The organism is Streptomyces sp. NPDC033165, from assembly GCF_055577965.1.
The window spans coordinates 229324-315691 of the sequence record NZ_JBVIPK010000009.1; the positions used below are offsets into that span (position 1 = coordinate 229324).

At 70.0% G+C, this 86368-nt stretch carries 67 protein-coding genes, 2 pseudogenes and 1 riboswitch (1 of these 70 cut by a window edge); of the genes and pseudogenes, 26 read left to right on the forward strand and 43 right to left on the reverse strand.

The window, feature by feature from the left end; translation table 11 throughout:
- Nucleotides 1-1509: the 5' portion of a putative bifunctional diguanylate cyclase/phosphodiesterase gene (locus tag ACZ5WC_RS22510; protein ID WP_468542520.1), read on the reverse strand. It extends 1314 nt beyond the left edge of the window; the window shows 1509 of its 2823 coding nt (coding positions 1-1509); the start codon lies at nt 1507-1509; its stop codon lies off the left edge, out of view.
- Between the two features lie 336 nt (nt 1510-1845).
- On the reverse strand, nt 1846-2793 hold the full coding sequence (locus ACZ5WC_RS22515; protein ID WP_468542450.1) for a 2-hydroxyacid dehydrogenase: 948 nt from the start codon (nt 2791-2793) through the stop codon (nt 1846-1848).
- A gap of 164 nt (nt 2794-2957) precedes the next feature.
- Here ACZ5WC_RS22515 and ACZ5WC_RS22520 point away from each other — a divergent pair, with 164 nt between their 5' ends.
- From ACZ5WC_RS22520 to ACZ5WC_RS22530, 3 genes are all read left to right on the forward strand, one after another.
- The gene (locus ACZ5WC_RS22520) at nt 2958-3914 is read left to right on the forward strand and encodes an aldo/keto reductase (protein ID WP_468542521.1); all 957 of its coding nucleotides are present in this window, start codon (nt 2958-2960) and stop codon (nt 3912-3914) included.
- Between the two features lie 144 nt (nt 3915-4058).
- Entirely contained in the window at nt 4059-5270 is a 1212-nt protein-coding gene (locus ACZ5WC_RS22525) for a PQQ-dependent sugar dehydrogenase (RefSeq protein ID WP_468542451.1), read from the forward strand.
- Nucleotides 5271-5308: 38 nt separating this feature from the next.
- A complete protein-coding gene (locus ACZ5WC_RS22530; protein WP_468542452.1) occupies nt 5309-5614 on the forward strand; it encodes a DUF6191 domain-containing protein in 306 nt (101 codons plus the stop codon).
- A 103-nt stretch (nt 5615-5717) separates the two neighbouring features.
- Here ACZ5WC_RS22530 and ACZ5WC_RS22535 read toward each other — a convergent pair whose 3' ends face one another.
- The 15 genes from ACZ5WC_RS22535 to ACZ5WC_RS22605 form a co-directional block, all read right to left on the reverse strand.
- Complete coding sequence (locus tag ACZ5WC_RS22535; protein ID WP_468542522.1) at nt 5718-8813, reverse strand: helix-turn-helix transcriptional regulator; 3096 nt, start codon at nt 8811-8813, stop codon at nt 5718-5720.
- 92 nt (nt 8814-8905) lie between these two features.
- Nucleotides 8906-9079: a hypothetical protein gene (locus ACZ5WC_RS22540; RefSeq protein ID WP_468542453.1), complete on the reverse strand. Its 174-nt coding sequence runs from the start codon at nt 9077-9079 to the stop codon at nt 8906-8908.
- 260 nt (nt 9080-9339) lie between these two features.
- On the reverse strand, nt 9340-10035 hold the full coding sequence (locus tag ACZ5WC_RS22545; protein WP_468542454.1) for a hypothetical protein: 696 nt from the start codon (nt 10033-10035) through the stop codon (nt 9340-9342).
- An 81-nt stretch (nt 10036-10116) separates the two neighbouring features.
- The gene (locus ACZ5WC_RS22550) at nt 10117-10674 is read right to left on the reverse strand and encodes a GNAT family N-acetyltransferase (protein WP_468542455.1); all 558 of its coding nucleotides are present in this window, start codon (nt 10672-10674) and stop codon (nt 10117-10119) included.
- Complete coding sequence (locus tag ACZ5WC_RS22555; protein ID WP_468542456.1) at nt 10652-12907, reverse strand: MMPL family transporter; 2256 nt, start codon at nt 12905-12907, stop codon at nt 10652-10654. The genes ACZ5WC_RS22550 and ACZ5WC_RS22555 overlap by 23 nt, the downstream gene beginning before the upstream one ends.
- 190 nt (nt 12908-13097) lie before the next feature.
- Nucleotides 13098-15206 (reverse strand): phosphocholine-specific phospholipase C, encoded by a 2109-nt coding sequence (locus ACZ5WC_RS22560; RefSeq protein ID WP_468542457.1) that lies wholly within the window; start codon nt 15204-15206, stop codon nt 13098-13100.
- A gap of 208 nt (nt 15207-15414) precedes the next feature.
- On the reverse strand, nt 15415-16923 hold the full coding sequence (gene gatB, locus ACZ5WC_RS22565; RefSeq protein WP_096626676.1) for an Asp-tRNA(Asn)/Glu-tRNA(Gln) amidotransferase subunit GatB: 1509 nt from the start codon (nt 16921-16923) through the stop codon (nt 15415-15417).
- Between the two features lie 16 nt (nt 16924-16939).
- Nucleotides 16940-17173, reverse strand: coding sequence for a hypothetical protein (locus ACZ5WC_RS22570; RefSeq protein WP_018492329.1), 234 nt, complete (start codon nt 17171-17173; stop codon nt 16940-16942).
- Between the two features lie 5 nt (nt 17174-17178).
- Complete coding sequence (gatA, locus tag ACZ5WC_RS22575; RefSeq protein WP_468542458.1) at nt 17179-18681, reverse strand: Asp-tRNA(Asn)/Glu-tRNA(Gln) amidotransferase subunit GatA; 1503 nt, start codon at nt 18679-18681, stop codon at nt 17179-17181.
- A 5-nt stretch (nt 18682-18686) separates the two neighbouring features.
- Nucleotides 18687-18983, reverse strand: a complete 297-nt coding sequence (gatC, locus tag ACZ5WC_RS22580) for an Asp-tRNA(Asn)/Glu-tRNA(Gln) amidotransferase subunit GatC (protein ID WP_003966094.1) — start codon at nt 18981-18983, stop codon at nt 18687-18689.
- Between the two features lie 125 nt (nt 18984-19108).
- Nucleotides 19109-21271, reverse strand: coding sequence for a putative bifunctional diguanylate cyclase/phosphodiesterase (locus tag ACZ5WC_RS22585; RefSeq protein ID WP_468542459.1), 2163 nt, complete (start codon nt 21269-21271; stop codon nt 19109-19111).
- 349 nt (nt 21272-21620) lie between these two features.
- Nucleotides 21621-23876: an NAD-dependent DNA ligase LigA gene (gene ligA / locus ACZ5WC_RS22590; protein WP_468542460.1), complete on the reverse strand. Its 2256-nt coding sequence runs from the start codon at nt 23874-23876 to the stop codon at nt 21621-21623.
- Nucleotides 23877-23909: 33 nt separating this feature from the next.
- Complete coding sequence (locus tag ACZ5WC_RS22595; protein WP_468542461.1) at nt 23910-24938, reverse strand: methionine synthase; 1029 nt, start codon at nt 24936-24938, stop codon at nt 23910-23912.
- A 45-nt stretch (nt 24939-24983) separates the two neighbouring features.
- The gene (locus ACZ5WC_RS22600; protein ID WP_468542462.1) at nt 24984-25673 is read right to left on the reverse strand and encodes an SDR family oxidoreductase; all 690 of its coding nucleotides are present in this window, start codon (nt 25671-25673) and stop codon (nt 24984-24986) included.
- A 73-nt stretch (nt 25674-25746) separates the two neighbouring features.
- Complete coding sequence (locus tag ACZ5WC_RS22605; protein WP_468542463.1) at nt 25747-26286, reverse strand: LOG family protein; 540 nt, start codon at nt 26284-26286, stop codon at nt 25747-25749.
- 117 nt (nt 26287-26403) lie between these two features.
- Between ACZ5WC_RS22605 and ACZ5WC_RS22610 the strand changes: the two genes are divergently transcribed.
- Entirely contained in the window at nt 26404-26739 is a 336-nt protein-coding gene (locus tag ACZ5WC_RS22610) for a DUF427 domain-containing protein (RefSeq protein ID WP_468542464.1), read from the forward strand.
- A 74-nt stretch (nt 26740-26813) separates the two neighbouring features.
- The gene (locus tag ACZ5WC_RS22615) at nt 26814-27614 is read left to right on the forward strand and encodes an alpha/beta fold hydrolase (protein ID WP_468542465.1); all 801 of its coding nucleotides are present in this window, start codon (nt 26814-26816) and stop codon (nt 27612-27614) included.
- A 16-nt stretch (nt 27615-27630) separates the two neighbouring features.
- On the opposite strand, the gene mnmA is transcribed toward ACZ5WC_RS22615, so the two are convergent.
- A complete protein-coding gene (gene mnmA, locus ACZ5WC_RS22620) occupies nt 27631-28767 on the reverse strand; it encodes a tRNA 2-thiouridine(34) synthase MnmA (protein ID WP_468542466.1) in 1137 nt (378 codons plus the stop codon).
- Between the two features lie 61 nt (nt 28768-28828).
- Between mnmA and ACZ5WC_RS22625 the strand changes: the two genes are divergently transcribed.
- On the forward strand, nt 28829-29566 hold the full coding sequence (locus tag ACZ5WC_RS22625; RefSeq protein ID WP_468542467.1) for an N-acetylmuramoyl-L-alanine amidase: 738 nt from the start codon (nt 28829-28831) through the stop codon (nt 29564-29566).
- 6 nt (nt 29567-29572) lie between these two features.
- On the opposite strand, the gene ACZ5WC_RS22630 is transcribed toward ACZ5WC_RS22625, so the two are convergent.
- From ACZ5WC_RS22630 to ACZ5WC_RS22640, 3 genes are all read right to left on the reverse strand, one after another.
- The gene (locus ACZ5WC_RS22630) at nt 29573-30742 is read right to left on the reverse strand and encodes a cysteine desulfurase family protein (protein ID WP_468542468.1); all 1170 of its coding nucleotides are present in this window, start codon (nt 30740-30742) and stop codon (nt 29573-29575) included.
- Between the two features lie 135 nt (nt 30743-30877).
- Nucleotides 30878-31264 carry a hypothetical protein gene (locus ACZ5WC_RS22635; RefSeq protein WP_468542469.1) on the reverse strand — a complete coding sequence of 129 codons (387 nt, stop codon included), beginning with the start codon at nt 31262-31264 and terminating at the stop codon, nt 30878-30880.
- A gap of 72 nt (nt 31265-31336) precedes the next feature.
- Nucleotides 31337-31492: a hypothetical protein gene (locus ACZ5WC_RS22640; RefSeq protein WP_468542470.1), complete on the reverse strand. Its 156-nt coding sequence runs from the start codon at nt 31490-31492 to the stop codon at nt 31337-31339.
- 129 nt (nt 31493-31621) lie between these two features.
- Here ACZ5WC_RS22640 and ACZ5WC_RS22645 point away from each other — a divergent pair, with 129 nt between their 5' ends.
- Both ACZ5WC_RS22645 and ACZ5WC_RS22650 read left to right on the forward strand, forming a co-directional pair.
- Nucleotides 31622-32281, forward strand: coding sequence for a TetR family transcriptional regulator (locus ACZ5WC_RS22645; protein ID WP_468542471.1), 660 nt, complete (start codon nt 31622-31624; stop codon nt 32279-32281).
- Nucleotides 32241-32720: a TipAS antibiotic-recognition domain-containing protein gene (locus tag ACZ5WC_RS22650; protein ID WP_468542472.1), complete on the forward strand. Its 480-nt coding sequence runs from the start codon at nt 32241-32243 to the stop codon at nt 32718-32720. Before ACZ5WC_RS22645 ends, ACZ5WC_RS22650 begins: the two co-directional genes overlap by 41 nt.
- 22 nt (nt 32721-32742) lie before the next feature.
- Here ACZ5WC_RS22650 and ACZ5WC_RS22655 read toward each other — a convergent pair whose 3' ends face one another.
- The 10 genes from ACZ5WC_RS22655 to ACZ5WC_RS22700 form a co-directional block, all read right to left on the reverse strand.
- A complete protein-coding gene (locus tag ACZ5WC_RS22655) occupies nt 32743-33612 on the reverse strand; it encodes a thioesterase family protein (RefSeq protein WP_468542473.1) in 870 nt (289 codons plus the stop codon).
- Nucleotides 33613-33674: 62 nt separating this feature from the next.
- On the reverse strand, nt 33675-34334 hold the full coding sequence (locus tag ACZ5WC_RS22660) for a trimeric intracellular cation channel family protein (RefSeq protein WP_468542474.1): 660 nt from the start codon (nt 34332-34334) through the stop codon (nt 33675-33677).
- An 18-nt stretch (nt 34335-34352) separates the two neighbouring features.
- Nucleotides 34353-35516, reverse strand: a complete 1164-nt coding sequence (locus ACZ5WC_RS22665; RefSeq protein WP_468542475.1) for an ABC transporter ATP-binding protein — start codon at nt 35514-35516, stop codon at nt 34353-34355.
- Complete coding sequence (locus ACZ5WC_RS22670; protein ID WP_468542476.1) at nt 35513-36505, reverse strand: ABC transporter ATP-binding protein; 993 nt, start codon at nt 36503-36505, stop codon at nt 35513-35515. Before ACZ5WC_RS22670 ends, ACZ5WC_RS22665 begins: the two co-directional genes overlap by 4 nt.
- Nucleotides 36506-36511: 6 nt before the next feature.
- On the reverse strand, nt 36512-37474 hold the full coding sequence (locus ACZ5WC_RS22675) for an ABC transporter permease (RefSeq protein ID WP_468542477.1): 963 nt from the start codon (nt 37472-37474) through the stop codon (nt 36512-36514).
- Nucleotide 37475: 1 nt separating this feature from the next.
- Nucleotides 37476-38480 carry an ABC transporter permease gene (locus ACZ5WC_RS22680; RefSeq protein WP_468542478.1) on the reverse strand — a complete coding sequence of 335 codons (1005 nt, stop codon included), beginning with the start codon at nt 38478-38480 and terminating at the stop codon, nt 37476-37478.
- A gap of 85 nt (nt 38481-38565) precedes the next feature.
- Nucleotides 38566-40236, reverse strand: a complete 1671-nt coding sequence (locus ACZ5WC_RS22685; protein ID WP_468542479.1) for an ABC transporter substrate-binding protein — start codon at nt 40234-40236, stop codon at nt 38566-38568.
- Between the two features lie 220 nt (nt 40237-40456).
- A complete protein-coding gene (locus ACZ5WC_RS22690; protein ID WP_468542480.1) occupies nt 40457-41203 on the reverse strand; it encodes an enhanced serine sensitivity protein SseB C-terminal domain-containing protein in 747 nt (248 codons plus the stop codon).
- A 193-nt stretch (nt 41204-41396) separates the two neighbouring features.
- Entirely contained in the window at nt 41397-42167 is a 771-nt protein-coding gene (locus ACZ5WC_RS22695; RefSeq protein ID WP_468542481.1) for an enhanced serine sensitivity protein SseB, read from the reverse strand.
- Nucleotides 42168-42252: 85 nt separating this feature from the next.
- Nucleotides 42253-42951 carry an AAA family ATPase gene (locus ACZ5WC_RS22700; protein WP_468542482.1) on the reverse strand — a complete coding sequence of 233 codons (699 nt, stop codon included), beginning with the start codon at nt 42949-42951 and terminating at the stop codon, nt 42253-42255.
- A 163-nt stretch (nt 42952-43114) separates the two neighbouring features.
- Nucleotides 43115-43212: riboswitch (glycine riboswitch) on the forward strand.
- A gap of 177 nt (nt 43213-43389) precedes the next feature.
- Between ACZ5WC_RS22700 and gcvT the strand changes: the two genes are divergently transcribed.
- From gcvT to ACZ5WC_RS22720, 4 genes are all read left to right on the forward strand, one after another.
- Entirely contained in the window at nt 43390-44505 is a 1116-nt protein-coding gene (gene gcvT / locus ACZ5WC_RS22705) for a glycine cleavage system aminomethyltransferase GcvT (protein ID WP_468542483.1), read from the forward strand.
- A gap of 122 nt (nt 44506-44627) precedes the next feature.
- Nucleotides 44628-45005: a glycine cleavage system protein GcvH gene (gene gcvH / locus ACZ5WC_RS22710; protein ID WP_468542484.1), complete on the forward strand. Its 378-nt coding sequence runs from the start codon at nt 44628-44630 to the stop codon at nt 45003-45005.
- Between the two features lie 18 nt (nt 45006-45023).
- Nucleotides 45024-46283, forward strand: a complete 1260-nt coding sequence (gene glyA / locus ACZ5WC_RS22715) for a serine hydroxymethyltransferase (RefSeq protein ID WP_468542485.1) — start codon at nt 45024-45026, stop codon at nt 46281-46283.
- A 172-nt stretch (nt 46284-46455) separates the two neighbouring features.
- Nucleotides 46456-47841, forward strand: a complete 1386-nt coding sequence (locus ACZ5WC_RS22720) for an L-serine ammonia-lyase (RefSeq protein ID WP_468542486.1) — start codon at nt 46456-46458, stop codon at nt 47839-47841.
- Nucleotides 47842-48069: 228 nt separating this feature from the next.
- Here ACZ5WC_RS22720 and ACZ5WC_RS22725 read toward each other — a convergent pair whose 3' ends face one another.
- Nucleotides 48070-49512: a NaeI family type II restriction endonuclease gene (locus ACZ5WC_RS22725; RefSeq protein WP_468542487.1), complete on the reverse strand. Its 1443-nt coding sequence runs from the start codon at nt 49510-49512 to the stop codon at nt 48070-48072.
- 271 nt (nt 49513-49783) lie between these two features.
- Between ACZ5WC_RS22725 and ACZ5WC_RS22730 the strand changes: the two genes are divergently transcribed.
- The 7 genes from ACZ5WC_RS22730 to ACZ5WC_RS22760 all read left to right on the forward strand — a co-directional run bounded on the left by ACZ5WC_RS22730 (nt 49784) and on the right by ACZ5WC_RS22760 (nt 63312).
- A complete protein-coding gene (locus ACZ5WC_RS22730; protein WP_468542488.1) occupies nt 49784-50053 on the forward strand; it encodes a hypothetical protein in 270 nt (89 codons plus the stop codon).
- A gap of 391 nt (nt 50054-50444) precedes the next feature.
- Nucleotides 50445-53900 carry a helicase-related protein gene (locus ACZ5WC_RS22735; RefSeq protein WP_468542489.1) on the forward strand — a complete coding sequence of 1152 codons (3456 nt, stop codon included), beginning with the start codon at nt 50445-50447 and terminating at the stop codon, nt 53898-53900.
- Nucleotides 53900-55798, forward strand: coding sequence for a hypothetical protein (locus ACZ5WC_RS22740; RefSeq protein WP_468542490.1), 1899 nt, complete (start codon nt 53900-53902; stop codon nt 55796-55798). The genes ACZ5WC_RS22735 and ACZ5WC_RS22740 overlap by 1 nt, the downstream gene beginning before the upstream one ends.
- A gap of 185 nt (nt 55799-55983) precedes the next feature.
- On the forward strand, nt 55984-57459 hold the full coding sequence (locus ACZ5WC_RS22745; protein ID WP_468542491.1) for an ATP-binding protein: 1476 nt from the start codon (nt 55984-55986) through the stop codon (nt 57457-57459).
- A gap of 63 nt (nt 57460-57522) precedes the next feature.
- Nucleotides 57523-60303 (forward strand): Z1 domain-containing protein, encoded by a 2781-nt coding sequence (locus ACZ5WC_RS22750; RefSeq protein WP_468542492.1) that lies wholly within the window; start codon nt 57523-57525, stop codon nt 60301-60303.
- Entirely contained in the window at nt 60300-61310 is a 1011-nt protein-coding gene (locus ACZ5WC_RS22755) for a PD-(D/E)XK motif protein (RefSeq protein WP_468542493.1), read from the forward strand. Before ACZ5WC_RS22750 ends, ACZ5WC_RS22755 begins: the two co-directional genes overlap by 4 nt.
- Nucleotides 61303-63312: an AIPR family protein gene (locus ACZ5WC_RS22760; protein ID WP_468542494.1), complete on the forward strand. Its 2010-nt coding sequence runs from the start codon at nt 61303-61305 to the stop codon at nt 63310-63312. The genes ACZ5WC_RS22755 and ACZ5WC_RS22760 overlap by 8 nt, the downstream gene beginning before the upstream one ends.
- Before the next feature lie 20 nt (nt 63313-63332).
- Here ACZ5WC_RS22760 and ACZ5WC_RS22765 read toward each other — a convergent pair whose 3' ends face one another.
- Nucleotides 63333-63521: an AbrB/MazE/SpoVT family DNA-binding domain-containing protein gene (locus tag ACZ5WC_RS22765; RefSeq protein ID WP_468542495.1), complete on the reverse strand. Its 189-nt coding sequence runs from the start codon at nt 63519-63521 to the stop codon at nt 63333-63335.
- A 55-nt stretch (nt 63522-63576) separates the two neighbouring features.
- Here ACZ5WC_RS22765 and ACZ5WC_RS22770 point away from each other — a divergent pair, with 55 nt between their 5' ends.
- Complete coding sequence (locus ACZ5WC_RS22770) at nt 63577-64071, forward strand: very short patch repair endonuclease (protein WP_468542496.1); 495 nt, start codon at nt 63577-63579, stop codon at nt 64069-64071.
- Here the strand turns inward: ACZ5WC_RS22770 and ACZ5WC_RS22775 are convergent.
- Nucleotides 63986-65968 (reverse strand): DNA cytosine methyltransferase, encoded by a 1983-nt coding sequence (locus tag ACZ5WC_RS22775; protein ID WP_468542497.1) that lies wholly within the window; start codon nt 65966-65968, stop codon nt 63986-63988. The genes ACZ5WC_RS22770 and ACZ5WC_RS22775 overlap by 86 nt on opposite strands.
- Nucleotides 65969-66416: 448 nt before the next feature.
- On the opposite strand from ACZ5WC_RS22775, the gene ACZ5WC_RS22780 reads away from it, so the two are divergent.
- On the forward strand, nt 66417-67328 hold the full coding sequence (locus tag ACZ5WC_RS22780) for a DUF5655 domain-containing protein (RefSeq protein WP_468542498.1): 912 nt from the start codon (nt 66417-66419) through the stop codon (nt 67326-67328).
- Nucleotides 67329-67423: 95 nt separating this feature from the next.
- Here ACZ5WC_RS22780 and ACZ5WC_RS22785 read toward each other — a convergent pair whose 3' ends face one another.
- Entirely contained in the window at nt 67424-68173 is a 750-nt protein-coding gene (locus ACZ5WC_RS22785) for a DNA-methyltransferase (protein WP_468542499.1), read from the reverse strand.
- 633 nt (nt 68174-68806) lie between these two features.
- Here ACZ5WC_RS22785 and ACZ5WC_RS22790 point away from each other — a divergent pair.
- Nucleotides 68807-70273, forward strand: coding sequence for an NlpC/P60 family protein (locus ACZ5WC_RS22790; RefSeq protein WP_468542500.1), 1467 nt, complete (start codon nt 68807-68809; stop codon nt 70271-70273).
- 32 nt (nt 70274-70305) lie between these two features.
- On the opposite strand, the gene metG is transcribed toward ACZ5WC_RS22790, so the two are convergent.
- Nucleotides 70306-72030, reverse strand: coding sequence for a methionine--tRNA ligase (gene metG, locus ACZ5WC_RS22795; protein WP_468542501.1), 1725 nt, complete (start codon nt 72028-72030; stop codon nt 70306-70308).
- A 351-nt stretch (nt 72031-72381) separates the two neighbouring features.
- Here metG and ACZ5WC_RS22800 point away from each other — a divergent pair, with 351 nt between their 5' ends.
- Nucleotides 72382-73677, forward strand: a complete 1296-nt coding sequence (locus tag ACZ5WC_RS22800) for a nucleotide sugar dehydrogenase (RefSeq protein WP_468542502.1) — start codon at nt 72382-72384, stop codon at nt 73675-73677.
- A gap of 20 nt (nt 73678-73697) precedes the next feature.
- Nucleotides 73698-74628, forward strand: a pseudogene (locus ACZ5WC_RS22805) (NAD-dependent epimerase/dehydratase family protein).
- Nucleotides 74629-74880: 252 nt separating this feature from the next.
- On the opposite strand, the gene ACZ5WC_RS22810 reads toward ACZ5WC_RS22805, so the two are convergent.
- Together ACZ5WC_RS22810 and ACZ5WC_RS22815 are read right to left on the reverse strand one after the other, a co-directional pair.
- On the reverse strand, nt 74881-76899 hold the full coding sequence (locus tag ACZ5WC_RS22810; protein ID WP_468542503.1) for a Z1 domain-containing protein: 2019 nt from the start codon (nt 76897-76899) through the stop codon (nt 74881-74883).
- The gene (locus ACZ5WC_RS22815; RefSeq protein ID WP_468542504.1) at nt 76896-77777 is read right to left on the reverse strand and encodes a sigma-70 RNA polymerase sigma factor region 4 domain-containing protein; all 882 of its coding nucleotides are present in this window, start codon (nt 77775-77777) and stop codon (nt 76896-76898) included. The genes ACZ5WC_RS22810 and ACZ5WC_RS22815 overlap by 4 nt, the downstream gene beginning before the upstream one ends.
- 90 nt (nt 77778-77867) lie before the next feature.
- On the opposite strand from ACZ5WC_RS22815, the gene ACZ5WC_RS22820 reads away from it, so the two are divergent.
- On the forward strand, nt 77868-78134 hold the full coding sequence (locus ACZ5WC_RS22820) for a hypothetical protein (protein WP_468542505.1): 267 nt from the start codon (nt 77868-77870) through the stop codon (nt 78132-78134).
- Between the two features lie 189 nt (nt 78135-78323).
- Here the strand turns inward: ACZ5WC_RS22820 and ACZ5WC_RS22825 are convergent, their stop codons facing one another.
- The 5 genes and pseudogenes from ACZ5WC_RS22825 to ACZ5WC_RS22845 form a co-directional block, all read right to left on the reverse strand.
- On the reverse strand, nt 78324-79547 hold the full coding sequence (locus ACZ5WC_RS22825) for a hypothetical protein (protein WP_468542506.1): 1224 nt from the start codon (nt 79545-79547) through the stop codon (nt 78324-78326).
- A complete protein-coding gene (locus ACZ5WC_RS22830; RefSeq protein ID WP_468542507.1) occupies nt 79544-80089 on the reverse strand; it encodes a hypothetical protein in 546 nt (181 codons plus the stop codon). The genes ACZ5WC_RS22825 and ACZ5WC_RS22830 overlap by 4 nt, the downstream gene beginning before the upstream one ends.
- Nucleotides 80086-83052, reverse strand: a complete 2967-nt coding sequence (locus ACZ5WC_RS22835) for a M48 family metalloprotease (protein WP_468542508.1) — start codon at nt 83050-83052, stop codon at nt 80086-80088. The genes ACZ5WC_RS22830 and ACZ5WC_RS22835 overlap by 4 nt, the downstream gene beginning before the upstream one ends.
- Complete coding sequence (locus ACZ5WC_RS22840) at nt 83052-83663, reverse strand: hypothetical protein (protein ID WP_468542509.1); 612 nt, start codon at nt 83661-83663, stop codon at nt 83052-83054. Before ACZ5WC_RS22840 ends, ACZ5WC_RS22835 begins: the two co-directional genes overlap by 1 nt.
- Before the next feature lie 154 nt (nt 83664-83817).
- Nucleotides 83818-83994, reverse strand: a pseudogene (locus ACZ5WC_RS22845) (transcriptional repressor); the annotation flags it as partial.
- 525 nt (nt 83995-84519) lie between these two features.
- On the opposite strand from ACZ5WC_RS22845, the gene ACZ5WC_RS22850 reads away from it, so the two are divergent.
- On the forward strand, nt 84520-86256 hold the full coding sequence (locus ACZ5WC_RS22850) for an AAA family ATPase (RefSeq protein ID WP_468542510.1): 1737 nt from the start codon (nt 84520-84522) through the stop codon (nt 86254-86256).
- Nucleotides 86257-86368: the final 112 nt, after the last annotated feature.

The following is an 86368-nucleotide window of genomic DNA, read 5'->3' on the forward strand; positions in this document are numbered from 1 at the left end:
CGCTCGGCGGCCGCCGAGCGCCTTGCGGACCCGGGCGGTGAACAGCGCCCGGTTGGGCAGGTCGGTGAGCGGGTCGTGCTCGGCGTTGTGCTGCAACTGGGCCTGGAGCCTGACCCGTTCGGTGACGTCACGGCTGTTGAGGAGGAGGCCGCCCTGATGGCGGTTGACGGTGGACTCGACGTTGAGCCAGTCGCCGGTTCCGGAGCGGAAGCGGCACTCGATGCGCGTGGTGGGTTCTTCGTGCGGTGGGGCGGCGAGGAAGCGCCGCACCTCGTGGACCACCCGGCCGAGGTCCTCGGGATGGATGATCGAGGACAGCTCGGAGCCGACGAGGTCCTCCGCCTCGCGCCCGTAGACCCCGGCGGCGGCGGGGCTGACGTAGCGCAGGGTCCCGTTGGGTGCGGCGATCATGATGACGTCGCTGGAGCCCTGGACCAGGGAGCGGAAGTGGTTCTCCTTCTGGGCCAGCTCCTGGGTGAGGGAGATGTTGTCGAGGAGCATGATGCCCTGGCGGACGACGAGCGCCAGGACGACCGTACAGCCGGTGAGGACGACGACCCGGTCCACCCGGCGGCCCTCGACCACGTTGTACAGGATGCCCAGGGTGCAGACGGCGGCGGCGAGATAGGGGGTCAGGGCGGCCAGCGAACCGGCGATCGGGCGGCTGGCGGCGGCCCGCGGCGGTCCGGGGCGCTCGGCGGCCCCGGCCCCGCGCCGGGCGCCCCAGGGGGCGTAGGCGAGGAGCAGCGAACCAGCGAACCAGCCCGCGTCGAGGAGCTGGCCCGAGTGGTAGGTGGAGCGCAGCAGCGGCGAGGTGAAGACCGCGTCGCTCAGCACGGTGAGCGCCAGGGCGGCGATGGTGGTGTTGACCGCGGAGCGGTTGGCGCCGGACCGGCGGAAGTGCAGGGCGAGCACCATCGAGACGAGCACGATGTCGAGCAGCGGATAGGCCAGCGAGAGGGCGGCGGGCGCCACGCTGGCCTCCTGGAAGCCCGCCATGTGCGCGGCGTGCGCGAGGGCGAGGCTCCAGGCGAGCGTCAGCAGGGAGCCGGCGATCAGCCAGGCGTCCAGGGCCAGGCAGACCCAGCCGGCGCGGGTGACGGGGCGCTTGGCGAGCACGAGCAGCCCGACGATGGCGGGCGGCGCGAAGCAGAGGAAGAACACGTCGGCGAGGGAGGGGGTCGGCACGGGGACCGAGAGGATCACCTCGTACCAGCCCCAGACGGCGTTTCCGCAGGCCGCCATGAGCGAGGAGAGCGAGAACAGCAGCCAGGCAGGGCGCAGCCGTCCCGCGCCGGTGCGCGCGTAGAGGAAGCAGGAGACGGCAGCGATCAGCGCCGCCACGGCGAGGCCGAAGTCCCCCATGACGAGCGCCAGTCGGGGTGACCCCCAGCCGACGGCGGCACCCACCGAATACGCCGCGCAGACGACGCCGAGCAGAATCCGGGACCGCAGGCCCGCACCGCCGGAGGCGGAGCGCGGGGAGAGCAGGGCCCCCAGCGCGCTCACCGGAGGGCTCCCCGCCCCGGGCCCGGCCTGGCCGCCAGTGCGGAACCGGGGCCGGAATCCGGCCACGGGCGGGCGGAGCGCCGCGTCCGCGCCGAGGGCCCCGGCCGCCCGCCCGCCCACGTCGGATCGTCTCTCCATGGCCAGCACATCGCCCGTCGCCCCCTCGCGTTCCGATGCTCCCCCCGCGCCTTCCCTTACACGGCGCAGCCCTCCGGTGCGGACGATACACCAGATCCGTCACTCAGGGCCATAGCTTCTCTACGCTCCGTGACGAAATGCGAGGTGAGCGGCACTGCGTGCATCCGGACCGCCCCGCAGCGTGGCCGCCCGGGCCGGTCAGCCGGTGGTGCGTACCACGTTGTGCACAGGCTCTCCGGCGGCGAAGCGGGTGAGCTGCGCGGCCAGCAGCCGCTTGGCGCGCGGTTCGAACGCCGAGGTGCTGCCGCCCACATGAGGTGTGATCAAGACATTCGGAGCATGCCAGAGGGGATGGCCCGGCGGCAGCGGTTCCGGGTCGGTCACATCGAGCGCGGCCCGCAGTCGCCCGGACTCGACTTCGGGCAGCAGGGCCTTGGTGTCGACGACTCCGCCCCGGGCGACGTTGACGAGAAGGGCCCCGTCCCGCATCGCGGCGAGGAAGTCGGCGTCCACCAGCCCCTGCGTGGACGGGTTCAGCGGGGTGGAGAGAATGACGACGTCGGCCTCGGGCAGCAGCGCGGGGAGATCGTCGAGCGTGTGTACGGGACCGCGTGCGGTGGTCCGTGCGGAGCGCGCGACGCGCGCCACCCGCGCGCACTCGAAGGGGCCGAGCCGGTCCTCGATGGCCGAGCCGATGGAGCCGTACCCCACGATCAGCACGGACTTGTCGGCGAGCGCCGGGTAGAAGCCGGACCGCCACTCCTCCTCGTCCTGGCCGTGCACGAATCCGGGGATGCCGCGCAAGGAGGCCAGGACGAGGGCGAGCGTCAGCTCGGCGGTTGACGCCTCGTGCACCCCCTTGGCGTTGCAGAGGCGCACCCCCGCGCGCAGCAGCCCGAGGCCCGGCTCCACGTGGTCGATGCCCGCGGAGAGCGTCTGGACCACCTGGACGGTGCTCATGGCGGCGAGCGGCCGTACCGCGATCTCGGAACCCTTCATGTAGGGAACGACGTAGTAGGCACAGTCGGCCGGATCACCGGGGAAGTCCGGGCCACCGTCCCAGAAGAGGTGGTTGAGGCCTTCGGGGAGGGCGTCGATCTCGTCGGCCCGGAAGGGCAGCCACACGTCGGCAGTCGTCGCAGTCATGGTCAGGAGGCTATGCGACAGGCGTGCGAGTGCTCCAGGACGGCTGACGCCGGATGCGGTTCGGCCAGAGGTTAGTTTTGGGTGCGGTACGGCCCCGTGACCGCGGGAACGAGGGAGGGTTCGGGGAGTTGGAGTGCAGGACTATCGGGGCGGCGGGGCTTGCCGTGGGCGCGGTCGGGCTGGGCTGTATGCCGATGAGCTGGGGCTACAGCGCATCGCAGCAGCGCGGCGACCGTTCGGTGCGGACGGTGCACGCGGCACTCGATGCGGGCGTCCGGCTGCTCGACACCGCGGACATGTACGGGCCGTTCACCAACGAGCTGCTGGTCGGCCGGGCGCTGAAGGGCCGCCGGTCCGAGGCGTTCGTCTCCACCAAGTGCGGGCTGCTGGTGGGCGATCAGCACATCGTGGCCAACGGCCGGCCCGGGTATGTGCGGCGGGCCTGTGACGCCTCGCTGCGCCGGCTCCAGACCGATGTGATCGACCTGTACCAGCTGCACCGGGCCGACCCGGAGGTGCCGGTGGAGGAGACCTGGGGGGCGATGGCGGAGCTGGTGACGGCGGGCAAGGTCCGTTCGCTGGGGCTCTGCGCGGTGGGGGCGCACGCCCCGCGCAGGTCGGGCGCCGGGCCGTATGCGGGAACGATCCGGCAGTTGGCGCGGATTCAGCAGGTCTTCCCGGTCAGCGCCGTGGAGGCGGAGCTGTCGGTGTGGTCGCCGGAGGCGCTGGAGGAGCTGCTGCCCTGGTGCGCGGCGCGCGGCGTCGGGCTGCTGGCCGCGATGCCGCTGGGCAGCGGCTATCTGACCGGGGCGCTGAAGCCGGGCCAGGGGTTCGAGCCGGAGGATCTGCGGGCCAGGCATCCGCGGTTCACGGCGGAGATGATGGCGGCGAACCAGCCGGTGGTGGCCGGACTGCGGCGGATCGCGGAGCGGCGCGGGGCGACGGTGGCACAGGTGGCACTCGCGTGGGTGCTGCGCCAGGGCCCGCATGTGGTGCCGGTGCCGGGGGCGAAGCGGGAACGGTGGGCGGTGGAGAACGCGGGGGCGGCGGGGGTGGCCCTGGACGAGCGGGACCTGGCGGAGATCGCCGGGCTGCCCCCGGCGCGGGGCTCCTGGGACTGAGACCGGGCGCCAGGCGGAAGGTGGCGGGAGAATGGGCCGCACCGGGAACTCCTGGCATGGCCGCCGTGCAGGAAACAGGTAGCGGGCGGCAAGCAGCAGGTAGTACGGGCAGAGAGTCGGACAGCCGTCGAAAGGATCGGTTCAGTGCGCGGTGCTGTGTTCGGAGCTGTTCAGTCCCCCGCGGTGCGCAGGGGGGTGGTGGCCGCGCTGGCGACGGCCTCGCTGCTCCTGTCCGCCGCGTGCTCCTCGGGCGGGGCGGAGGGATCACCGTCCGGTACGGGCTCCGCCTCACCGACCGCCTCGCGGAGCTCCGGCTCCCCCTCACCGGGCGCGTCGGCCGACCAGCCGCCCGCCAAGGGTTCGGTGAAGGTGGTCTCGACCCTGACCGAGGGCCTGGAGTCGCCCTGGGGGCTGGCCGCGCTGCCGGACGGTGATCTGATGGTCGCCTCGCGGGACGAGGGGACCGTCCACCTCATCGACGGCGAGAGCGGGAAGCAGACGCTGCTGGGCTCGGTGCCCGGGGTGTCCCCGTCGGGCGAGGGCGGGCTGCTCGGGCTCGCCGTCTCCTCGACGTTCGGCGCGGACCAGCTGGTGTACGCCTACCTCACGACCACGTCCGACAACCGGATCGTACGGATGGTTTACGACGAGAGGCGCCCGGTGGGACAGCGGCTGGGGGCGCCGGACACCGTCCTGCGCGGCATCCCGAAGGGCAGCGTCCACAACGGCGGACGGATCGCGTTCGGTCCGGACAAGATGCTGTACGCGGGCACGGGCGAGACCGGGGACACGGGCCTGTCCCAGGACAAGGAGTCGCTGGCGGGCAAGATCCTGCGGATGACCCCCGACGGGGAGCCGGTGCACGGCAACCCCGAGGCGGACTCGGTGGTGTACTCGTACGGGCACCGCAATGTGCAGGGGCTCGCCTGGGACGCGCAGAAGCGGTTGTGGGCGGCCGAGTTCGGCCAGAACACCTGGGACGAGCTGAACCTGATCGAGCCCGGCGGGAACTACGGCTGGCCCGAGGCCGAGGGCCGTGAGGGCGGGGAGGGGTTCATCGACCCGGTGGCCCAGTGGCAGACCTCCGAGGCCTCGCCCAGCGGGATCGCGTACGCCGAGGGCTCGATCTGGATGGCGGGGCTGCGCGGTGAGCGGCTCTGGCGGATTCCGCTGTCGGGCGACGAGGCCGAGGAACCTTTGGCCGACCCCCAGTCGTTCCTGGATGAGGAGCACGGCCGCCTGCGTACGGTGGTGAGTGCGGGGAGCGACCGGATGTGGCTGGTCACCAGCAACACGGACGGCCGGGGGACGCCGAAGCCGGGAGACGACAGGATTCTCCTGGTGGAGGTGGAGTAGCCGCCCGTCCGCGCTGCGCGTCGGAGGGAGCACGGCCGGTGTTCAATTTCTTCGAGGAGCTGTTCGCCCCGGGGCGAAGGCACGCCGCGGACGAGCGGAAGCGGCTGGAGCTGAGCCGGGTGGATTTCGGCGTCGGCGATCCGGGCCGGGGGCCGATAGACCTGTCCTCCGGCAAGGTGACCGTCCGCGCCCCGGACACGGACCCGGGCACGGGCGGTCCGCCCGAGCCCGGCCCCCGGCGTATGCGGCCCGCAGCCCCCGAGCAGGACGCCGTGCTCGACCGGCCCCGCCCGGGAAGGCCGGTGAGCGGTCCGGAGCGCCGCGAGGACGAGGAGCAGCCCTGAGGGCCTGTCGTCTGGACCATGCCGGGCTCGGGAGTCCGGCCGTCCCGCGTGGGCGGGCGCCGGACACACCCCCTGGAAGCCTCCTTACGCGCTGGAAGTCTCCCTACGCGACCGGGTAGAGGCGGAGGCGGTGGGCCAGGGCGGCTGCCTCGCCGCGGCTGGAGACGCCGAGCTTGGCCAGGATGTTGGAGACGTGCACGCTCGCGGTCTTCGGCGAGATGAACAGCTCCTCGGCGATCCTCCGGTTGGTGTGCCCGGCCGCGACCAGCCGGTGTACGTCCTGCTCGCGCGGGGTCAGCCCGAAGGACTCGACGGCGGCGATCGCGGGGCCCGCCTTCTCGGCGGCGACGGGCTCGGCCTCCTCCCCGCTGGCATCGACGGGTGCGGCCAGGATGACCGGGTGGTCCCCCTCGCCGGGGTCCGCCGTGCCCAGGGTGATCCTGGCCCGCGCCGCCAGCTGTCCGACCGCCTCGGCCAGCGGGCGGGCGCCGAGCCGGCGGGCGACCGTGTGGGCCCGGTGCAGCAGGGCCGTGGCGGTGGACCGGTCGCCGGGGGCGATGAGCAGGGACTCGGCCCAGCGGTGGTGGATCCGGGCCAGTTCGTAGGGGCGGCTCAGCGGGCCGAAGGCCTCGGCGGCCCGTGCCCAGTGCTCAGGGGTGTCCGCGCCCTCCGCACGGGCCAGCTCCGCTTCGATGAAGACGCCGTGGGCGGCCCACACGGGCACGAGCAGCGGCAGGCTCTTCGCGCACCGGCGGATCAGGGCGAGGATCTCCGGCCGCCCGGCTTCCGCGGCGGGCAGCCCACGGGCGTCCGCCTCGATCATGGCGGCGGACTGGAGCAGCGGCAGGGCGTAGCGCTGGGTACCGGGCGGGAAGCCGGGCCGGGCCAGCTCCTGGAAGGCGGCCCGCGCCTCGGCGAGCCGTCCCTGCCCCGCCGCCAGCAGCATGCCGTGCTGGACCGGGGTGATCAGATGCTGGGGCTGCGGGTCGCGCTGGCCGAAGTGCCTGCGGACCAGGGCGAGCAGTTCCTCCGCCTCGGCGATGTCCCCGCGGGCGAGGGCCAGTTCGGTGCGGCGCTGGGCGGCGAGGCCCTTCGCCCTGGGGGACAGGGCGAGGCGGGCGGCCGACTCGGCGGCGGCCGCGCTCTGCGTCCAGTGGCCGAGGGAGAACAGGGACTGGGCCTGGTTGGCGTACACCCAGGCCCCGGAGTCGGCCAGGCCGTGGCTGTGGCAGACCTCGATGCCGTGGTCTGCGGCGGCCACCGCCTCCAGCGAACGGCCCATCGCCTCCAGGGAGGAGGCCAGATTGATGCTGGCCCGGCCCAGCAGCTGGACCAGTCGCAGCTTCTCGGCGCGGTCCCGGACTGCGTACATCTCGCCGAGGCCGTCCTCGATGCCGCCCGCGTCCGCGGTGAGCCAGCCCCGGGTGAGGCGGGCGTGCAGCTCGATGTACTCGTCGCCGACGAGCCGGGCGTACTCCACCGCACGGTCGCTGTCGGCCAGCGCCTGCGGGCCGGGCTGGTGCAGGGCCCGCCAACTGGCCACATTGGTCAGGACGTCGGCCTGCACGGCGGACGGCGGCAGGCCGCGCACCAGCTCCTGCGCGGTGGCCAGCTCCTCCCACCCGTCGCCCTTGTCGAGGCTCTGGACGAGCCGGGCGCGCTGCACCCAGAACCAGGCCTCGCGCAGCGGATCGGCCTCGGACCGCAGCACCCGCATGGCCTTCTTGGAGATGGCCAGGGCCCGCCCGCGGTCGCCGCCGAAGCGGGCGGCGACGGTGGCCTCGGCCATCACGTCCAGGTAGCGCAGGGGCGTGTTCTCCGGGTCACAGCCGGAGGCCGGGTAGACCTCCGCGTAGTCGAAGGGGCGCAGGGTGGCGCGTACGGTGTCGGGCACGTCGTCCCACAGCTCCATCGCCCGCTCCAGCAGCCGCAGTTGCTCGGAGTGCGCATAGCGGCGCCGGGCCTCGACGGCGGCCTGGAGCACGGCGGGCAGGGCCTTGGCCGCGTCGTGGGCGGCGTACCAGTAGCTGGCGAGGCGGGTGGCGCGTTCGTCCTCCCTTACGAGGGACGGCTCGGCCTCCAGCGCTTCGGCATAGCGGCGGTTGAGGCGGGTGCGCTCCCCGGGCAGGAGGTCGTCGCTGACGGCCTCGCGGACCAGGGAGTGCCGGAAGCGGTAGCCGCCACTGTCGGGTGCGGGTTGCAGCAGGTTGGCGCCGACGGCGGCCCGCAGCGCCTCGTTGAGGTCGTCCTCGTCGAGCCCGGCGACGGCGGCCAGCAGTTCGTGCTCGACGAAGGAACCGCCCTCCGCGGCGAGCCTGGCGACGCGCTGGGCGTGCTCGGGGAGCGCCTCCACGCGGACGAGCAGCAGGTCGCGGAGCGATTCGGTCAGGCCCGAGCTGTCTCCGCAGCACTCCAGGGAGCGGGCGAGCTCCTCGACGAAGAAGGCGTTGCCGTCGGAGCGGTCGAAGATCTCGTCGACGACCCCGGTGTCGGGGGCCACGGCGAGTATCCCGGTGAGCTGGCGGCCGACCTCCTCGTGGCTGAACCGGTCGAGTTCGATGCGGGTGACGGTGCGCAGCCGGTCCAGCTCCGCGAGGAGCGGGCGCAGAGGGTGGCGGCGGTGGATGTCGTCGGCGCGGTAGGTGCCGACGACCATGAGGCGGCCGCTGCGCAGCGTACGGAAGAGGTAGGCGAGCAGATGCCTGGTGGAGGCGTCCGCCCAGTGGAGGTCCTCCAGGACGAGGACGACCGCGTGGTCGGCGGAGATTCGCTCCAGGAGCCGGGCGGTGAGCTCGAAGAGACGGGCGATGCTGTGTTCGTCGGTGGCGTCCCGGTGGACCTCGCCCAGTTCGGGCAGGAGCCGGGCGAGCTCGCCCTCCTGCCCGGCGCAGGCGGCGGCCATCTCCTCGGGCAGGGCGCGGCGCAGGGCGCGCAGGGCGGTGGGGAAGGGGGCGAACGGCAGGCCGTCGGCCCCGATCTCGACGCAGGCCCCGACGGCCACCACGGCGTCGCGCCGCTGGGCCGCCGTGACGAACTGCTCGACCAGGCGGGTCTTGCCGACGCCCGCCTCCCCGCCGATCAGCAGCGCCTGCGGTTCGCCGGAAGCGGCGCGGGCGAGCCCCTCGGTGAGTGAGGCGAGCTCCTCGGCTCGCCCGACGAACACGGGGCTGACTGACCTGGTCTCCACGCCGCCGAGCATCGCATACGCGTCCGAGGAAGCGGGACCCCTTTCCCGCATGGTGATCTTGCTCTCGGGGCGCGGCTCGGTGGCCGTCCCGGGCCGTGCCACCGTCAGGCGGCGCGGACGAAGCGGGCGTGCTCCTCGACCGCCTTCCCTTCCGGGTCGCCGCGTCCGGTGCGGCGGGCGGCGCGAAGGGCGCGGCGGGCCCGGCCCACCTCACGCTCGGCGTCGGCCCGGCGGATCAGCTCGGCGGAGGCGCTGCGGTAGAGCTCGTACTCGTACATGGTGTTTCTCCCTGACTCCTGGTCGTGACAGCGGACCGGAGGGGCCGGAGGGGCCGGAGGGTTGCCCGGCCGTTCCGCCGGGGCCCTGTGTCCGCTGTGTGTCCACTGTCGTCGGCCAGGAGGGGGCGCCGCATCGGGCGAGTGCCGCATCTTCGCGGCGTCGGGGGCCTTAGGCGGGCGCGCCCGGTGTCCGAGGAGTGAGCAGAAGCCTTAGGCCCGTGCCGTACGGGGCCCGGCTCCATTTCCCCCCCGGGGCCGGGTCAGCCGCCCGCGGGTGCGCCCGCGCTGGGCAGGGAGACGAAGCGGTCGAAGTACATGCCCGCGGAGATCAGTACACCCAGTACGCCGAGGGCGACGCCGGCCAGGGCGACCGCCCGGACCCAGGCGGGCTGCGGCCGGTCGGAGGGGGCGCCGAAGGCGGGGCGGACGAGGACGAAGAGGCCGACGAGGAGGGCCAGGACGGCGAAGACGCCGTTGACCAGGGCGGTGGTGTGCCAGGCGTCCCCGTAGATCGCGGAGATCTGCTCGGCCGCGCTGGAGCCGCCGGCCGTCTGGATCTGGCCCATCAGGGTCTCTCGCTCGGCGGCGACCCGGCCGGACCAGGCGCCGGTCAGGGCGACGACGCCGAGGGCGGCGGAGACGACGGCCGCCGCGCCCGCGCCGACGCCGTGCCGGGCCTCGGTGAAGGGGTCGGGCTCCAGGTCGTCGGCCTCGGCATCGGCATCGGCATCGCTGGAACTCTCGGCCTCGCTGGAACCCTCGGCCTGGGTGAAAGCCTCGGCCTCGCTGGAAGCCTCAACCTTGCTGGAAGCCTCGGCCTCCTTGGAAGCCCCGGGCTCGCCGGAGGCCCCGGTCTCCGGCGCCCCGTCCGTGGGCAGGTCCTCCGTAACGGCGGCGTCGGTGCTCTTCTCGGGGTCGTCGGCGGGCGTGGTCGTCTTGGAGGGGGTGGTCTTCATACGCCGCACGCTAGGGGCCCCGGATGAGAGCGCCCTTAACGCAAGGGCCGGAATCCGCGAGACCCCGGCCTCACCCGAAGCTCAGCGCCCGGCGCGGGCCCGCCATTCCGGGGCGAGCACCGACCAGACCTCCGAGTCGTGGCGTACGCCCCGGTAGAGGTAGTTCTGCCGGATCACCCCGTCGCGGGTCATGCCGAGCCGCTCGGCGACCGCGATCGAGCGGGTGTTGGCGGCGGAGGCGTCCCACTCCACGCGGTGCATGCCGCGCTCGTACACCGCCCAGTCGATCAGGCGCTCGGCGGCGCGGGTGATCAGGCCGCGGCCCTGGGCGGCGGGCTCCAGCCAGACGCCGATCTCGCAGTTGCCGGACGCCGCGTCGAAGATCCGGAACATGACACCGCCGACGAGGGTGTCCGCCAGCCAGATGCCGTACAGCCGCCCGGTGTCCGTCGCCTGCTTCTCCGCGTACTTCAGGAGCAGAGCGCGCGCCGAGTCCAGGTCGGTGGCGAAGGAGGCGAACGGGATCCAGGGGTCGACCAGCTCCCGGGCCCGGTCCATGTGGGCGAGGAACTCCTCGGCCTGCCAGACCTCCAGCGGGCGCAGCTCCGCCTGGTCGTCACCCAGGGATATGGCGAACATCGTGCTCCTCCTCGGCGGGCCGGACCGTCACCGCCCCGACGCCCTCGTCCGTACCGCGTGCTCCGGGGATCTTCGCATGGAGCGGTACGCAGTCGGGCGGCTCGATGCTGATCCGGGGCAGCCGGCGGTCCAGCCAGCCAGGAAGCCACCAGTTCGCGCCGCCGAGCATGTGCATGAGGGCGGGCACGAGCAGAGTGCGCAGGACGAAGGCGTCCAGGGCAACGGCGGTGGCCAGCGCGATGCCGAACATGGCGATCACCCGGTCGCCGCTGAGCACGAAGGCGAGGAAGACGGAGATCATGATCACGGCCGCGGAGTTGATCACCCGGCTGGTCTCGGCGAGGCCGACCCGGACCGCCCGCCGGTTGTCGCCGGTCTCCAGCCATTCCTCGTACATCCGGCCGACCAGGAAGACCTGGTAGTCCATGGAGAGCCCGAAGAGGACCGAGACCATGATCACGGGGAGGAAGGGTTCGATGGGCCCGGCGCTGCCGAGGCCGAGCAGCTCACTCCCCCAGCCCCACTGGAAGACGGCGACGACGACGCCGAAGGAGGAGGCGACGGCGGCCACGTTCATGACCGCGGCCTTGACGGGGATGCCGATGGAGCGGAAGGCGAGGAGCAGCAGCAGACAGCCGAGTCCGATGACGACGCCGACGAAGAGCGGCAGCTTGCCGACGATGATCTCGGCGAAGTCGTCGTAGCTCGCTGTCACCCCGCCGACGTACGCCTCCAGAGACGTCTTGTCCTGGACCGTCGGCAGCACGTCCGCCCGGATGCGGTCGACCAGCTCGCTGGTCTCCTGCGACTGGGGCGCGGAGTCGGGTACGACGGTGAGGAAGGCGGTGTCGCCGCTGCTGTTGTACGTGACCGGGCCGGCCGAGGCGACGCCCTCGGTGGTACGCAGCGTCTCGGGCAGCGAGTCCAGGGCGAGCCGGTCGTCCGCTCCGTCGAGCTGGGCGGCGATGGTGAGGGGGCCGTTGACGCCGGGGCCGAAGCCGTCGGCGAGCAGGTCGTAGGCCTGCCGGGTGGTGGCGGTGGCCGGGTTGTTGCCCTGGTCGGAGGTGCCCAGGTGGAGGCCGAGGGCGGGCAGGGCGAGGACCACCATGACGACGGCCGCGATTCCGCCGAGCAGCTTGGGGTGGCGCTCCACGAAGGCGGACCAGCGGGCGGCGAAGCCGGTGGGCAGGTCGGGGCGCGGTCCGTGTTCGGCGAGCTGTCGGCGTTCGCGGCGGCTGAGGGCCCGCATCCCGATGAGGGAGAGCAGGGCGGGCAGCAGGGTGACGGAGGCCAGGACCGTCAGTACGACGGTGAGGGAGGCGGCGATGGCGACACCGTTGAGGAAGCTGAGGCGCAGGATCAGCATGCCGAGCAGCGCGATGCAGACGGTCGCCCCCGCGAAGACGACCGCGCGCCCGGTGGTCGTGACGGCGTTCCGTACCGCTTCGTCGACCGCCATGCCGCGCCGGAGCCCTCTGCGGTGCCGGGTGACGATGAACAGGGCGTAGTCGATGCCGACGCCGAGCCCGATGAGCATGCCCAGCATCGGGGCGAAGTCCGCGACGGTCATCGCATGGCCGAGCAGCACGATGCCCGCGTAGGCGGTGCCGACGGAGACCAGGGCGGTGGCGATGGGCAGCAGGCTGGCGGCGAGCGAGCCGAAGGCGAGGAAGAGGACGACGGCCGCGACGGCGACACCGACGACTTCGGCGATGTGCGCGGAGGGGGCTTCGGTGAGAGCGACGACGCTTCCGCCCAGCTCGACCTGGAGCCCCTCGGCCTCGGCGCCCTGCGCGGTGTCCACGAGGGCCTGGGCCTGGGAGGCCGTGATCTCGTCGGCGGGGCGGTCGAAGGTGACCGTGGCGTAGGCGGTGTGTCCGTCCTCGCTGATCTGGCCGGTGCCGGAGGCCGCGTAGGGGCTGGTGACGCTTCCGACGCCGGGCAGGTCCTCGATCGCGTGGAGCGTCCGGGTCATCGTCTGTTCGACGTCGGCGGCCCGGACCGTGGAGTCGGACGTGTGCCAGACGACGGTGCCGGCGTCGCCGCCGAGGTCGGTGAAGCCGCGCGAGAGGAGCTCGGTGGCCCGGCCGGATTCCGTGCCGGGCACCTCGTAGTCGTTGGAGTACGCGGAACCCGCGAACCCCGCCGCGGCGGCGGTGCCGCCCAGGGCGGCGAGCCAGATGAGGACGGCGAGAAGGCGGTGCTTGATGCACCAGCGGGCAATGGCGGCCAACAGACGGGCTCCCTGCGGGTTCGTGGACCTTTACCCGCAGATCGAGTGATCTGCCCGTAAACGTCGCATGACCTGAGGCTGCCACTCTCTCAGCAGAAAGTGATCCTTTGTCCCTTTCGTGGCCATGGTCACAGGGCCTGATCCGGTCCTTGTACGGGACACACCGGGCCCTGTGACGCGCGTGGCGGGATCAGCCGGAGACGCTCGCGCGGCCGTTCTCGATGTGCCCCATGAGCCGCCGCCGGAAGCCGTCCTCCCCGTCGGCCGTGACGGCGAGGTCGTACCAGCCGTGGGCGTCGGCCGCGGAGTGCACGACCGTGCGGCGGCGGCCCGGCTTGACGGTGATGCGGCGGGTCCAGTCCCGCAGGTCGTCCTCGTCGACGTACCCGAGCGGCCGGACCAAGAAGGTCAGCGGGCGGCGGCCGGTGTTGCGCAGGACGAGGTGGAGGTCCCGCTCGCGGGTGTCGATACGGGTGGTGACCTCGGCTCCCCCGTCGGCAGGCCCGGCGAACTCGCGCCGGAAGCCGTTCGGGCCGGTGACGGTGAAGCGGTACGCCTCCCCGGTCAGCGGTACGGTCCAGTGCGCGGCGCCCCGGACGTCCCGGTGCTGCGGGGCCGGGAACTCACCGGCGTACGGGTAGAGCGTGAAGTGCGCCGAGGACCGCCCGGTGTTCCCCAGCTCCACCCTCAGGCTTCCGCCCGACCTCCTGACCTGCGCGTCCAGCTGGTACGGCAGCGGGCGCGCCGGGCGTACGCCGGGCTCCTGGACCGGGAGGTGCTGGACGGCTGGCGGCCTCGGCTGCCAGCGGCCCCCGAACGGCGGGATCGCCCCGGGCGCCTCGACGGCGGGCTGCCGCCGGGGCCGGGAGAAGTCGAAGGCGGAAGTGAGATCGCCGGTGACGCGGCGGCGCCAGTCGCCGATGTTGGGCTCCTTCACGCCGGTCCAGCGCTCCAGGAAGCGGATGACGGAGGTGTGGTCGAAGACCTCGGAGCAGACGTATCCGCCGACGGTCCAGGGCGAGACGACGAGCAGCGGCACCCGTATCCCGAGGCCGGTCGGGCGGCCGTCCCACTGCTCCTCGGTCACCTCGGGGGGTGCGACGGGCGGCGGGACGTGGTCGAAGAAGCCGTCGTTCTCGTCGTAGTTGATCAGCACGGCGGTGTGCCGCCACACATCCGGGTGCTTGCCGAGCGCGTCGAGGATCTTGTAGACGACGGTCGCGCTGTGCACGGGCGAGGAGACGCTCGGGTGCTCGGAGTCGACCGCCGAGGGCACCAGGTAGGAGACCTCCGGCAGCGTCCCGGCCGCCACGTCCTCGGCGAACGCGTCGGCGAGGGTCCCGGTCGGCACCCGGCGCAGCCCTCGCTCGAAGAGACTGCGCTCGTGCCGGGTGAGCGTGGCGACGCCCTCCTCCAGCAGTCCGAGCAGCCGCTCGCGCTCGGCCTCGGACGCGCCCCGGACCTCGGCGTAGAACGCCTCCATGTACGTGTGACCGCCGGTCCTGGCGAGCGCCTTGCGGGCGATGGCCTTGAAGGTGGCGTAGAACTCGACCTGGTTGTCGGTGAAGTTCTCCCACTCGGTGTACGTACGCCAGGTGCGGCCCGCCTTCTCCAGCCGCTCGGCGTAGGTGGACCAGTCGTAGCCGGGATGGCTGCCCTCGTTGTACGCGTCGTTGCCGACGGCCCGTTTCCCGTTCGCCTCGAAGCCGGTCTTCCCGCTCCACAGGTGGTTGCGGTTGGGGCTGGTGGAGGTGTGGATGGAGGAGTGGTAGGCGTCGCAGACGGTGAAGGTGTCGGCCAGCTCGTAGTGGAGCGGGATGTCGCGGCGGTCGTAGTACGCCATCGTGGCGGCGGTCTTGGCGCTGATCCAGCCGTTCATCCAGCCGCCGCCCCAGGCCGCCGCGCCACCGTTCCAGGAGTGGTCGAGGGCGCCGATGTACTGGAGGTCCTTCTCCTGCTCCTCGGCCGCCCCGCGCACCGGGAAGGGCAGGACGGTGGAGCCGGAGGGGCCCGGCTGCTCGAAGACGGTCCCGCCGGTGGGCAGCTCGATGGCGTTGCGGTCGCCGAAGCCGCGTACGCCGCGCAGGGTGCCGAAGTAATGGTCGAAGGAACGGTTCTCCTGCGTCAGGATCACCACGTGCTTGATGGACCTCAGCCCTCCGTCGGCGGACCCCGCGTGGGCGGGCTGCGCGGCGATGGCTGCCTGGAGCGACGGCGGCAGAAACGATCCGGCCGCAGCGGCGCCGAGCGCGCCTCCGCCGAGCGCGAAGAGCCGTCGCCGTGACATGTCCGTGGTCAAGAGAGCCTCCCGGTTCAGGTGGTTACAGCCGGGAAGCTAGTCAGGCCGGGTAGCGGCGGGAAGGACTGTGTACGGCCCGGTGGTGAACGTCCAACAGGTCGGACCGGAAGTCCAACCGGCCCCGGCCCCGCAACTCGTACGCCGAAGGGGCGGCGCGCCCGCGCTGTGCGGGTGCACCGCCCCTTCGGGGCCGTGTTCAGCCGGGGGATCAGCCCTCGACGCCGAGCTTCTCCAGGATCAGCTCGCGCACCCGGGCCGCGTCCGCCTGGCCGCGGGTGGCCTTCATGACCGCGCCGACGAGCGCGCCCGCCGCCGCGACCTTGCCGCCGCGGATCTTGTCCGCGATGGCCGCGTTGCCCGCGATGGCCTCGTCCACGGCCGTGGACAGGGCGCCCTCGTCCGAGACGACCTTCAGGCCGCGCTTCTCGACGACCGTGTCGGGGTCGCCCTCGCCCGCGAGGACGCCCTCGATGACCTGGCGGGCCAGCTTGTCGTTGAGGTCGCCCGCGGCGACGAGCGCGGCCACCCGGGCCACCTGGGCCGGGGTGATCGGGAGCTCGTCCAGGCCGCGGCCGGTCTCGTTGGCGTTACGGGCCAGCTCGCCCATCCACCACTTGCGGGCCTGGTCGGAGGGTGCGCCCGCCTCGATCGTGGCGACGATCAGATCGACCGCGCCCGCGTTGAGGATGGACTGCATGTCGTGCTCGGAGACGCCCCACTCCTCCTTGAGCCGCGCCCGGCGCAGCCGGGGCAGCTCGGGGAGGCCCTTGCGCAGCTCCTCGACCCACTCGCGCGCGGGCGCGACGGGGACCAGGTCCGGCTCGGGGAAGTAGCGGTAGTCCTCGGCGTTGTCCTTGATGCGGCCGGCCGTGGTGGAGCCGTCCTCCTCGTGGAAGTGCCGGGTCTCCTGCACGATCGTGCCGCCCGAGGACAGTACGGCCGCGTGGCGCTGGATCTCGAAGCGCGCGGCCCGCTCGACGGAGCGCAGCGAGTTCACGTTCTTCGTCTCGGAGCGCGTACCGAACTTCTCGGTGCCGTTGGGCCGCAGCGACAGGTTGACGTCGCAGCGCATCTGGCCCATCTCCATGCGCGCCTCGGAGACCCCGAGGGCCTTGATCAGCTCGCGGAGCTCGGCGACGTACGCCTTGGCGACCTCGGGGGCACGGGCGCCCGCGCCCTCGATCGGCTTGGTGACGATCTCGATGAGCGGGATACCGGCCCGGTTGTAGTCGAGCAGGGAGTGGGACGCGCCGTGGATACGGCCGGTGGCGCCGCCGACGTGCGTCGACTTGCCGGTGTCCTCCTCCATATGGGCGCGCTCGATCTCCACGCGGAAGATCTCGCCGTCCTCCAGCTGGACGTCCAGATAGCCGTTGAAGGCGATCGGCTCGTCGTACTGGGAGGTCTGGAAGTTCTTCGGCATGTCCGGATAGAAGTAGTTCTTCCGGGCGAAGCGACACCACTCGGCGATCTCGCAGTGCAGCGCCAGACCGATCTTGATGGCGGATTCCACGCCGATCTCGTTGACCACCGGCAGCGCGCCGGGCAGCCCGAGACAGACCGGGCAGGTCTGGGAGTTGGCGTCCTGCTTCAGCTCCGTGGAGCAGCCGCAGAACATCTTCGTCTTGGTGCCGAGCTCGACATGGACTTCGAGCCCCATGACGGGGTCGTAGGACGCGAGCGCGTCCTCGTACGACACCAGGTCAGTGACAGTCACGGTGAAACTTTCCCTCTCAGCCCAGCAGAACGTCGTCGTCGCCGAGACGCTTCAGTTCGCGATAGAGGATCGCGAGTCCGGTGACGATGGCGGCCGCGGAGACCGCCGCGTCGACGAGCCGCAGCACGTCGTTGTCCTGGCGGGCGAGCTTCGCCTGCTTGGCGATGCTGATCGCGCCGAACGCGGTACTGCCGAGCGAGACGTACAGCCCGGTCTTGGACTTCTTGAAGTTACTGGCCTTCTTTGCCATGGCACTCACAGCGACGGAGCCTCCTCAAGCAGCGGGTGCCCCCACTTTTCCACGAAGGCGGACTCGACGGCCGCGCCGACCTTGTAGAGCCGCTCGTCCTTCATGGCGGGGGCGATGATCTGCAGCCCGACCGGCAGACCGTCCTCCGGGGCCAGGCCGCAGGGCAGCGACATGGCGGAGTTTCCGGCCAGGTTGGTCGGGATGGTGCACAGGTCCGCGAGGTACATCGCCATCGGGTCGTCGGCGCGCTCGCCGATCGGGAAGGCGGTGGTCGGGGTCGTCGGGGAGACGATCACGTCGACCTGCTCGAAGGCCTTCTCGAAGTCCTGGGTGATGAGGGTGCGGACCTTCTGGGCCGAGCCGTAGTACGCGTCGTAGTAGCCGGAGCTGAGTGCGTACGTCCCCAGGATGACGCGGCGCTTGACCTCGTCGCCGAAGCCCGCCTCGCGGGTCAGCGCGGTGACCTCCTCGGCCGACTTCGTACCGTCGTCGCCGACCCGCAGGCCGTAGCGCATGGCGTCGAAGCGGGCCAGGTTGGAGGAGCACTCGGAGGGCGCGATCAGGTAGTACGCGGAGAGCGCCAGATCGAAGGAGGGGCAGTCCAGCTCGACGATCGTGGCGCCGAGCGACTTCAGCAGCTCGACCGACTCGTCGAAGCGCTGGAGCACACCGGCCTGGTAGCCCTCGCCGCGGAACTGCTTGACGACACCGACGCGCATGCCCTGTACGGAGCCGTTGCGGGCGGCCTCGACGACCGGCGGGACCGGGGCGTCGATGGAGGTCGAGTCCAGCGGGTCGTGCCCGGCGATCGCCTCGTGGAGCAGCGCCGCGTCCAGGACCGTACGGGCGCAGGGCCCGCCCTGGTCGAGGGAGGAGGAGAAGGCGACCATGCCGTAGCGGGAGACGCCGCCGTAGGTGGGCTTGACGCCGACCGTGCCGGTGACGGCGGCGGGCTGGCGGATCGAGCCGCCGGTGTCCGTGCCGATGGCGAGCGGGGCCTCGTAGGAGGCGAGGGCCGCGGAGGAACCTCCGCCGGAGCCACCGGGGATGCGGGTGAGGTCCCAGGGGTTTCCGGTGGGGCCGTAGGCGCTGTTCTCGGTGGAGGACCCCATGGCGAACTCGTCCATGTTGGTCTTGCCGAGGATGACGACGTCGGCGGCGCGCAGCTTCCGCGTGAGCGTGGCGTCGTACGGCGGGACCCAGCCATCGAGGATCTTGGAACCGACGGTGGTCGGCATGTCCTTGGTGGTGAAGATGTCCTTCAGCGCGAGCGGGACCCCGGCCAGCGGGCCGAGCTTCTCGCCCGCCTCGCGCTTGGCGTCCACGGCACGCGCCTGGGCGAGCGCGCCTTCGCGGTCGATGTGCAGGAAGGCGTGGACCTTCTCGTCGACCGCGTCGATCCGGGCCAGGTGGGCCTCGGTGACCTCGACGGCGGTGAGCTCGCCGGAGGCGATCTTCGCGGCGATCTCGGCCGCGGTGAGCTTGATGATGGTGCTGATGTCCGTCATGGCGGTTAGTCCTCCCCCAGGATCTGCGGCACCTTGAAACGCTGCTGCTCCTGGGCCGGGGCGCCGGAGAGCGCCTGCGCGGGGGTGAGCGACGGACGGACCTCGTCAGCGCGCATGACGTTGGTCAACGGCAGCGGGTGGGAGGTCGGCGGTACGTCTTGGTCGGCGACCTCGGAGACGCGGGCGACCGCGCCGATGATGTCGTCGAGCTGACCGGCGAAGTGATCGAGCTCTTCGCCCTTCAGCTCCAGACGCGCCAGCCGGGCGAGGTGGGCGACCTCCTCGCGCGTGATGCCAGGCATGCAGCGATCCTCAGGGGTTGGTGTGTGGTTTTGGCCCCAATCCTATGGGGTCCCCCGAGGGCGGGTGCCCCACCCCGATCCGCCCATGCTTTTCCGGCGGCGCGGCCTGTCCGGACGTGCGGTCTTCAGGGGGTCTCGGTCTCCGCCGTGCCGTTCACCGCGCCGTTCAGCGACGCGTTCATCGAGCCGGCCGCCGACCCGGCGGCGGCAGCGGCCGCCGCCCGGGCCTTCAGCTCCGCGGGGCGGTGCCAGCCGTGCTCGCCGCGCGCCCGCAGCCAGGCCGTCGTCTCCTGGGGCGGCATCGCGGCGGCCACCAGCCAGCCCTGCACCGCGTCGCACCGCAGGTCCCGCAGGCGCTCCCACGTCTCGTCGTCCTCGACGCCCTCGGCGACGACGACCAGGCCGAGCGAGTGGGCGAGGTCGATGGTGCAGCGGACGATCTCCGCGTCCTCGTGGTCGACGGCCAGCCGGGCCACGAAGGACCGGTCGATCTTCAGCTCGCTGACCGGCAGTCTGCGCAGGTGGACCAGGGAGGAGTAGCCGGTGCCGAAGTCGTCGAGGGACATCTTCACGCCGTGCGCGGTCAGCCCGGCCAGGGTGTCGGCGGCCCGCTGCGGGTCTTCGAGCAGCACATGCTCGGTGATCTCCAGTTGGAGGGCTCCCGCGGGCACGCCGTGGCGGGCGAGGCGGGCGGCGACGCCCCCCGCGAAGCCGGGGGTGTGCACATCGCGCGGGGAGACGTTGACCGCGACGGGGACGAACAGGCCCTGCGCCCGCCACCGGGCGACCTGCGCGAGCGCCGTCTCCAGGACGTATTCGGTGAGGTGCGGCATCAGACCGGAGGACTCGGCGATGGCGATGAACTCGTCCGGGGGGACCCGGCCGCGCTCCGGATGCACCCAGCGCACCAGCGCCTCCAGGCCCGCGACCTGCCCGTCGAAGCGGACCTTGGGCTGGTAGTGCAGCTCGACGTCGCCCGCGTCCAGCGCCCGGCGCAGATCGCCGAGGAGCCCGAGCCGGTCGGGGGTGTTGCTGTCGCGCTTGGACTCGTAGACCTCCACGCCGGTGCGGTCCCGCTTGGCCTGGTACATCGCGACGTCCGCGCGGCGCAGCAGCCCTTCGGCGTCCAGGGCGTGGTCGGGGTAGACGGCGACTCCGGCGCTGGCCTCCAGGACGAGGGTGAGCCCGTCGAGGTCGAGGGGCGAGGACAGCTCGGCGACGAGATGGCGGGCGACCTGCTGGGCGCTGGTGGTGGAGTCGGTGTGCGGCAGCAGTACGGCGAACTCGTCGCCGCCGAGCCGGGCCGCCTCCGCGCCGCGCGGCAGGGCGAGCCGCAGGCGCTCCGCTATCTGCAGCAGCAGCCGGTCACCGGCGAGGTGGCCCAGGGTGTCGTTGACCGCGCGGAAGCGGTCCAGGTCGATCAGGACCAGCGCCGAGCGGGTGCCGATGCTCTCCGCGTCCTCCAGGGCCGACCAGGTGCGCTCCAGCAGCCACTGGCGGTTGGGCAGCCCGGTCAGCGGGTCGCGCAGCTGCTCCTCGGCGCGGGCACGGGCGATCCAGAGCGTGGAGTCCAGGGCGATCAGGGGCACCGCGAAGAGCGGCAGCAGGATGGGCATGGACATCGCGACGGCGCAGATCAGCGGGGCGAGGCCGAGGAGCGCGACGGCGACGAGCCCCTGCCGCAGCAGCGCGGTGCGGGCTATCGTCGGCAGCCCGCCCCCGTGCGGGGCCCGTGCGTACCACAGCAGGACCCGGGTGACGAGAAGATACGTCGACGCCGTCAGGACCAGTTCCGGGACGGCGGCGATGCCCCAGTCGAGTGGCCGCCAGGGCTCCTCGACGGTGGGCACGACCCCGAAGGCGGCGAGCACGAGGGCGGCCGCCCCGATGCCGAGGATGTCCACCGCACCGTGGAGCAGCCCCTGCCACCAGCGGTGCCTGCGGGCGGTCCCGACGAGCACCACGACGGCGAGGCTGACCAGACCGGCGGGCAGCCAGCCGTACAGCAGCAGCACGGCGAGGGTGAGGGCGGCCCCGGAGCCGGTGCCGCCCCACCACCGGTCTCGGCCCAGCGCCACCAGATGGCCGACGATGATCCCGGTGAGCACGGCGAGGGACCAGCCGACGGCCCCGTCCGGGAAGAGCGCGTGCCCTTCGTGCACGGTCTGGTAGAACCCGACCGCCAGGAGTAACGCGGCGGTCCCTACGACGGCGGCGCCCACGGGGGGCGTGAGGCCGACGAAACCTTGCAGCCGCGACACCGGGGCGGCGCTCTCGGTCGGTTTCATTCCGTCCCTCTCACAGCCGGCGGTGCCGATGTCCCTCGGTGGCGCCCGCGTCCGTGGCGCCACGGCCCGGTCGAGCAGCCGTGCACGGCAGGCGCACCTCTCAACAGTAGGCCGCGAAAGGCTTCCAGGGGCAGCGCTCTACCGCTCTTGCCCAAATGCGAGCCGACCACCCGTCACCATCTGCTATGCGCCGAACGGGTGAAACGGTGAGGGCAGTTCGGGGCCCGCCGGACCCTTCTTCACCCCTCTGCCCCGTTTCCTTCCCGCTCCGGGTCGCGCCACGCCCGGGCCGCGTCTCGAAGACGTCTCGATCCGGAGAACGGCGGACGACCCGCGGCCCTGCGGTCGGTTACTCCGCGTCCGCCTCGGGGTCGGACTTCGCGGCCGCTTCGGACGTAGATTCGGGCTCGGCTCCCGGAACGGGCAGGGCCGCTTCCTTGGCTTGTTCGGGCCCCTGTTCGAGGAGGATCGCGAATCCGTCCTCGTCCAGCACGGGCACCTTCAGCTGCATCGCCTTGTCGTACTTGGAGCCGGGGTTGTCACCGACGACCACGAACGCGGTCTTCTTCGACACCGATCCGGCGACCTTCGCACCGAGGGCCTGGAGCGCCGCCTTCGCGCCGTCGCGGGTGTGGCCCGCGAGGGTGCCGGTGACGACGACGGTGAGCCCTTCGAGGGGGCGGGGACCCTCGTCCTCGTCGGACCCCTCGTCCGCCATCCGCACCCCGGCCTCACGCCACTTGCGCAGGATCTCGCGGTGCCAGTCCTCGGCGAACCACTGCTTGACCGAGGCGGCGATGGTCGGCCCGACACCGTCGGCGGCGGCCAGCTCCTCCTCGCTCGCCTCGTCGATCCGGTCGATGGATCGGAACTGACGGGCCAGCTCCTGGGCGGCGACCGGTCCGACATGGCGGATGGAGAGCCCGGTGAGGATGCGGGCGAGCGGGGCCTCCTTGGCGGCGGCGATGCCCTCCAGCATGGCGACCGCGTTCTTCTTGGGCTCGCCCTGCTGGTTGGCGAAGACGGTGGCGATCTTCTCCTCGCCGGTCTTCGGGTCGCGCTTGGGCAGCCCGCTGTCCTGGTCCAGGACATAGGCGCGGATCGGCAGGAGCTGGTCGATCGTGAGGGAGAACAGGTCGCTCTCGTCCTTGAGGACCGGCTCGGCGGGCTCCAGCGGCCGGGTCAGGGCGGCGGCGGCCACATAGCCGAAGTGGTCGATGTCCAGGCACTTGCGCCCGGCGAGATAGAAGAGCCGCTCGCGCAACTGGGCCGGGCAGGTACGGGCGTTGGGGCAGCGGAGATCGATGTCACCCTCCTTCATGGGGCGCAGCTCCATCCCGCACTCGGGGCAGTGGGACGGCATCTCGAACGCCTTCTCGGTACCGTCGCGCAGATCGACGACGGGACCGAGGATCTCCGGGATGACGTCGCCCGCCTTGCGGATGACCACGGTGTCGCCGATGAGGACGCCCTTGGCCTTGACCACGTTCTGGTTGTGCAGGGTGGCGAACTCGACCTCGGAACCGGCCACTTCGACCGGCTCGACCTGGGCGTAGGGGGTGACACGGCCCGTGCGCCCGACGCCGACGCGGATGTTGACCAGCTTGGTGTTGACCTCTTCGGGGGCGTACTTCCAGGCGATGGCCCAGCGCGGGGCGCGCGAGGTGGAGCCCAGGCGGCCCTGGAGCGGGATCTCGTCGAGCTTGACGACGACCCCGTCGATCTCGTGCTCCACGGAGTGCCGGTGCTCGCCGTAGTACGCGATGAACTCCCGTACGCCGGCGAGGGAGTCGACGACCTTGTTGTGCTGAGCCGTGGGCAGGCCCCAGGCCTGGAGGAGGTCATAGGCCTGGGAGAGGCGGTCGATGCTCAGGCCCTCGTGGGCGCCGATGCCGTGCACCACCATGTGCAGCGGGCGGGTGGCGGTGACCTTGGGGTCCTTCTGGCGCAGCGATCCGGCGGCCGCGTTGCGCGGGTTGGCGAAGGGCTTGTCGTCGGCGGCGACCAGCCGGGCGTTCAGCTCCTCGAATCCCTCCATCGGGAAGAAGACCTCGCCGCGGATCTCGACGAGCGCCGGGATGCCGTCGCCCTTGAGGCGGTGCGGGATCTCGGCGATCGTCCGGACGTTGGGGGTGATGTCCTCGCCGGTGCGGCCGTCGCCCCGGGTCGCCGCCCGGGTCAGCCTGCCGTGCTCGTAGGTGAGGTTGACGGCGAGCCCGTCGACCTTCAGCTCGCACAGGAAGTGGTGGTCGGGGGTACCGACGTCCTTGGCCACCCGCTCGGCCCAGGCGGCCAGCTCCTCGTCGTCGAAGGCGTTGTCCAGGGAGAGCATGCGCTCGCGGTGCTCCACGGAGGTGAACTCCGTGACATAGGGCCCGGCGACCTTCTGGGTCGGGGAGTCCGGGGTGCGCAGCGCCGGGTGCTCCTCCTCCAGGGCCTCCAGTGAGCGCAGCAGCCGGTCGAACTCGGCGTCGCTGACGACCGGCTGGTCCTTCACGTAGTAGCGGAAGCGGTGCTCCTCGATCTGCTCGGCCAGCAGCGCGTGCCTCTCCCGCACGTCCGCCGGAACCGAGCTCTCCTGCTCCACCCGCTGTTCGCCGACCATCGTCCCCATCCTCCCGTTACCCCGTCGTGCCCGTCACTCAGGGTTGTCTGCGAGCGATCTCGCCGCCCTGGCGCAGTGGGCGAGCGCGGTGCGGGCGTGCGCGGGCGATGCCCCCGCGAGACCGCACGACGGAGTGATCACGACGGACTCGGTGAGAGTCCCCGGATTCAGCCCCAGCCTGCTCCACAGCTTCCTGACACCCATGACGCTACCGCCCGGGTCTGACAATGGCCCCGAAGCGGCGTCCGTGGACGGCACCACGCCAAGGAACAGCTGGGTGCCGCCCTCGACGGCCTCCCCGATCGCCTCCTCCTCACGCTCGGTGAGCAGCGAGAAATCGAACGAGATGCCGTCGGCCCCGGCGCGGCGCAGCAGCGCGAAGGGCACCTCGGGGGCGCAGGAGTGGACGAGCGTCGTGCCGTCCTCGCCCGCGGCGGCGAGCACGTCGCGCAGGGTCGCCTCGACGATCTGGCGGTCGACGGCACGGTAGGTGCGGTAGCCGCTGGCGGAGCGGACCCGGCCGAGCAGGACAGCGGTCAGGGACGGTTCGTCCAGTTGCAGCACGATCTCGGCGCGGGGCATCCGGCGGCGCACCTCGGCAAGGTGCCCGCGCAGCCCCTCGGCCAGGGACCCGGCCAGGTCGCGGCAGGCACCCGGGTCGGCGAGCATGGCCTCGCCGCCGCGCAGTTCCAGCGCGGCGGCGAGCGTCCACGGGCCGACGGCCTGGACCTTGAGCGGGCCCTCGTACCCCTGGGTGAACTCCTCCAGGGCGTCCAGGTCCTCCCCCAGCCAGGAACGGGCGCGGCGGGTGTCGCGGCCGGGCCGGTCGCTGATCCGCCAGCCGCTCGGCTCGACGTGCCCGTACATCTCGACGAGCAGGCCGACGCTGCGGCCGATCATGTCGGCGCCCGGCCCGCGCGCGGGCAGCTCCGCCAGGTACGGCATGCCCTGGCCGTCGGCGAAGGAGCCGGTGACGGTCTTCGCCGCCTCCCTCGCGTCTCCTCCCGGCATGGACCCGATACCGGTCGCCGGACACCCGCTGAACTTGCTCTTCTCGCTCACGCGGGAAGCCTACGGTCCGGGGCGGGAAACCTGCTCCCCGGGACGTCAGCGGCCGGGGCGGACGGTGAGGTCGTTGACCTCGGCGTCGCGCGGCAGGTCGATCGCCATCAGGATGGTGGTGGCCACCGACTCGGGGTCGATCCAGCGGGCGGCGTCGTACTCCTTGCCCTCCTGCTGGTGGACCTTGGCCTGCATGGGGCTGGCGGTGCGCCCGGGGTAGACCGAGGTGACGCGGACCCCGTTGCCGTGCTCCTCGTGGCGCAGCGAATCGGCGAGGGCCTTGAGGCCGTGCTTGCTCGCGGCGTACGCGCCCCACTCGGCGTGGGCGTTGAGCCCGGCGCCGGAGTTCACGAAGAGGACGTGGCCCTGGGCGACGCGCAGCTGTGGGAGCAGGAGGCGGGTGATCTCGGCGGGGGCGATCAGGTTGGCGTTGAGCTGGAAGTGCCAGGACTTGGGGGTGAGTTCGGCGACGCCGCCCAGCTCGACGACGCCCGCGATGTGCAGCAGGGTGTCGACCCGCTCGGGCATGGTCTGCTGGCCGAACGCCCAGGAGAGCCGGTCGGGGTTGCCGAGGTCGCCGACGATGGTGCGCGCGCCCGGGTAGCGGTCGGCGAGCTCCTTGGCGCGGCCGGCGTCGCGGGCGAGCAGGACGAGGTCGTCGCCGCGCTCCTGGAGACGGCGGGCGACGGCGGCCCCGATGCCGGAACCGGCGCCGGTGATGAGGTGGGTGGGCATGGGGCGATCCTAAGGGCTGTCGGGACGGTCCTTGGGCGGAGCTGTGATCACCGGGTCCGGCGGACGCCCCTGCTCACTGGTGGCCGGCGGCCTCCTCCAGGTAGGCGAGCGCGCCGACGCCGTCCTTGGCGAAGAAGACCAGGTCGGTGAGGGGCACGGGGAGGAAGCCCTCGTCCTCCATGCGCTGGAACTGCTGGCGCAGCCCGTCGTAGAAGCCCGCCGTGTTCAGCAGGACCACCGGCTTGGTGTGCTTGCCGTGCTTCTTCAGCTCCAGGATCTCGGTGGCCTCGTCCAGCGTCCCGGTCCCGCCGACCATGATGACCACGGCGTCGGCCTTCTCCAGGAGGAGGGCCTTGCGCTCGGCGAGGTCGCGGGCGATCACCATCTCGTCGGCGTTGGTCCGGGCCTTCGCGGCGAGGAAGTCGACCGACACCCCGACGAGCCGCCCGCCCACCGCCTGGACGCCGTCCGCGACGACCTTCATCAGGCCGCTCTCCGATCCGCCCCAGACCAGGGTGTGCCCGCCTCTGCCCAGCAGTTCGGCGAACTCCCGGGCGGGCACGGTGTAACGGTCGTCGAGGTCGGCGGCGGAAAGGAAGACACAGATGTTCATGGGGCAACCGTACGACCCGCCTCGGACAGTCATGCGGTCCGGAGAGGGTCCGGGGGTGATTCCGGCCAACACCGGGGAGCGGGGAAGATTCCGGGCCCGTACGTCGCTGAAACCGGCATGACTGCCACCCGAGGACACCGGATCACCGTCGAGCAGGGCACCGCGCACGTCCGGGCGGTGCACGACGGGCAGGTGCTGGCGGAAAGCCGCCGCCCGCTCGTGCTCCGCGAGACGGGCTGTCCGGTCCGTTACTACCTGCCGCCCGAGGACGTCCGCACCGAGCTGCTGAGCCCGTCGGACACCAGCACGCACTGCCCGTTCAAGGGGGACGCCTCCTACTGGTCGCTGCCGGGCGCGGCCGATCTCGTCTGGGCCTACCCGGACCCGAAGCCCGAAGTCGCCACGATCAGGGGCCACTTCTGCTTCTACGCGACGGAGGCCGTGGCCGACTGACCCAGGGCACGGGCTCCTTGAAGTTCTCTCCACCGGAGCGATGAGTTTCGCGGCCCGTCCCGGTCTCCTCTCCCATGGACAGGATTCTCTCCGCCGACGGCACCCCGATCGCCTACCGCCGCCAGGGCGAGGGGCCACCGCTGGTGCTGGTCGGCGGGGCGCTGAGCACCGCGGCGACCGACGCGCCGCTGGCCGCCCTGCTGGCCCCGCGCTTCACCGTGATCACCTACGACCGCCGGGGCCGGGGCGCCAGCGGTGACGCCCGGCCCGGTGCCGCGGGGCGGGAGACCGAGGACCTGGCCGCCGTCGTCGGCGCGGCGGGGCCGGGCGCGGCGGTCTTCGGGATGGCGTCGGGCGGGGCGCTGGCCCTGGAGGCGGCCGCCGCCGGCCTGCCGGTGGAGCTGCTCGCCGTGTACGAGCCGCCCTACACTCCGGGCGCGTCCGGCCTGCTGTTCAAGGCCCGCTGCACGGCCCGGCTGCACCGGCTGCTGGCGGCCGGGGACCGGGGCGGGGCGGTGGAGCTGTTCCTGTCCGCGACGGGCGTCGCCCGGGAGACGGCGGCCCGGATGCGGCACACCCCGCTGTGGGCGGAGCTGGAGGCGATGGCGCACACCCTGGCGTACGACGACGCGCTGCTGGGAAACGGGGCGGTCCCGGCGGAGCGGTTCGCCGCCGTCACCGCCCGGACGCTGGTCATCTGCGGCGGCTTCAGCTCCGCCCCGGCCCGTGCGGCGACCCGGACCCTGGCCGAGGCCCTGCCGCGCGGCAGGCACCGCACACTGACGGGCCAGATGCGGGAGGTGGCCCCGCAGGTGATCGCGCCGGTGCTGGCGGACTTCTTCGCCAAGGACGTGTACGCACGCCAGGCGTCGTAGACCGTACGGACCGGGCTCAGGCCCCCGTGGCCACCTGCTCGCGGCGCACCGTCGTCGCGATGGTGGCGGAGCCGACCACGCGCGTGCCGTCGTAGAGGACGACCGCCTGGCCGGGGGCCACGCCCCGGACCGGCTCGGTGAAGGTGACGTGCAGCTCGGTGCCGTCGATCAGCTCGGCCGTGACCTCGCACTCCCCGCCGTGGGCGCGGAGCTGGGCGGTGTACGTGCCGGGGCCGGACGGGGGTGTGCCGCACCAGCGGGGCTTGATCGCGGTCAGGGAGGTCACGTCGAGGGCCTCGACGGGGCCGACGGTGACGGTGTTGTTCACCGGGGAGATGTCGAGGACGTAGCGCGGCTTGCCGTCGGGGGCGGGGTGGCCGATCTTCAGCCCCTTGCGCTGGCCGATGGTGAAGCCGAACGCTCCCTCGTGGGTGCCCAGCTTCGCACCGGACTCGTCGAGGATGTCGCCCTCGGCGGGGCCGCCGAGGCGGTTCGCCAGGAAGCCCTGGGTGTCGCCGTCGGCGATGAAGCAGATGTCGTGGCTGTCGGGCTTCTTGGCGACGGCCAGGCCCCGGCGCTCGGCCTCGGCGCGGATCTCGTCCTTGGTGGTGAGGGTGTCGCCGAGCGGGAACATGGCGTGCGCCAGCTGCTTCTCGTCCAGCACGCCGAGCACGTAGCTCTGGTCCTTGGCCATGTCGGAGGCGCGGTGCAGCTCGCGGCTGCCGTCCTCGGCGAGCAGGACCGTGGCGTAGTGGCCGGTGCACACGGCGTCGAAGCCCAGGGCGAGGGCCTTGTCGAGCAGTGCGGCGAACTTGATCTTCTCGTTGCAGCGCAGGCACGGGTTGGGGGTGCGCCCGGCCTCGTACTCCGCGACGAAGTCCTCGACGACGTCCTCGCGGAAGCGTTCCGCCAGGTCCCAGACGTAGAACGGGATACCGATGACGTCGGCCGCGCGGCGGGCGTCCCGGGAGTCCTCGATGGTGCAGCAGCCGCGCGCCCCGGTCCGGAAGGACTGGGGGTTCGCGGACAGGGCGAGATGGACACCGGTCACGTCGTGGCCCGCCTCGACGGCGCGGGCCGCGGCGACGGCCGAGTCGACACCGCCCGACATCGCGGCGAGGACACGCAGGGGGCGCTGGGAAGTCTGAGTCATAGCTCCTCCAGGGTACGGGTCGCCGGGAACCGAACGCTCGCGGATATGCGTTGACGTTCACATGGGGAACAACGGGAGCACCCGGGGCCCGCGAAAGCGCTCACGTGCGTCTTCGCGGAAGAAGCCCACGAGCGGCGTCAGCCGGCGCGCACTGCTGATCGGCGGCGGCGCGGTGGCGGCCGCCGGCGCCGCCGCCGTGCTCACGCGCGACCGGCTGAAGCGCCTGTGGTGGCAGGTGCCCGGCATCGAGAAGCCCCGGAAGCCGGGTGAGCTGGACTACGCGGCCGCGACCTGGGTCGCCGCTTCCGAGGGGAACTGGCGGCGGGCGGACCGCCCCGACGACTTCCGGATCGACCGCGTGATCATCCATGTCACGCAGGGCAGCTTCGCCAGCGCGGTGAAGGTGTTCCAGGACCCCGCGCACCGGGCCGCGACGCATTACATCGTGGGCCAGGACGGACGGGTGGTGCAGATGATCCGCGAGCTGGACGTGGCGTATCAAGCGGGCGACCGTGCGTACAACGAACGCTCCGTCGGCATCGAGCACGAGGGGTTCGTGGACCGCCCGAAGGACCTCACCAAGGCGATGTACGAGTCATCGGCCCGGCTCACGGCCTCGGTCTGCGCGCGCTACGACATACCCATCGACCGGGAGCACATCATCGGGCACGTGGAGGTGCCGGGCACCGACCACACCGACCCGGGACCGCACTGGGACTGGGACCGCTACCTGGAGCTGGTGCGCCGCGCCGCGGCAGCGCCGCCCTCCCCGACGCCCTCGGCGGAGGCCGCCGGGTGACGGCCCTCAGCTGAGCCCGGCCGTCCGCGCCCGCTCCACCGCCGGGCCGATCGCCTGGGCCAGCGCCTTGACGTCGTCCTCGGTCGAGGTGTGGCCGAGCGAGAAGCGCAGAGTCCCCCGGGCCAGGTCCGGGTCCGTGCCGGTGGCCAGGAGTACGTGGCTGGGCTGGGCGATCCCGGCGGTGCAGGCCGATCCGGTGGAGCACTCGATGCCCTGGGCGTCCAGCAGCAGCAGGAGCGAGTCGCCCTCGCAGCCGGGGAAGCTGAAGTGTGCGTTGGCGGGGAGCCGCCCGGCCGGGTCCGGGTCGCCGCCGAGGACCGCGTCCGGGACGGCGTGGCGCACGGCGGCGACGAGGTCGTCTCGCAGTCCGCCGACGCGCCGGGCGAAGTGTTCGCGCCGCTCGGCGGCCAGCCGTCCGGCCACGGCGAAGGAGGCGACGGCGGGCACGTCCAGGGTGCCCGAGCGCACATGGCGCTCCTGGCCGCCGCCGTGGAGAACGGGTACGGGGGTGTGGTCGCGGCCCAGCAGCAGCGCGCCGATGCCGAACGGGCCGCCGATCTTGTGGCCGCTGACCGTCATCGCGGCCAGTCCGGAGCGGGCGAAGCCGACCTCCAGCTGACCGAAGGCCTGGACCGCGTCGGCATGCATGGGGATGGAGAACTCCGCTGCCACTGCGGCCAGTTCATGTACCGGCATGATCGTGCCGATCTCGTTGTTGGCCCACATCACGGTGATCATCGCGATGTCGTCGGGGTCGCGGAGGATCGCCTCGCGGAGGCCGTCGGGGTGGACCCGGCCGTAGCGGTCGACGGGGAGGTAGTCGACGGTCGCGCCCTCGTGCTCGGCGAGCCAGTCGACGGCGTCCAGGACGGCGTGGTGTTCGACGGGGCCTGCGAGGACCCGGGTGCGGCGGGGGTCCGCGTCGCGGCGGGACCAGTAAAGGCCCTTGACTGCGAGGTTGTCGGCCTCCGTGCCGCCGGAGGTGAGGACCACCTCGCTGGGGCGTGCGCCGAGGGCGTCGGCGAGGGCTTCTCTGGACTCCTCGACGGTACGGCGGGCCCGGCGTCCGGCGGCGTGCAGCGAGGACGCGTTACCGGTGACGGACAGCTGGGCGGTCATCGCCTCGATCGCTTCGGGAAGCATCGGCGTGGTCGCGGCGTGGTCGAGGTAAGCCATGGTGGGGCTGATTCTACGAGCCCGGGGCGGGGCGCATGGCGGGCGCGTCACGGCCCGGGACCCGCGCGCGCTCACACGGGCCCCGTCTCAGCCGCGCCCCAGCCGATTCGGCCACCCCAGCCGCCCCAGCCGCTTTCAACCGCCAAGGCTCCAGGCGGCCGTTCCGTTGGCGGTGATCAGGACGGCGAGCACCACGAGGTCGGCGACGCCCAGGGCGAGTCCGAGGAAGGCTCGGCCCCGTCGGCGGGTGCGGCGGGCCAGGGCGAGGAGCGCCATCACGATCGCGGTGGGCCCGAGCAGGAGGTTGAAGACCAGCAGGCCGACGAGGCCGAGCACGAACGAGGCGACGGCCAGCCCGTCCGCCTCCCGGCCCGCGGCAGTGGAGGGGCCTGCTTCCGCGTCCGTCGCGGCCGTCGCGTGCTCAGCCGCGTGCGGCACGCGGGCCGGGGTCGAGCCGAGCGGCGCGGCTTCGGTGCCGGTGGCGGTGGCGCGGCGGGTGGAGTCCGTGAGGGTCGAGGTCATGGTGCGAGCTCCTTCGGATCGGACGGGACACGGCAGGCTCGGCGGGTACGGGTGCAGGCGGGGAGCCAGTCCTCAGCCGGTGCGTCGCGCGAGGCGTTCCCGCACGGCGAAGACCAGCAGCCAGCAGCCGATCACCGTGGCGGCGGCCAGCGACAGCGGAAGGGGGAGATGGGCGACCGCCCCGAGGACGATCCCCAGCAGAAGCAGCGCGACGACGAGGACAAGCACGGCGGAACCTCTCTGTGCGACGGCTCTGTACGACGTCAAGGGCCATTCGGAGTACGAGTGTTCACTGACCCATGAGTCTAAACCCCTCGCCTCTTCCTTGACTCGGAGAACAACTGTTTACTGAATGGCATGAGTCACACCGCCGGAATCCGCCAGACCCGGAAACTCAGAACGCGCCAGGCCCTCCTGGACGCGGCGCTCGTGCTGCTGGAGCACCAGAGCCTGAGCAGCCTGGGGCTGAGGGAGGTCACCCGGGCCGCCGGGGTCACCCCGACGGCTTTCTACCGGCACTTCGAGGACACCGCCGCGCTCGGCGTCGCCCTGGTCGAGGAGACCCTGGGCAGCCTGCACGGGATGATCGGCGCGGTCCTCGCGGAGACGGGCGACAGCGAGGAGCGGCTGGACCGCAGCGTGGAGGTGATCGCACGCCACGTCGGCGCGCAGCCCGCCCACTTCCGCTTCATCGCCCGCGAGCAGCACGGCGGCGTGGGCCCGGTCCGCGCGGCCATCGCCGCCCAGCTGCTCCGGTTCGCGGAGGAGGTGGCATGGGCGCTCGGCCAGGAGCCGGAGGCGGCCGGGTGGAGCGAGGAGGACCTGCTGATGCTGGGCGGCCTCTACGTGGACCACATGGTGATCACCGCCTCGGCCCTGCTGGAGGCCGGACCGGCGCGCGAGCGGGAGGTCGTACGGTTGGCCCGGCGGCGGCTGCGGCTGGTCACGATCGGCCGCGCGCACTGGCTCGACGAGGGTGGACGAACGGCGTCGGCCGCGCTGGAGACCCTCCCGTGACAGGAGGCCCTACGGCCTGGTCTTCGGGTCCGACCGGCAGCCCGGCTGGGCCGAGGAGGCCGTGCAGCGCTGGGGCGGCACGGACCAGTGGGCGCAGTACGCGGAGCGGGCGGCCGGGATGCCCTCCGAGGGCTGGCGGGAGGTCGCGGCGGCCACCAAGGCTCTCGACGCCGACCTCGCCACCGCGTGCCGCACCGGCGTCCCGCCCGGCTCGGACGCGGCGAACGTCCTCGCGGAGCGGCATCGCGCGCTGATCTCGACGTACTTCGGCTGCACGCACGCCATGCAGGGCTGCACCGGCCGGACGTACGTCGAGGACCCCGGGTGCGCCGCGTACTACGACGCGATCGCGCCGGGCATGGGTGGCTGGCTGTGCGCGGTGATCGCCGCGAACGGCGGGGCCCGGGGCCCCGACCCGGAGTCCGCGGTCTGGGGGTGAGGGGCCGCCGGGCCGGTCCGGACTATGCCGTGCGCGGGGCCTTGGCGAGCTGACGGGACTGGGCGACGAGCCGGTCCGCGCTGTCCCAGACCTCCGCGTCCTCCTCCAGGAAGCCGCCCGCGAGGTTGCGCGTGGTGATGGAGACGCGCAGCGGGCCCGGGGCCGGGCGGCAGCGGACGTGGGTGGTCAGCTCGACGGTGGGCGTCCAGCCGCTCAGGCCCAGCTCGAACGAGGTCGGCGGCAGGGCGTCCACGGTGAGCAGGAGCGAGAGCGGGTCCGGGTCGCGGCCGTCGGCCAGGCCGAACCAGCCGCGCATCTCGCCCTTGCCGGACGGGGCGCCGACCGCCCAGCCGACGGTGGCCGGGTCGAGTTTGATGTCGAGGCGCTCGGTGATGGCGGAGCTGCCGGGAATCCGGGGCGCGCCGTCGCTCGGGCCGAGGCAGTGGTCCCGGTCGGGCATGGCGGGCGGCAGCGCCGTCGTACGGACGTCGTCGGAAAGCGTGTCGAGGTCGCCGTAGGTGGCCAGGACCCGGATGCGCTCGATCTCGCTGCCGTCCTCGGCGTACTGGAAGAGCGAGGCCTGCCCGGTGGAGAGGGTGCGGCCGGTACGGACGGTCTGGGTCCGGATGACGGCGGGGCCGGGGACGGAGGCGGTGAGGTAGTGCGCGGAGACCGAGAACGGGTCGGGGTGCGGCAGGGCCTGGCCGAGGGCGCGGCCGAGCAGGGCCAGCAGATAGCCGCCGTTGACGGCCTGGATGATGGTCCAGCCCGCGGAGAGCTCGGCGTCGTAGACGCCCTCCTCGCGCAGGGTGACCGCGGTGTCCCGGTCGAACTCGCTGTCGCCGATGGTTGCCCGGGCGGTCTGCGCCGCCTCTGTCGCTGCCTGTGCCATGGCATGCACGGTACAGGGATGTATTACTGAGCGGTAGCTTTTTGGGGTGCCGATCACAGCCCTCAGGCCTCCTCCGCCCGCGCGGAGGAGCGGTTGTACGCACGCGGCGCCCGCCAGTGGAAGCGCAGCGCCAGCAGTCGCAGAACGAACGCGGCGATCACCGCCAGGCCGCTGGTCAGGGCGTTGAGGGTGTCGAAGCGGATGCACAGGACGACCATGGTCGCGCCGACGATCGCGGGCACCGCGTACAGGTCGCGGTCCCAGCGCAGCAGCGAGGGCACCTCGTTGGCCAGCACATCGCGCAGCACACCGCCGCCGACCGCGGTGGCCAGGCCCAGCGCGGCCGACGCGGTGAGCCCGAGGCCGTACTCGTACGCCTTGACCGTGCCGGTCACACAGAACAGGCCGAGCCCGGCCGCGTCGAAGACGTTGACGCCGACCTGGATGCGCTCCACGTGCGGATGGAGGAAGAAGACCAGGCCCGCGGCGAACAGCGGGGTGATGAAATAGCCGAGGTCGGTGAAGGCGGCGGGCGGGATCGCGCCGATCATCACGTCACGGAACAGCCCTCCGCCCAGCGCTGTCACCTCGGCGAGGACCGCGATGCCGAAGACATCGAAGTTCTTGCGTACGGCGAGCAGGGCGCCCGAGATCGCGAAGACGAAGATCCCGGCGATGTCGAGCGCGTGCAGGACGGAGGGCGTGAACAGTTCGGTGAGCACCGGACAATTGTGCCGGTCCTAGGAGGCGGGGCTGCCCTCCGCCCGTTCGGCCCCTCCCGCGTCGGACTGGGCCGGTACGGTCGCGGGCTTATCGGCGGAGCCCGCGGGGACATCCTCCTCCGAGACCCCCGCCGCCACCGCTTCCCCGGCGGTGACCGCGTCGATCCCGGTCACCGGATTCTGCTTCACCGTTCCGGCCTCGATCTCGGCCGTGAAGTGACAGGCCACCTTGTGCCCGTCGCCGGTGTCCAGCAGCGGCGGGCGCTCCGTGGCGCACTTGGTCTCCTGCACCCACGGGCAGCGGGTGTGGAAGCGGCAGCCGGCCGGCGGGTTCGCCGGGGAGGGCAGGTCGCCGTGGAGCAGGATGCGCTCGCGGCGGTCCTCGACCTCGGGGTCGGGCACCGGGACGGCCGACATCAGCGCCTTGGTGTACGGGTGCCGGGGCTTCGCGTACAGCGCGTCGCTCGGGGCCTCCTCGACGAGCCCGCCGAGGTACATCACCCCGATGACGTCCGAGATGTGCCGGACCACGGCGAGGTCGTGGGCGATGACCAGATAGGTCAGGCCCAGGGACTCCTGGAGCTCCTCCAGCAGGTTGATCACCTGCGCCTGCACCGACACGTCCAGCGCGGACACCGGCTCGTCGCAGATGATCACGTCCGGCTCCAGCACCAGGGCGCGGGCGATGCCGATGCGCTGGCGCTGGCCGCCGGAGAACTCGTGCGGGTAGCGGGACATCGCGTTGGCCGGCAGGCCGACCTTGGCGAGGATGTCCTTGATCTTCTCCCGGCGCTCGGCCTGGTCCTTGCCGATGCCGTGGGCGGCCATGCCCTCGGCCAGGATCGACTCGATGTTCTGCCGGGGGTTGAGGCTGCCCAGCGGGTCCTGGAAGACCATCTGGAGGCGGCGGCGGAAGGCCCGCATCTCCTCGGACGGCAGCTTCGCCAGGTCGGTGCCGTCGAAGACGACCCCGCCCTCGGTGATGTCGTTCAGCCGCAGCACCGCCCGGCCGAGCGTCGTCTTGCCGCAGCCGGACTCGCCGACCAGCCCGTAGGTCTGACCGGCCTCCACGCTCAGCGAGACGCCGTCGACCGCGTAGACGTGACCCACCGTACGGTCGAAGAAGAGGCCCTTCTTGACCGGGAAGTGGACTTTGACGCCGTCCAGTTCGAGAAGGCTCATGCCGGGACCTCCGCCTTGGGCAGGACCGGGTTGACGCAGCGCACCTGGTGTCCGGCCGTGCGTGGTTCGGTCAGTTCGGGGGTGCCGGTCAGGCACTCCATCGTGTAGTGGTCGCACCGGGGTGCGAACGCGCAGCCGTCGGCCCAGGCGATCTTGTCGTTGATGGACCCGCGGATCGGGTGCAGCGGCTCGCCGCGCGGCGCGTCCAGGCGCGGGATGGAGCCGAGCAGCCCGTGCGCGTACGGGTGGGTGGGGTGGGCGAACAGCTCGCGGCGGGCCGCCGATTCCACCGCCCGTCCGGCGTAGAGGACGTTGACCTCGTCGCAGAGCCCCGCGACGACACCCAGGTCGTGGGTGATCATCAGGAGGGCGGTGCCCTCCTGGTCGACCAGTTCCTTCAGAAGCTCCAGGATCTGCGCCTGGATGGTGACGTCCAGGGCGGTCGTCGGCTCGTCGGCGATCAGCAGACGGGGCGCGCAGGCCACCGCCATGGCGATCAGCGCGCGCTGGCGCATACCGCCGGACAGCTGGTGCGGGTACTCCTTGAGCCGCCGCGCGGGGTCCGGGATACCGACCCGGTCGAGCAGGGACGCGGCTTCCTTCCGGGCCTTGTCACCCTTCAGCCCGCGGTGGCGCTGGAGGATCTCGGTGACCTGGATGCCGATGGGGACGACCGGGTTCAGCGAGGACAGCGGGTCCTGGAAGATCATCGCGAGCTGGCTGCCGCGCAGGTCGCGCAGGTTCCGCTCGTTCATGGTCAGCAGGTTCCGGCCGTCGAACTCGGCGCGGCCCCCCACCCGTACGCCCTTGCGGGGCAGCAGCCCCATCAGGGCGAGCGAGGTGACGGACTTGCCGCAGCCCGACTCGCCGACCAGGCCCACGACCTGGCCCTGGTCGACCTCGAAGGAGACGCCGTCCACGGCCGTGGCGTCCTTGCGGCCACGGGCGGTGAAGGTAACGCTGAGTTCCTCAACGGAGAGCAGTGACATGGGACTTCAGCCTCGCAACTTCGGGTCGAGGGCTTCGCGCATGGCCTCGCCGAGCAGGGTGAAGCCGAGAGCGGTGATGATGATCCCGATGGCCGGGTAGGCCGCCATCATCGGGTCGTTGTCGAAGAAGCGCTGCGCCTGGGCGAGCATCACGCCCCACTCGGGAACGGCCGGGTCGGGGTTGCCGAGGCCCAGGTAGGACAGGGCCGCGGCCTCGATGATCGCCGTGGCGAGGCTCAGGGTGGCCTGGACGATCACCGGGCTCAGCGAGTTCGGCAGGATCTGGGTGAGCACGATCCGCTTGCGCCGGATGCCGACCGCCTTCGCGGCGAGCACGTAGTCCGCGCCGCCCTGCACCAGCATCGAACCGCGCAGCAGGCGGGCGAAGATGGGGATCTGGACGACACCGACGGCGATCATCACGGTGGTCAGCGACTGGCCGAGGACCGCGGCGATGGAGACGGCCAGGAGCAGGGACGGCAGCGACAGCATGATGTCGGTGAAGCGCATGATCACGGTGTCGACGCGCTGGCCGACCTTGCCGCCGAGGGTGGCGGCGGCCCCGGAGAGCACACCGACCAGGGCGCCGACGATCAGGCCGATGAGCATGGAGACCACACCGACGAGCAGCGTCTGCCGGGCCCCGACGAGCCAGCGGGAGAACATGTCGCGGCCCAGGTGGTCCAGGCCGAACCAGTTCTCGCCGCGCATGCCGATGAACTTGCCCTGGTTCGGGAAGACCTCGCTGCGCCAGTTCTGCGCGGTGGGCCCGTGCGGGGCCAGCAACGGTCCGACGACGGCGACGAGGACGAACACGCCGATGATCGCCGCACCGATGATCGCCATCTTGCTGGAGCGCATCCGGCGGAACGCCTCGCGCCACAGGCTGGTTCCGGTGACCGTCTCCGAGCTCTGGGTCAGCTCCGCGAGTCGGTCGATCTTGTCTGCTTTGCTGGTCAGGATCGTCACGTCAGTGCACCCGCACTCTCGGGTCGATGATGCTGTACGCGAGGTCGACCAGAAGGTTGATGAACACGTACACCATCGCGATGAAGAGAATGAACCCGACAAGGACCGGGTAGTCACGGCCGTCGATCGCGGTACGGATGAAGGAGCCGAGGCCGCCGAAGTCGAAGACGGACTCGGTGAGCACCGCGCCGGAGAGCAGGCTGCCGGTCAGCAGGCCGACCGCGGTGATCACCGGCAGCAGCGCGTTGCGGAGCACATGGCGGCCGCGCACGGTCCCCTTGTCCAGGCCCTTGGACTCGGCGGTGCGGATGTAGTCCTCGCCGAGCACCTCCAGGACGCTGGCGCGGGTCATCCGGACGATGACGGCGAGCGGGATGGAGGCCAGGGCGACGGCGGGCAGGACCAGGTGCATGATCGCGTCCCAGCTCGCGTCGAACTCACCGGTCAACAGACCGTCCAGGACGGCGAATCCGGTCACGTCGGTGGCGTTGATACCGGAGTCGAGCCGGCCCTGGCTCGGGAACCAGCCCAGGTTCACGGAGAAGATCCCGCGCAGCAGCACGGCCAGGAAGAAGACCGGGATGCAGATGCCGAGCAGTGATCCGGAGACGGAGGCCACGTCCAGCCAGCCCCCGCGGTGCTTGGCCGCGAGGTAGCCCATCGGAATGCCCACGACGACGGCGATCAGGATCGCCGCGAGGCTCAGCTCCACGGTGGCGGGGAAGGCGCGGGTGAACTCGTCCCACACCGGCTGCCCGGTCTGGGTGGAGGTTCCGAGGTCGAGCTCGAAGATGCGCTTGAGGAAGCGCCAGTACTGGACGTGCACCGGCTCGTCGAGCCCGAGTGCACGGTTGATCCTCGCCACTTCGGCTTCGGTGGCCCGCTCGCCCAGGATCGCTGTGGCGGGCCCGCCGGGCAGTCGGTTCAGCCAGAGGAACAGCAGAACCGACAGGCCGAGCAGGGTGGGAATGAGCTGGAGAAGTCTTCTTACGACGAGTCGCAGCACCCCGCATGCCCCTTTCTCACGTGCGTCGATGCGGGTCCGCCCGGCCACCTGACTGCTGTGGCCGGGCGGACCCGCTGGTGTGCGATTACTTGAAGGAGACCTCGGCGAAGTTCTCCTGCGTCAGCGGGGAGACCTTCGGCGGGTTGACGTTCTTGGCGAACGCGATGGCCGGCGGCGACGAGGAGATCGGCACGCCCGGGACGTACTCCATGATCACCTCGTTGGCCTTCTTGTAGGCCTCCGTGCGCTCGGTGGAGTCGGTGGCCTTGGAAGCGGCGTTCACGGCGTCGAAGACCTTCTGGTCCTTGAAGCCCCACTGCTTGTCCGGCCCGGCGAACCAGGTGCCGATGAAGTTGTAGCCGTCGTTGAAGTCACCGGTCCAGCCGAGCAGGTGCAGGGCGCAGGAGCCGGCCTCGGTGGCGTCCAGGTAGTCCGGGGCCCACTTCATGGCCTTCGGCTTGACGGTGATGCCGGCCTTCTCCAGGTCGGCCTTCATCAGCTCGAACAGGTCCTGCGGGGCAGGCATGTACGGGCGGGTGACCTCGGTCGGGTAGCAGAAGTCGATGCTGAGCTTCTCCTCACCGGCCTGCTTGAGGAGGTCCTTCGCCCTGGCGGTGTCGAACGGGTAGGTCTTCACCTTGTCCGAGTAGCCGGCGACGGTGTCGGGCATGAACTGCGTGCCGACCTTGCCGCCCTCGGGCAGCTGGGTGTTGACGAGGTTCTCGCGGTCGATGGCGTGCGTGATCGCCTGACGGACCTCGGGCTTCTTCAGCGCCGGGTTCGCACCCTGGCTCATGCCGACGTAGAAGATGTTGAAGACGTCACGGGTCGGGACCTCGTAACCCTGCTTCTCCAGCGTCGTCACATCGGCCGGGGCGACCAGGTCGTAGCCGTCGATGTCACCGGCCTGGAGGGCCTGGCGGCGGGTCTCCTCGGTGGAGATGGTGCGGAAGACCAGGTTCTTCACCTTGGCCTTGTCGCCCCAGTAGTCGTCGAAGCGCTCAAGGGAGACTTCCTTGTTGCCCTTGTTCCACTTGACGATCTTGTACGGGCCGGTACCGGCGACCGTGCCGGCCTCCTGGCTGTACTTGGGGTACGTGATCGCGTCGCCCTTGGCGGTCGCGTCCTGCTTCGCGTACTCCTTGAGCGCCTTCGGCGAGTGGATCGCGAGCGCCTGGAGGGAGAATCCGCCCGGCAGGTTCGCCGAGGGCTCGTTCACCTCGATGACGGCCGTGTTCTCGTCCTTGGCGGTGCAGGACTTGTAGTTCGCCTTGGGCGTCTCGGGGTCCTCGTTCTTAGCGAACCCGCCCATGATGCTCTGCCAGTAGTAGGAGACAGCGCTGGACTGGTACGTGCCCTTCCAGTTGAACCAGTAGTCGTAGTTCGCGCAGACCGCGGCGGCGTTGAACGCCTCGCCGTCGTGGAACTTCACGTTCTCGCGCAGGTTGAACGTCCAGACCTTGCCGGCCGGGTCACTCTCCCAGTTCTCGGCGAGACCGCCGACGAGCTTGCTGCCGCCGGACTCGTGCTCCAGCAGCGCCTCGAAGGCCTGGCGGGTGACTCGGAACGTCTCGCCGTCGCTCGCGAGGGCGGGGTCGAGGGAACCGGGGTCACCGGATCCGGCGAAGACGAAGGTGTCCTTGTCTCCCCCCTTGGATTCGCCCCCGTCCCGCTCGCTGGAACAGCCCGTGGCGATCAGACCGACAGCGACCGCTGTCGTGATCGCCCGGGCAGTCCGGGACTTGAATATGCGCATGGGTCCACCCCTGGTTCGCCATGTGGTGAGGTTTGATGGCCGCACACTACAGACGGGGTACACCGCAAGAGAACAGTCCGGATAGCGGTGAGACCTAGTCGAGACCCGGACAGTTAACAAACCGTCCAGTTACGGGACATCCTCCCGCCCGGAGTTAACAAGCCGGACATCTGGGGAAGTTCGCCCCGGCGGCCTGGACCTCGCACGCCTCCGGCGCAGCTCAGCGGTGCTGGGGCGGATATCCGTAACCGGGGGCGGCGACGGGCGGGGGGCCCGCGGGGGCATGGGCCTCACGGTCGTAGAAGGGGCGCGCGTTGGCGTGCAGCCACATCGCCACGGGGTCGTACTCGTCGGACATGGCGACGGTGGAGACCGGCAGCCCGTCGGGGACCGCGCCGACCGACTCCCGCATCATCGCGCGCACCGCCTCGACGGAGGCGCGGCCGGTGTCGTAGAGGTCGAGGCCGATGGCGAGATACGGGACGCCGACCGCGGGGTGGACCCAGGCGCGGCGCAGGGAGCGGACCGCGGCGGTGCGGTGGGCGTTCTGCGTGAGCAGGGCGTAGAACTGCGGGAGCTCGATGGCGGGCTCGGTCAGGCGGAGCGGCCCGGCGGGCAGCCGGTCGAGGCCGGTGGCGATCCGGCGCAGGTCGAGCCAGGGGATGCCGACGCCGCCGCCGGGAGCGTGCGGGTTGAGCCAGATGCCCCAGCGGTCCGGGAACAGGGCGCGGGCGATCTCGCGTCCGGTGACGAGCTCGTGGGCCCGGTTCCAGCCGCTGGCGGAGAGCTCCTGGGCGGAGGTGACGCAGGGGGCGTAACCCAGGCCGTCGATCTCCATGTTGCCGTACTGGGCGTCGGGGGAACCGGCCGTGCCGTGCCAGAGCAGCATCCAGATCCGGCCGTCGGCGAGGGCGGCGAGCAGCGCCTCGTAGCTGTCGTACCGCCCGGGGGTCACCTGGCGCAGCATGTGCTCGACCTGCCCTGCCGCCGCAGTGCCCGACGCACTCACCCTGGGTCCCGCCCCTCGTCGTTCCATCGGATTCGCGCCGCTCCGGGCCCACGGGAGCGGCTTCGCCATCAAACCAGCTTATGCGCCGCTTCAGACACCGGCTTGACGCCACGGTCCGGCATCGTCGGCACGCGGGCGCCTTCCGTCGCGGTCAGTGACCCTCGCGCCGGTAGAACGGGCGTACCTTCTCGCGCATCCAGTCGCCGACGAGGTCCTGGGCCACGTCCAGCAGGACCAGGTTCACCGGCCAGGGCACCTCCACGCGGCCGAGCGCGCGGCCGAGGGCGTCCATGGGAGCGCTCTGGCCCGCCCCGTCCCAGGTGGCGAACTCGACGCCGACGAAGAGGACGGGGTCGCCGCCCTCGATGCTGGCGAGCGCCCGGCGGGCGGTGCTCACCACACCCGAGGCCTCGAACTCCTCGGAGACGGCGGTGAGGAAGTCGACCGGGTCGTGCTGCCAGTCCGGCTCGTACAGCCGGACCCGGCCGCCGGTGGCGGGTCCGTCCAGGGCGGTGCGTCCGGCCCGGCACAGTTCGGCGACGGCCGGCGGCGGCAGCGGTATGCCGACGGCGCCGCCCGGGTTCACGGCGATGCCGACCTGCGGGGGCAGGCCCCGGGCGAAGTCACGGGCGGGCGCCACGGCGAAGGACATATGGCTGCCGACGCAGCTGAGGAACTGGCTCTCGGAGCTGAAGACGGGAACGAAGGCGGCCCCGTCGATCTCCATCATCGGCAGGTCGAGGTCGGCGCTGGCCGGGGTGCCGCCGTTGGGCAACGGCACCCACACGGAGCTGCGGCCGAGCACCTCGACGAGGCGGCCGCCCGCGTCATCGACGCCGAGCGAGGCGGTCAGCACCTCTTCGAGCTCGTTGGCGGGCCACCCCTGCTGGGGGTGTGCCGGGACGGGTGCCGGAATGTCCACTGCCTCTGTGCCTCTCTCAGCCGTCTCGGCCCGGGTCGCGGCCGTCGCTCCCCGGCCGCTGCCGTGAAGCTCTTCGGCCAGCACCCTAGCCGGATCGGGCGGGCGGGGCCTCGGCCTCCGTGAAGGTGATCCGGCCGAGCGCGCCCGCGGCCTCGCGGTCCAGCAGTACCGCCGAGGTGCAGCCGGCGGGCAGCAGCCCCTGTTCGACGTCGGCGAGCAGCCGGGCCACCGCGTGCCGGTGGCGGGCGAAGGCGTAACCGGAGACTCCGCGGCCGCGTTCGCGCTGCCCCTGCCGGGCCACCTCGGGGGTCACGTCGAGCAGGATGAGATGGAGGGTGCGGCCGCGGCCGGCGGCGTGCCGGCCGAGCCAGCGGCGCACCCAGGCCTGGGTGCCGCAGTCGTGCACGACGACGGACGCGCCGGCGCGCAGGGCCTTGCGCAGTCCGAGGTAGTGGGTGGCGCGGACCAGGGGGCGGTACAGGGCATAGGGGAGTAAGCGCGGAAGGGCGGCGGCCCAGCTGTCCCGGGTGTTCTGGGAGTCGACGGCGTCCCCCTGCACGGTCCGCCGGATGAGGGTCGATTTTCCGCTGCCGGGGAGGCCCGAGACGACCACGATGTCCCCGGCGGTGAAATCGAGGCTGTCGGGGGAGCCTCCGGAGCGACCGCGCAGATCGCGTACCACCGGCGCGCGGTCGTTCAGCAGCTCCTGCGCCGGTGCGCCGGGCTGTGCGGGCATCGCGTCGTGCGCCACTCCCGCGGTCGGTGCCGACCACTGCAACGTCATCGCCCATCCCCCTGCTGTCGGGCCACCCCCGCCTGCACCTGAAGTGTAAAGAATCGGCAAGGCGGCACAACCGTCGCCGCCGTTCGCACATCGTCACGGACCGGCCTCCCCACTCCGCCGCGATGCGTGCGATGATGACCCCGCCAACTGCATACCGGCCGTTCGAATCCGCGCGGGAGAGTTCCGGCCACAGTGTGAGCCGGGCGCCGAAGGAGCAAGATCCTCCCTTGAATCTCTCAGGCCCCGTACCGCGTGGATGAGGCAGATCTGAAAAGCGGGCCGCTTCGGCGGCTCCACCCAAGGTGCAAGCCGAGGCCCCTGACCGGGCGCCCTCTTCCGGGGCATACCCCCTGCGGGGCTATCGGCGAACCTCTCAGGTTCCGATGACAGATGGGGAGGATTTCCGTCCCGATGTCGTCATGCCCTGGAGCCATGCCCATGAGCACTGCCCCCCGTCTCACCGCCCTCGACGCGTTGCACCGCTCGCTCGGCGCCACCATGACCGACTTCGCGGGCTGGGACATGCCGCTGCGGTACGCGAGCGAGCGCGACGAGCACAACGCCGTACGGACCCGGGCCGGGCTCTTCGACCTGTCGCACATGGGCGAGATCACCGTCACCGGCCCGGAGGCCGCGGCCTTCCTGAGCTACGCGCTGGTGGGCAACATCGCCACCGTCGGCAACGGCCGGGCCCGCTACACGATGATCGTCCAGGAGGACGGCGGGATCGTCGACGACCTGATCGTCTACCGGCTGGGCGAGACCGAGTACATGGTGGTCGCCAACGCGGGCAACGCCCAGATCGTGCTGGACGCGCTGACCGCCCGCGCCGAGGGCTTCGACGCCGAGGTGCGCGACGACCGGGACGCGTACGCGCTGCTCGCGGTCCAGGGCCCCGAGTCCCCCGCGATCATGAAGGCGGTCACCGACGCCGACCTGGACGGGCTGAAGTACTACGCGGGCCTGCCGGGCACGGTCGCCGGGGTCCCGGCGCTCATCGCCCGTACCGGCTACACCGGCGAGGACGGCTTTGAACTCTTCGTCGCGCCCGGGCACGCCGAGCAGCTGTGGCGGGCGCTGACGGACGCCGGCGAGGCGCACGGCCTGATCCCGTGCGGGCTCTCCTGCCGTGACACGCTGCGCCTGGAGGCGGGCATGCCGCTGTACGGGCACGAGCTGACGACGGCGCTGACCCCGTTCGACGCGGGCCTGGGCCGGGTCGTGAAGTTCGAGAAGGAGGGCGACTTCGTCGGGCGCGAGGCCCTGGCCGCCGCCGCCGAGCGCGCCGAGACCGCCCCGCCGCGCAAGCTGGTCGGCCTGATCGCCGAGGGCCGCCGGGTCCCCCGCGCGGGCTTCTCGGTCGTCGCCGACGGCAAGGTGATCGGCGAGGTCACCTCCGGCGCCCCCTCCCCCACCCTGGGCAAGCCGATCGCCATGGCGTACGTGGACGCGGCCTTCGCCGCCCCGGGCACCGAGGGCGTGGGCGTGGACATCCGGGGCACGCACGAGCCGTACGAGGTCGTCGCGCTGCCGTTCTACAAGCGCCAGAAGTGATATCCCGGAAGAAACCGGTCTTTCCCACCCGCGCTCGGACGTCACGGAAGTGACGTACCTCCGTCTCACACCGTAAGACCACCGTTCATCAGCACTCCCCCGCGTACAGGAGAATTCAGGTCATGAGCAACCCCCAGCAGCTGCGGTACAGCAAGGAGCACGAGTGGCTGTCGGCCGTCGAGGACGGCGTGGCCACGATCGGCATCACGGAGTACGCGGCCAACGCGCTCGGTGACGTCGTCTACGCCCAGCTCCCGGAGGTCGGTGACACGGTGACCGCGGGCGAGACCTGCGGTGAGCTGGAGTCGACCAAGTCCGTCAGCGACCTGTACTCGCCGGTGACCGGTGAGGTGACGGCGTTCAACCAGGACGTCGTGGACGACCCCTCGCTGGTGAACTCCGCTCCCTTCGAGGGCGGCTGGCTGTTCAAGGTGCGCGTCACGGATGAGCCGGCCGACCTGCTCTCCGCCGACGAGTACACCGCGTTCTCCGGCAACTGAGACCCAAGGGACCCCCTGATGTCGCTTCTGAACTCCTCCCTCCACGAGCTGGACCCGGACGTCGCCGCCGCCGTCGACGCCGAGCTCCACCGTCAGCAGTCCACCCTCGAAATGATCGCCTCGGAGAACTTCGCCCCGGTCGCGGTCATGGAGGCGCAGGGCTCCGTCCTCACCAACAAGTACGCCGAGGGCTACCCGGGCCGCCGCTACTACGGCGGCTGTGAGCACGTCGACGTCGTCGAGCAGATCGCGATCGACCGGATCAAGGCCCTGTTCGGCGCCGAGGCCGCGAACGTGCAGCCGCACTCCGGCGCCCAGGCGAACGCCGCCGCGATGTTCGCGCTGCTCAAGCCGGGCGACACGATCATGGGCCTGAACCTGGCCCACGGCGGTCACCTGACCCACGGCATGAAGATCAACTTCTCCGGCAAGCTCTACAACGTGGTCCCGTACCACGTCGACGAGAGCGGGATCGTGGACATGGAGGAGGTCGAGCGCCTCGCCAAGGAGTCCCAGCCGAAGCTGATCGTCGCCGGCTGGTCCGCCTACCCGCGCCAGCTGGACTTCGCCGCCTTCCGCCGTATCGCGGACGAGGTCGGCGCGTACCTGATGGTCGACATGGCGCACTTCGCGGGCCTGGTCGCGGCCGGGCTGCACCCCAACCCGGTGCCGCACGCCCATGTCGTCACCACCACCACGCACAAGACCCTCGGCGGTCCGCGCGGCGGCGTGATCCTCTCCACCCAGGAGCTCGCCAAGAAGATCAACTCCGCGGTCTTCCCCGGTCAGCAGGGCGGCCCGCTGGAGCACGTGATCGCGGCCAAGGCGGTCTCGTTCAAGATCGCGGCGGGCGAGGAGTTCAAGGAGCGCCAGCAGCGCACCCTGGACGGCGCCCGCATCCTGGCCGAACGCCTGGTGCAGCCGGACGTCACCGAGGTCGGCGTCTCCGTCCTCTCCGGCGGCACCGACGTGCACCTGGTCCTGGTCGACCTGCGCAACTCCGAGCTGGACGGCCAGCAGGCCGAGGACCGGCTCCATGAGCTGGGCATCACGGTCAACCGGAACGCCATCCCCAACGACCCGCGTCCCCCGATGGTCACCTCGGGCCTGCGGATCGGCACCCCGGCGCTGGCCACCCGCGGCTTCGGCGCCGAGGAGTTCACCGAGGTCGCCGAGATCATCGCGTCCGCCCTCAAGCCGTCCTACGACGCGGACGACCTGAAGGCCCGCGTGGTCGCGCTGGCCGAGAAGTTCCCGCTGTACCCCGGCCTGAAGTAGCACCTGGCCTGCGGTACCGCACATGCGGGCGGGGCACCGCGCACACTGGAGAGAGTGAGCGCGGTGCCCCGCCTCTTGTCCCCCCGCATCCTTCTTGCCCCGCTCTCGCCCCGCTTGTCCCCCGCACCACCCGGCAGACGACGGCGTCTACCAACCCCCAAGGAGTCCTCCCGTGGCCATCTCGGTCTTCGACCTGTTCTCGGTCGGTATCGGCCCGTCCAGCTCCCACACGGTGGGCCCGATGCGCGCCGCCCGGATGTTCGCGCGCCGCCTGAAGAACGAGGGCCTGCTCGCGCACACCGCCTCGATACGGGCCGAGCTGTACGGCTCCCTCGGCGCGACCGGCCACGGCCACGGCACGCCCAAGGCGGTCCTGCTCGGCCTGGAGGGCGAGTCGCCCCAGACCGTCGACGTGGAGAACGCCGACACCCGGGTCGAGGAGATCCGCGGCAGCGGCCGGATCAACCTGCTGGGCATGCACGAGATCCCGTTCGACTTCGACGAGGACCTGGTACTGCACCGCCGCAAGGCGCTCCCGTACCACGCCAACGGCATGACGATCTTCGCGTACGACACCGAGGGCGCCCCGGTGCTGGAGAAGACGTACTACTCGGTCGGCGGCGGCTTCGTCGTGGACGAGGACGCGGTGGCGGGCGAGAACCCGATCGTCCCGGACGACACGGTTCTGCGGCACCCCTTCCGCACCGGCGACGAGCTGCTGCGGCTCGCCCGGGAGACCGGCCTCTCCATCTCCTCGATGATGCTGGAGAACGAGCTGGCCTGGCGCACCGAGGCGGAGATCCGCTCCGGCCTGCTGGACATCTGGCGCGTCATGCAGGCCTGCGTCTCGCGCGGCATGTCCCGCGAGGGCATCCTGCCCGGCGGTCTGAAGGTCCGCCGCCGCGCCGCGAACTCGGCCCGCCAGCTGCGCGCCGAGGGCGACCCGCAGGCCCACGCGATGGAGTGGATCACCCTCTACGCGATGGCCGTCAACGAGGAGAACGCGGCGGGCGGCCGCGTCGTCACCGCCCCCACGAACGGCGCCGCGGGCATCATCCCCGCCGTCCTGCACTACTACATGAACTTCGCGTCCCAGGGCTGCACCGAGGCGGAGAAGGAGGACAGCGTCGTCCGCTTCCTCCTCGCCGCCGGGGCGATCGGCCTGCTGTTCAAGGAGAACGCCTCGATCTCCGGCGCCGAGGTCGGCTGCCAGGGCGAGGTCGGCTCGGCCTGCTCGATGGCGGCCGGGGCCCTGGCGGAGGTCCTGGGCGGCTCCCCCGAGCAGGTGGAGAACGCCGCCGAGATCGGCATGGAGCACAACCTCGGCCTGACCTGCGACCCGGTCGGCGGCCTCGTCCAGATCCCGTGCATCGAGCGCAACGGCATGGCGGCGGTGAAGGCGGTGACCGCCGCGAAGATGGCGCTGCGGGGCGACGGCAGCCACAAGGTGTCCCTGGACAAGGTCATCAAGACGATGAAGGAGACCGGGGCCGATATGAGCGTCAAGTACAAGGAGACCGCGCGCGGCGGTCTCGCGGTGAACATCATCGAGTGCTGAGGATGTAGGCCCTGACCAGCGCGTTTGTATCTTTCAGCGCTGTCGGGGCCTTCCCTGCTTGCACGGCGGAAAGTCCCTGGATCGGCCCTGGGACAGACGCGAAAGTCCCTGAAAAGTCCCTGGGATGTCCCTGAGCAGGGCGCGCTTCCTGAGGTGTTCGCCGACCCCGCACACGCCCGGTGCGAGGGTGGGACCAGCCTGCACGCCGTCCATGCAGCGAGCCCATCGTCAGTACGCGGGAAGGTGGCCCGGCTCGTCGTCTGGCGTCGCCAGTCTCCACCGCTCACCGGAGAGGAGAACCCACCGGCTCGAGCCCTCTTCCTCTTCCGTGACGGACGCCAAGCGGGCGCTGACCCACGACCCCTTCTCCGGCACCGGGAGACCCAGGGCCCTGGCGATCTCGGGGTGGTCGGCTTGGTGGCCCAGGATGACGATGCCTTCGGCCGCCAGCATTCCGCGGGCACCTCGCACTCTCCTCGCGGCGTCCTGCTGTCTCGCGACCGTGGCCACGACCGTCCGCGTCACCGGTTGGCGCTGAGCAACGCGGAACAGTTCGTTCACGCGACGCTGCCCGGTCGCCTCGGCGAGGATGGCGCTCACCTCGTCGGCCGGAAGCCGGTCCAGGATGTTCACGGGCAGGGGAACGTCTCGATGGATCCATGCGATCGCCTCGCGCCCCGCAGCGCTCAGGGTCCGCTTGCCATCCCTGTTCCCGACATCGGCCACTACCTGCTCCGTCGCCCTCACCACGCCAAGACTCCACGATCCTCTGCGGTGGTCGAGGCGGACCAGCACACACACGCTCCCCTGCGCTTCCCTCGGGACCATCCAGTTCGTCCCGGTCGTCACCTTGAGATCCACGTCGACGCCGGCGATCCGGAAGTCGAGCCTGGGGCTGCTGTCGAACTGGAAGTCGTGCCTCATCAGGTTCTCGACGAGCTGCCCGGTCATCGTCTTCTCCGACTTGGTGAGGTCCTCCCAGCGGTAGCGCCCTGTGTGCGCCCCGTCGAGCAATCGCTCCGTGGCCTGTTCGAGCACAGCCGCCATACGACGCCCGTGCGGGTCGAGCCTCAGGAGTTCCTCCCGTACCGCCGCTACGTCACGCTCCCCGGAGAGCGATTCCGCCGCCCCCCGCGGCTGCTCCTTCTCCCTCTCCTGCTTCGGCTCCGCCGGCCGGGCACGGGTGGGTGACGGCCTGAGGGCGGCAAGCAGCCGCTCCAGGGATGCGATCCGCTGGGCCGCCTCCCGGGCCGAGTTGCGTGCCTCGTCCCGCTCGCCCGTGACCACCAGCAGCCTGCGGTTCAGTTCGGCGAGTTCCTCGTCGCGGGAGTTCACCCGCTCGTCCAGTCGGGCCTCGGCCTGTTCCTTCGCCTGCCTGGCGCGGCCAAGGGCTGCGGTGGCCTCCAGCAACTGCTCCTGCACCTTTACCAGTTTCGCGAGATGGGCCGTGCAGTCCTCGCCCACCTCACTGCCGGACCTGTCCGGGACAGGCCGGCTCCATGCCTCCCTCAGGAGCGATCGGGCCTTGCTGACGGCCTTGCTCGCCTCGGCCGGGTCCGTCACGCACACGTTGACGACGGCATCCACCAGACCTCGGTGGTTCCTGAGGCCGACACCCCTCAACCGTCGGTGCAGGGTCGACACAGCAGGTTTCGCGGCGTTGCCCACCATGTCGGGCAGCAGGAGGTGCAGTCGCTCCACCGACAGGCCGGCGGCACCACGAAGGCCGCGCAAGAACACGACCAGGTGGTTCTCCGCCTCGGACTCTCCGAGCGGCACGCCAGGAGGACGCCCCCCTTGGTCTCGTGACCGCCCTGCCATCAGCTCCCCCTTCTCTCAGCAGATTCGATGTTCTATCGGATAGAACAGAGAGAAGGGTACCTGAGTGATCGTCAAGACGGCACGGTGGTGTGGTCATCCACGCCACCTGAGGAGAGCCACCATGCCCCAGCGCACCCCGTCCCCCCGCCGCTCCACGTCCGACTTCGCAGCCCTCGTCGCCGTGCTGGCCACAGGTGTGGCGCTCGTGGCACTCGGCGTCGCGCCCGAGTCACTCGCCGCGGTGACGATCGCGTTGGCCGGTCTCTACTCGACATGGCGCATGGGATCGGGTGGCCGGGGGTCCGAGCCGGAGTCCGGGTCGAGGGAGCTCCCCGAGGCGCGGAGCGACGGGGACCAGAGGCCGGGCAGTTCGGACGCCGGGAGCTCGTGATCGAATCGCGACCACCACAGGGGCCGTTGACAGTCAGTGCGATCGATTCAGGTAATTGATCGAATCGATCGAGACAGTTTCGTTCAACTTGGCAACCCAGCTTGTGACTTCATATGCCTTCAGCTCATGCTGCTCAGGTTCGAAGAAGCAGAAGACGTCCGGCCATGGCGTCGTGCCATGGCGGCTTCTGGCTCGCGGACCCTGGAGATCCCGTGGACACCCCTGTCCTGCGGGCCGGTTCGGCATGTTCGCCCTTCCCGCCACGCGCTTCGGAGCCGCATCGGCTCACCCGTCGCCTGTTCGCGAGCGACCGGAACACCTACCGCAGCAGGTCCCCTTACTGCCCTTCTCCCCTGTCGACGGAACGCGCCTGGACCGACGGGGGGACGCTGTGACCACCCCCTCGTCCGAGCCGAGCGTCGCTCAGCAGACGGCACTCGTCGACCACCTCGTCAACGCGGTGGTCAGCGACGCAACCGGAGAGGCCCAAGGCGATGTCTGCCTGGGAGAACCGCCCAGCGCCCGCTACTTCATGGAGAGTCTCGGTCCGCACGCCGTCGAGCCGGGCGGCGCAGCCCCGAGGTACGGGCGCACCACTCCGGACAGCCTCGGCTTCGAGTTCGAGGCCGAGAACGGCAGCTCCATCACGGTCAAGGCACGGGCGTCGTTCTACTACGCGACGCTTCCGACCCGAGCCCAACAGATCGAGTGGGCCGGAAGACGTGAAGAACCCTACCGACTCGCACCGCTGTTCCGGCGTCTTGGTGTGACGGTCGAACCCGTCGAGATCGTCCTCGGCCATGAGGCCGCACTCCGGCAGACCTTGGAGCGTGAGTTCCAGCATGCATTCGAGGAGGCAGTCCGCCTGGCCCTCCAGGACCCGCGAATCGACCGCCGGCTCGGTAACGACCGCAGGGAGCGCCTGGTACCCCCGGCCGCAATGGCAGACGACGCCGCCTTCGAACGGTGGCTGGCCCAGGAGGTAGTCGGGGACGCAGTCGTACCGACCCCCGCCGCGCATGTCGTGGTCACGTCGAGGCTCGTCGCATCCGGACGGCTCCGGGTGACCGTGACTCTGCAGAATCTCGCAGCCGACCCGGTCGTAACTGTGCAGGGTCGCGGCAGCAACGCCGGCCGTACCCGTCGTGACGAGGCGAGGGACAACTCGCTGTTCCGTGCCGGGCTGGAGGTCGAAGGCGACCGCCTCATGCCCATCGTCATGGATCTCGGAGCCGACGCCTACCGCTACTCCGGTGAGCTGGGCGCGTATGCGAACAACTGTGGTGTCGAGCCCCGGTGGCACGACGGGCGGCTCGTGGCCGTGCGCAGCGTGCCCGTTCCCCAGCACGACACCCATCGCGCAGTGGCACGGACCGACGAGCGTTGGGGATACGCAAGGCTCGCCTCCGATCCTCTCCCGGTCCTGGACGATCTCGCGTCCGAGATGGAGGCCTACCTGGAGACCCCCGCCTGGAGCACAGCGGATCTCCAGGACAAACCCGAGCTTGCACACCGCAAGGAGGCCGACCGGAGGGCAGCCTCCTTGGAGGTGGCACGGTTCCGGGACGGCGTCGCATGGCTGCGACGGGACAGGCGTCTGCTCACGGCCTTCCAGCTCGCGAACGAATCCATGATGGAGCTCAACCAACGCAAGAAGCGGCCGAGCGGGGGATGGCGTCTGTTCCAGCTGGTGGCCATCGTCAGCCAGCTCGGGGCCCTGGCCTGGCGGGAACACCCGGAGCACCTCTTCGCGCCTGGGCTCTGGGGCGAAGACGACGACGTGGACCCGACCGAGGCCGCAACCGTCGTCTGGTATCCCACGGGCGGCGGAAAGACCGAGGCATACCTCGGACTGGTCCTTGTGTGCATGTTCTACGACCGGGCGCGAGGGAAGAAGGTCGGGGTCTCCGCTTGGTGCCGCTTCCCTCTCAGACTGCTGACGCTCCAGCAGACCCAGCGACAGCTCGACGTCATCGCCGCGGCGGACATCGTCAGGGACCGGAACGCCCAACGGCTCAGGGAAGTCGGCGGAGACCCAGGGTGGCCCTTCTTCATCGGCTTCTACGCCGGCGGCGGCAACACGCCCAACTCGCTCACCGCCGATGGAATGCTCGACCGGCTCCGGTCCAGTGAGGAGGCGCGGCACGCGTACCGGCTGGTCCACGACTGTCCGTACTGCGGTGAACGGTCCGTCCGCATTCCGGAGCCCGACCCAGTGCGGCTCCGCCTGGAACACGTATGCGGCAACGAACTGTGCGGTAAGACCCTGCCGATCGTCGTCGTGGACACGGAGATCTACCGATACCTGCCCACGGTGGTGGTCGGGACGCTGGACAAGCTCGCCAACATCGGGTTGTCAGATCGGTTCGGTGCGCTCTTCGGCGACGTCGACTGCTGGTGCAATCACCACGGGTTCGGCCGGGGCGGAAAGTGCCACGAGCGTCACGCACCAGGCCATTCGAAAGCCGCTCCCCGCCGTCTGGACACTCCCCTCTACGACCCCTCTCCATCACTGGAGATCATTGACGAGCTCCACATGGTCAACGAGGAGCTCGGTGCGTTCTCGGGTCACTACGAAGGTCTCCTCGCCCAGGTCCAGCGGACCCTGTCCTCCCGGCAGCGCCCGGACGGGAGGGGGGTCAGGATGAAGGTGGTCGCGACCACCGCGACCATCCGCGGCGAGGACCGTCAGAGCGAGCACCTCTTCGGCCTGAGGTCGGTGGTGGTTCCGCTCCCCGGGCCGAACCTGGACGAGAGTTTCTACTGGCGGCTCGACCGGAGCCTCCCCCTGCGCCGCTTCGTCGGGGTCATGCCGACGCGTGGTACGGCGGAGATGACGCTGGTGAGGATCCTGACGTCCGCACACCGGGCGCTGTGGAAGCTCGACCTACGCCGAGACCTTCCCACGCCCTTCGCCGCCTGGCCAGAGGAAGAACTGCGCGCAGTGGTGGACCTCTACCGTACGAGCCTCACCTATGCCACCACGCTCGTCGACTTCGGCCGGATCCGGCGTTCACTGGACACTCAGGTCAACGAGGCTCTACGTAGGGAGGGGTACCCCGATCTTCGTGTGGCCGAGCTCAAGGGTGAGACGCGTCTCGACGAGGTGAGGGGGGTGCTGGACGACCTGGGCACCACCGGCGGCAACACGGGGATGGTCGTCGCGACGAGCATGGTCAGCCACGGCGTCGACGTGGACCGGCTGAACCTCATGCTCTTCAACGGGATGCCCAGGTCCATGGCCGAGTACATCCAGGCCTCGTCGCGCGTCGGCCGCGCCTACCACGGCCTCGTGTTCATGCTCTTCAACCCGGTACGGGAACGGGACCGCTCGCACTACCGGTACCACGGCAAGTTCCACGAGTACCTGGACCGGATGGTGGAGCCGGTGGCCATCAACCGTTGGAGTCGATTCGCGGTACGCCGGACGCTCCCGGGGATACTGATGGGCCACCTGCTTCAGATCGCCAACCACGACTGGTGGCGGAGGGGCAACGCACCCGGCCATCTGCACGACCTGTCGAAGATGCAGGCGGCCCTGCGCGACCCCGCTGGCGGCGGGCTGGAAGCCGTCCAACTCACCCGACTGCTCGAAGCACTCCACACGGTCTTCCAGTCCGAGCGACCGGAGGGTGAAGAGCTCCGCAGCGACCTCGAGGACATGGTGGAGCACGCCCTCGCCAGCATCCGCTCTGCCGGAGCCTCCGCCGGCCTCGCTGGCGGGAACAGTCGCGGGTACCGCGCGACCGGCGACTACCTCGGGCTCGAACACCGGCCCATGACGAGTCTCCGAGACGTCTCCGAGGGCATCCCGTTCCACGTGGTTTCCGACAGCAGGAGGTCGTGATGGCGTTCAACCCCAGGAACGACGACATGGCCCGCGACCGGGGGCAGGTCCTGTACCGGTACCGTCCCGGCCAGACCTTCGACCACAGGGGTGGTTACACGGCCCAAGTGGTCCAGTTCGGACGGGACGAGGAGTTCGACGGGCCCTCTCTCGACCGTGATCACCTGCTTCAAGAGGCCATGAGGTTCGTGCGCAGATGGCGGGCAGCCGGTCGTGCGTTCGCCCCTGGAGCGGACCGCGCACCCGAGTTCCCGGGGGACGAGGACCGACTCGCCGATCGCCACTACGAGGTCGTCGTCCCCGGCAAGGTCTTCTGCCGGGTCTGGCCCCGCGTGGTCAGGTGCTCCAGTGGCGGGTGCGGCCACGTGTGGGCTGCCAGCGATCCCCGGCCCGGAACCGATGACTGGCCTCCGGCATGTCCCGCGTGCGGCAATGGTGTCGGGAACCGGCAGCTCCAGTTCGTCTTCGCTCACCGCTGCGGGGAGGTGTCACCCATGTACCCGCCGCACAAGTGCCCGCGGGGGCACACCCGGTTCAAGCTCGACGACCGCGCCAGTCGGTTCCGCGACTTCCGGTGGGAGTGCATGAGCTGCGGGTTCCACCTTCCCGTGCAGTGGAACTGCAGTAACTCCTCCTGCAGCTATCCGGACAAGTTCATGAATCCCCTCCTGCACACCGCGGGAACAGCACACGTCGGCCAGGGCCTGACGCTCGTGAACGTGACCACGACGGAAGAGGCCACTCGTCAGAGCAACCCCCTCTACACCGCCGCGGTACTCGGATGGTGGCTCGGCGAGATCACCGAGGACGAGTTCCGTCGGCTTACCGACGGGCATACCGTCAACGTCCCCGACGAGGTCGTCGAGAGCATCCGCGTGATGGAGGAGGCGGGCCTGCACGAGCAGGCTCGAGCCCTCCGGTCACGGTTCATGCCGGTCGAGGTGGACCACCTACGGGACCAGGTAGGCAAGGCTCTCGGTCTTGACACCGAAGGCGACGACGCGCGGGGACTCGCAGCCGAGCTGCACACCTACCGCCGCGTTCTCAACCTCGAACGTCTGGGAGTCCCCCGCCTCCAGAGAGAGGCCCGGAACCCCGACCGTCGAACCCTGTACGAGCGCTACCCCGGGGTCCTTGCGGCTGCCGGCCTCGGCCAGGACACCTGCCTGGTGAGTGATCTCCCGATCACCTACCTCGCGATCGGCTACAGCAGGACCGGTTTCAGCCCCGAGGAAGCGGACCTCGTGCCCTACCGGGGGCGCGCCTCACGGGGTACCCCCGAGAAAACCCTGCTCTACGCACACCCCACCCAAGCAGAGGCGCTGCTCTTCCCGGTGGACCGGGAGAGGGTGAGCCGATGGTTGGTCCGCAACGAGCTGGTAAGTCGAAGCGCCCTCGAGGAAGCCGGGGGTGTGGCCAGGTGGCTGGTGCATCAGCTCGGTCCGAGCGACGGCAAGGCCCTCTCCCATGAGACCCGCCCGGCACCGGGACATCCCGATCTCCCGGTTCACGAGCTGTTCGGTCTGCTCCATTCCCTGTCGCATCAGCTCCTGCGAGCGCTGGCGGTCGACAGCGGGTACAGCGAGACCAGCCTGTCCGAGTACCTGTTCCCGTACGACCTGGCCTTCGCCATCTATCCCAACGGTGGCAGCGAGTTCAGCCTCGGTGCCATGCGGACCGTACTCGAGCAGAACCTCGACGCGGTCGTGAGCCGGGCCGTCGACAACGACTCCTGCCTCTACGACCCCAACTGCATGATCACGAACGAGGGCGCCGACCACGGCTGCCTCCAGCTACCCGAGACCGCCTGTCAGTCCTGGAACAGGAACCTCTCCCGCTGGCACCTGTTCGGTTCTCCGGACGGTTCGAGAGTCGGGTACTGGGACCCGACTCTCTGAACGCCCGGTGGGGAGGGCCCGCCCTCGGCCCTCCCCACCCCCCACACGCTCTGTCAGATTCCGCAGGGCCGTTGACCGCCGACCGTGCACGAGTGGAGCGCTGCGTGAAACCCGAACGTGGTCGAACGGCATGGGTGGATAATCGCAACCAGTATCAGAACCCGGAAGCAGGCTGGAAACTCGGCGTGACGTACGACATAGCGGCCCCGGAGCCGGCGGGCATGGTCGCCTCGCTCAGTTCACTCGGGTATTCCCTGCCTGCCGCCATCGCGGATCTCGTGGACAACAGCATCTCCGCCGAGGCATCGACCATCGACGTCGAGTTCACCTGGGCCGGACAGGACTCGTGGATCGCCGTCGCAGACGACGGTGACGGGATGACCGCCGGCGAGCTCGTGACCGCCATGACCGTGGCCGCGCGCGGCCCTGCGACGCCGCGCAGCGCTACGGACCTGGGGCGCTTCGGCGTCGGCCTCAAGTCGGCGTCCTTCTCGCAGGCCCGACAGCTCACGGTCGCCACCGCCACCTCCGGCGAGTGGCACGTGCGCACGTGGGACCTCGACGTCGTCGAGACGTCCGGCGAGTGGCGGCTGCTGCGTGGCGCGGACGAGGCGACCACCGAGCTGTTGGAAAGGATCCGGGGGACGGCGGACCACGGCACGGTCGTGTTGTGGCGGCGCCTCAACGGCTACCACGTCGACGCGGTGACGGTGGAGGACGAGCGGACCCAGAAGCAGTTCTACGCGGAGGCCGCCCGCACGGAGTCCCATCTGGGGATGGTCTTCGCGCGGTTCCTCACCGGAGGCCGGCGCCGCAACCTCCGGGTGTCCGGTACCCCCGTCGAGCCTTGGGACCCCTTCCTGTCCCGCCACCCGTCCGTACAACCGCTTCCCGTCGAGCGCCTGCCGCTGGGATCGGGTTCCGTACGGGTGGAGGCGTTCGTCCTTCCCAGCGCGCAGAGGCTCAGCCCGGACGAGTACGAGAAGGCCGGCGGCCCGCGTGGCTGGCTCGACCAGCAGGGGTTCTACGTGTACCGCCGGGACCGTCTGATCCTGGCGGGCGACTGGCTCGGCCAGCGCGGACTACGCCGCGAGGAGAAGTACAACCTGGCACGGATCGCTGTGGACATCCCCGCCGAGACAGACGTCGAGTGGGGGGTCGACGTCCGGAAGTCCAGCGTCGTCCCGCCGGTCGCCCTGCGTTCCCACCTCCGCCGCATCGCCCTGCAGGCCAGGAGAAGGGCCGCCGACGTGCTGCGGTACCGCGGGCAGATCGCGGCACGCACGCATGGGGATCCGCTCCTCTACGCCTGGAACGTCCGTCGTGTCGACGACCGGGTCACCTGCAGGGCCAACCGGGGGCACCCCCTGGTGAAGGCAGCTCTGCGTCCTGGCGGTGCCAGCTCGGATGACGTGCGTGCCCTGATCCGTCTGCTTGAGGAGACGGTGCCGGTCACCGCCCTCCGCGTCATGCACGAGACGGACACCAGCGACGACCCCGAGCCCTTCGGCGGCCCCGGACCCGCCGACGCCGGGGCCACGGAGGTCGCCCAGCGGATCTACGAGGCGCTGGTCTCGGACGGCCGCTCGCCTGCGGCGGCCCGCGAACGCCTGCGAACGATGCCCCCCTTCGACCAGATGCAGGGCTTCTGGAACGGGTGAACCCGTTGTCAGTGGCCACGCGTAGCCTGCCCCAAGCCGTTCCCGCCCAGCCGGAGGTCTGCTGTGAGTTCCACCCCCGAGGACTCTTCGGAGTCCCTTGCCAAGGCCCGCCGCCTGGTTCTCGCACTGCTGTCGCAGGACCGTCAGCCGACGCCGGACGAAGTACAGAGCGCGGTGACCATCATCTTCGGCATGCTGGCCGGCCAGGGCGAGGTACTCGACCGTGACCAGCTGGCCAAGGAGATCGAGGTCCTGACAGCGGTCTTCCAGGAAGGGTCCTCCGGCCTGGAGAGCGACAGCGGACACGAGCCGTGGCTGCCGGAAGCGAAGAACGACCGGGCGTGGGACTTCTGGGAGCGCTACCGGCGGTACCTTGAGGACGTCCGCAACCTCCCCCCGCTCGTCGTACGTCGGCTGGACCAGAGCACGGACGAGGTCCTGAGCCAGCTCGAGGACCCGCGCCGTGTCGGCTCCTGGCGACGGACAGGCCTCGTGATCGGGCAGGTCCAGTCGGGCAAGACCGGCCAGTACATCGGTCTCGCCGCGAAGGCCGTGGACGCGGGATACCAGTTCGTGGTGATCCTCGCCGGCATCCACAACGACCTCCGGAGCCAGACTCAGCTGCGTGTCGACGAGGGGCTCCTGGGGTTCGACACCCAGCACCAGCAGCGGTCCAACCAGAACGGGAAGTCCCGCCTCATGGGTGCCGGACGGATGCCGGGCGCCAAGAAGCTCGACATCGCATCTCCCACCAACAGCTCGGAGAAGGGCGACTTCGGTCGACAGGCTGCCAACGCCGTCAACTTCCCGCTCGGCCGCTTCCCGGTGGTTCTCGTCGTCAAGAAGCACTGGAAGATCCTCGAGTACCTGCGGACGTGGGTGACCGAGGTCCAGGGCACGGAGGACGAGGCGGGGAACAAGGTCGTACGCGACATCCCGCTGTTCGTCATCGACGATGAGGCGGACAACGCCTCCATCAACACCGAGCGCGACCCCGACGCGGATCCGACCAAAACCAACGGGGCGATCCGCGAGCTCATGAAGAGCTTCGAGAAGTCGGCGTACGTCGGGTACACCGCCACCCCGTTCGCCAACATCTACATCGACCCCGACGTCGACCATGCTGAACTCGGCGCCGACCTCTTTCCCGACAGCTTCATCCGCACCCTGCCGTCTCCGACCAACTACCTCGGCCCGGAGCGTGTGTTCGGCCTCCAAGTCGACAACGACGACGAGGAGGACGTGCCCCCGCTGCCGCTCGTCCGCCCCGTGGACGACGCCGAAAGCTGGATCCCGAGCAAGCACAAGTCCTCCTTCGTCCCCTCCGACGACCTTCCTCGGTCCCTCCGCGAAGCGATCAACTCGTTCGTCCTCGCCAGCGCCGCCCGGAGGGTGCGTGGACAGACGAAGGTGCACAACTCCATGCTGGTGCACGTCACCCGCTTCACGGCGGTCCAGGGAATCGTCTGCGATCAGGTGGACGACTACATGCGCCTCCTCGTGGACTCCCTCCGCGATCGGTACGGGCAGGCACCCCAGCGCATCGCCGAGCTCCGGGCCTTGTGGGAGCGAGACTTCGTCGCCACCATGGACCACTTCCCCGCGGACGAGGCCCAACGCGTCACCTGGGAGGACGTGTCGAGCCAGCTCATGCCCGCGCTGCGGAAGATCGTGGTCAAGACGGTGAACGGCGCTTCCCGCGACGCACTCGACTACTACGAGCACCGCAGGACCGGTCTTTCGGTCATCGCGATCGGGGGCCAGAAGCTCTCCCGGGGACTCACCCTGGAGGGGCTGACCATCAGCTACTACCTGCGCACGTCCAGCACCTACGACACTCTGCTTCAGATGGGACGCTGGTTCGGATACCGGCCGGGCCACGAGGACCTGTGCCGTCTGTACACCACGCCCGATCTCCAGGCGAAGTACATCGAGGTGACCGCCGCGACGGACGAACTGCGTCGTGAGGTGGAGGAGATGGCGGCGGTGGGCCTCACACCTCGGCGCTTCGGTCTGAAGGTGCGCGCCTCCTCGCTCGGCCTCGCGGTCACGGCTGCCAACAAGATGCGCCAAGGCACGAAGGTCATGCTCAGCTATTCCGGAGAGGGGCCGGAGACGGTGATCTTCAGCCTCTCCAACGGGGTCCCCGAGCACAACCTCAAGGTACTTGGGGACTTCGTCCGGAGACTTGACGGTCTGACCACCGCCGAGCAGAAGGCGCCGGGCGCCAATGTGTCATGGGAACAGGTGCCCTCCGACGCCGTCGTGGACTTCCTCTCCCGATACGAGACCGACCGCATGGCGGCGAGGGTTCGCCCCCGCTTCATCGCCAAGTACATCGAACAGTGCCTGGCTGTGGGTGAGCTTCCGCACTGGACGGTGATCCTGGTTGGCAAGAGGGCCGCCACGGACCCGCAGGACATCGCTGGACACAGCCTGGGCCCCGTGGAACGTACAGCCCTCAACGATGCCGCCACTGACGGCCGGTACACGATTCGCCGCCTGCTGAGCCCTCCCGACGAGTTCCTCGACCTCGATCGCACTCAAGTGGATGCCGCCCTGGAAGCGACGCAGAAGGCCGCAGCGATCAAGAAGCGTGAGAAGGTGCCCCAGTCCCCTTCGGGTGAGCACCTCCGCTGGCAGCGCCGAGCCGACCAGGCACTGCTGCTCATCTATCTGATCGAGCGGCCAGCCAGTGAGGGCGGTCCGACCCAGCCCCCGCTGGTGGGCTTCAAGGTGAGCTTCCCGCGCTCCGAGCACCAGTCCGATACCGAATACGTCGTCAACAGCATCTGGCAGAAGGAGGGCCTTGACGCCCTCGACGACGAGGAGGACGGGGAGTGACCGTCACCGAGGCCGAGTGGCGTGACCTGGAAGCTCCTCAGGGTGCCCCAGGGCGGTCCCGGATCCGCCTGTACCCAGATGCCCCGTTGGACGTCTTTCTCTCCGTCTCCCACCCGGCACACCAGCGCATGCTCGTTCTCAGGACCGACGCCCGCTCCGCGGACCACATCGTGCGGTCCGTGACCCGGCTGCCCAGCGCGGCCGGCCTGGAGATGAACCTGAGCGCCGTGTCGCGTCTCGAGTACGAGCTCCAGGTGGTCCTCACCGCGGACGAGCTCCGCGAGGTGTTCAACCCCCTCGTCACCGACGTCGCCGACACGGTCAGGGAGGCCTCCGGAGCCGCAGCCGCTCTGACCGCGGCCGTGGAGAGGTTCGAGCGGTGGCAGGACCTCCTGCGCGCCGTGGGCAGGGACGGTCTCGGCCCCGAGGCTCGTCGCGGGCTCGTCGGCGAGCTCCTGCTGCTGCGCGACCGCATCCTGCCCGTCGTCGGGCCGGCCGAGGCCGTCGACTCCTGGACCGGGCCAAGCGGAGCCAACCAGGACTTCCAGCTGCCCGGAGTCGCGGTCGAGACGAAGGCCAGCACCGCCAAGCGTCCCCGCAACATCCGGATCGCCAGCGAACGCCAGCTGGACGACACGGGAACGCCCTCACTCCTGTTGTCCCTGGCCATGCTCGACGAGCGTCGAGGTGGTTCGGGCGAGAGCCTGAACCGCCTAGTGGACCGGATACGCGAGCAGCTCACCAGCCCCGTCGTGCGCGCCGCCTTCGACGGCCGGCTCGTACAGGCCGGCTACCTCCCGGGGCAGCGAGACCTGTACGAAGAGCCTCGGTACACCCTCCGTGACCTGCGCTTCTGGCACGTGCGAGAGGATTTCCCGAGAATCGTCGAGGCAGATCTCCCCGAAGGTGTGGGTGACTGCACGTACAACGTGAGCACCTCGGGACTGGACCAGCACCGCGCCACGACCGACGAGGTGACCGCACTGATCGGGGGAACCCATGCCTGAGCTCGACCTGTCCCAGTACGCCCGCGACCTCGTCGCTGACGTCCAGGCGACAGCCGACGCCGAGGGAACCACCACTCCGGAGACGTTCACGCGGCGTGTGTTCGAGGACCTGGAGCAGGCCGGCATCGCGTCCAACACGTTCACCGCGTTTCACGGTGCACACGGTCACCTGGTTCACGGCTACGGCATCGGGGACTCCGGGGAGTGCCTCGACCTCTTCGTCACGGACTTCGATCTCGAGCCGCTGGCGTCCAAGCTCACGAAGGGGCAGACCGAGACCGCCTTCAAGCGGCTCCTCGCGTTCGTCCGCCGGTGCCGTGACGGTCTGCGCCAGCACATCGACGAGTCCTTCGACGTCTACGACATGTGCGCGGCGGTGGAGAAGGCGCTCACCGAGGTACGCCGGATACGGCTCTTCCTCCTCAGCAACCGCGTCGGCACCAGCACCGCGGTCCCGCCCACCGACTTCGACGGCCTCCCCGTGACCCACGAGGTGTGGGACCTGGCACGGCTGCACCGCCACGCGACCTCCGGCAGCATCAGCGAACCCATCGTCGTCTCGTTCGACCCTCCGCTGCCCTGCATCGCGGCGCCCAGCAGCGAGCCCGACCACTCGGTGACCATGGCCGTGATCCCCGGGCAGAGGCTCGCCGAGCTCTACGGGGAGTACGGGACGAGGCTCCTCGAGCTGAACGTCCGTTCCTTCCTGCAGGCCCGCGGGTCGGTCAACCGTGGCATCCGGGAGACCCTGCTGAACTCCCCCGGCAGGTTCCTGGCGTACAACAACGGCATCACGGCGACCGCTTCGCAGGTCGACTTCGCCTACGACCCGGAAGGCAGGCCCACAGGCATCTCCCGCGTGCAGGGGCTCCAGGTCGTGAACGGCGGTCAGACGACAGCCTCTCTGCACTACGCCTCCAGCCGCGACAAGGCGGACCTGTCGCATGTGGCCGTGCAGATGAAACTGACGGAGGTCTCCCCGGAGCGGCTCTCGGAGATCGTCCCGATGATCTCCGAGTACTCCAATACCCAGAACCGCGTGACGTTGGTCGACTTCAGCTCGAACCACGAGTACCACGTGGCCGTACAGCGGATCACCCGCTCCCTGTGGGCGCCGGCGACGGACGGCAGTGGTCAGGAGACCCACTGGTTCTACGAGCGGGCGCGCGGCCAGTACGCCGACGAGGTGGCCAAGGCCCGGACGCCCGCGAAACAGCGCACGTTCAAGAAGCTCAACCCGACGAAGCAGAAGTTCACCAAGGCGGACCTCGCGAAGTACGCCAACTCCTGGAATCACCTTCCGTTCCAGGTCAGCCGTGGCGCACAAAAGAACTTCGCCGTGTTCATGGACCGCATCGGCGAGGCACCCCCGCGCGTCGACGTCCAGTACTGCCAACGCGTGATCGCCATGGCCATCCTCTTCAAGGCGGTCGACCGCATCGCGGCGAACCACGAGGCCGGCAGCTACAAGAGCATGATCACGACATACACCATGGCCCGCCTGTCGCTCGCGACGAAGCAGCGCATCGACCTCGACCGGATCTGGCGAGAGCAGCGGGTCTCCCCTGCCGTCGAGGCGGCGATCGACGACCTCTGCCCCAGGGTGATGCGGGCGGTGACCAGGCCTCGCGAGGGCAACCACGTGGGTGAGTGGGCTAAGAAGGCCGTCTGCTGGGACGCCGTCTCCCGCGTGCCGTGGTCCGTGCCTGGTGACCTGGAGGCGGAACTCCGCGATCACCCGCTGGACGAGGAGGCTCTCGCCGGGGGCGCGGAAGGCGGCCAAGGGGCGCGTGACGAGGTGGCGTCGATCCCGGCGGACGAGTGGTACGCCGTCGAGCGATGGGCGAAGGAGACGCACAACCTGGATCCCTCGCAGCGCCAGCTGGCGCAGTACGTCGGCAGGCGACTCGAACTCGACCAGGAGATCCCCGAGCCACAGGCGGTACAGGCACTGCACGCGCGCAACGAGGCGCTGTCGCTCGGGTTCGTCCCCGGTCCGTAGGCGCGACTCGTCGTCGGCCCTCAGAGCTCCCCGCGCTCGAGCAGGTCCCTCATGGCGTCCTCGGCGCGGCGGAGCACGATCCGCCCGTCTCCGTCACTGAAGGCCAGGAGGGCCGAACCGGGTGCGATGCCCGCCTCCACGAGCAGCCCCATGGGGAGCTCGACCCGGCCATGGTCGTCGACACGGAGTTCTGCAGGTTCACGAAGCATGTGCCGAGTGTGGCACCCTCACACTCGTAGGCTGACGACGGGCTGGGGCGGAGGTATGGCAGCACGTGAGGACACCACGAGCGCGGACTGGGTCAGCACCGAGCTGAGCGGCCATCTGCGCGGTCGGCGCGCCCGTGACACGAAACCGCAGGTGGCCCTCCGGCGCGCCGTTCACCGGCTCGGCCTCCGGTTCCGTCTACAGCGCAAGGTGGCTGCCCGTTGCACGGCGGACTTCGTCCTGCCCAGGTACGACGTGGCGGTGTTCGTCGACGGGTGCTTCTGGCACGGCTGTCCTTTGCACGGCCCGAAGACGTTCCGCGGCCCGAACGCCTCCCTGTGGGAAACGAAGATCGAGACCAACAGGGAGCGCGACCGCCGGAACACGGCAGCAGCCGAGGCCGCCGGCTGGACCGTCGTCCGTGTCTGGGAGTGCGAGATCCGGGCGGACGTCGAGCGCGCTGCGCTCAGCGTCGCCCAGCGGTGCGACCAGGCTCGCGAGCCTGGGTCGGCACCGTCTCCCGTCCGTGGGTCCCAGTCAACGCGTCCGTGAACAGGTCGCCCGAGACGCTCTCCCTGGCGACGCAGTACTTGCTCAGGGGGCACGCGTCGCAGACGGGCTCCTTGGCCCTGCAGAAGCTGGTCCCGATAAGGCGAAGCGCTGCCATGCGCAGAGGCGCGTCCTCGCCAGCTCCGACGAGCTTCACCAGGTCCACCCGACCGTCGCTGAGTCTGTTCGTGCGGTCCGAATCGCTGCCGTGGAGACGGGCGGCGACGCGCAGCGCGCCCTGGCCCACCCACAAGAGGTCCTCGCCGATCAGCAACCGGTAGAGCGTCGCCTCAGCCGGCTTCAGCTTCAGGTGCTCACGGACCTTCTCCTCGTCGCCCCATAGGCTCGACTTACCGACCACCTCGGCAAGCCGGGCGACCCTCGCCTTCGCCGCCTCGGAGGGGGCCGCCGCAGTGAGTGCCTCGAACGCGGCCTTGCTCAGGGACGTGCGCCCGCGCACGACCTCGACCATCTTCGCCAGCTGCGTGGGCTGCATCCTGGTCCCGGACAGTATGGCCATCACAGCGGCCTGCAACCCGGTCATCTGTTCGCCCGGAAGCTGGCACCAGTCCTCCGACTCGCGCCGTCCTTCGGCCCAGGCGGTCAGGTCCCTTCGCACCGTACGCCAGTGCGGCTGGAGTCCGGCTTCGGCCGACTGCTGGTCGCCGACGGGCAGCAAGGCCTCGGCCGCAGCCTCACCAAGGAGGGGCGGTACCGCGTTACCGATCTGACGGAAGGCGTCACTGCGCGTGCCTGCGAAGCGGAACTTGTCCGGGAAGGTCTGCACCCGCGCGGCCTCGCGCACGGTGAGGGTGCGCGGCTGCTCCTGGTCCGGGTGGATGTACCAGTAGCCGTCCTTGGCGATGTGGGCGGTGATCGACCTGCTGAGATCCGACCAGTCGAGCTTCTTGTACTTGTCCGTGAAGTGGTCGGCCTTGTAGCGCTGCAGTTCCGGGGAGATCTGCGAGTACAGGGTCTTGGAGTCCATGCTGGAGAAGATCTCCGCATCGTCCTCCCGGACCCGTCGGGTCATGTGGTCCCAGACCCGGCCCTTGGGCGCCCACCTGCGCATGTCGGAGGCGAACTTGGACAGCTCGGACGACTCGTCGTATGGCAGTTCACGCTGCCCGACGCGCTCCCTGGGCACTACGGGCAGTACCGGCAGGTCACCGATGGCGTCCCGTAGGGTGGTCCGCTGCTCGTGCTCCAGCTCCTGACGCCACTCGAACCGCTCGACGTCGTTCCTCGCCAGCAGGATCAGTCGCTTCCGGTGCTGCGGAACGCCGTAGCGCCATGCATCGACCAGACGCACCTGCGTCGCGTAGCCGAGGTCCTCCAGCTGCTCCTCGATGGTACGCACCACGAAGAAGTCGTCACCGAGGCCCATGTCGGGCACGTTCTCCATGAGGACCGCACGCGGACGGAGGCGCTTCACGACGTCGAGGTAGGCACTCCACAGCTCCTTACGGCGGTCGTGGGGGTCACGCCCGTGATGCTCCACGAGGCTGCGGATCTTGCTCCGGCCGGCCCTGCTGAACGGCTGGCAGGGGGGGCCGCCGGCCACCAGATCGATCTTGGCCGGTGCCAGCATGTCCACGAGCCTGTCCCGCTCGTCGGGGTTGCCCAGGTCCATGTGGAGGCTCATGCCCGGGAAGTTCGCGGCGTGCGTCTGGAGAGCCCGCTCGTCGTAGTCGACTGCGGCCGCGACCGTCCACCCGGCCCGCTCCAGCCCGAGGCTCAGTCCACCCGCTCCGGAGAAGAGGTCGACGGCCAGACGCTTGCCGGCACCGAAGCCATCGAGCCACTTGCCGAAGTTCTCGGGCTTGCAGCTCTTCCTGTGCCGCTTGAGCTCCAGAGGGTCGCTCCGCTCCAGAGGCACCTCGTAGTGCTGCCTGCGCACAGCGCGAACCTCCATCGGACGAGAAGAACGAGCACCAGGAGATCACACATCTTCTGGCGAGATCAAGAATCCGGCGTCTACCTCGGAGAACAAGATCGATCGGGACGCCCCAGGCGCCCCGAGAATATTACGCGGCACCCACCCCTGTGACCGAAAGCAGCCCCTAGTAAGTCCAGAGAGGGGCAATCATACGGATAAACACTGACAAGATCACCAAGGGCTGTGAGCCCCCGACAGCCGACGGACGGGCATCGCTCGCGGGAGCGCAACACTGAGGCTCACAGCAACGCCGCGTTGATGGGATCGGCTACCGCCCCACCACCCGCGGAGCCGCTACTTGTTGGAGCCGCACGGCAACGCGGTACCCGGCCGACTGCCGGTGCCTGCCGGAATAAATGCCCCCCTGCCCTCGATTGCCGTTCGCAGTGATCAATGGGGCGGGAGGCTCATGAGCAACCTGAAGGTCTTCAGGGTGAGAAGCGGGCAGGCGACGGAGGTGCCGGGGGCGGCCGTGGGGGTGGAGGTCGAGCTGCAGCGGTTGATCGAGGCCAACATGGAGGCGATGCTCGGCATTCGGTTCCTGGCTACCGAGTACCGCACCGGCCGTCACGGAGGCCGTATCGACTCCCTCGGACTGGACGAGAACGGCACGCCCGTCATCGTCGAGTACAAGCGCAACCGGGACCAGAACGTCATCAACCAAGGGCTCTCGTACCTGTGGTGGCTCCACGACCACCATCACGAGTTCGAGAGCCTGGTCCGAGAGAAGCTCGGAGACCAGGCCGGCGAGATCGACTGGAGCGCTCCTCGGATCGTCTGCGTCGCCGGGGCCTTCACGCGCCACGACACGGTGGCGGTGGAGATGATCGGCCACCGGATCGACCTGGTGACGTACCGGGTCTTCGAGGACGTGCTCACGCTGCAGCTCATCGCCTCGGTTGGCGGCACCCGCGCCTCTCCGCGGGGCGGAGCGTCGGGATCGGCTCGCACCACTTCTGCTGCGCCGAAGTCGGTCCAGCAGTACCTCGATGAGTCGCCCGAGGAGCTGAAGGAGCTGTACGCCGACCTCGACGAGCTGTTGTTGTCGCACCGAGACGTGCTCAAGGAGCCCCAGCTCCACTACATCGCCTACCGGCGGATCAACAACGTCGCCACGGTGCGCCTGCAGCCGCGCAAGCGGCTGCTCGTGGTCAACCTGAAGCTGGATCCGGACACCGTGGAGCTGCACGACGGGTTCTCCCGGGACATGCGCGGCGTGGGGGTCCTGGGGATCCGTGGCGGCGTCGAGGTCCGGATCGGCTCGCGGGAGGACCTCGCACGGGCCACCGAGCTCATCCAGCGGAGCATCGACGCTGGGTGACTCCTCCGGCACACGGGAAGGGCGGTTGTTCCACCTGAGTGGTGGAACAACCGCCCTTCTGTGCGTTCTGCGCCCGCTGTCTCGGCTTCTCACTCTCACTCCTCGGGCCCTGCGAGTTCGAAGTCGTCCTGGGTCAGCGCGCCTCGCAGCCGCTGCTCGGCGATGTCCGCGTAGTGCTCGGAGAGCTCGACGCCGATGAACTTGCAGCCCTCGCGCAGGGCGGCGACGCCGGTCGTTCCGGAGCCGGTGAAGGGGTCGAGGACCGTTCCGCCCGGCGGGCAGATCCTCACCAGCTCCTGCATCACCTCCACGGGCTTCTGCGTGATGTGCACGCGGTCCTTCCGGGGCTGGCTCGCGGTGTAGAGGCCGGGCAGGTACACGGGGTTCCGGTCGGGGTCGACCGGGCCCTTGGTGCCCCAGACGATGTACTCGCAGGACTGCTTGAGCCGGCCCTTCTGCGGTCGGGAGACCGGCTTGTGCCACGCGGCGATGCCGCGCCAGGTCCAGCCGGCGGCCTGGAGCGCGTCGGTGGTGGTGGGCAGTTGCCTCCAGTCGGTGAAGACGAGCGCGGCGCCCGACTCGGCGGTGGCCCGGTAGGACTCGGTGAGCAGGAGGGTGAGCCAGAAGTCGTACGAGCGCTGGTCGCGGTTCTCGCCGGGGAAGTTGGCGAGGTCGTGCCCGGCGTCGCCCGAGGTGTACTTCGCGCGGGCACTGCGGCCGGTTCGTTCGCCGCTGGTTCGGCCACCGCTGTTGTACGGCGGGTCGGTGATGACGGCATCGACGCTGTTGTCGGGGATGCCGGCGAGGGCGGTCAGCGCGTCGCCTCGGTGCAGGGTGTACGACATGGTGCGGTTCTCTCTTTCCGCGGGGACGGTCGTGCGGGATTCCGCGTTCCCGGAATACCGCGCACGTCGGCTTGATTCGCTCCCGGAAGCCACAGAAGCAGCCGCCTGCGGAGAGCGATGGGCTGGAGAGTAACCACCATTCTCGGCCGCACCTAATGACGCTCTGCCGCCACATCACGGGCCCCGACTGCCAGACGAGACATCGTTTGGTGCGGCCGCAATTCGTCTCTACAGTCTCGCCGTGTTCGACGGACGGGGCTCAGCTCCCGCCCTGTTGAGCTGTGCTGATGCGTGTCGCCTCGTCCAGGTGGCGGCACGGCAGCACTCACGAACGGCCTGATATTTCGGCGAGGGGATTCTCCGTGTGGCGTGTGAGATTAAGAGCGCGGCTGGCTGCCGCTCTCCAGTAACGGGGTTCCCAGGGGTCGGGAGTTAGCCGCTCCCGACCCGTGGAGTCTCTATTCCCTGATCTCAGGTGTGAATTCCCGACCGGTGCGGTGCCGGTGACCTTTTCGACGAGAACGCTGGTGCCGCGCTGCCTACGAGTAAGGAGCTGCTGATGCAGCATGCCCAGGCACGCCCTTCCCCGACGTCCGACTCCTGCGGCCTCCGCTCGGCGGACGGCCTGCGGCCGTGAAGGCGGGCGCGGCAATAGTCGGGTCCGTGGCTCTTGGCCCACTACTGCTGATCGCCCCGCTCGCGATGGCTCTGGCCGGCGCGAGCAGTGCCCAGGCCGCCTGTGTGAGCGGCGATGCACAGGCTGTGGATACCGCGGCGGTCGCCAAGCAGGTGGAGTCGATCCTCAACGGCGGCGGCAAGGCCACGGTGTCGGTCCCGGGGCTGGACGATCCCGCAGAGCAGATCCCGAACGCCAAGACGATCCAGGCCACTGGCGTCGCCATGAAGGTGCCGGCCCGGGGGCAGGTCGTGTCCCTGGCCGCGGCCCTGCAGGAGTCGGGGCTGCGGAATCTGGACTACGGCGACCGGGATTCGCTCGGCCTGTTCCAGCAGCGCCCAAGCCAGGGCTGGGGAACGGCCCAGCAGGTCCGCGATCCGGTGCACGCCTCGACGAGGTTCTACGAGGCTCTACTCAAGGTCCCAGGCTGGCAGTCCATGACCGTCACGCAGGCGGCACAGGCGGTCCAGAAGAGCGGCTTTCCTGACGCCTACGCCAAGTGGGAGCCGCTGGGCACGGCTCTGCAGAAGGCCATCGCCACGTCGCTGTCGGAGGAGTCGAGTTCCGATGGAGGCGACGAGGGCGAGCAGACGGATGCGGCTCCCGGCGGGTGCGGCACCGGTGAGGACGGGGCCAAATTCGGTCCGATCCCCGCAGGCTCCGTCCCCAAGGACTACAAGATCCCGGCTGATGCGCCCAAGTCGGTCCGCACCGCCATCCGCTGGGGTCTCGGTCAGCTCGGCACTCCGTATCAGTGGGGTGGCGCGTGTACCGATCCGCGCGGCCAGGACCCGATGGGCCGCTGCGACTGCTCGTCCCTGATGCAGATGTCGTACAAGGCCGGGGGCGTCTCGATCTCCCGGACCACGTACACGCAGGTCAAGGAGGGCAAGGCGGTCAGCGTCGATGCCCTCAAGCCGGGCGATCTCCTCTTCACTCGCGGCACAGCACAAGTCCCGGAACACGTAGGGATGTTCATCGGTGACGGCCTGATTCTGCATGCTCCGCGTACCGGTGACGTGGTCAAGATCTCGACCCTCGCCGAGTGGCGGCCGGACGTGCTCGCCGCCCGCCGGGCCAGGGAACTCGCCGCCGCCGAGGCCGCTCACCACGGTGTGCCGATCCACCGGCTCCGCACGCCGGGCGGCGAGTCGTCGGAGGACGTCCAGGCCCGCTACGTGGGTCTCTGGGACGAGGTCTGCTCCGAGGGACGGCGAACGACCGTCCTCATCGGTCACGGTGGGGGCATCGCCTGCCTGCTGCTGTGGCTCACCGGGAACGGCTTCGACCGGTACCTCCAGCACGTGCCCGGGTCCGCCGGTGTCACGTGTGTGGAGATCGGCGGTCCGACTCCGCGCGTGCCGCTCATGAACGTCTCGCCCGTGGACCTGCCCGTCCTCCTCAACGCCCGTACCGCCCGATGAGGGTCGGGACGGTACGGGTGCGGGGAGGTGCGTCAGGCCTCCGGGGCACCGCCGAAGCGCTCACGGTAGGACTCCAGGTCCTCCTCCGTGATCTTCGCGAAGAGCACCGGCGGCACCATGAACGCGGTGCCGGCGGGGACGGTGTCCAGGGACCTGGCCTGGTCGGCGGTCACCCAGGTCGCGGTGTCGTTCTCCAGGGCGAAGGCCCCGCGCATGGCGGCGGCCGACGTCGGGATGAACGGCTCGGAGACGACCGCGTACAGGTGGATCAGGTTCATCGCGGTACGGAGCGTCAGCGCGGCGCCGTCGGCGTCGGTCTTGATCTCCAGCCACGGGGCCTTCTCCTCCAGGTAGGAGTTGCCCGCGGACCACAGCGCACGCAGGGCAGCAGCTGCCTTGCGGAACTGGAGGGCCTCCATCTGCTCCTCGTACTCGCCGAGCAGCCGTGCGATCTCCTCGCCCAGCTTCGCCTCCGCCTCGCCGGCGGCGTGCCCGGCCGGGACCTCGTCACCGAAACGCTTACGGGAGAACGACAGCACTCGGTTGACGAAGTTGCCGAGGGTGTCCGCCAAGTCCTTGTTCACCGTGGCGGTGAAGTGCTCCCACGTGAAGGAGGAGTCGTCCGACTCGGGGGCGTTGGCGATCAGGAAGTAGCGCCAGTAGTCGCCGGGCAGGATCTCCAGGGCCGCGTCGGTGAAGACGCCGCGCTTCTGGGAGGTGGAGAACTTACCGCCGTAGTACGTCAGCCAGTTGAAGCCCTTGACGACGTCGACCTTCTTCCACGGCTCGCGCACGCCGAGCTCGGTGGCCGGGAACATCACCGTGTGGAAGGGGACGTTGTCCTTGGCCATGAACTGCGTGTAGCGGACGGTGTCGTCGGCCTCGTACCACCACGACTTCCAGTCGCGGCTCTCGCCGTCGGAGGCGGCATCCGCCCACTCCTTCGTCGCGCCGATGTACTCGATCGGGGCGTCGAACCAGACGTAGAAGACCTTGCCCTCGGCGGCGAGCTCCGGCCAGGTGTCGGCCGGGACAGGCACGCCCCAGTCCAGGTCGCGGGTGATGGCGCGATCGTTCAGGCCCTCAGTCAGCCACTTGCGGGCGATGGACGTAGACAGGTGCGGCCACTCGGCGCTGACGGTGGCGATCCACTCCTCGACCTCGTGCTGGAGCTTGGACTGCAGAAGGAAGAGGTGCTTGGTCTCGCGGACCTCCAGGTCGGTGGAACCGCTGATCGCCGAGCGCGGGTCGATCAGGTCGGTCGGGTCCAGGACGCGGGTGCAGTTCTCGCACTGGTCGCCGCGGGCCTTGTCGTAGCCGCAGTGCGGGCAGGTTCCCTCGACGTACCGGTCCGGCAGGAAGCGGCCGTCGACCGGCGAGTACACCTGGCGGATCGCCCGCTCCTCGATGAAGCCGTTCTCGTTCAGTTTGCGCGCGAAGTGCTGGGTGATCTCGACGTTCTGCTGCGAGGAGCTGCGGCCGAAGTAGTCGAAGGCCAGCTCGAACCCGTCGTACACGGCCTTCTGCGCATCGTGCGCCTGGGCGCAGAACTCGGCGACCGGGAGCCCCTGTTCCTTGGCGGCCAGCTCGGCCGGCGTGCCGTGCTCGTCGGTGGCGCAGATGTAGAGGACGTCGTGACCGCGCTGGCGGAGGTACCGGGAGTACACGTCCGCCGGAAGCATCGACCCGACCATGTTGCCCAGGTGCTTGATCCCGTTGATGTAGGGAAGCGCGCTGGTTACCAGGTGTCGAGCCATCCTTGGATGCTCCATTTCGTACGTACGGCGCCGGTGGCGCTGCCACGGCGGGCCCAAGTCGGGAGGCCGCAGCCGACGCGATCACTCCGATCGCACACCGACGTCACTCATGGTGACGAAACGGGACTGCAAGCCACCCTCATCGTATCGAACCGGGGGTTCCGCCAGCCCGCGGGTTTTCCCGGCTACCCATGCCGCGCCCGAGAAGCGCTCGGCCGTCCGAGACAGGCGGCCAAGCGAGTCTCGTACGGCCGAGGCGCTCCCCATCTTACGGCCACCACGCACCGCGGATCCCGCGCAGCGCATACATCGCCACTACCCCAGGCCCCCGATTCCAGCGAGGTGGACCGTATGACCAGGAATCACGAGACCCGTCGGCTCCGCGTCGTTGTCGTGGGGCAGGGATACGTCGGGCTCCCCTTGGCGGTGCGAGCCGCCGAGGTCGGGCACCACGTCGTCGGCCTCGACGTGGACGCCGGGCGGATCAAGCGGCTCGTGCTCGGCGAGTCGTACGTCGAGGACATCTCGGACAGGCGGCTGGCACCGCTCCTCGCCGCCGGCGTCTACCGGCCGACCATCGACCCGTCCGACTGCACCGGGTTCGACGTGGCGGTCGTCACCGTCCCGACGCCACTGCGCGACGGCGCTCCGGACCTGTCTCACGTCGAGGAAGCGGCGCGGACGCTCGGCCGCCACCTCACCCGCGGAGCGACCGTCGTCCTGGAGTCGACCACGTACCCCGGGACGACCGAGGAGGTGTTCCGCCCGCTCCTCGAACGCGGTTCCGGGCTGACCGCCGGCCGGGACTTCCACCTCGGGTACAGCCCGGAGCGCATCGACCCCGGGAATCCCATCTGGAGGCTGGAGAACACCCCCAAGGTCGTCTCCGGCATCGACCCGTCCTCCAGGGAGGCGGTCCGCGCCTTCTACGCATCGCTCGTCGACACGGTCGTGCCCGTGGCCAGTTGCAAGGAGGCGGAGCTGACCAAGCTCCTTGAGAACACCTTCCGGCACGTGAACATCGCCCTCGCCAACGAGCTGGCGATCTTCGCCCACGACCTGGGCATCGACGTCTGGGCGGCGATCGACGCGGCGTCCACCAAGCCGTTCGGCTTCATGCGCTTCACCCCCGGCCCCGGGGTCGGAGGTCACTGCCTGCCCGTCGACCCCTCGTACCTGTCGTGGCGGGTCGAGCGAACCCTGGGGCAGAACTTCCGCTTCGTCGAGCTGGCGAACGACGTCAACAACCACATGCCCGACTACGTGGTGCGGCGTCTCGTGGCGGGCCTCAACGAACGCGGGAAGCCGCTCAAGGGCTCCCAGGTCCTGCTGCTCGGCCTAGCGTACAAGGCCAACACTGGGGACGCCCGCGAGACGCCGACGGCCCGAATCGCCGAACTCCTCACAGGCATGGGTGCCGAGGTCCAGGCCGCCGACCCCCATGTCCTGGATGACGCCCACCCCCGCGCCGCCGGCCTGGAGGGCCTCCAGCGGGTCGACGTGACCCCCGGCCGGCTCGCGGCGGCCGACGCCGTCGTCCTCCTCGCGGACCACGACGCCTTCGACTACCCCCTGATCAGCGCGCACGCCCCGTACGTCCTCGACTGCCGCCGCCGGCTCACCGGCGCCCACGTCGACTCTCTCTGAAGGGAACCACCGTGAAGATCGTGATCACCGGCGGCGCCGGATTCATAGGCAGCAACCTCGTCCGCGCCCTGACCGAGCAGCCCGAGGTCACCCGACTCCGGGTCGTAGACAACCTCTCCACCGGGGACAAGGCGAACCTCGCTGGCCTCGACGTGGACTTCTTCGAGGGAGATCCAGGACGCCGCCCTCCTCGACCGGGCGTTCCGCGGCGCCGACGCTGTCGTCCACCTAGCCGCGCTCCCCTCCGTACCGCGCTCCCTGCGAGATCCCCTGGCCAGCCACCACGCCAACGCGACCGGCACACTCCAGGTCCTCGAAGCCGCCCGCCGCGCCGGCGGCCCGCACGTGATCGCCGCCTCCTCGTCCTCCGTCTACGGCGCCAACCCCCAGCTGCCGAAGCACGAGGACCTCGTCTCCGCGCCGATGAGCCCGTACGCGGTCACCAAGCTCACGAGCGAGGCGTACCTGAGCGCCTACCATCACAGCTTCGACCTGCCGGTCCTCCCCTTCCGCTTCTTCAACGTCTACGGCCCCGGCCAGCGCGCCGACCACGCCTACGCCGCCGTCATCCCGAAGTGGATCAGCGCCGCCCTCGTCGGCCGACCGGTGACCATCCACGGCGACGGGACCCAGACGCGCGACTTCACGTACGTGGGTACGGTCTGCGACGTCCTCGCCGACGCCCTCCTCCGCCGGGTCGTGGACCCCCACCCGGTGAACCTGGCCTTCGGAAGCCGTACCTCGCTTCTGGACCTGGTCCAGGAGATCGAGACGGCGACAGGGCTCCCCGCGCGCCGGGAACACGTGCCGGTCCGTGCCGGTGACGTCCCCCACTCGCAGGCCGACAGCAAGCGACTGCGAGCCCTGTTCCCGGAGCTCGCCACTGCGGCACTCGAAGAAGGGATCCACGCCACAGTCGACTGGTTCCGTCAGCGGCCAACCGCGTCGTAGGAAGGGCACACGGTCGCACCGCCTCCCGCCCCGGGCCCACTGAACCCGGGTGACATCACCAAGAACTCGGCCCGCATCCGCTTCATGTTCATGGCGCGGAGGGCTTCGCCACCATCGACGTCCGGTATCGGGCGCCGACCCACAGTCCGGATCGGCGTCTTTCTGACCCTCATGCCGCAAACTTCGTCGACGCGAGCACCAGTTCCACCAGGGGTGGGCAGCCAAGGCTGCCCACCCCCTACTAGTCTGCGGCTACCCTGCCGGACCTGCAGCGCGTTGCTCGGGAAGCAGAGCCCCGGAATCCCCTTGGGAGCTGGCCAGAGGATCTCTGGTCCGACAGGAACGCCACCGCGAGACGGTGCCACCCGGCCCTGCGCTGCCCTGCCCGTGCCGCCGGGACAGGTGATACGCGGCCAGGGCCGGCAGTTCTGCTGCCCGGAGTTGGTCCGCCGCAGGTGCGATCGCCATGGCGTGCATCTGGGATCTGAAAGCGGCCTCGGCACGGCACAACGACTCGAAGCGCGAACTCGCTCGCATCCAGTCCTCATCCTGGCCAGCTTCGAGCTGCACGTACATACGGACGAGGTCCCGGTACCCGTGATGGAGGCCAACCCACTCTCCGAACCAGCGGACACCTGCGCCGTCTCCCGACGGCTGGCGAAGGTGGGTGATGGTCAGGCCTTCCATCTCGAAGTCCCCCGGCGGCACTGATCCACCGACCAGGACCTTCCACAGTTCATGACGAGTGGCTCGCATCCCGACTACCGGACTCGATGATCCGCCGATTCGCTCCGCGGTATCACGGATGTATGGCAGTAGGTCCTCGAACGTCACCGGAAGGCAGGACCCCTCCTCATAGGAATCAGCATTTCTGAACAGCTCGGTGTCGAAGAGCCGGTTCAGTCGTCGCACGCTCCCTTCACCACTGTATTCCGCCTCATCCCACAGCAGTCGCAGCCTTTCGATGAGCTTCCGCTGTTCAGAAACCCTTCTCCCGCCCTGAACCAGCATGGTGTGACTGCGGTAGTAATAGGCCTGGCTTGTTGCTTGCCTGAACAGTTTGACGGCCCCAGTGAGCACAAACATGTCCAAGGCTTGCCGAAGGCTGCCGTTTGCGTCCCAAGAATTCCCACGATCGCGCCACGGTCGCACCACATGCGCGTTGCCGTCACTCACTTCGACCGCTCCGAGATAACCATCCGGCCTGGGGAGGGTGACGACATAATCCATTGGCAAGAGGACTCCGTCTCCGGCGGGATCGAGCAGAGAACGCGAGAACGGAGTCCAGGCGTACTTGACGTACTGGGATCGCGGCAGCAATTCCAGAAGCCGTGCCAGAAGCTCGTTGACGACGGGACGTGGGCGTCCTGGCCGAATCGTGTTCACGGCCGACCAAGGATCCGACTCGTCGTCGATGACAAGCGCTGGAACATCCGACAGGCCAGCCCTGTGGTCAGCCAGGTCACGCACCAGTCTTCCCAGTACGGTTGCGTTGCGCTTCACAGCCAACAGCCGGGGCGCAGTATGCCGAAGATTGTAGACAGAGTTGAGTGGGAGTTCCGGATCCGCCCGTTCGAATTCCCAGAGCCTCCTGTCTAGATCTGTCCCCAGGTAGTCGTGTTCGGTAGTCGTGAGACGAAGAATCGGATTGTTTCCGCCTTCCACGAGATGGGCGTCCAGTGCCTGCTGGATCTGGAGTCGCTGGATATTCCGAGATCCGCTGAGGACGATCACCAGTCGGTACCCCATGTCCATGGCTTTGGCAGTCAGAGCCGTGAAGGACATTGTTTTCCCCGAACCTGCGGTGGCCATGACGAGTCCGCGGGATCGCACGGCCTCCGGCTGGCTGGGCGGGGCGAGACGGGCAAGAACCTCGCTACTGCTGTGGTCAAGGTACGCGGAAGCGTGCTCGGTTGACCGTCCGAATGACGCGACGACTGCGGCCTGGTGACGCGACCAGTACCCATCGGCCAGGGAGACCGGGGCCCGGGTTTCTTCTCCCAGATCGACTTCGGCCCAGTCGTACGCGCCGTCGCATTCGTCGTCCACGGGATCAGCAATGGAGGATGCTTCCAGCAGTTCGAGGAACTCGGCGATCTCAGCGTGCTCTGCTGTCGCCGGCGCGCCACCCTCCGCGAAGTGTTCCAGCGCCTCTTCCCACGCGACGTAACGCTGGTCCACGCGCGTGCTGTCAGCTGTGTTCCGTACGAGGATGTCCCATGCGCGACGAGCGGTTCGCTGCAGGGCGGGTGCGGTGTCGGGCGTCTTCATGCGGGCCTCCCATCGAATCCCTGGTCGCGTACTTTGGTCGTGAATCGCCGCCAGATTCCCTCGGCGGAGCGGTATGGAAGCCCGAGCTCGGCGGCGACGTCCTTCGGAGCCAGTCCCATGCCGCGCAGCCGGATCATGGCGCGGACCTTCTCGTCTTCCTCGCTGAACCGGGCGTCGAGGTCAACCCAGTTCTCGGTGGCCGTGAACTGATCCGCCGATGACTGAGCCGGCGGATCCGGCATCTCTTCACCGGCGTCCTCATGTTCGCGGTACTTCTGGGAGGCGGCCCAGGTCTTCGCGACCGTGGAGAACTGCAGGGTCACCATGTTGACGAAGGTGGTCTTGAGGGAGGACCGCTGAGGATCCCATCTGCCATCTCGGAGCACCTTCTGCAGTGCTCGGGCCCCGGCCAGCAAGGCGTCCTGGGCGAGGTCGTGCCGGGCGGTCTCGTCATAGCGGAGAAGTTCCCTCAGAGCCGGCGGGAGGGCCGTCACGGCCCGCCCCATCTTCTTCGCCCTGTCGAACATCCTCCCGTCCTTGATCCACGCCTCCACCGGCCCCTGGCATCCCTGCTGCATCATGCCGATGAACACATCCCACGCCGGGCCCTGGAAGTCCTGCCTGCGCAAGCGCTCCACCGTCCGGACATCCGCCAGTCGGGCCTCGTCGAGCTGTTCCTGCTCGTCCCCGCCTGACCGGAAGCCGGAAGAACGCCCGCCTTCCGGGGCAGCGGGCGACTCCGCGTCGCCGCCTGCCGGTTCTGCCCAGCCCACGAACGATCCTCCATGACGATCAGACTCCGGTTCGAACCACTCCTTCCGCCTTTTAGGTACGCCCATCCGCAGCTTCCCTCGCCCCTCGACCATGATCCACGTCACACCCCGGACCGCGGGGGCAGATGCGTGCTGGGGCACCTACACGGTGGGTAGCGGCCGACGTCAGTCGGCCACGTCATCCAGGAGGAGCCCGTGCCCACACCGCCCAACGCCCCAGGCACCGCCCCCGTCCCCCCGGCACAACAAGGAGCCGCACCGCTGCACACCCCGGGCCCCGAGGCCTCGCGCCCCCTGCTCACCGCGCACGCGGCCATCGTCCTGCTCATTGCCACGGTCGTAGGGGCTATCGCCGGAGTGCTCACCTACCGCAGCACGGGCAACATGGCCGGAGCCGTGCTCGCCGGCCTCGGCGCGGCCGGACTCAGCGTTCCCGTCCTGCACAACCTGATCGGCGGATGACCTCGGGTTGTCACCAACCGTTGAGGGCGTGCCCCGGGTCGGCTGGCCCGGGGTCTCTCCGTCTCCGGGAGACAGGCGATTCGAGCGCCAGCCAGGTCGATGTTCTCTGCGGTCCACTCGTGGTCAGCAAGGGACTGCCACAGGCAGCGCCAAGGCGGTCGGCCCGTACCTGCGACGCCTGTTCGCCCCTCAGCGGGGCGTCGGCGGATCGGGGAGCGCGGCGATCTTCTCGCTGTTGTCCGCGGCCAGGTGTACCAGGCGCTGGTGCTCCTCCTCGGTGAGGGCGCGGTCGGAGACGTGGATCTCTCCGTGGTACTGCCCCTGGGTCGCTTCTCCGACGGACGGCCCGGTCGCGGTGCACGACAGGTCCTTCGACTTGCCCGGCTTGATCGTGAGGGTGCCTGAGCACTCCGGGTCCAGCTCCACCGGCGTCCCGTCCCGGTCGACAGCCCACGAGTAGGTCACCGGGACAGCCTTGGAGGCGTCCGGTTCCGAGGTGGACCCCAGGTAGGTGACGGTCACTCGGGCGGTGAAGACGCAGGCAGTGGGGGCACACCTACCCTTGTAGTCGCGCAGGATCTGGGTGGTCACGTCGATCCGGTGATCCACCGCGTCGCGGATCTCGGGCAGTTCCGCGCGGAAGTCGGCGGAGAACCGCTCCACCTCGGACCTGGACGGCACCTCGACGTCGAGCACGGCTGTGTCGCCGAAACTGATCCGGTCGACGAACCGGGCGCCGTCCGCCTGCTGGTCGCTCAGGCAGACGGTGGTGTCATCGACGTGGAACGGGGTGCAGGTGTGATCACCCATGGTGACGGGCGTGCCGATGGTGATCTTCTCGTCCGGGACGTCCTCCGCCCGCACGGTCTTCGCCAGCGCCGGGGGCGCCAGAGTGGTGGCGAGGTCCTGGGAGAAGAACATTCCTGGCTGCACCATCGAGGGGTGCTCGGCGAGCACCTTCGACTTCTCGGCCATGCCGAACCCCCGCCAGGCCTCGGTCTCCCCGCGCAGGAACGACTTGCCGTCGATGCCCACGTAGTCCAGTGCCGGACCGCTGGGCATCGCCAACGTGCCGAGCGCGTCGGCAGGATTGCTGACGATCAGGTCCACCTGTGCGTCCTCGCCGCCCGCGGGTTCCTGGGCTCCTGTAATGCTCATGGTGCCCGTGTAGTGCAGCGCCGGGAGGTCCCGCAGGAGGCCGGCGGCGCGCGTCAGCTCGGCGCGTGGTGACGAGCCGCGGGCGTCGGCCGCCCCGTCGTCGCCGTCCGGCCCGATGAAGATCCACAGGATCAGGCCGGTGACGGCGAGGAGGAGGAGAAGCAGCGCGAGCAGCAAGGTCCGCCGCCGCGAGCGGCGGCGCGCGTCCGGATCCGGCGCCGGGCCGGGTGCGGGGGAGGAGACGGATTCTGTCACTGCCCGTCACCGCCCTTGTCCTTGCCCTTGAGCGGAGTGAGACAGGTGACCGGGATGATGGTGGGCCAGGTGTACGACTGCTCCGCGACGACCTTGCCGTCGACGGTGATGCGGCAGGTGGTCGTACCGGTTCCCTCGAAGTCCTTACGGTCCGGGATGGCCCCGGTCTCGCAGGAGTCGCCGCCGGTCGCGCGACCGATACATCCGGTTCCGTTGGCCATCAGGCTGACCCACGGGTTCTTGCCCTCCACCGAGAGCGTGGTCTTCCACGGCGACTGGGCCGACAGTTCCCCGTCCTTCTGCCCAAGCACCTTCATGCCGTCGGGGCCGGTGACGTGCCCGAAGTAGTTGATCGCGACCGGCCGCCCGTAGTCGGAGGTGACCTCCAGGACGACGGTGTGGTGTTCGCCCGGTTTCTTGTTCGGGGCGGTGGCACCCTTGTCCACGCCGTCGTCGCCTCCGCCGCACGCGGTCAGTGCGAGTGCGCCGCTCAGCAGCAGGACCGTGACGCGCCGCCGCGACGTGGTGGGGGTGATCGTCATCTGTGCGCCCTCCGGTGGGGTCGGTGAGGCTGGTTGGGTCGGTGGACCGGGGTGTCGGGTCGACAGGGTCGACTCCTGCCTCTACGGCGTCGCTTCGGGCGGATCGCCCCCTTTTCGGCGAGCCAGTAGGACATCGCGTCGACCGAATCGATTGCGTTTTGGTGGGCGATGTCCGCCGCCTCGGCCGTCGTGAGATCCGGTCGCATGGCTAGGGCCCGGCAGGTGTCGGTCATCTCCCGATGGCGGGTCAGCACACGCGTCCACATTCGCTGTCCTGCCGCGGAGGGCACGTCGAGGTAGGCGCCCGCCCGCCGCGTCGCCTGGTCCATCGCTCCACAGGCGTCCGTGACCCGGTCCATTGCCTGGAGAAAACCGGCGTCGTCGGTGGCCTCGCCCACGGCCGTGAAAGCGGCGCTGTACCGAAGTTCCGCGGTCCGCAGCGCCTCGATGCGTTCCAGGCCGCCCGCCGCCGCCCACGCCTGGTGCTGGAGCCGGGACACCGCAGCCGAGGGCTCGGGCGCCGGGCGGTCCGGCACCAGGGCCGGCCGGGAGGCCCGTCCGGATGCCGCGGACACGTCCACGGCGAGTGCTGTCGCTCCGATCCAGGTCACGACGGCGCCGACCGCGGCCAAGCGGACAGCACGCCGCCACTTCGGACGGAGCGGCCGCTCCGCGACCGGCGCGGGCCGCGCGTCCGGGTGCGGCCCGGCCCTGCGCCTGGTGGTCACCCGACGCACGAGCAGCGCGGCGCCCCGGCCCGCGAGCCCGACGCCGCGACCCACGAAGGCGGCCAGGCCCGCCACCGGCGTGCCCAGGGCCACGGCGTAAGGAAGGTGGGCCTCCCGCGAGAGCGACCAGGCCACCGCCGGCGGCCCGCTGCCCGCGTCCGCCCGGACCAGGATGTGCGCGGCCACCACGCCCAACAATGCGGTGATACCCGCCGCCATCAGTCCGGTTGTCAGCCACCCGGAGTCGGTGAGCGCGGCGACGACGGCGGCGGTCAGGGCCATTGCGGCGCAGATCACCAGGACCGGCACCATCATCTGTGCGAGGCGGAGCGGCCCGACCGCCCCCGAGTCTCCGAGCTCCGCGTCCCGCAGCCAGGCCAGCGCCACGGCCAGCCCGGCCGAGCAAGCGATTCCGCCTGTCAGCCCGCCTGTCAGCCCGGCGACGGGCGACTGTCCACCTCCACGGGCCCCTTCGCCGCCTGGGCGCGAGGCGGCGACCAGCGCGAGCACGGGCAGTGCCCAGAGAAGTACCTGCGCCCACCACAGACTCCCGGCACCCGTGAGCGTTCCGGGCAGCAGGCCCAGCACGGCGACGACGTGCCACAGCGGCCCGAGGTCCGAGGGCGGCAGTCCGGGCAGTCCGTACGAGGCCAGCACCCCGGCCGTCGTGAACGGCCAGCCGTCCGTGAGGACCTCGCCCACGGACCGCCACCAGTACAGGACCGAGGCGTACGCGAGCGCGGGCACCGCCAGGCCCGCGAGCATGGTCGGCCCCGGCGGATGTTCCCGCCGGGCCCGCAGCCACCACTCGGCGTTCTGCGCGGTCCACGTCATCAGCAGGACCAGCGCGGCCACCAGGATCAGCAGTGCCTCGGGGTGGGCGGGCAGCCACTGGTTCATCGCGGCGCGCGGCCCGGTCAGTTCCCCCACCACCACGCCGAGCCCGAGCCACAGGCCGGCGGACCACCCCGAGGGGACCGTCCGCCCTGCCCGGAGCGCGTACAGCACGGCACGCCACAGCGCAACGCCGCCGATGCCGACGACCAAGCCCGCGACGAGCACGGCACCGGGCCACAGGAACTCGTACAACAGCGCGTTCAGGTGCCAGACCAGGATGTCGGCTGCCAGCCCCGTGAGGAGGAGAGGCAGCGCCCTCAGCGTGAATAGCGCCTTCGGGTCGGCCAGGGAGGCGCGGCGCAGGGCCGGCGCCGGGTGCGTGCGCCAGAGCGCGGCGAACCGGACGAACGGTCTCCGCCACCCTTCCCCGGCGTACTGGCGGACGGCGCCGTCCTCCCACGGCTGCGCGCTCGCACCCCAGCGGGCGGCCATGAGGTCGGCGTAGATCTCGCGGTGGCGCAGGATCTCCAGTCGGGAGAGGTAGACCGCCAGGACCAGCAGGCCGCCGAGTACTTGGGCGTGCGTGTTGAACGGGGCGTACATGCCCCGGACCTCCGCCGAGCCGCGCAGGAGGAGGACGTCCAGACCGACGGCCGTCCACGGCAGCAGTACCAGCACGAGGAACACCCGCCACAAGGCTACGGTGGCATAGGTGATGCCGATGTCCTTGTGGTGCAGGTGCGCCAGCTCGTGCACCACCACAGCACGGAACCGCTCCTGTTCGCTGTCAGCGGTGACCACCAGGCCGCCGTCCAGGCGGATCACGGGCCGGCGCGGGCGGCCGAATGCGACGGCGCCGGTCGTCCGCGAGGCCGGATCGACAACAAAGCGGGGCGTGCGGTTGAGTCCGGCAACGGTCACCAGCTCGTCCAGCAGTGGCCGGAGGCGGCCGTGCACGTCCACGACGTCCAAGGGGACGACCCTGGTACGCCGGGTCCGCCACAGCGGCAGCAGCCGGTGGACGGCGAATGCCGCGGCGAGCGCCACGAGCCCGACGCCGACCGACACGATGGTGAAGTCCTGCGCGAACCGAGCCGTGCATTCCTCCAGCGCGGCGGGCTGACGCCGGGACTGGACGAAGCTCGCGTTCGCCGACACGCTCGGGTCGATCCCCGCCGCCAGGTAACAGGCCACCTCCAGATTGGCCTTCTCCGGTGAGGCGAGGAGGTGCCAGACGGTCCGGGGGATCATGCTCACGCTGGCCGCGGCCAGCAGGGCCAAGAGCAGCACGAAACGCAAGGTGGTGCCGGCCACGAGGACCCGCTCGTCGAGCGGGGCGGCGTCGGCGGGCTGCTCGGCGGCCCCTGCGCCGGGGGCGCCGGAGGGTAAGACAACCATCAGGCCCCGACCGGCCGTGTGGGTTCGTCCGGCTGTTCCGGCCCCTCCGGTACGCCGTCCCGCCTTGTGAATTCGTTCGGTTGTACCGGTGCGTCCGGCAACGCGGACCCGCTCGGGCGGACCGGTGTACGCGGAGCGAGCAGTTCGGGTGGGCCGTCTGGCTCAACCTCCGCTACGGCCGCCGCCTCGGGCTCAGGCTCGGTCAGTACCAGCCGAGTCACCACCGCGTCGGCGATAACCGCCGCGCGCTCCGGCTCCAGCCCGCGCTGCGCGGCCATCGTCAGCACCGACCGTCGTACGAGCACGAGCTGCTCACGCGTCAGCGGCGGGATCACGACCGGCTCGGAGGCCGACCTGCGGAAGACCCTGCGCAGGGCGGCGCCGGTCCTGGCGACCCGGTTCTGCACCCAGGTCCCGACAATCTGCTGCGTGGCCTGGTCCACCGCCAGCCACACCACCGGGGTCACCAGCGCGGCGACCTCACCGAGCCCGAAGCCCAGAGGCTCCCGCCGCCGGACCTCGCCGCCCAGCCGCTGCACAGCCGTGGCGTCGTCGAACCCGGCGAGACCCGCCAGCAGCGGCAGTTCCTCCGGGGCAACCTCGGTCACCACTTGCCGGACCAAATCGCGTACACGAAGCGCTTCGACGTCCACGACACCTCCACCGAGCCGCCGACCGACGACGCGAAACCAGAGACTAGCGCTCCGGCGCCGCGCGGGGATCAGAATGCCATCTTCCGGAACGTGGCCGCGAGCCCGGTGGCGCTCAGCCCGCGGCGGCGCAGGTACCGAAGATCTCGGCGGTGTGGTCGACGTCCACGAAGCCGTGCTCCGCGGCGATCGAGTCGGCCCACCGCTCGACAGCCGGGCCGCCGACCTCCACCGCCCTGCCGCAGCCACGGCACACCAGGTAGTCGTGACAACGGCCAGCTGACGGCCGGCGGCCTCGTCCCGGTCAGCGAGTTCACCAGCGCACTGCGGACACGGACATCGAAGATCTCTTCGCACCCGCCTTCTACCCGGAGCTGGTCAACCGCGCCTACCGCAACGACATCACCCAGCCGATCACGGCCTCGACCTGCCAAACGACTCGCGCATCGTCCGGCAGGTCGAGGCCATATTCAAGAAGCGCAACCCCACCAAGGGCCGCTTCAACAACTACCGGCCCGCCGCGACCCTACTGCGGGAACAGTCAAACCTGTTCGACCCGATCGACGCCGCGACCGCCCTCCGCGCGCAAGCTGTTCACTCGACTCAACGCCCAACGACCAAGCCAGCGATTACCGTTGAGGAGCCGACCCAGTCGGTCAGCGGGCAACGATCCGCGGACGCCGATTCGACCACGACTTGGCGTGCACATGCCCCGCTACTCGCTTTCATGAAGATAGCGAAACTCGCAGACAGCCCGAACCTGGGCACTTAAGATCTCAGGCACGGAGCGGTAGCACGCGAGATAGGGCAGCGGAACTTGATCAAAAGGGTTCAATTCACTCGGTTCAAGCAATTCAGTCAGACGTCTTTCGATTTCAACCCATCGAGCGTCACCTTTCTAGCGGGAGGAAACAACTCTGGCAAGTCGTCGATCCTGCACGGGCTGGCGGTCTGGGAGTTCTGCAAAATCGCATCCCTGATGGAGCGAGGAGAGGACGCATTCCTCGCCGTAGCAGAAGGAAGGCAGGGCTTCGGCCTGGGCGATGACGAATTCTCCCCGATCAACCTTCCTTCACTGAAGCACCTTTGGACCAATCTAAAAACAGCAAAAGGCGAAACAGACCCCGATGGATATACGCTAAAAATTCGATGCGAGTGGGACGATCAGACCGAAGAGAAGCATCTCGAATTCGCCCTATCGCTCGCAAACGACCGCCTGTTTATCAAGCCGATTTCGAGCAACCTGCAAGCCGGTGATCGCGTCCCGTCGGTAGCCCTCCTGCCGCCATTCGCCGGAATCTCCGCGCGCGAGGCACGAATCGTTGGCGCACTCCGGCGGCGCAGGATCGGAGAAGGCCTGGCCGGCGCGATCCTCCGGAACCTTCTTCTTGACATGCATCAAGCTAACCTTCGCGAACGCGAAAGGCTCCGAGGGGACAGGTCTAAAATCTCCGACAGCGATCTGAAGCGACTTCGCGAGACAGATCCATGGGAGCTGCTCCAGGATGCCCTAAGGCGTACTTTTTCCGCCGAGCTAATTATTGGCGACTTTCGCGAGGAGTACCACTCCTACATCAACGTGCAGGTCGCCAAGGGGGACGTCGAAGGCTACAAGCTCACTCGCTGGCCCAAGCACAACCCCAAGGATCTCATGGTGGAAGGGAGTGGATTCTTGCAGTGGCTGAGCGTTTTCACTCTCGCTACGGCAGATGACGTAGACGTCCTACTCCTCGATGAACCTGATGCCCACCTGCACCCCACCCTGCAAGCCCAAATGGTGGAGCAGCTTGAGGCCCTGGCAAGAAGAAAGAACAAACAGGTCTTTCTAGCTACGCATTCCAGTGAAATCCTCAAAACTGTTGACCACCAGAAAATCTTCCAGGTCAGAAAAAGTGGGGCAGGGTATCTCCAAGAGGACCATCAGAAGGTGGGGCTCCTTGCTGGCATCGGATCCGATTACGCGCCGAAGCTGGATCGCGTACGAAAGACTAAGAAGATTCTGTTCATCGAAGGATCATCGGACCTTTCGACCTTGAAGAAGTTTGCGGAAGTACTCGGGATGAACTGGAATGAGGACTGGGTTCCGTGGTACTCAACCTCTTCACACAAAGACAGGAGCCATGTATTTAGGGCAATCGCAGATGAAGTGCCGGGCGTGACTGCCTACAGCTTGAGGGATCGCGATGATGAAATCCTCGCGACCATCGGCCCCAATCTGGAGGAGAAGGGCTTCAAGTCGCCTCCGAACTTTACGGCCAGAAAATGGCGTAGGCGTTACATTGAAGGGTACTTGATCTACCCTCGCGCCTTGGCTGAAGCGGCGAACATGCCAATAGAGGACGTAGTCGCCATGCTCCGCGACGACTACGGAATCGCCATTGGAGAAACATTTCGCAACGCGATCGCACCGACAGCAATCTTGGACATGCGTGCGAAAGAGGTAATCAAGAAACTAAATGTCTCTGCTGCCGAAGTGGCGTCTTGTTTCCGGCCGGACGAAGTCTGCGAGGACATCACATCCGTACTGAAAGAATTGGACTCGTACGCAGAATGAATGCTCCAGTGAGCGATTACTGAGGTTGAACTCGTGATGTCACATGGTTGCTCAGGTGGGTCTGATGGTCAGGCCGGTCTCGGCGAGGCAGCCGTCTATGAGGTGGCTGCGG

Bases quoted from the DNA above. Each gene is read 5' to 3' on its own strand.
- ACZ5WC_RS22515 (WP_468542450.1), bottom strand. From the start codon at position 2,793: ATGACTGCGACGACTGCCGACGTGTGGCTGCCCTTCCGGGCCGACGAG.
- ACZ5WC_RS22535 (WP_468542522.1), bottom strand. From the start codon at position 8,813: ATGCTCGGCGGCGTGGAGACCAGGTCAGTCAGCCCCGTGTTCGTCGGG.
- ACZ5WC_RS22540 (WP_468542453.1), bottom strand. From the start codon at position 9,079: ATGTACGAGTACGAGCTCTACCGCAGCGCCTCCGCCGAGCTGATCCGC.
- ACZ5WC_RS22545 (WP_468542454.1), bottom strand. From the start codon at position 10,035: ATGAAGACCACCCCCTCCAAGACGACCACGCCCGCCGACGACCCCGAG.
- ACZ5WC_RS22550 (WP_468542455.1), bottom strand. From the start codon at position 10,674: ATGTTCGCCATATCCCTGGGTGACGACCAGGCGGAGCTGCGCCCGCTG.
- ACZ5WC_RS22570 (WP_018492329.1), bottom strand. From the start codon at position 17,173: ATGGCAAAGAAGGCCAGTAACTTCAAGAAGTCCAAGACCGGGCTGTAC.
- gatA (WP_468542458.1), bottom strand. From the start codon at position 18,681: ATGACGGACATCAGCACCATCATCAAGCTCACCGCGGCCGAGATCGCC.
- gatC (WP_003966094.1), bottom strand. From the start codon at position 18,983: ATGCCTGGCATCACGCGCGAGGAGGTCGCCCACCTCGCCCGGCTGGCG.
- ACZ5WC_RS22585 (WP_468542459.1), bottom strand. From the start codon at position 21,271: ATGAAACCGACCGAGAGCGCCGCCCCGGTGTCGCGGCTGCAAGGTTTC.
- ligA (WP_468542460.1), bottom strand. From the start codon at position 23,876: ATGGTCGGCGAACAGCGGGTGGAGCAGGAGAGCTCGGTTCCGGCGGAC.
- ACZ5WC_RS22600 (WP_468542462.1), bottom strand. From the start codon at position 25,673: ATGCCCACCCACCTCATCACCGGCGCCGGTTCCGGCATCGGGGCCGCC.
- ACZ5WC_RS22605 (WP_468542463.1), bottom strand. From the start codon at position 26,286: ATGAACATCTGTGTCTTCCTTTCCGCCGCCGACCTCGACGACCGTTAC.
- ACZ5WC_RS22610 (WP_468542464.1), top strand. From the start codon at position 26,404: ATGACTGCCACCCGAGGACACCGGATCACCGTCGAGCAGGGCACCGCG.
- ACZ5WC_RS22615 (WP_468542465.1), top strand. From the start codon at position 26,814: ATGGACAGGATTCTCTCCGCCGACGGCACCCCGATCGCCTACCGCCGC.
- mnmA (WP_468542466.1), bottom strand. From the start codon at position 28,767: ATGACTCAGACTTCCCAGCGCCCCCTGCGTGTCCTCGCCGCGATGTCG.
- ACZ5WC_RS22625 (WP_468542467.1), top strand. From the start codon at position 28,829: ATGGGGAACAACGGGAGCACCCGGGGCCCGCGAAAGCGCTCACGTGCG.
- ACZ5WC_RS22630 (WP_468542468.1), bottom strand. From the start codon at position 30,742: ATGGCTTACCTCGACCACGCCGCGACCACGCCGATGCTTCCCGAAGCG.
- ACZ5WC_RS22635 (WP_468542469.1), bottom strand. From the start codon at position 31,264: ATGACCTCGACCCTCACGGACTCCACCCGCCGCGCCACCGCCACCGGC.
- ACZ5WC_RS22645 (WP_468542471.1), top strand. From the start codon at position 31,622: ATGAGTCACACCGCCGGAATCCGCCAGACCCGGAAACTCAGAACGCGC.
- ACZ5WC_RS22655 (WP_468542473.1), bottom strand. From the start codon at position 33,612: ATGGCACAGGCAGCGACAGAGGCGGCGCAGACCGCCCGGGCAACCATC.
- ACZ5WC_RS22665 (WP_468542475.1), bottom strand. From the start codon at position 35,516: ATGAGCCTTCTCGAACTGGACGGCGTCAAAGTCCACTTCCCGGTCAAG.
- ACZ5WC_RS22670 (WP_468542476.1), bottom strand. From the start codon at position 36,505: ATGTCACTGCTCTCCGTTGAGGAACTCAGCGTTACCTTCACCGCCCGT.
- ACZ5WC_RS22685 (WP_468542479.1), bottom strand. From the start codon at position 40,236: ATGCGCATATTCAAGTCCCGGACTGCCCGGGCGATCACGACAGCGGTC.
- ACZ5WC_RS22690 (WP_468542480.1), bottom strand. From the start codon at position 41,203: ATGCTGCGCCAGGTGACCCCCGGGCGGTACGACAGCTACGAGGCGCTG.
- ACZ5WC_RS22700 (WP_468542482.1), bottom strand. From the start codon at position 42,951: ATGACGTTGCAGTGGTCGGCACCGACCGCGGGAGTGGCGCACGACGCG.
- gcvT (WP_468542483.1), top strand. From the start codon at position 43,390: ATGAGCACTGCCCCCCGTCTCACCGCCCTCGACGCGTTGCACCGCTCG.
- gcvH (WP_468542484.1), top strand. From the start codon at position 44,628: ATGAGCAACCCCCAGCAGCTGCGGTACAGCAAGGAGCACGAGTGGCTG.
- glyA (WP_468542485.1), top strand. From the start codon at position 45,024: ATGTCGCTTCTGAACTCCTCCCTCCACGAGCTGGACCCGGACGTCGCC.
- ACZ5WC_RS22725 (WP_468542487.1), bottom strand. From the start codon at position 49,512: ATGGTGGGCAACGCCGCGAAACCTGCTGTGTCGACCCTGCACCGACGG.
- ACZ5WC_RS22730 (WP_468542488.1), top strand. From the start codon at position 49,784: ATGCCCCAGCGCACCCCGTCCCCCCGCCGCTCCACGTCCGACTTCGCA.
- ACZ5WC_RS22740 (WP_468542490.1), top strand. From the start codon at position 53,900: ATGGCGTTCAACCCCAGGAACGACGACATGGCCCGCGACCGGGGGCAG.
- ACZ5WC_RS22760 (WP_468542494.1), top strand. From the start codon at position 61,303: ATGCCTGAGCTCGACCTGTCCCAGTACGCCCGCGACCTCGTCGCTGAC.
- ACZ5WC_RS22765 (WP_468542495.1), bottom strand. From the start codon at position 63,521: ATGCTTCGTGAACCTGCAGAACTCCGTGTCGACGACCATGGCCGGGTC.
- ACZ5WC_RS22770 (WP_468542496.1), top strand. From the start codon at position 63,577: ATGGCAGCACGTGAGGACACCACGAGCGCGGACTGGGTCAGCACCGAG.
- ACZ5WC_RS22780 (WP_468542498.1), top strand. From the start codon at position 66,417: ATGAGCAACCTGAAGGTCTTCAGGGTGAGAAGCGGGCAGGCGACGGAG.
- ACZ5WC_RS22785 (WP_468542499.1), bottom strand. From the start codon at position 68,173: ATGTCGTACACCCTGCACCGAGGCGACGCGCTGACCGCCCTCGCCGGC.
- metG (WP_468542501.1), bottom strand. From the start codon at position 72,030: ATGGCTCGACACCTGGTAACCAGCGCGCTTCCCTACATCAACGGGATC.
- ACZ5WC_RS22800 (WP_468542502.1), top strand. From the start codon at position 72,382: ATGACCAGGAATCACGAGACCCGTCGGCTCCGCGTCGTTGTCGTGGGG.
- ACZ5WC_RS22810 (WP_468542503.1), bottom strand. From the start codon at position 76,899: ATGAAGACGCCCGACACCGCACCCGCCCTGCAGCGAACCGCTCGTCGC.
- ACZ5WC_RS22830 (WP_468542507.1), bottom strand. From the start codon at position 80,089: ATGACGATCACCCCCACCACGTCGCGGCGGCGCGTCACGGTCCTGCTG.
- ACZ5WC_RS22835 (WP_468542508.1), bottom strand. From the start codon at position 83,052: ATGGTTGTCTTACCCTCCGGCGCCCCCGGCGCAGGGGCCGCCGAGCAG.